Annotated in this window: 90 protein-coding genes and 1 tRNA gene (1 of these 91 cut by a window edge); 46 read left to right on the top strand and 45 right to left on the bottom strand. The window is 67.6% G+C overall.

Going from position 1 to position 94637, the window contains the following annotated elements; genetic code table 11:
- Positions 1-248: 248 nt before the first annotated feature.
- From ACWV8V_RS10000 to ACWV8V_RS09990, 3 genes are all read right to left on the bottom strand, one after another.
- Positions 249-1901, bottom strand: a complete 1653-nt coding sequence (locus ACWV8V_RS10000) for a phosphoethanolamine transferase (protein ID WP_455899582.1) — start codon at positions 1899-1901, stop codon at positions 249-251.
- The gene (locus ACWV8V_RS09995; RefSeq protein ID WP_455899581.1) at positions 1898-2668 is read right to left on the bottom strand and encodes a phosphatase PAP2 family protein; all 771 of its coding nucleotides are present in this window, start codon (positions 2666-2668) and stop codon (positions 1898-1900) included. The genes ACWV8V_RS10000 and ACWV8V_RS09995 overlap by 4 nt, the downstream gene beginning before the upstream one ends.
- 101 nt (positions 2669-2769) lie before the next feature.
- Complete coding sequence (locus tag ACWV8V_RS09990) at positions 2770-4479, bottom strand: glycosyltransferase family 39 protein (RefSeq protein ID WP_455899580.1); 1710 nt, start codon at positions 4477-4479, stop codon at positions 2770-2772.
- A gap of 130 nt (positions 4480-4609) precedes the next feature.
- Between ACWV8V_RS09990 and ACWV8V_RS09985 the strand changes: the two genes are divergently transcribed.
- The 4 genes from ACWV8V_RS09985 (at position 4610) to ACWV8V_RS09970 (ending at position 9396) form a co-directional block, all read left to right on the top strand.
- The gene (locus ACWV8V_RS09985) at positions 4610-5311 is read left to right on the top strand and encodes a response regulator transcription factor (protein WP_259259520.1); all 702 of its coding nucleotides are present in this window, start codon (positions 4610-4612) and stop codon (positions 5309-5311) included.
- Positions 5298-6629 carry a sensor histidine kinase gene (locus ACWV8V_RS09980; RefSeq protein ID WP_455899579.1) on the top strand — a complete coding sequence of 444 codons (1332 nt, stop codon included), beginning with the start codon at positions 5298-5300 and terminating at the stop codon, positions 6627-6629. Before ACWV8V_RS09985 ends, ACWV8V_RS09980 begins: the two co-directional genes overlap by 14 nt.
- 115 nt (positions 6630-6744) lie before the next feature.
- Positions 6745-7995 carry a DUF819 family protein gene (locus tag ACWV8V_RS09975; protein WP_353085366.1) on the top strand — a complete coding sequence of 417 codons (1251 nt, stop codon included), beginning with the start codon at positions 6745-6747 and terminating at the stop codon, positions 7993-7995.
- 264 nt (positions 7996-8259) lie between these two features.
- Positions 8260-9396, top strand: a complete 1137-nt coding sequence (locus ACWV8V_RS09970) for a DUF3103 family protein (RefSeq protein ID WP_455899578.1) — start codon at positions 8260-8262, stop codon at positions 9394-9396.
- A 108-nt stretch (positions 9397-9504) separates the two neighbouring features.
- On the opposite strand, the gene ACWV8V_RS09965 is transcribed toward ACWV8V_RS09970, so the two are convergent.
- Together ACWV8V_RS09965 and ACWV8V_RS09960 are read right to left on the bottom strand one after the other, a co-directional pair.
- On the bottom strand, positions 9505-9729 hold the full coding sequence (locus ACWV8V_RS09965) for a YbdD/YjiX family protein (protein ID WP_019183464.1): 225 nt from the start codon (positions 9727-9729) through the stop codon (positions 9505-9507).
- Positions 9729-11810 carry a carbon starvation CstA family protein gene (locus tag ACWV8V_RS09960; protein ID WP_455899577.1) on the bottom strand — a complete coding sequence of 694 codons (2082 nt, stop codon included), beginning with the start codon at positions 11808-11810 and terminating at the stop codon, positions 9729-9731. The genes ACWV8V_RS09965 and ACWV8V_RS09960 overlap by 1 nt, the downstream gene beginning before the upstream one ends.
- A 227-nt stretch (positions 11811-12037) precedes the next feature.
- On the opposite strand from ACWV8V_RS09960, the gene ACWV8V_RS09955 reads away from it, so the two are divergent.
- Positions 12038-12889 (top strand): pirin family protein, encoded by an 852-nt coding sequence (locus ACWV8V_RS09955; protein WP_455899576.1) that lies wholly within the window; start codon positions 12038-12040, stop codon positions 12887-12889.
- Positions 12890-13013: 124 nt separating this feature from the next.
- Here ACWV8V_RS09955 and ACWV8V_RS09950 read toward each other — a convergent pair whose 3' ends face one another.
- The 4 genes from ACWV8V_RS09950 to ACWV8V_RS09935 all read right to left on the bottom strand — a co-directional run bounded on the left by ACWV8V_RS09950 (position 13014) and on the right by ACWV8V_RS09935 (position 17619).
- Positions 13014-13475, bottom strand: coding sequence for a hypothetical protein (locus tag ACWV8V_RS09950; protein ID WP_259259525.1), 462 nt, complete (start codon positions 13473-13475; stop codon positions 13014-13016).
- A gap of 230 nt (positions 13476-13705) precedes the next feature.
- Positions 13706-14428 (bottom strand): aquaporin Z, encoded by a 723-nt coding sequence (gene aqpZ, locus ACWV8V_RS09945; RefSeq protein ID WP_455899575.1) that lies wholly within the window; start codon positions 14426-14428, stop codon positions 13706-13708.
- Positions 14429-14543: 115 nt separating this feature from the next.
- Positions 14544-15407 (bottom strand): pirin family protein, encoded by an 864-nt coding sequence (locus ACWV8V_RS09940; RefSeq protein WP_455899574.1) that lies wholly within the window; start codon positions 15405-15407, stop codon positions 14544-14546.
- 148 nt (positions 15408-15555) lie between these two features.
- Positions 15556-17619 carry a 3-hydroxyacyl-CoA dehydrogenase NAD-binding domain-containing protein gene (locus tag ACWV8V_RS09935; protein WP_455899573.1) on the bottom strand — a complete coding sequence of 688 codons (2064 nt, stop codon included), beginning with the start codon at positions 17617-17619 and terminating at the stop codon, positions 15556-15558.
- Between the two features lie 238 nt (positions 17620-17857).
- Between ACWV8V_RS09935 and rpoE the strand changes: the two genes are divergently transcribed.
- The 9 genes from rpoE (at position 17858) to recO (ending at position 26580) form a co-directional block, all read left to right on the top strand.
- Positions 17858-18478 (top strand): RNA polymerase sigma factor RpoE, encoded by a 621-nt coding sequence (rpoE, locus tag ACWV8V_RS09930; RefSeq protein WP_123730518.1) that lies wholly within the window; start codon positions 17858-17860, stop codon positions 18476-18478.
- Complete coding sequence (locus ACWV8V_RS09925) at positions 18475-19374, top strand: sigma-E factor negative regulatory protein (RefSeq protein ID WP_455899572.1); 900 nt, start codon at positions 18475-18477, stop codon at positions 19372-19374. Before rpoE ends, ACWV8V_RS09925 begins: the two co-directional genes overlap by 4 nt.
- Before the next feature lie 85 nt (positions 19375-19459).
- Positions 19460-20989 (top strand): DegQ family serine endoprotease, encoded by a 1530-nt coding sequence (locus ACWV8V_RS09920; RefSeq protein WP_455899571.1) that lies wholly within the window; start codon positions 19460-19462, stop codon positions 20987-20989.
- Positions 20990-21157: 168 nt separating this feature from the next.
- Entirely contained in the window at positions 21158-22948 is a 1791-nt protein-coding gene (lepA, locus tag ACWV8V_RS09915) for a translation elongation factor 4 (RefSeq protein ID WP_184997305.1), read from the top strand.
- Between the two features lie 100 nt (positions 22949-23048).
- The gene (lepB, locus tag ACWV8V_RS09910; RefSeq protein ID WP_259259532.1) at positions 23049-23843 is read left to right on the top strand and encodes a signal peptidase I; all 795 of its coding nucleotides are present in this window, start codon (positions 23049-23051) and stop codon (positions 23841-23843) included.
- A 33-nt stretch (positions 23844-23876) separates the two neighbouring features.
- Entirely contained in the window at positions 23877-24260 is a 384-nt protein-coding gene (locus tag ACWV8V_RS09905; RefSeq protein WP_259259533.1) for a DUF4845 domain-containing protein, read from the top strand.
- Positions 24250-24930, top strand: coding sequence for a ribonuclease III (gene rnc / locus ACWV8V_RS09900; RefSeq protein ID WP_259259534.1), 681 nt, complete (start codon positions 24250-24252; stop codon positions 24928-24930). The genes ACWV8V_RS09905 and rnc overlap by 11 nt, the downstream gene beginning before the upstream one ends.
- Positions 24927-25823, top strand: coding sequence for a GTPase Era (era, locus tag ACWV8V_RS09895; RefSeq protein ID WP_121038751.1), 897 nt, complete (start codon positions 24927-24929; stop codon positions 25821-25823). The genes rnc and era overlap by 4 nt, the downstream gene beginning before the upstream one ends.
- Before the next feature lie 31 nt (positions 25824-25854).
- The gene (gene recO, locus ACWV8V_RS09890; protein ID WP_259259535.1) at positions 25855-26580 is read left to right on the top strand and encodes a DNA repair protein RecO; all 726 of its coding nucleotides are present in this window, start codon (positions 25855-25857) and stop codon (positions 26578-26580) included.
- Positions 26581-26650: 70 nt separating this feature from the next.
- On the opposite strand, the gene ACWV8V_RS09885 is transcribed toward recO, so the two are convergent.
- On the bottom strand, positions 26651-27385 hold the full coding sequence (locus ACWV8V_RS09885) for an Hpt domain-containing response regulator (RefSeq protein ID WP_259259647.1): 735 nt from the start codon (positions 27383-27385) through the stop codon (positions 26651-26653).
- Between the two features lie 137 nt (positions 27386-27522).
- Here ACWV8V_RS09885 and rlmD point away from each other — a divergent pair, with 137 nt between their 5' ends.
- On the top strand, positions 27523-28857 hold the full coding sequence (gene rlmD / locus ACWV8V_RS09880) for a 23S rRNA (uracil(1939)-C(5))-methyltransferase RlmD (protein WP_259259536.1): 1335 nt from the start codon (positions 27523-27525) through the stop codon (positions 28855-28857).
- Positions 28858-28869: 12 nt separating this feature from the next.
- Here rlmD and ACWV8V_RS09875 read toward each other — a convergent pair whose 3' ends face one another.
- Positions 28870-29481, bottom strand: coding sequence for a hypothetical protein (locus tag ACWV8V_RS09875; RefSeq protein WP_455899570.1), 612 nt, complete (start codon positions 29479-29481; stop codon positions 28870-28872).
- A gap of 78 nt (positions 29482-29559) precedes the next feature.
- On the opposite strand from ACWV8V_RS09875, the gene ACWV8V_RS09870 reads away from it, so the two are divergent.
- The 8 genes from ACWV8V_RS09870 to ACWV8V_RS09835 all read left to right on the top strand — a co-directional run bounded on the left by ACWV8V_RS09870 (position 29560) and on the right by ACWV8V_RS09835 (position 35312).
- Entirely contained in the window at positions 29560-30063 is a 504-nt protein-coding gene (locus ACWV8V_RS09870) for a CYTH domain-containing protein (RefSeq protein WP_259259538.1), read from the top strand.
- Positions 30064-30108: 45 nt separating this feature from the next.
- Positions 30109-30801: a DsbA family oxidoreductase gene (locus ACWV8V_RS09865; protein ID WP_455899569.1), complete on the top strand. Its 693-nt coding sequence runs from the start codon at positions 30109-30111 to the stop codon at positions 30799-30801.
- Positions 30802-30868: 67 nt separating this feature from the next.
- Entirely contained in the window at positions 30869-31876 is a 1008-nt protein-coding gene (gene nagZ, locus ACWV8V_RS09860) for a beta-N-acetylhexosaminidase (RefSeq protein ID WP_455899568.1), read from the top strand.
- Positions 31876-32430 carry a hypoxanthine-guanine phosphoribosyltransferase gene (locus ACWV8V_RS09855; RefSeq protein ID WP_019183441.1) on the top strand — a complete coding sequence of 185 codons (555 nt, stop codon included), beginning with the start codon at positions 31876-31878 and terminating at the stop codon, positions 32428-32430. Before nagZ ends, ACWV8V_RS09855 begins: the two co-directional genes overlap by 1 nt.
- Positions 32430-33176: an S-methyl-5'-thioinosine phosphorylase gene (locus ACWV8V_RS09850; protein WP_346489580.1), complete on the top strand. Its 747-nt coding sequence runs from the start codon at positions 32430-32432 to the stop codon at positions 33174-33176. The genes ACWV8V_RS09855 and ACWV8V_RS09850 overlap by 1 nt, the downstream gene beginning before the upstream one ends.
- 88 nt (positions 33177-33264) lie before the next feature.
- Positions 33265-33471, top strand: coding sequence for a transcription antiterminator/RNA stability regulator CspE (cspE, locus tag ACWV8V_RS09845; RefSeq protein WP_019183439.1), 207 nt, complete (start codon positions 33265-33267; stop codon positions 33469-33471).
- Positions 33472-33535: 64 nt separating this feature from the next.
- Complete coding sequence (locus ACWV8V_RS09840) at positions 33536-34783, top strand: FAD-dependent oxidoreductase (protein ID WP_455899567.1); 1248 nt, start codon at positions 33536-33538, stop codon at positions 34781-34783.
- 256 nt (positions 34784-35039) lie between these two features.
- Positions 35040-35312 carry a hypothetical protein gene (locus tag ACWV8V_RS09835; RefSeq protein WP_123730535.1) on the top strand — a complete coding sequence of 91 codons (273 nt, stop codon included), beginning with the start codon at positions 35040-35042 and terminating at the stop codon, positions 35310-35312.
- Between the two features lie 34 nt (positions 35313-35346).
- Here ACWV8V_RS09835 and pdeM read toward each other — a convergent pair whose 3' ends face one another.
- Genes pdeM through ACWV8V_RS09815 form a run of 4 tightly spaced genes read right to left on the bottom strand, consistent with a single transcriptional unit; the run spans position 35347 to position 41051 of the window.
- Positions 35347-35991, bottom strand: a complete 645-nt coding sequence (gene pdeM / locus ACWV8V_RS09830; protein WP_259259542.1) for a ligase-associated DNA damage response endonuclease PdeM — start codon at positions 35989-35991, stop codon at positions 35347-35349.
- Complete coding sequence (locus ACWV8V_RS09825; RefSeq protein WP_455899566.1) at positions 35981-38428, bottom strand: ligase-associated DNA damage response DEXH box helicase; 2448 nt, start codon at positions 38426-38428, stop codon at positions 35981-35983. The genes pdeM and ACWV8V_RS09825 overlap by 11 nt, the downstream gene beginning before the upstream one ends.
- A gap of 14 nt (positions 38429-38442) precedes the next feature.
- On the bottom strand, positions 38443-40047 hold the full coding sequence (locus tag ACWV8V_RS09820; RefSeq protein ID WP_259259544.1) for an ATP-dependent DNA ligase: 1605 nt from the start codon (positions 40045-40047) through the stop codon (positions 38443-38445).
- A complete protein-coding gene (locus ACWV8V_RS09815) occupies positions 40044-41051 on the bottom strand; it encodes a ligase-associated DNA damage response exonuclease (protein WP_455899565.1) in 1008 nt (335 codons plus the stop codon). The genes ACWV8V_RS09820 and ACWV8V_RS09815 overlap by 4 nt, the downstream gene beginning before the upstream one ends.
- A 109-nt stretch (positions 41052-41160) precedes the next feature.
- Here ACWV8V_RS09815 and ACWV8V_RS09810 point away from each other — a divergent pair, with 109 nt between their 5' ends.
- Positions 41161-42792: an isovaleryl-CoA dehydrogenase gene (locus ACWV8V_RS09810; RefSeq protein ID WP_455899564.1), complete on the top strand. Its 1632-nt coding sequence runs from the start codon at positions 41161-41163 to the stop codon at positions 42790-42792.
- Between the two features lie 62 nt (positions 42793-42854).
- Here the strand turns inward: ACWV8V_RS09810 and ACWV8V_RS09805 are convergent, their stop codons facing one another.
- From ACWV8V_RS09805 to ACWV8V_RS09795, 3 genes are all read right to left on the bottom strand, one after another.
- Entirely contained in the window at positions 42855-43259 is a 405-nt protein-coding gene (locus tag ACWV8V_RS09805) for a hypothetical protein (RefSeq protein ID WP_346468254.1), read from the bottom strand.
- A gap of 151 nt (positions 43260-43410) precedes the next feature.
- A complete protein-coding gene (locus ACWV8V_RS09800) occupies positions 43411-43752 on the bottom strand; it encodes a hypothetical protein (RefSeq protein WP_088434503.1) in 342 nt (113 codons plus the stop codon).
- Between the two features lie 124 nt (positions 43753-43876).
- On the bottom strand, positions 43877-45052 hold the full coding sequence (locus ACWV8V_RS09795; protein ID WP_455899563.1) for a thiolase family protein: 1176 nt from the start codon (positions 45050-45052) through the stop codon (positions 43877-43879).
- Between the two features lie 176 nt (positions 45053-45228).
- Here ACWV8V_RS09795 and ACWV8V_RS09790 point away from each other — a divergent pair, with 176 nt between their 5' ends.
- Positions 45229-48096, top strand: coding sequence for a S8 family serine peptidase (locus ACWV8V_RS09790; RefSeq protein WP_455899562.1), 2868 nt, complete (start codon positions 45229-45231; stop codon positions 48094-48096).
- Positions 48097-48180: 84 nt separating this feature from the next.
- On the opposite strand, the gene ACWV8V_RS09785 is transcribed toward ACWV8V_RS09790, so the two are convergent.
- A complete protein-coding gene (locus ACWV8V_RS09785; RefSeq protein WP_123730882.1) occupies positions 48181-49278 on the bottom strand; it encodes a Glu/Leu/Phe/Val dehydrogenase dimerization domain-containing protein in 1098 nt (365 codons plus the stop codon).
- Positions 49279-49620: 342 nt separating this feature from the next.
- On the opposite strand from ACWV8V_RS09785, the gene ACWV8V_RS09780 reads away from it, so the two are divergent.
- Positions 49621-50703, top strand: a complete 1083-nt coding sequence (locus ACWV8V_RS09780) for an HDOD domain-containing protein (protein ID WP_429000514.1) — start codon at positions 49621-49623, stop codon at positions 50701-50703.
- Position 50704: 1 nt separating this feature from the next.
- On the opposite strand, the gene ACWV8V_RS09775 is transcribed toward ACWV8V_RS09780, so the two are convergent.
- The 3 genes from ACWV8V_RS09775 to ACWV8V_RS09765 all read right to left on the bottom strand — a co-directional run bounded on the left by ACWV8V_RS09775 (position 50705) and on the right by ACWV8V_RS09765 (position 53620).
- Positions 50705-52282: a phospholipase D family protein gene (locus ACWV8V_RS09775; RefSeq protein ID WP_455899561.1), complete on the bottom strand. Its 1578-nt coding sequence runs from the start codon at positions 52280-52282 to the stop codon at positions 50705-50707.
- A 48-nt stretch (positions 52283-52330) separates the two neighbouring features.
- Positions 52331-53041 carry an rRNA pseudouridine synthase gene (locus tag ACWV8V_RS09770; protein WP_259259552.1) on the bottom strand — a complete coding sequence of 237 codons (711 nt, stop codon included), beginning with the start codon at positions 53039-53041 and terminating at the stop codon, positions 52331-52333.
- A gap of 81 nt (positions 53042-53122) precedes the next feature.
- Positions 53123-53620, bottom strand: a complete 498-nt coding sequence (locus ACWV8V_RS09765) for a M48 family metallopeptidase (protein ID WP_259259553.1) — start codon at positions 53618-53620, stop codon at positions 53123-53125.
- Positions 53621-53692: 72 nt separating this feature from the next.
- Between ACWV8V_RS09765 and ACWV8V_RS09760 the strand changes: the two genes are divergently transcribed.
- Both ACWV8V_RS09760 and ACWV8V_RS09755 read left to right on the top strand, forming a co-directional pair.
- On the top strand, positions 53693-54244 hold the full coding sequence (locus ACWV8V_RS09760; RefSeq protein ID WP_346468249.1) for a DUF2058 domain-containing protein: 552 nt from the start codon (positions 53693-53695) through the stop codon (positions 54242-54244).
- Between the two features lie 109 nt (positions 54245-54353).
- Positions 54354-54620, top strand: a complete 267-nt coding sequence (locus ACWV8V_RS09755) for a DksA/TraR family C4-type zinc finger protein (protein ID WP_121038682.1) — start codon at positions 54354-54356, stop codon at positions 54618-54620.
- Between the two features lie 46 nt (positions 54621-54666).
- Here ACWV8V_RS09755 and ACWV8V_RS09750 read toward each other — a convergent pair whose 3' ends face one another.
- On the bottom strand, positions 54667-55248 hold the full coding sequence (locus ACWV8V_RS09750) for a mechanosensitive ion channel family protein (RefSeq protein ID WP_121038679.1): 582 nt from the start codon (positions 55246-55248) through the stop codon (positions 54667-54669).
- Between the two features lie 80 nt (positions 55249-55328).
- A complete protein-coding gene (locus ACWV8V_RS09745; RefSeq protein WP_259259557.1) occupies positions 55329-55520 on the bottom strand; it encodes a hypothetical protein in 192 nt (63 codons plus the stop codon).
- 311 nt (positions 55521-55831) lie between these two features.
- On the opposite strand from ACWV8V_RS09745, the gene ACWV8V_RS09740 reads away from it, so the two are divergent.
- The 3 genes from ACWV8V_RS09740 to ACWV8V_RS09730 are packed head-to-tail and all read left to right on the top strand — an operon-like array spanning position 55832 to position 57839.
- Positions 55832-56416 (top strand): RNA polymerase sigma factor, encoded by a 585-nt coding sequence (locus ACWV8V_RS09740; protein WP_259259558.1) that lies wholly within the window; start codon positions 55832-55834, stop codon positions 56414-56416.
- Complete coding sequence (locus ACWV8V_RS09735) at positions 56413-56946, top strand: anti-sigma factor (RefSeq protein WP_259259559.1); 534 nt, start codon at positions 56413-56415, stop codon at positions 56944-56946. The genes ACWV8V_RS09740 and ACWV8V_RS09735 overlap by 4 nt, the downstream gene beginning before the upstream one ends.
- 11 nt (positions 56947-56957) lie before the next feature.
- A complete protein-coding gene (locus tag ACWV8V_RS09730; RefSeq protein WP_455899560.1) occupies positions 56958-57839 on the top strand; it encodes a DUF4097 family beta strand repeat-containing protein in 882 nt (293 codons plus the stop codon).
- Positions 57840-57884: 45 nt separating this feature from the next.
- On the opposite strand, the gene ACWV8V_RS09725 is transcribed toward ACWV8V_RS09730, so the two are convergent.
- The 3 genes from ACWV8V_RS09725 to ACWV8V_RS09715 form a co-directional block, all read right to left on the bottom strand.
- Positions 57885-58064 (bottom strand): hypothetical protein, encoded by a 180-nt coding sequence (locus ACWV8V_RS09725; RefSeq protein ID WP_019183415.1) that lies wholly within the window; start codon positions 58062-58064, stop codon positions 57885-57887.
- Positions 58065-58075: 11 nt separating this feature from the next.
- Positions 58076-58375, bottom strand: a complete 300-nt coding sequence (locus tag ACWV8V_RS09720) for a YkgJ family cysteine cluster protein (RefSeq protein ID WP_080114834.1) — start codon at positions 58373-58375, stop codon at positions 58076-58078.
- A gap of 317 nt (positions 58376-58692) precedes the next feature.
- Positions 58693-60048: an Hsp70 family protein gene (locus ACWV8V_RS09715; protein ID WP_455899559.1), complete on the bottom strand. Its 1356-nt coding sequence runs from the start codon at positions 60046-60048 to the stop codon at positions 58693-58695.
- A 118-nt stretch (positions 60049-60166) separates the two neighbouring features.
- Here ACWV8V_RS09715 and ACWV8V_RS09710 point away from each other — a divergent pair, with 118 nt between their 5' ends.
- A complete protein-coding gene (locus tag ACWV8V_RS09710; protein ID WP_455899558.1) occupies positions 60167-60502 on the top strand; it encodes a zinc ribbon domain-containing protein YjdM in 336 nt (111 codons plus the stop codon).
- Positions 60503-60508: 6 nt separating this feature from the next.
- Here the strand turns inward: ACWV8V_RS09710 and ACWV8V_RS09705 are convergent, their stop codons facing one another.
- On the bottom strand, positions 60509-61645 hold the full coding sequence (locus ACWV8V_RS09705) for a tetratricopeptide repeat protein (protein WP_455899557.1): 1137 nt from the start codon (positions 61643-61645) through the stop codon (positions 60509-60511).
- 228 nt (positions 61646-61873) lie between these two features.
- Between ACWV8V_RS09705 and ACWV8V_RS09700 the strand changes: the two genes are divergently transcribed.
- The 4 genes from ACWV8V_RS09700 (at position 61874) to ACWV8V_RS09685 (ending at position 64793) form a co-directional block, all read left to right on the top strand.
- A complete protein-coding gene (locus tag ACWV8V_RS09700) occupies positions 61874-62479 on the top strand; it encodes an HD domain-containing protein (RefSeq protein ID WP_455899556.1) in 606 nt (201 codons plus the stop codon).
- Between the two features lie 47 nt (positions 62480-62526).
- Entirely contained in the window at positions 62527-62706 is a 180-nt protein-coding gene (locus ACWV8V_RS09695; protein WP_319623573.1) for an oxidoreductase-like domain-containing protein, read from the top strand.
- A 14-nt stretch (positions 62707-62720) separates the two neighbouring features.
- A complete protein-coding gene (locus ACWV8V_RS09690) occupies positions 62721-63368 on the top strand; it encodes a DUF998 domain-containing protein (RefSeq protein WP_455899555.1) in 648 nt (215 codons plus the stop codon).
- A gap of 78 nt (positions 63369-63446) precedes the next feature.
- Entirely contained in the window at positions 63447-64793 is a 1347-nt protein-coding gene (locus ACWV8V_RS09685; RefSeq protein WP_455899554.1) for a virulence factor family protein, read from the top strand.
- Positions 64794-64820: 27 nt separating this feature from the next.
- On the opposite strand, the gene mprF is transcribed toward ACWV8V_RS09685, so the two are convergent.
- Positions 64821-67385: a bifunctional lysylphosphatidylglycerol flippase/synthetase MprF gene (mprF, locus tag ACWV8V_RS09680; protein ID WP_259259565.1), complete on the bottom strand. Its 2565-nt coding sequence runs from the start codon at positions 67383-67385 to the stop codon at positions 64821-64823.
- A 193-nt stretch (positions 67386-67578) separates the two neighbouring features.
- Between mprF and ACWV8V_RS09675 the strand changes: the two genes are divergently transcribed.
- On the top strand, positions 67579-67926 hold the full coding sequence (locus ACWV8V_RS09675; protein WP_121038644.1) for a RidA family protein: 348 nt from the start codon (positions 67579-67581) through the stop codon (positions 67924-67926).
- A 97-nt stretch (positions 67927-68023) separates the two neighbouring features.
- Here ACWV8V_RS09675 and rnfB read toward each other — a convergent pair whose 3' ends face one another.
- The 8 genes from rnfB to ACWV8V_RS09635 all read right to left on the bottom strand — a co-directional run bounded on the left by rnfB (position 68024) and on the right by ACWV8V_RS09635 (position 76134).
- Complete coding sequence (rnfB, locus tag ACWV8V_RS09670) at positions 68024-68443, bottom strand: Rnf electron transport complex subunit RnfB (RefSeq protein WP_259259566.1); 420 nt, start codon at positions 68441-68443, stop codon at positions 68024-68026.
- 28 nt (positions 68444-68471) lie between these two features.
- Positions 68472-69113: an HAD family hydrolase gene (locus ACWV8V_RS09665; protein ID WP_259259567.1), complete on the bottom strand. Its 642-nt coding sequence runs from the start codon at positions 69111-69113 to the stop codon at positions 68472-68474.
- Positions 69114-69173: 60 nt separating this feature from the next.
- Positions 69174-71252, bottom strand: coding sequence for a methionine--tRNA ligase (gene metG, locus ACWV8V_RS09660; RefSeq protein ID WP_455899553.1), 2079 nt, complete (start codon positions 71250-71252; stop codon positions 69174-69176).
- Between the two features lie 98 nt (positions 71253-71350).
- Positions 71351-71794 (bottom strand): DUF2147 domain-containing protein, encoded by a 444-nt coding sequence (locus tag ACWV8V_RS09655; protein ID WP_121038630.1) that lies wholly within the window; start codon positions 71792-71794, stop codon positions 71351-71353.
- Between the two features lie 101 nt (positions 71795-71895).
- A complete protein-coding gene (gloA2, locus tag ACWV8V_RS09650) occupies positions 71896-72315 on the bottom strand; it encodes an SMU1112c/YaeR family gloxylase I-like metalloprotein (protein ID WP_455899552.1) in 420 nt (139 codons plus the stop codon).
- Positions 72312-73352, bottom strand: coding sequence for a serine hydrolase domain-containing protein (locus ACWV8V_RS09645; RefSeq protein ID WP_455899634.1), 1041 nt, complete (start codon positions 73350-73352; stop codon positions 72312-72314). Before ACWV8V_RS09645 ends, gloA2 begins: the two co-directional genes overlap by 4 nt.
- Before the next feature lie 50 nt (positions 73353-73402).
- Positions 73403-75325 carry a DUF885 domain-containing protein gene (locus tag ACWV8V_RS09640; protein WP_455899551.1) on the bottom strand — a complete coding sequence of 641 codons (1923 nt, stop codon included), beginning with the start codon at positions 75323-75325 and terminating at the stop codon, positions 73403-73405.
- A 131-nt stretch (positions 75326-75456) separates the two neighbouring features.
- The gene (locus ACWV8V_RS09635) at positions 75457-76134 is read right to left on the bottom strand and encodes a DUF502 domain-containing protein (protein WP_123730567.1); all 678 of its coding nucleotides are present in this window, start codon (positions 76132-76134) and stop codon (positions 75457-75459) included.
- Between the two features lie 74 nt (positions 76135-76208).
- Between ACWV8V_RS09635 and ACWV8V_RS09630 the strand changes: the two genes are divergently transcribed.
- The gene (locus tag ACWV8V_RS09630) at positions 76209-77504 is read left to right on the top strand and encodes a hypothetical protein (protein WP_455899550.1); all 1296 of its coding nucleotides are present in this window, start codon (positions 76209-76211) and stop codon (positions 77502-77504) included.
- Between the two features lie 23 nt (positions 77505-77527).
- On the opposite strand, the gene ACWV8V_RS09625 is transcribed toward ACWV8V_RS09630, so the two are convergent.
- From ACWV8V_RS09625 to trxA, 5 genes are all read right to left on the bottom strand, one after another.
- The gene (locus ACWV8V_RS09625; RefSeq protein WP_455899549.1) at positions 77528-78256 is read right to left on the bottom strand and encodes a hypothetical protein; all 729 of its coding nucleotides are present in this window, start codon (positions 78254-78256) and stop codon (positions 77528-77530) included.
- Positions 78257-78307: 51 nt separating this feature from the next.
- The gene (locus ACWV8V_RS09620; protein ID WP_259259576.1) at positions 78308-78772 is read right to left on the bottom strand and encodes a DUF4442 domain-containing protein; all 465 of its coding nucleotides are present in this window, start codon (positions 78770-78772) and stop codon (positions 78308-78310) included.
- Between the two features lie 67 nt (positions 78773-78839).
- A complete protein-coding gene (locus ACWV8V_RS09615) occupies positions 78840-80471 on the bottom strand; it encodes a CHASE2 domain-containing protein (RefSeq protein WP_455899633.1) in 1632 nt (543 codons plus the stop codon).
- Positions 80468-82126 carry a FecR domain-containing protein gene (locus tag ACWV8V_RS09610; protein ID WP_455899548.1) on the bottom strand — a complete coding sequence of 553 codons (1659 nt, stop codon included), beginning with the start codon at positions 82124-82126 and terminating at the stop codon, positions 80468-80470. Before ACWV8V_RS09610 ends, ACWV8V_RS09615 begins: the two co-directional genes overlap by 4 nt.
- A 203-nt stretch (positions 82127-82329) precedes the next feature.
- On the bottom strand, positions 82330-83193 hold the full coding sequence (gene trxA, locus ACWV8V_RS09605) for a thioredoxin (protein ID WP_259259578.1): 864 nt from the start codon (positions 83191-83193) through the stop codon (positions 82330-82332).
- A 126-nt stretch (positions 83194-83319) separates the two neighbouring features.
- Here trxA and ACWV8V_RS09600 point away from each other — a divergent pair, with 126 nt between their 5' ends.
- From ACWV8V_RS09600 to ACWV8V_RS09565, 8 genes are all read left to right on the top strand, one after another.
- Complete coding sequence (locus ACWV8V_RS09600; protein ID WP_259259579.1) at positions 83320-83931, top strand: DUF998 domain-containing protein; 612 nt, start codon at positions 83320-83322, stop codon at positions 83929-83931.
- 186 nt (positions 83932-84117) lie between these two features.
- On the top strand, positions 84118-86766 hold the full coding sequence (gene leuS, locus ACWV8V_RS09595) for a leucine--tRNA ligase (RefSeq protein WP_259259580.1): 2649 nt from the start codon (positions 84118-84120) through the stop codon (positions 86764-86766).
- Positions 86767-86883: 117 nt separating this feature from the next.
- Positions 86884-87519 (top strand): LPS-assembly lipoprotein LptE, encoded by a 636-nt coding sequence (locus tag ACWV8V_RS09590; protein ID WP_455899547.1) that lies wholly within the window; start codon positions 86884-86886, stop codon positions 87517-87519.
- A 31-nt stretch (positions 87520-87550) separates the two neighbouring features.
- Positions 87551-88588 (top strand): DNA polymerase III subunit delta, encoded by a 1038-nt coding sequence (gene holA / locus ACWV8V_RS09585; protein ID WP_455899546.1) that lies wholly within the window; start codon positions 87551-87553, stop codon positions 88586-88588.
- 4 nt (positions 88589-88592) lie between these two features.
- Positions 88593-89258 (top strand): nicotinate-nucleotide adenylyltransferase, encoded by a 666-nt coding sequence (nadD, locus tag ACWV8V_RS09580; RefSeq protein ID WP_455899545.1) that lies wholly within the window; start codon positions 88593-88595, stop codon positions 89256-89258.
- A 58-nt stretch (positions 89259-89316) separates the two neighbouring features.
- A complete protein-coding gene (gene rsfS, locus ACWV8V_RS09575; protein ID WP_088434466.1) occupies positions 89317-89748 on the top strand; it encodes a ribosome silencing factor in 432 nt (143 codons plus the stop codon).
- Between the two features lie 84 nt (positions 89749-89832).
- On the top strand, positions 89833-90303 hold the full coding sequence (rlmH, locus tag ACWV8V_RS09570) for a 23S rRNA (pseudouridine(1915)-N(3))-methyltransferase RlmH (RefSeq protein ID WP_259259584.1): 471 nt from the start codon (positions 89833-89835) through the stop codon (positions 90301-90303).
- Positions 90304-90360: 57 nt separating this feature from the next.
- Positions 90361-90437, top strand: a tRNA-Asn gene (locus tag ACWV8V_RS09565).
- 96 nt (positions 90438-90533) lie between these two features.
- Here ACWV8V_RS09565 and ACWV8V_RS09560 read toward each other — a convergent pair.
- From ACWV8V_RS09560 to ACWV8V_RS09550, 3 genes are all read right to left on the bottom strand, one after another.
- Positions 90534-93362: a TonB-dependent receptor gene (locus ACWV8V_RS09560; RefSeq protein WP_455899544.1), complete on the bottom strand. Its 2829-nt coding sequence runs from the start codon at positions 93360-93362 to the stop codon at positions 90534-90536.
- Between the two features lie 178 nt (positions 93363-93540).
- The gene (locus ACWV8V_RS09555) at positions 93541-94194 is read right to left on the bottom strand and encodes an energy transducer TonB (protein ID WP_455899543.1); all 654 of its coding nucleotides are present in this window, start codon (positions 94192-94194) and stop codon (positions 93541-93543) included.
- Between the two features lie 211 nt (positions 94195-94405).
- A protein-coding gene (locus tag ACWV8V_RS09550; protein WP_259259587.1) for an SIMPL domain-containing protein crosses the window boundary here: on the bottom strand, positions 94406-94637 show its 3' end. 506 nt of this gene lie beyond the right edge of the window; only the last 232 of its 738 coding nucleotides appear in the window; its start codon lies off the right edge, out of view; its stop codon occupies positions 94406-94408.

Below are 94637 nucleotides of genomic sequence, written 5' to 3'. Positions count from 1 at the left end.
TGGGTCGGTGCGCATGGGAACAACAACGGCTCGAGACCAACCCACAGCCGAAGCCATTGTCTTTGCTCGACTATCCGCCGACGGACAGTGTGGGGGGCGAGGCAGGCCATACCGTGGCGGGACCGTCGGGCGCCATGGATGGCGCATATCGAGCCCCCATGGATGGGTTTACGGCGCGTCCCGCCACGGTATGGCCTGCCTCGACCCAAACGGAAGAGCGAATAGCTGACAGCAGTGGTCGTTCCGCTTCAAACCTCGCACGACGCAAACAGATCCCGGTCACGTTCATACACCGACGTCTTGACCTGCATCAGCCCCAGCACCGACGGGAACAGATTGTCGTGATCGGTGTACTTGCCCGCGCGCTGCCGCACGCAGGCCAGGTTGAGCCCACGGTTGGCCGCGAAGGACGGCGAGAACCACATCGTCATCGGCACGTGGGTCTGCTCCTGCGGCGCGATCGCATACGGTACGCCGTGCAGATACAGGCCCTTTTCGCCGAGCGATTCACCGTGGTCGGAGAGGTAGATCATCGCCGTGTCGTAGTCGTCCATGCCCTTCAGCGTGCCGATCGTGCGCGAGAGCAGGTGATCGGTGTACAGCAGCGCATTGTCGTAACTGTTGGTGATCTGCTCGCGACTGCACTTGCCCAGATCCGGCGTGTCGCAGGTCGGCGTGAAGCGACGGAAGCGCGCCGGATAGCGCTCGAAATAGCTCGGGCCGTGGTTGCCCAGCTGGTGCAGCACCACCACGCGGTCGCCCGGCCTGGCGCGGACCTGGGTGGCCAGATCGTCGATCAGGATCTCGTCCATGCAACGCCCGTTGGCGCACAGGGTCGGGTGCTTGGCATCGTCCAGTGCCTGCATTTCCAGACCCTCGCACACGCCCTTGCAGCCGGACTGGTTGTCGCGCCACACCGTGCTGATGCCCGCGTGGTCCAGCACGTGCAGCAATGACTGGTGCGCGCGGATCTTCGTTTCGTCGTAGTCATGCCGCCCATACGGCGAGAACAGGCAGGGCAGGGAGACCTCGGTACTGGTGCCGCATGAGTGCATGTCGGGGAAGTTGATCACCCCGGCCTGGGCCAGTTCCGGCGTGGTCTGCCTGGCATAGCCGTTGAGGCCCCAGTTCTGCGCGCGTGCGGTCTCGCCCATCACGATCACCAGCAGGCGCGGGCGGCCGCCTGGCGCACGTGGGGTCGCTTTGGCATCCATGCCGATCGGCAGCTTGGGAGCGCGCTGGATCGGATTGTCGCCGCGCAGCGCCTTGGGCAGTCCGAGCAGGACGTTGCCGGGCGTGGCCAGGTAGCGCACTTCGCGCTGGTTGCGCATCAGCGATGACATTTCCTGAAAGGACAGCATCGCCCCGCCGAAGGCGATCAGTGCCGACAGCAGCAGGAAACCGAGGCGCCACAGCAGCGCGCTGCCCAGCGTGCGTCGGCGCAGCTGCACGCGCCACAGCAGCAGCATGGGAGCGAAGGCCAACAGCAGCAGCGGCAGGATCAGCGTAGGCGTGATCAGCTCGCCGCTTTCCTTGTGATCGGTCGCCAGCACGTTGCGCAGCATGTCCGCATCCAGATAGATGTGGTAACTGCTCATGTAGTGCGCGGCCAGTGCGGTGCCGATCAGCAGCACGCTGATCACGACTTTGGCATTCCAGCGCCAGACCAGCAGGCCCATCAACAGACTGTGCGCGCCGACCAGGAACAGCAGCAGCGAGAGCGCGAAGCGGACGCTGCCCGGGTGGGTCGCCATCGCGCTGTGCCAGAACAGCCCATTGCAGGCCAGCGCGAAGAACACGCTGGTGAGCAGGATCAAGGTCTCGGTGGTGCACTGCGGGCGCCAGGCGCGCAAGGCAGCCAGCGCCGGGAAGCGTGTAGTACGCGGGAGGGTGGCGCTCATGCCGCGTCTCCCTGCCCACTGACCGGCACCGTGCGGCGTTCGTGCAGCCGGATGCGTTCAACCAGCAGGTACAGGCCCAGCGCTACCGCCCAGCAGGTGGCCAGTGTCCACAGATCATGCGACAGGAAATGCGCGCCACGCAGTTGCTGCGAGAACCCGAACACGCCGCCGGTCAGCAGGCCGACCGCCAGGCCGCGCCAGCGCCAGGCGGGTCGCACCATCAAAGCGAAGAAGTACAGACTGACCCACGCAAAACCCGCGCTGGAGTGCCCCCCGGGGAAGCACACCCCGCGCGGCATGCCCGGTGGCCGTGTGGCGAACAGGCCGATGAACCCGCGGGTGCCGCCGTAGCGGGTGAGATCCCACGGGCAGTCCATGTTGGTCAGTGACTTGAGCAGCGAGACCAGACCGGTCCCCAGCGCCACCGCCAGCACCAGATACAGCAGCGGCCAGCGCCACGCGACGGCGCGCTCACTGCGCCAGGCGTGGAAGCACAGCACGATGGCCACGAGCGCCGCCACACTGCTGGCCCATTTGCCGGCCTGATGGATCAGGTGAGTGGTGAACCAGGCGTTCTGCAGCGCCCACTGCTGCCCCTCCAGGCGATACCACTGGTCGGCCAGCCACTGGTCGCCCCCGGCGCCCATCAGCGCAGCGCTGGCGAGCAGGGTCAACGCCAGCGGAACCCATAGGTGGTCGCGGAGGAAGTGCGGCGTGGCTGTCGCCACTGGCGTGGAGGAAAGGGCAACGGTGGACGCTGGGAACATGGACAAAGGGGCCGGCGGGAGATTCCGGCGCCATGGTCGTCAGCGGGGTGTCGGAGAGCGGTCGGAGCGATGTTGCCCGTCGGTTAAGCGCGGCCCATTGTTCAGTCTTCTTCGTCCTGCCCGGTGTCGCTGGCCGTCACTGCGGCATGGCAGTCCGCTCGCCACGCGCTGCCCGGGAACAGCAGCCAGCGGTTGCGGTTGGCGCTGCCGATCTCGATCACCGCCGAGGGATCCACGCACGGGCTGATCGCCTCATCAAGCACCAGCAGCCAGCGCTGTGCTGGCGCCTGCGCCAGCCACGGGCCGGCGGCCTGCCATTGCTGCTCCCACGGCGTCTTGAAACCGAAATCGGTGACGGGGCGGTCGGCCTGCAGCAGGTTCTGCTCGCGCCAGGCGACCACGCCCAGTTCGGCATCCGGCCCGATCCGAGCGCCCACGCGCTGCATCACGGCCGAGGCGGAGCTGTACGGGTCCAGGGTCGGCATCAGCACCCAGCCGTACAGATTCCACAGCAGGAACGACGTCGCCACCACCAGCACGCCGACACGGCGTTGCCGCCACCACAGTGCCAAGGCCAGCAGCACCACGCCGAAGGCGAGCAGCCAGCCGCCGAGCACCGGCAGCAGCGAGTCGGGCATCGCGCGCCGCGCCAACTGCGCGTGCGCCCAGTCGCTGCCGCCCAACAGCTGGGTACCCATGTACAGCGCAGCAGCGCCGAGGACGACGACATACCCCCACAGCAGCCAGCGGAGCCAGGCCCGGCGCAGCAGCCCGGGCAGCAGCGGTGCGGCGGCCAGGCACAGCGCAGGCAGCATCGGGAAGATGTATACCTCGCGCTTGCCTGGGCTGGCGCTGAAGAAGACCAGCACCAGCACGGCCCAACCCAGCAGCAGCCACCAGCGCCCATCCAGGCGGGTGAGGCGGCGCCACCACGCCGGGATCAGCGCCGGCAGCAGCAAACTGCCGGGCAGCCACAAGGTCGCCATTACCTGCAGGTAGTACCAGGCCGGCTTCACGTGGTGCCAGGCGTTCGCGTAGCGGGTGCCGGTCTGCTTGAACAGCAGTTCGCGTGCATAGGCGTGCAGGGCGGGATCGGTCGCGTTGAGCAGGGCGATGCCCAGCGGTGCCAGCCAGACTGCGGTGCCGAGCAGGAAGGCCGGCAGCAGCCACCACAGATCGCGCGCGGTGCCTGGCGGCAGCGCCGTGCCACGGGTGCGCCAGCGCCACAGGGCAAATGGCACCAGCACCAGCAGCGGCAGGAAGCCCACGCCCTTGGTGACCGTGCCCAGCCCGGCGGCGAAGCCGGCCAGCCACAGCACCGGCCGGTTGCGGCGCTCCAGCAGGTGGCGCAGCAGCCCCCACAGCGAGAGGGTCGTCATCGCCACCAGCACCATGTCGATCTGCGCGCGTTTGGCCATCAGGCCGAACTGCAGGCAGCTGAACAAGGCGAGCATCGCCCACCAGCCGATGCGTCGGGTCCACAGGCGTCGGCCGAGGTCCCAGGTCAGCCACAGCGTGAGCAGCGCGGCCAGCAGCGAGGGGACCAGAAAGGCGAGGGCCCAGCCGTCGAACAGCTGATGGCTGGCCGCCTGCATCCACATGAAGACCGGCGGCTTTTCCGCATACAGCTCGCTGCCACGATGGGGCAGCAGCCATTGGCCGGACTCGACCATGGCCCGTGCTGCGAGCACGAAACGCGGTTCATCGGGCGGGGAGGGCTGGCGCAGGCCGATGCCGGCGGCCAGTGCCAGCAGCAGGGCTAGGCAGACCAGCACGCGCGGCCACCGCCGCAGGAAGAAGGAGTCAGGCACGCGCAGGCTCGTCGGCAAAACAGCCACTGTCTCCCCGACAGCGTAGGAAAAGCGTCGTAACCACCCCATTGCGACCGGATTCCGACATGGTTGCCGCTACCATGCGCTCAACCGGTCACGAGAGTCTCCCATGCGGCTGCTGGTCATTGAAGACAACCGTCAGCTGGTTGCCAATCTATTCGATTATTTCGAGGCGCGGGGCCATGTGCTCGATGTCGCGCCCGACGGGGTGACCGGCCTGCACCTGGCCGTGTCGCAGCCCTATGACGCGCTGATCCTGGACTGGATGCTGCCGCGCATGGAAGGCCCGGAAGTGCTGCGACGGCTGCGCGCCGACCACGGTTCGGAAGTGCCGGTGATCATGCTGACCGCACGCGATGAACTGCCGGACAAGATCGCCGGCTTCCGTGCCGGCGCCGATGACTATCTGACCAAGCCCTTCGCACTGCCCGAGCTGGAAGTGCGCCTGGAAGCATTGATGGTGCGGGCCAAGGGACGCAACCCGCGCAAGGTGCTGGAAGTGGCAGACCTCAAGCTCGACCTGGCGACGCTGGAAGCGCATCGCGACGGCAAGGTGCTGCATCTGTACCCGGCCTGCCGCAAGCTGCTGGAAGTGCTGATGCGGGCCAGCCCTGGCGCGGTCACTCGCCAGCAGCTGGAGTTCGCGCTATGGGGCGACGAGTTGCCTGATGGCGATCTGCTGCGCTCGCATGTCTACGAGCTGCGTCGCAGCGTGGATGGCCCGTTCCAGCAGAAGTTGATCCATACCTTGCCGCGGGTTGGTTACCGCTTGGGTGTGTCGGCTGCGGACAGTGCAGATGACGCGGCATAAGCGCACGCCAACGCCAGCACCGATGCACCGGCGCATGGTCTGGTGGTTGCTGGGCTACCTGGCGCTGATCTCGCTGGCGGTGTTCAGCGTGGGCAACTACGTGCACGAACACGCCGAGCACTCGGCATGGCGCGCGCTGCTCAACTCCGAGCTGGACAGCATCGTCAACCACATCGAGCACGAGCCGCATTACCGCTGGCAGGATTCGGACACGCTGCGGTTGTTCTACCTCAACGGCAGCCCGACGGTGCCGGAAAGCCTGCGCACGTTGCATCCAGGGTTGCATGACGGTGTGGAGGTCAACGGGCGTGCCAGCGCGGTGATGGTCCGCGAAACCGCGCAGCTGGGGCGGCTGGCGCTGGTGCTGGACATCAACGATTTTCACGAGCTGGAACAGTTCGCCACGCGCTGGGTGCTGCTGGCCGGCGTGCTGATGATCATCGTCACCGTGTTGATGGCGTCCTTCGGCGTCGGTCGGCTGGTACGGCCACTGAGCTCGCTGGCCAAACGCATCGACGACCTGCACCCGGGGGTGCCCGGGCAGCGGGTGGAGGTGGACCCGCGCGCCAGCTCCGAGCTGTACGTGATCGCCAATGCGTTGAACGACTATCTGGCGCGCAACGAACAGTTCGTTGAACGCGAGCGGATCTTCATCAGCACGGCCAGCCATGAACTACGCACCCCGATCGCGGTGATCACCGGGGCCGCCGAGCTTGCGCTGGGCCAGCCGGAGATTCCCGACCGCGCCCGCCAGCAGATGCAGCGTGTGCATCGCACGGCCCAAGGCGTGGAGCAGCTGATCCAGCTGCTGCTGGTGCTGGCGCGCGACCCGGCACGGCTGGCGGCACTGGGCGAGCGTATTCCGCTCGATCTGCTGGTGCCGGACATCATTGAAGACCATCGTCACCTGATGGGCGATAAGGACCTGCACATCGAGATCGATGGTCTGGCGCGGGTGGATATCGTCGCGCCACTGGGCGTGGTCCAGGCGGCGATCGGCAATCTGCTGCGCAACGCGATCGAGAACAGCGGCCGCGGCACCATCCACATCCAGGTGTCCGATCAGGCGGTGGTGACCCTGCAGGATCCCGGGCTGGGCATGAGTCCGGAAGAAATCGCCGCCGTGCACGCGCGCATGGCACGGGGTGACCGCAATGAGCAGAGCGGGATCGGGCTGGAGCTGATCGCCCGGCTCTGTGAACACCTGGGCTGGGCGCTGAAGATCGCACCCTGCGTGCCACGCGGAACCTGTGTGATTCTCGATCTCGGTGCCTCGTTGCCGGATGCCAACGCGCGTCCGTCGCTGCCTGCGACGTAATCATCCCGCGCGCTGCGCTGCAAAGTGTGGCGTCGTGAAGACAATGTTAAGCTCCGGAGGCGCCGCTCTATGCGGCGCTTTTTTTTTATCCCTTCGATCGACAGAGGATGGCGTGATGCCGACCGAACCCAGTACTGCCCTGATCACCAATGACATTGTCGGCCTCGGCCTGATCGCCGCTACCCTTGCCGTGATCTTCTGGGCCGCCAGCGGCCCGACCCCGATCCTCAAGAAGATTTTCGCGTGGGTGCCGGCCCTGCTGCTGTGCTACTTCATCCCGGCCATCTACAACACCGCCGGCCTCATCGATGGCCACAACACCTCGCTCTACAACCCGATCGCGCGTGACGTGCTGCTGCCCGCCGCGCTGGTGCTGCTGACGCTTTCGATCGACCTGAAAGGCATCATGAAGCTGGGCCCGAAGCTGCTGGTGGTGTTCTGCGCCGGCACGCTGGGCATCATTCTCGGTGCGATCGTGTCGTTCCAGGCGATGTCCTGGATCCACCCGGCCACGGTGGCTGGCGATACCTGGAAGGGCATGGCCGCATTGGCCGGCAGCTGGATCGGCGGCGGTGCCAACATGGTGGCGATGCGTGAAGTGTTCGGCACGGATGCGACCACCTTCGGCCAGTTCGCCGTGGTCGATGTGGCCTGCGCGAGCCTGTGGATGGCGGTGCTGTTGTTCCTGGCCAACCGCGCCCAGCAGATCGACACGCGCAATGGCGCCGATACCCGCGCCATCGATGAGATGAAGGCGCGGATTTCCGCCTACGAGGCGCAGAACGCGCGGATCCCCAGCCTGACCGACCTGATGGTGATCGTCGGCGTGGCGCTGGGCGGCGTCGGCCTGGCGCATGCCATTGCGGCGCCGCTGAGCGGCTGGTTCAAAGCCAATGTGAGCTGGGCCAGTCAGTTCAGCCTGGACAGTGCGTTCGTCTGGGTGGTGCTGTTGTCCACGGCGCTCGGCCTGGGCCTGAGCTTCACCCGTGCGCGGCGGCTGGAGTCGGCCGGTGCTTCGCGCCTGGGCACGCTGTTCCTGTATTTCCTGATCGCCTGCATCGGCATGCAGATGGACCTGCTCTCGCTGCTCGATCGTCCGTGGCTGTTCGCGCTCGGCGCGATCTGGATGCTGACCCACATCCTGGTGCTGTGGATCGCCGCCAAACTGCTGCGTGCGCCGCTGTTCTTCTTCGCGATCGGCTCGCAGGGCAATATCGGTGCAGCGGCATCGGCCCCCGTGGTCGCCGCCGCGTTCCATCCGTCGCTGGCGCCGGTTGGCGTGCTGCTGGGCACTGTGGGCTATGCCACCGGTACCGGCCTGGCGTATGTGACCGGGCTGATCCTGAAATGGATGGCGGGCGCGTAAGCGCGCGCCACGTTGTCGACTCCCGGGGCGGCCTTGATGGCCGCCTCTTTTTTTGGGCGGCGATGACCCGCTGAACGGCATGCGTCTGGGACCCAGGTCACGCGCCGGTGTCAGAAATGGCTGCATGCGACACGAACTGTGAAAGGCGTACGGAATCGTGCTGGCACCGCCGCGTAAGGTCCGGCGGCATGCACTGTGCTGTGCGCCGAACGCGCATGGCATGGATCTTTTGTCGACGGCAGTCGACACCTATCAGGAAGCACGATGAAGACGAAAGACGTGTTGATGTCGGTGATCACCGCCGGCGTACTGATGTTCGCTTCTGTAGTGTCCGTAAAGGCGGCCCCGGGCGAGCAAGGGGGGGTGCACGCCGTGGCCGATGCAAGTGCACGCGATGTGGCTGTGTGGCTCGGGCAGCCGGCACGGGCCGGCGCCCTCGTCGATGCGCTGGCGGCGCACCCCGGGCGCGGGCTGCCGTTGACCGCGGTCTTGGCCGAGAGCGATCCGGGTGGGAACAGCCTGGCGTCGCGGATGCTGTCCGAACGCGATGATTTGGTCCGCCGGTACAAGGGCCTGCCGGCCGCAGAGCGCGGTTTGCTGCAGGTCCGCAGCTTCGTGCCTGCCGGGCAGACGCTGAGCGCAGTGGCGCCTGCCGATCTCTGGGTGGCAGTGTTGCCCAAGGGAGATGACCGCACCTGGACCTCCCTGGTGGCCTACGACCGGCACGGGCGTCAGCATCTGCTGGACGCGCAGGTAGCCCCGACCTTCCCGGTATTGATCGTGGACATCGATACCGGGCAGGCGGTCCAGGAAGGCATGGCCCTGATCAATGCCGGGTTGCAGGCGAGGGGACTGCAGTCGGCCGACCGGCTCACGGTGGCCGCCGATGGAGCGACCTCCCTGGATGTCACCCGGCTCGACCGTATCCGCCTGGCCGATGACGGCGAGCCATGGGCGTTGGGCGGCGCGGAAGTGTTCGCCGTGGTGTCCGGGCTGCAGACAGGCAAGGCAGAGCCGGAGATGGCCACGGTGTCACTGCCGTACCTGGACCATGACAAGACCGATTACACCCCGGGCCAAGCCTTTGTGATCTGGGGCAACTACCGGTTCGACACCGCCAACGTGCAACTGTTCGAAGACGATGGCGACACCAACTACAAAGACCTGCTGATCGCCCTCACCGAAGGCGTGAAGCTGGCGCTGGGCGCCTTCGCCCCGGAGTACGCGGTGATTGCCGATATCGGCGGTGCGATCCTCAAGGCCATGCCGAGCGGCTGGTTCACCAACGATACCGACTACCTGGACAGCTTCTATCTGCTCCAGCGCGGTCAGACCTATACCGGACGGATGGGCGCGGCGAACAATGCACAGGTAACGTTGAGCCCCCTCACGCTCCAGTAGCGCCGGGCGGCTACCCCTGATGCCTGTCGCAGGCAGTGGCAAACGCGACCCGACAAAAAACGGCGGCGCTTTCGCGCCGCCGTTTTTGAGTGCATCCGCTACCAGAGGTCAGCAGCAGCGTCCCCCGTTCTTGCCGCTGTAACGCGCCTCCTGGCGCTCGCGGAAGAACGTCTTGTAGTCCATCGGCACACGGTCGGGGTGTTTTTCCAGCACATGCCGGACGTAGTTGTCGTAGTCGGGAATGCCGCAGCACAGCCGTGCGGTCTGCACCAGGCGCCGCCAGATGCGGCGGTGGGCCTGGTACTGACCGGCGGGGACGAGTTCAGTACTCATCACAGGTCCGCCATCTGGTGCGGCTCAAGCGCCACGTACGGGGTTTCCTTGTCGGTCCGCTGCGGCGTGCGGCGGGCCATGAAGATGGTCTTGATCGCGTAGAACAGGATCGAGAACACCACGAACAGGAACAGCACGGTCAGGCCGGTGTTGACGTAGGCGTTGACCACGATCTGATGCATCTGGCCGACGGTCTTGGCCGGTGCGGTCAGCGTGCCGCTGGCGATCGCATCCTGGTACTTGTGGGCCTGGGCCAGGAAGCCCTGGGCCGGGTTCTTGTCGAAGATCTTGATCAGGCCCGCATACGTGGTGCAGATCAGCAGCCACACCGCCGGCACGCCGGTCACCCAGGCGAAGCGGTCACGCTTCATCTTGAACAGCACCACGGTGCCGAGCATCAGCGCGATACCGGCCAGCATCTGGTTGGAGATGCCGAACAGCGGCCACAGCGTCTGGATGCCACCGAAGGGATCCACCACACCCGTGTAGAGCAGGTAGCCCCACAGCGCCACGCAACCGGCGGTGGCGATGATGTTGGCGGTCCATGATTCGGTCTTCTTCAGCGCCGGGATGAAGTTGCCCAGCAGGTCCTGCAGCATGAAGCGACCAGCACGGGTACCGGCGTCGACCGCGGTGAGGATGAACAATGCTTCGAACAGGATCGCGAAGTGGTACCAGAACGCCATCATCGCGTTGCTGCCGCTCGGGATCGCCTCGTGCAGGATCTGCGCGATACCCACCGCCAGCGTCGGTGCGCCACCGGCGCGGTGCAGGATGGTCGGCTCGCCGATCGCCGCTGCGGTGGCCTCCAGCTGTTCGGGGGTGATGATGAAGCCCCACGTATTGCTGATGTAGGCCGCAGCGGAGACCGCATCCGGGCCGATCACGGCGGCCGGTGCGTTCATGGCGAAGTAGATGCCCGGATCGATGATCGAGGCGGCCACCAGCGCCATCACCGCGACGAACGATTCCATCAGCATGCCGCCGTAGCCGATGTAGCGCATGTGGCGCTCATTGGCGAGCAGCTTGGGCGTGGTGCCCGAGGCGATCAGGGCATGGAAACCGGAGACCGCGCCGCAGGCGATGGTGATGAACAGGAACGGGAACATCCCGCCTTTCCAGACCGGGCCGTCGCCACTGGCGGCGAACTGGGTCAGGGCCGGCATCTTCAGTTCCGGCATGACGATCAGGATGCCGATCGCCAGCGCCACGATGGTGCCGATCTTGAGGAAGGTGGACAGGTAATCGCGCGGGGCCAGCAGCAGCCACACCGGCAGCACCGAGGCGACGAAGCCGTAGCCGATCAGCATCCAGGTGATCTGGATGCCGGTGAAGGTGAAGGCCGGGCCCCAGACCGGATCGGCGGCGACCTTGCCACCGAACCAGATCGCGGCCAACAGCAGGATCAGGCCGACCACGGAGATCTCGCCGATCTTGCCCGGGCGGATGTAGCGCATGTACACGCCCATCAGGATCGCGATCGGCATGGTCGCGATGACCGTGAACATGCCCCACGGGCTCTCGGCCAGCGCCTTGACCACCACCATCGCCAGCACCGCCAGGATGATGATCATGATCAGGAAGGCACCGAACAAGGCAATGGTGCCAGGCACCGGCCCCATTTCCTCGCGCACCAGGTCACCCAGCGAGCGGCCGTTGCGGCGGCTGGAGAGGAACAGGATCATGAAATCCTGTACCGCACCGGCCACGACCACGCCCACCACCAGCCAGAGCAGGCCGGGCAGGTAGCCCATCTGCGCGGCCAGCACCGGGCCGACCAGCGGGCCTGCACCGGCGATGGCGGCGAAGTGGTGGCCAAACAGGACGTGCTTGTTGGTCGGGACGTAATCCAGGCCATCGTTGTTGATCACCGCGGGCGTGGCCCGGGTCGGATCGAGCTGCATCACCTTGTCGGCGATGAACAGGCTGTAGAAGCGATACGCGATGAGATAGATGGAGACCGCAGCGACGACGATCCACAGCGCATTGATGGGTTCACCGCGGCGCAGTGCGACGGTGCCTAGACAGAATGCGCCAAGCAGTGCGATGACTGCCCAACCCAGTTTCGAAAAGCCTTTCATGAGATTGCGTCTCCCTGGAGATCGTCGTAAGAGTCCGCCTTGGCACTGACGGGGTCAATGCAATGGCGGGGGCTTGCCGCTAGTACTTTGGTCGTAGGGTGGGTGTGGCGCGTGCCTGTGCACGTCGCCGGAACATCACGCTTGGAACAATCGGTTGCGGGCATGACCGTTGGCCGGGGGGACGCCTGCGCCCATCTTGTACCCAGTTTCCTCAGTCTGGAGTCACCATGAGCAGCCCAACCCCGGTGCGCGTGCTGCGCACCATCCGTGGCATGGCCACCTCCGATGGCGCCGGCGTGCGCCTGACGCGGGTGATTGGTGGCCCCTCGCTGCCCGATCTGGATCCGTTCCTGCTGCTGGATGAATTCGGCACGGACCGCGCCGAGGACTACATCGCCGGCTTCCCCAGCCATCCGCACCGTGGGTTCGAGACCGTGACCTACATGCTCGACGGACGCATGCGGCACAAGGACAACCACGGCAACGAGGGCCTGCTCACGCCGGGCAGCGTGCAATGGATGACGGCGGGCCGCGGTCTCATCCACTCGGAGATGCCCGAGCAGGAATCCGGGCAGATGCGTGGTTTCCAGCTGTGGGTGAACCTGCCGGCGCGCGACAAGATGACGGACCCGAAGTACCAGGAGTTCGCGCCGGACCACATCCCGGTGACCGTGCCGGCCGACGGCGTGCAGGTCAAGGTGATCGCCGGCCAGGTCGGTGACACCGTGGGGCCGATCGTGCAGCCGGCCACCGATCCGGTGTACCTGGACATCACTCTGGATGCGCGCGCGGGCTGGAGCTACACGCTGCCGGACGGCCACAATGCCTTCGCGTACGTGTTCGACGGGGGCCTGGAGATCGGCGAAGGAGACGATGCGCGCGCCGTGGCCAAGCAGGAAATGGCGGTGCTGGGCGGCGGTGAGCAGCTGACCCTGCGCGCAGGCGACACCGGTGCGCGCCTGATTCTGGTGGCGGGCCGCCCGCTGCGTGAGCCGGTGATGCGCCACGGGCCGTTCGTGATGAACACCAAGCAGGAGCTGATGCAGGCCTTCGTGGATTTCCAGGAAGGTCGCTTCTGAGGCACGGGGGCACCGCTCGCTGGCCGGCCAGCGCATGACACCTGACAGTGTGGGAGGCGCCGGCCAGCGGCCGGCGCTACCGTGGATGACGGGATGAGTGCGGTGCACCGTCCCGGCCTCGACCTCAGCGCCCGGCGGCGACAGCCGAGGGCGTCAGGCTCATCCCCTGCGCCAGCGTTTGCAGCGAACCCAGTTCGCTCTTGTCGCCGGCGTACAGCGCAATCTGCGCGAAACGGTTCTTGTCGAACTTCACCACCGTGATCCGGCGCGTCTCATAGCCCGGCGGTTTCTGTCCACCCAGGTCGGGCTGGTACCAGTACAGCGTTTCACCGGCGAAGCTGCCTTTTTCCTGGCGTAGCGAGCGGTTCAACGGCAGCTCGGGATTGCGGGCGCTCAAGGTCAGGCTGAGCACTTCGCGCCCATCGGCGGCGGTGGCCTTGCACAGGATGAAGTCGCGCTGGGCGAGCTCCTGCCATTGCAGGCCGCTGCTGGCGGGCAGGGACGGACATTCGCTGGTCGATTGCGCCGCAACGGCGCCGGCAGTGACCAGCAGACACACACATACGACAGCGCGCAGGACGTTCATGGTTCCCCCAAGGTCGATGATCGCGTCCGTCGCTGGCAGGCATTCCGGTGGCCGTCGACAACCCAGGCCGTGGTGGCGCATTCCCCGCGCGCGTACCGGATCACTCGCTGCCGCCAGTGTCGGACGAGTGATCGGGACCTTAACGGAATGTGACTCAGTGTACAAATAACGGTTTCAGGTGAACCTTTCTGCGCCGACGCCGGGCGGTTCGGGGACCGCCCGGCCAACCGTCAGCGGGGCGCGGCGCCCATCCATTTGTAGACGATGCCGCCGATCAGGCCGCCCAGCAGCGGTGCCAGCCAGAACAGCCACAGCTGGCTGAGCGCGCCGCTGCCGGCGAACAGCGCCACGGCGGTGGAGCGCGCCGGATTGACCGAGGTATTGGTGACCGGAATGCTGATCAGATGGATCAACGTCAGCGCCAGGCCGATCGCGATCGGGGCGAAGCCGGCTGGCGCGTTGCCGTGGGTCGCGCCCATGATCACGATCAGGAAGAACGCGGTGAGCACCACTTCACACAGGAAGGCGGCGGCGACGCTGTAGCCGCCCGGTGAGAGGGCGCCGTAGCCATTGCTCGCGAACGTGCCGGCCTGGCTGCCATCGATCTGGAAACCCGGCGCTCCGGAGGCGATCTGCAGCAGGATGAAACCGGCCAGCGCGCCACCCAGCACCTGCGCCACGATGTAGGGAAGCAGGTCACGGGCGGGGAAACGGCCGCCGGCCCACAGACCGACACTGACCGCTGGATTGAAGTGCGCGCCGGAGACGTGCCCGAACGCGTAAGCGCCGGTCAGCACGGTCAGGCCGAAGGCCAGCGCCACGCCCAGAAAGCCGATCCCCAGCGGATTGCCATCGCCACCGAAGTTGGCGGCCAGTACCGCGCTGCCACACCCGCCCAACACCAGCCAGAACGTGCCCAGGAACTCGGCGGCCAGACGTTTGCCCATGCTCATCGACGTGCTCCAACGTTATGCCCGGGGTGGGCAGGCGCACCGTAGCTGAATCGGGGTTCATCGGGGTGACGGTCGCGTCAACAGCCGACGAACGGTTGTCCGCCGGGGTGTCGGCTCAGTACGCAGGCAGCGGAATGAACTCTTTATCGTCGCCCGGAATCGTGCCGAAGCGACCGGCTTCCCAGTCGTGCTTGGCCTGTTCGATCCGTTCGGTGGAGCTGGAGACGAAGTTCCACCAGAGGTGGCGCGGGCCGTCGAGCGGTTCGCCACCCATCAGCATCGCCTTGATCGGGGTCTTGGCGCGCAGGCGGCCGCGTGCACCGGGTTCGGGAATGATCAGGTGCTGGGCGGGAACGTCCACGCCGTCGAGCTGGGCCTGGCCTTCGAGGATGTAGAGCGAGCGTTCGGCGTGGCCGGTATCCAGGTCGATTTCCGCATCGGCGTCGAGATCGATGGCCACGTTGAGGGTATCGGCGAACACCTTGACCGGGGATTCTTCGCCGTACGCGCGGCCGGCGATGACGCGCAGCCAGGCACCGTTGCGGCGCTGCTGGGGCAGGGTCGCGGCCGCGTGGTGGTAGAACGCGGGGTCGGTTTCTTCGACATCCTTTGGCAGCGCCAGCCAGGTCTGCATGCCGTGCAGCGGGTGGTCGTGTTCGCGTTCGACGGCAGGCGTGCGTTCGGAGTGGGCGATGCCTCGGCCGGCGGTCATCCAGTTGACGTCGCCGGGGCGGATGACCTGGTCCGAGCCGAGGGTATCGCGGTGGCCGATGGCGCCGGACCACAGGAAGGTGACGGTGGCCAGGCCGATATGCGGGTGCGGGCGCACGTCGATTCCGGTGCCGGGGGAAAGCACGGCCGGGCCCATCTGGTCGACGAATACGAACGGACCGACGCTGCGCGCCTGCAGGGTCGGCACGGCGCGGCGGACCTGCAGGCCACCGATGTCATGGATGCGGGGGGCGATGATGGTCGTCATGCGGGCGGTCTCGCTGGCGGGGACAGAGCGGGAGGATCGCATGCGGGGTATGGGGGTGGGAGGCCTGTATCGGTAACAGGGTGTTCTGGTTTCACGCGCGAGCGGACACAAACAACAACGCCAGCGTGCGCTGGCGTTGTTGCGATGCTCAGATCACCGGTTCGCGCAGTACCGGCGAGTCCCAGCCCGGGCGCGGGGCGAAACGGTCGCCGTAGCGCTGCTGCAGCACCTTGAGGCGCTCGACCAGGGCATCGGCGCCGGTGGCGCGGATGTACTGGATCGGGCCGCCGCGGAACGGGGCGAAGCCGGTGCCGAAGATCACGCCGGCATCGAGCAGGTCGGCGTCGGCGACGACGCCGTCGTGCAGGCAGGCCACCGCTTCGTTGAGCAGCGGCAGGATCAGCCGGTCTTCCAGATCGGCCGGGACCTCGTCGTTGGCGGGGACGTCCGGCTTCTGGGCGCGGCCGTTCTCCCACTTGTACAGGCCCTGGCCGTCCTTCTTGCCACGCTTGCCCTGTTCCACGGTCGCCAGGGCGGCCGGTACCTGCAGGCCGAGGAACGGCGCCAGTTCCTTGCCGACGCCGGCGGCCACATCCAGGCCGACGGTGTCCAGCAGTTCGATCGGGCCCATCGGCATGCCGAACTTGACGGCGGCCTTGTCCAGCACCGGTCCCGGCACGCCTTCGGCATACGCGGTGGCCGCTTCAAGCATGTACGGGAACAGCACGCGGTTGACCAGGAAGCCGGGGGTGCCGGCGACCGGCACCGGGAACTTGCCCAGCGCCTTGCAGAAGGAGGCCAGGCGGCGCTCGGTCTCCGGCGCCATGCCGTCGTGATGGATGATTTCCACCAACGGCATCTGCGCGACCGGATTGAAGTAATGCAGGCCGGCAAACTGCGCCGGGCGCTGGATGTGGTCGCGCAGTTCGTCCAGCGGGATCGAGGAGGTGTTGGTGGTCAGCAGCGCATCGGCCTTCATCCTCGGCTCCAGCGACTGGTACAGCTCGCGCTTGGCCTCCGGGTTTTCGATGATGGCTTCGATCACCAGATCGGCCTGGGCCACGCCCTCGCCAGCGAGGTCGGCTTTCAGGCGCGCGGCCACGGCCGGGCGCTTGCTGTCGTCCCTCACCCGCTTGGCGAACAGCGCCTGCGCGCGTTCCATGGCCGGGTCGATGAAGCGCTGCTCGCGATCCTGCAGGGTCACGTTGAAGCCTTTGTAAGCCGACCATGCCGCGATGTCGCCGCCCATCACGCCGGCGCCGACCACGTGCACGTGCTGGATGCCGTGGTCCTTGCCGCCCAGAGCCTTCAGGCGTTCGGTCAGGAAGAAGATGCGGATCAGGTTGCGTGCGGTCGGGGTGCCGGCCAGCTTCACCACCGCGCGGCGTTCGGCATCCAGACGGGTCTGGATCGGGCTGCCACCGGTGCGTGCCCAGGTGTTGATCAGCGCGTAGGGAGCGGGGTAATGCTCCTTGCGCGCCTTGCGGGCGACCTGCTTGGCCATCTGCGGAGCGAGCACCTTGCGCGCCAGCCAGGTGTTGGTGATCCAGGCGGTCGCGCGTTGCTTGAACGGGCGGGTGGTGCCCTTCAGCGCGAGCGACACCGCGGTATCGAGCAGCACGGCCGGTGCGACGACCTTGTCGACCAGGCCGATATTGCGCGCGGCCGAGGCCGACAGATTGCGGCCGGTCAGCATCATGTCCATCGCCGCCGGGGCGCCCACCAGCTGCGGCAGGCGCGAACTGCCGCCCCAACCCGGGAAGATGCCCAGCTGGGTTTCCGGCAGGCCGATGCGGGTGGAGGCATCGTTGGAGGCCACGCGGTAACGGCAGGCCAGGGCCAGCTCGGTGCCGCCGCCCAGGCAGTGACCATGGATCGCCGCGACGGTCGGGCAGGGCAGTTCGGCCAGCTTCTGGTAGGTGCTCTGGCCACGGCGGATCGCGTCATTGACGGTGCCGCGTCGGTCGAATTCCTGGAATTCCTTCAGGTCCGCCCCGGCGATGAAGCCGGCGGCCTTGATCGACTGGATCACCACCGCCTTGGGCGGGTCCATCGCGATCCGCTCGATCAGGTCGCCCAGCTCGAGCAGCACGTCCTGCGACATGGCATTGACGCTGCTGTCGTGGCGGTCGAGGCTGAGCACGACGACGCCATCGTCACGGATCTGCGGGTGCCAATGCGAGAAGCGGAGCCCATCGAAGCCTGAGAGCATGGGAACGTTCCATCCGGTTGTGTATGGAGAAGGGGGCTATGATCCAGAGGTTGTTTCCTCCCCGTCAAATCCCTATAGCTGGGGGAGAGAAGCCGTCGATCCATTGCCTGGATCGGAAACCTTAACGGAACGGTGGTTAAAAGCTGGTGCGGCGCGGTGTGATCGAGCGCTGAACTTTTCCCGGGATTGGCAGTCTCATTGCCCGACGTCGGTTGGGCTGACAGGAGTGCGGCCCCCCATGGCCGAGGTTGAAACACCACAGGAGCTGGACCTGGAGCTGGTCCGACGTGTGCAGCGTGGCGAAAGCGCGGCGTTCGATGTCCTGGTGCGCAAGTACCAGCATCGGATCATTGCGTTGATCGGGCGCTACATCGCGGACTGGAGTGAATGTCAGGACGTGGCCCAGGACACTTTCGTCCGCGCGTATCGCGCGATCGGCAGTTTCCGTGGCGACGCCCAGTTCTATACCTGGCTGCACAGGATCGCCGTGAACACTGCCAAGAACCATCTCGCCGCCCACAACCGCCGCCCGCCCACCGATGACATCGAGATCGGGGACGCCGAACAGTTCGACAGCGGCACGCGCCTGCGCGACACCGACACGCCCGAACGCGAGTTGATGCGCCAGGAGCTGGAGCAGACGGTGATGAAGGCGGTGTCGGCGCTGCCTGAAGAGCTGCGGTCGGCCATCACCATGCGCGAGGTGGACGGCCTGAGTTACGACGAAATCGCGCAGAAGATGGGGTGCCCGATCGGCACCGTGCGCTCGCGGATCTTCCGTGCCCGCGAGGCGATCGACACTGAACTTCGGCCGCTGCTCGATGTGGGCAGCGCCACCCGCGAGAAGAGCCGCGCATGAGCCACGATATGTCCAATGATGCTTCCCGGGGCGCGTCCCCCGATAAATTCGACGCCCATTACCGGCAGCAGCTGTCCTCGTTGATCGATGGCGAGCTGTCAGCCGATGAAGCGCGTTTCATGCTGCGCCGGCTGGAACACGATGAGTCCTTGTCCAGCTGCAACGAACGCTGGCAGATGCTGGGCGATGCGTTGCGCGGGCAGGCCTGCGCACCGGCGCCGGTCGATTTCGCCGAGCGGGTCCGCGTTTCCGTGGCCGCTGAGCCGGCACCCGCGATGCAGGCCAATGTCGAGCGCAGCCAGGACCGCAAGGAACGCCGTGGCGGCTGGCGTCGTTGGGGCGGTGGCGCGGCACTGGCCGCGTCCGTCGCGGCCGTGGCGATGTTCATGACCCGCGAGCAGCTGCCGGACCCGGCAGCGCTGGACGCGCCGACCACCATCATCGCCAGCCAGGCCGAGCTGCCGCCCGCGCCCGCGCCGGCGACCGAAGCCTCTGCCGCCGAGCAGGCGCTGGCGGTAGCGGCGGTTCCGGCTGCCGCCGTGGCGGCCGCCAGCCGCCGCCAGGACGTGGCCAATGCGCGCCGCGCCAGTGCCACCCGCACCCAGCAGGCGGCACGCAGCGCTGCCGAGCGCAGTGCCGAGCCGCAGCGTGCGGTCGCCAGCCAGGCGCCGCTGACGCCGGCCGTACCGGCGGCCGCCGCGCGGCAGTTCCCGTTCGGTGAGGTCGGCAACCTGCAGGCCAAGCCCTGGCCGCGCTCCAGTCTGGCCCCGGCCGCAGGTGGCGCGCTCAATGCGAGCTTCTCCACGCAGGCCCCGCAGGCGGCGTTCTATCCGTTCGAGCCGCGTCTGCAGGAGTCCGCCGAGTCGGCTGAACCCGTCCGCCGGCACCGCGACTGAGCATCGTCGCCCTGACGTTCCGCTCCGGCCTGTGCGCCGGAGCGTTTCCCCCCGCTTTGTTCCCTGACCCGGAGGTTCGTGTCTGATGACCGCCCGTATCCGTACCCATGCCCTGGCGCTGATCGCCATGACCCTGCCGCTGGTGGCCTGCGCTCAGTCGCCCTCGCCATCGCCTGCGACTCCAGCGGCACCGGCCGCCGCCGCACCACGGGCGCCTGCGCCGCAACTGGTCAGTGGCCTGCCGGACTTCACCAACCTGGTCGAACAGGTCGGGCCGGGCGTGGTCAATGTCGAAACCACCATCGTGCGCAGCAACCGCCAGGCCCGGACCATGGGCCCGGGCGGCGACGATGAAATGCCCGAGTTCTTCCGCCGCTTCTTCGGCCCGGACTTCCAGATGCCGGGGCAGGGCCCCGGTGGCCAGGACGACAGCCCGCGCATCCAGGGCCGTGGCATGGGGTCGGGCTTCATCATCTCGGCAGATGGCTATGTGCTGACCAACTATCACGTGGTCGCCGACGCCAGCGAAGTGAAGGTCAAGCTCGGCGACCGCCGCGAGTTCACCGCCAAGGTGATCGGCAGCGATCAGCAGTACGACGTTGCGCTGCTCAAGATCGACGGCAAGAATCTGCCGACCGTCCGTGTGGGGGATTCCAACACCCTCAAGCCGGGCCAGTGGGTCGTCGCGATCGGTTCGCCGTTCGGTCTGGATCATTCGGTCACCGCCGGCGTGGTCAGCGCGGTCGGCCGCAGCACCGGTGGCGCCGATCAACGCTACGTCCCCTTCATCCAGACCGACGTGGCGATCAATCAGGGCAATTCCGGTGGCCCGCTGCTCAATACCCGTGGTGAAGTGGTCGGCATCAACTCGCAGATCTTCTCCGCCTCCGGCGGCTACATGGGCATCAGCTTCGCGATCCCGATCGACCTGGCCATGGGCGCGGTCGAACAGATCAAGAAGACTGGCCGGGTCAGTCGCGGCCAGCTGGGGGCCATGGTCGGGGCCGTCACGGCCGATGTCGCGCAGGGCTTCAAGCTGCCCGACAGCCGGGGCGCGTTGGTGAACCAGCTGGTTCCCGGCAGCGCCGCAGCCAAGTCCGGCCTGGAGGTCGGTGACGTCATCCGGTCCGTGAACGGCACGCCGATCAACGTGTCCAGCGACCTGCCGCCGCTGATTGGTGCCCTGCCGCCGGGAACCAAGGTGCGCATCGTCGTGCTGCGTGAGGGGAAGGAACGTGAGATCACCGCCACGCTGACCGAGTTGGCCGAGGACGCCGAACGCGGCAACGCGCCCCAGACGGCCGACGCGGCCAAGCCGGAAACCGGCGCCAATGCCCTGCTGGGTCTGGAAGTGGCCGATCTGACCGCGCCGCAACGCCAGCAGCTGGGCTTGGCCTCGGGCGAGGGCGTGCGCATCACCCGGGTCACCGGTCAGTCGGCACGGGACGCCCGCCTGTCCCAGGGCATGGTGGTGCTGCAGGTGGGCCGGACGCCGGTGGGCAGTGTGGCCGCGCTGAACAAGGCGCTGGCCGGCTACAGCAAGGGCGATGTGGTCATGCTGCTGGTCCGCGCCAATGGCAACAGCGCCTTCGTGCCGGTGAAGGCTGGGCAGTAAGCCCCGCCCCGCCTGCGTTTCCGGGCCCGCTTCGGCGGGCCCGGTCGTTTCTGGCGGGCCGATCACGCCAATCGCGGGCGGCCGCACGCGGGACCGGGCCGGCCATGCGATAATCCGCAGTCATCCTGACGACGCGACGCGCCGCCGCCACCTATGTCTTCTGATTCGATGCGGTTCATCCGCAACTTCTCCATCATCGCCCACGTCGACCACGGCAAGTCCACGCTGGCCGATCGCATCATCCAGCTTTGCGGCGGCCTCCAGGCCCGTGAGATGGAGGCGCAGGTGCTCGACTCGAACCCGATCGAGCGCGAGCGTGGCATCACCATCAAGGCCCAGTCGGTCTCGTTGCCGTATGTCGCCAAAGACGGCCATACCTACCACCTGAACTTCATCGACACCCCCGGGCATGTCGACTTCTCCTATGAAGTCAGCCGCTCGCTGGCCGCCTGCGAAGGCGCGCTGCTGGTGGTCGATGCGGCCCAGGGCGTGGAAGCGCAGTCCGTCGCCAACTGCTACACCGCCGTCGAACAGGGGCTGGAAGTGGTGCCGGTGATCAACAAGATCGACCTGCCCACCGCCGACATCGACCGTGCCAAGGCCGAGATCGAGGCCGTGATCGGCATCGATGCCACCGATGCGGTGGCGGTCAGTGCCAAGACCGGACTGAACGTGGGCGACGTGCTGGAGGCGATCGTGCATCGCATTCCGCCGCCGGTGCCGCGCGATACCGACAAGCTGCAGGCGCTGATCATCGACTCGTGGTTCGATAATTACCTCGGCGTGGTCTCGCTGGTGCGCGTGATGCAGGGCCAGATCAAGGCCGGCGACAAGCTGCAGGTGATGTCCACCGGCCGCAATCACCAGGTCGACAACGTCGGCGTGTTCACCCCCAAGCGCAAGGTGCTGCCGGCACTGAACGCCGGTGAGGTGGGCTGGGTGACGGCCAGCATCAAGGACGTGCACGGTGCGCCGGTCGGTGACACCCTGACCCTGGCCGCCGATCCGGCCGCCAAGCCGCTGCCGGGCTTCCAGGAAATGCAGCCGCGCGTGTTCGCCGGCCTGTTCCCGGTCGATGCCGAGGATTACCCGGACCTGCGCGAAGCGCTGGACAAGCTGCGCCTGAACGATGCCGCGCTGCGTTTCGAGCCGGAAAGCTCCGAGGCGATGGGCTTTGGCTTCCGCTGCGGCTTCCTGGGCATGCTGCACATGGAAATCGTGCAGGAGCGCCTGGAGCGCGAGTACAACCTGGACCTGATCAGCACCGCGCCGACCGTCGTCTATGAAGTGCTCAAGACCGACGGCAGCATCATCAACATGGACAACCCGGCCAAGCTGCCGCCGGTGAACATGGTCGATGAGATCCGCGAGCCGATCATCCGCGCCAACGTGCTCACGCCCGAGGAGTACATCGGCAACATCATCAAGCTGTGCGAAGAAAAGCGCGGCAGCCAGATCGGCATCAACTACCTGGGCAGCCAGGTGCAGATCAGCTACGAGCTGCCGATGGCCGAGGTGGTGCTGGACTTCTTCGACAAGCTCAAGTCGGTCAGCCGTGGCTATGCCTCGCTGGACTATCACTTCGTGCGCTTCGATGCCGGCCCGTTCGTCCGCGTGGACGTGCTGATCAATGGCGACAAGGTCGATGCGCTGTCGCTGATCGTGCACCGCAGCCATGCCGACCGCCGCGGCCGCGAGCTGTGCGAGAAGATGAAGGAACTGATCCCGCGCCAGCAGTTCGACGTGGCCATCCAGGCCGCCGTCGGCTCGCAGATCATCTCGCGCACCACGGTCAAGGCCATGCGCAAGAACGTGCTGGCCAAGTGCTATGGTGGCGACGTTTCGCGCAAGAAGAAGCTGCTCGAAAAGCAGAAGGAAGGCAAGAAGCGCATGAAGCAGGTCGGCCGCGTGGAAATCCCGCAGGAAGCCTTCCTGGCCGTGCTGCAGATGGACAAGTAAGGCCGGATGGCTTTCCCGGCAGCGGCAGGCGGCACCGGATCGGTGTCGCCGGACGCGCAGGGGCACACCACACCGCTGCAATCGTTCCCAAGGACACTGCATGAAATTGTTTGAGCTCCTCCTGGTCGTACTGACGCTGGCCTCGGGCCTGATCCTGCTGGGCGAGAAGCTGTACTTCGCCAAGCGCCGCGCCCAGCGTGCCGGCCTGCTGGATACCGAGCCGGTGATGGTCGATTACGCACGGGCGTTCTTCCCGGTGCTGGCGATCGTGCTGGTGGTGCGCAGCTTCATCGCCGAGCCGTACAAGATCCCGTCCAGCTCGATGATGCCCAACCTGCTGATCGGCGATTTCATCCTGGTCAACAAGTTCTCCTACGGCCTGCGCCTGCCGCTGAACAACGCCAAGGTGGTGCCGTTCGGCGAGCCCAAGCGCGGCGATGTGGTGGTGTTCCATTTCCCGGGCCATTCGGACAACGATCCGGCCAAGGGCGAGAACTTCATCAAGCGCGTGATCGGCGTGCCGGGTGACCAGATCGAATTCCAGGGCAACGGCCTGATCCTCAACGGCGAGCCGGTCACGTACGACAACAAGGGCCTGTACGCCGGTCACAACGGCCAGGGCGAGGGCAGTTCGCTGCTGGTCGAGCACCTGCCGGGCCGCACCCACACCGTGCTCGAGACCGATTACGCACGCGGGCAGGGCCAGTGGACCGTGCCGGCCGGCAAGTACCTGGTCATGGGCGACAACCGCGACAATAGTGACGACGGCCGCTTCTGGGGCCTGCTGCCGGAGGAGAATCTCCGTGGCAAGGCCTTCCTGATCTGGCTGAACTGCTCGGGCTGGTTCTGCAAGGACGGTTTTGAACCGTCCCGGATCGGTACGGCCATCCATTGATTCATGGCACACGCGTATCTGGGGAGAAACGCAATGAAGAGCATGACATCGCAGCGCGGCATCACCTTGACCTCGTTCCTGGTGGTGCTGATCGTGGTCGCCTTCGGCCTGTACATCGGCATGAAGCTGTTCCCGATGTACCAGGAGTACTACGCCGTACGTTCGGCGATGAAAAGCCTGGCCAAGGAACCCGGCGTGGGCAACATGGAGCCGCGCCGCGTGCAGGACATGTTCTTCAAGCGCCTGTACATCAATTACTCCGAGAACGTGAAGCCCGCCAACGTGAAGTTTGATCGCATCGATGGCGGCTGGAACATGAAGGTCTACTACGAAGTGCGCCGTGAACTGATCGGCAATCTGGACGTAGTGGGCAAATTTGATTCAAACCAGGAATTGACCCGTAGCGGTGCCGACTAAGACCTTCCAACGCGGTGACCTGATTGGTCACGCCTTCAACGATCCGGGCCTGCTCAAGCAGGCCTTGACGCATCGCAGCGCCGGCTCGCCCAACAACGAGCGGCTGGAATTCCTCGGCGACAGCATCGTCAACATGATGGTCGCCCAGGCGCTGTACGAACGCTGGCCCAAGGCTGACGAAGGCGCGCTGACCCGCGCCCGCGCCGAGCTGGTGCGCGAAGGCGCGCTGGCAGTGATCGCGCGTGAGCTGCAGCTGGGCGATCGCCTGATCCTGGGCCCCGGCGAGATGAAGACCGGCGGCCACCGCCGCGACTCCATCCTGGCCGATGCGCTGGAAGCAGTGGTCGCAGCGATCTACCTCGATGCCGGTTTTGCCGTCTGCCAGACCGTGGTGCTGCCGTGGTTCCTGGCCTCGATGCAGGCCCTGCCGGCCACCGGCAAGCCCGAGAAAGACCCCAAGACCCGCCTGCAGGAATGGCTGCAGGCCCGACAGAAGGCGCTGCCGCTGTATGAGCTGGTGTCAGAATCGGGTGACGATCACGCCAAGACCTTCCGGGTACGCTGCGGCGTAACCGACCCCGCTGTCAGCACCGAAGGCGAAGGTGCCTCGCGACGGCTGGCCGAACAACAAGCGGCTGCGGCCGCCCTTGAGCAACTGGATTCCAAGTGAACGAAGCAACCCCCCATCGTTCCGGCAGCGTGGCCGTCATCGGTCGCCCCAACGTCGGCAAATCCACCCTGACCAACGCCCTGGTGGGCGCCAAGGTCAGCATCGTCTCCAATCGCCCGCAGACCACGCGGCACCGGCTGCTGGGTATTGCCAGCTACCCGGAAGGCCAGATCGTGCTGGTCGATACCCCCGGCCTGCACCGCGCGCAGAAGCGCGCCATGAACCGGGTGATGAACCGCGCCGCGCGCGGCTCGCTCGAGGGCGTGGACGCCGGCATGCTGGTGATCGAGGCCGGCCGCTGGGATGACGAAGACACCCTGGCCTTCAACGTGCTCAGCGACTCGGGCATCCCGGTGGTGCTGGTGGTCAACAAGATCGACCGCCTGAAGGACAAGGGCGCCCTGTTGCCGTTCCTGCAGCAGGTCACCGAAGGCCGCACGTTCGCGGCGGTGCACCCGATCTCGGCGCAGAAGCGCAACGGCCTGGAATCGCTGGTCCGCGACCTGATGAAGCTGTTGCCGGAAGCCCCGCCGATGTTCGGCGAGGATGAGATCACCGACCGCAGCCAGCGCTTCCTGGCCGGTGAACTGGTCCGCGAGCAGTTGATGCGCCAGCTGGGCGAAGAGCTGCCGTATGCGACCACGGTCGAGATCGAGCGCTTCGTCGAAGACGGCAACCTGCTGCGCATTGGCGCGGTGATCTGGGTCGAACGCGAAGGCCAGAAGGCGATCGTGATCGGCAAGGCCGGCACCCGCCTGAAGGAAATCGGCGCCAAGTCGCGCCTGCAGATGGAGCGCCTGTTCGGTGCCAAGGTCTTCCTGGAAACCTGGGTGCGCGTGCGCGAAGGCTGGTCCGACGACGAAGCCGCGCTCAAGGCGTTCGGCTACGAATAAGCCGGCCATCCCGACCCCGGGCGGTTGAGCCATGCGCATCGAGGATGAGCCGGCGTTCGTATTGCACGCCCGGGCCTGGCGGGAAACCAGCCTGCTGGTGGAGGTGCTGACCGAGCAGTACGGCCGCATCGGGGTGCTGGCGCGCGGCGTATCCAGCCCGCGCAGCCAAGCGCTGCGCGCTGCCCTGCAGCCGCTGCAGTGGATCCGCCTGACTGCCGTGCAGCGGGGCGAACTGGCCCAGCTGCGCGGTGCCGAGGCCTTGGACGCCGCGCCGCGGCTGACCGGCGAGGCGATGCTGGCCGGCTTCTATATCAACGAACTGATGATGCGGCTGGCGCCCCGCCAGGATCCGCTGCCCGAGCTGTACGACCATTACGCGCAGGTGCGTGCGCGGCTGCGCGATGGTGAACCGTTAGCGTGGACCCTGCGTCGTTTCGAGCGTGACCTGCTGGAAGCCTTGGGCTTCGGCTTCGACCTGCTGCACGGCAGCGATGAGGAGCCGGTCGACCCGGCGGCGCGCTATGAGCTGGATCCGCAGGAGGGGCCACGCCGGCTGCTCAGCGACCGCGGCGTGGATCAACGCCGGGGCACGGCCACCGGCAGCGCGCTGCTGGCGTTGGCCGCCGATGAAATGCCCGGTGCCGAGGATCTGGGCAGCCTGCGCCGGCCGATCCGCGCGGTGCTGATGCACCATCTGGGCGGGCGGGGGCTGAAATCCTGGGAAATGCTGGAGGACCTGGCCCGGCGGCGCACGTAGGCGCTGGCGGGCCGCGGCATCGTTGCGGGGTGACTTATGCGGCACCGGTGCTCCGGCTGCCGCCCCGTGCTCACTGCAGCAGGGCGTCGACCGCGACGCGGAAGCGGCTCTGCGCACCGGTCGACTCCGGCGCCTGGTGCAGCTGACGGACGGCCCGCGCCAGGCGTGCGGCGCCGACGAACCCGCAGCTGGCCTGCAGCCGATGCAACTGCCCGCGCAGGGCCCGCACATCGTCCTCGCGCAGGGCCTGGGCCACCGCATCGCGCACGCCGGGCAACTCGGCCAGGAACAGTTCGCGCAGCGCGAGCAGGTGGTGGCGCTGCCCATTCAGCGCAGCCAGGGCGGTGGTTTCATCCCAGTCCTGGCGCTCGCCCTCGGTCTCCTCGGACTCGGCAACGGGTGGGGCGGACAGGCTGCCCGCCGTATGCACCAGGGCGCGGCGGACGGCCTTGAGCAGATGCTCGCGGCTCAGCGGTTTGACCAGGGTTTCACTGAAGCCGGCATCGCGCAGGCGCGAATGGATCGAGGTATCGCCATCGGCGGTATGCGCCAGCGCCGGGGTGTCCGGCCGCGAGCGGCGCAGTTCCTGCAGCAGTTGGGTGCCATTGCCGTCGGGCAGGTTCACATCGATCAGCCACAGGTCGTGCTGGTTGCCGCGGGCGCGGTCCATGGCCGTGGCGAGGGAATCGGCGGTATCCACCTGCGCCGGCAGGGTTTCCAGCGCGGCCTTGAAGAAGCCGCGGCTGATGGTGTCGTCCTCGACGAGCAGGAATCGGGGCATGGGATCCCTCGGGGTCATCTGCATTTGGGCTGCCTCCATGTCAGCTGCCTCCATAGTAAACGCGAAGTCCCCGCCTGCAAGCGGTTTCAGCGGACGGCAAGTCAGTTGGCAGTTGGTATCTGCGACAATACGCACCCTTTTTGCCCGCAGCCTGTTGCCACGTGGCCCGAACCCGCTCCCGACTCGACCGTACCCCCTTCCAGACCGACATCCTCGACCTCAGCCATGACGGCCGTGGCGTTGCCCGCCGCGACGGCGAAGGCGGCAAGGTCACCTTCATCACCGGCGCGCTGCCGGGTGAAGTAGTGACCGCGGAGCCGACCGCGCGCAATCGTCATTTCGATGAAGCCCGGACCCTCGAGGTCGTACAGGCCTCGCCGCAGCGGGTGACCCCGCGCTGCCCGCATTTCGGCGTCTGCGCCGGCTGCGTGCTGCAGCACCTGGAGGAGTCGCAGCAGATCGTGGCCAAGCAACGGGTGCTGATCGACAACCTGACCCGGATCGGTCACGTCAGTCCCGGCACCGTGCTGCCGCCGCTGGTCGGTGACAGCTGGGGCTACCGCCGCAAAGGGCGCTTCTCGGTGCGCCGCGTCGAAAAGAAGGACAAGACCCTGGTCGGCTTCCGTGAGCAGGACCCGCGTTTCGTCGCGGACCTGAGCCAGTGCCTGACCGTCATCCCGGAAATCGGCATGAAGGTGGGCGTGCTGGCCGAGTTCATCGAAACCCTCGATGGCAAACGCGATATCCCCCAGATCGAATTCATCGCTGGCGATGACGCGATCATGCTGACCATCCGTCACATGCAGCCGCTCAGCGACGCTGACCGCGCCGCATGGACCGCCTTCGGCCAGGAACACGGCTTCGCGATCTCGCTGCAGCCCGGCGGCGTGGAGTCGGTCCACCCGCTGTGGCCGGCCGAGGTGCCGCTGTCGTTCAAGCTGGCACCGTGGGATGTCGAGCTGGCGTTCCGTCCGCTGGACTTCATCCAGGTCAACGCCAAGCTCAATGTGCAGATGATCGCCCACGCGCTGGCCCTGCTCGATGCCGGTCCGGACGAGCGCGTGCTGGATCTGTTCTGCGGGCTGGGCAACTTCACCCTGCCGCTGGCGCGCACCGTACGCAACGTGGTCGGTGTGGAAGGTGACGCCGGCCTGGTGGCGCGTGCGAAAGAGAACGCCGTGCGCAACGGGCTGGAGAATGCCGAATTCTACGCAGCGGACCTGACCCAGGACCAGCGCCAGACCCCGTGGATGCGCCAGGGCTTCGACAAGCTGCTGCTGGATCCGCCGCGCTCGGGCGCCATCGAAGTGCTGCAGCAGCTGCCGCTGAAGCAGTTCAAGCGGATCGTCTACGTGAGCTGCCATCCCGGCTCGCTGGCGCGCGACGCCGGCTACCTGGTCAACGAACAGGGCTTCACCCTGGTCTCGGCTGGCGCGATGGACATGTTCCCGCATACCGCGCACGTGGAAAGCATCGCGGTGTTCGAAAAGCGCTGACGGCGTTCGCGCTTACCGGCCGTTCCCCGGTGCGGCGTTCTGCCACTGGCCCTGTGCGTCGAACACATAGGTCTGCGGGTAGGTGCCGCGCTCGATGTCATCCCCCGCGGTGATATCGCAGCGGATGTCCGGCGACTGCGTGCTGTGCAGTTCGCAGTCGTCGACCGCAAGAATCTGCACGCGCTGCTGGAAGGCGCGCAGTTCGTCGCGGGCGGCGGCATCGGTGATGGATGCGGCACGATGACCGAGCTGTTCGATGAGCAGTTCGCGGACACGCTCGCGCGGGGGAACCGGCGCATCCACATCGGCCCGCTGCATCGCCCACCCCATACCCTGCGGAACGAAGCGCAGCATCCGGTAGCGGTTCTTGAGCCCGATCTCCATGCCGACCAGACACTCGTAGGCACCGGTGACCGTTGTGCTGGCAAAGCACGGCCCATGCTCGAACCCGCGCGGGGTGAACATCGACTGCAGCAGCAGATCCTGCGCGGAGGCCGCCGGCTTCTTCTCGGCCTCGATCATGGCCATGATCGCCGCTTCTATCTGCGCAGGTGCCGGTGGCGTCGCGGCGACCCCGGGCAGTGGCAGCAGGGTCAGCACCAGGGTGGGGAAGAGGGGTTTCATCGTGCGTCCAGGCAGGGCAGCCGACCAGTATAGAAGCCGGGCGTGGCCGCAGTGCCTTGATCGCCGCATACTGTGGGCATGGGCATTGAAATCGAACGCAAATACCTCGTTACCGGTGACGACTGGCGCACCGCCGCACACGCCGTCATCCCGATGGCGCAGGGTTATCTCAACGACACCGCCTCGCTGGACAGCGGCGCACAGAAGGCCTCGGTGCGCGTGCGCATCCAGGGTGGGCAGGCCTTCCTCAACATGAAATCGCGCGAGATCGGGCACACCCGGCAGGAGTTCGATTATCCGATTCCGGTGGAGGATGCGCGCGCGCTGCTGGCGCTGTGTGTCGGTGGGCTGATCGACAAGCGCCGACACCTGGTCGAGCACGACGGGCTGCTCTGGGAGGTGGACGAGTTCCTGGGCGAGAACGCCGGGCTGGTGGTGGCCGAAGTCGAGCTCGAGCATGCCGATCAGGCGATCACGCTGCCCGGCTGGGCCGGCGCTGAAGTCACCGACCAGGTCCGCTACTACAACCTGGCGCTGGCTGCGCATCCCTTCTCGCGCTGGTCCAGCGCTGAACGCGGCTGACCGGCAGACCTTGTAAACGCCTCGCAGCACCCACAATCTGGCCAGATGAAAATCGATATCTGGTCGGATGTGGTGTGCCCCTGGTGTTGGATCGGCAAGCACCGGTTCCAGCAGGGCCTGGCGCTGTTGGGTGAAGACGCCCCCGAGGTGGAGGTGCACTGGCACCCCTTCCTGCTGGATCCCGACGCGGGCACGACCCCCGTGCCGCTGCGCGAGGCCTACGTGGCCAAGTTCGGCAGCGCCGAGCGCACCCAGCAGATCCTGACCCAGACCCAGAGTGCCGCGCGCGCTGAAGGCCTGCCGATGGATTTCGACCAGGGCCAGGTCCGGGTCACCACGCTGCCCGCACATCGGTTGATGTGGCTGGCCGGGCGTGAAGGCGTCCAAGCGGCGGTCGGCGAAGCGCTGTTCCGCGCGCATTTCGTGGAGGGCCGCAATCTGGCCGACCCGCAGACCCTGATCGCCGCGGGCGCCACCGGCGGCCTCAGCGCCGAGCGCATCACGGCGTTGCTGGCCGGTGAGGAAGGGCTGGAGGAGATCCAGGCTCAGCTTGCCCAGGCGCAGGCACTGGGTATTCAGTCGGTGCCCACCTTTGTGATCAACGATCAGTACGCCATCCAGGGCGCCCAGCCGGCCGAGGCCTTCGCCCAGGCGTTGCGGCAGATCGCAGCGGAAGGCCCGCCCGCAGGGGCTGCCGGGCACGGTGATGGCTGCGGCCCGGACGGCTGCGAGGTCTGACGCTGCGCGCGGGTTCTGCGACAATGCGGCAGTGCGCCATGGTGGCGCCCCGTATTGGAGACACCTCATGCTCGTGATCGGCGTTGCCGGGACCGAACTCACCGCCCAGGAACGCGAGTGGCTGCAGCACGACGCCGTGGCCGGCGTCATCCTGTTCAAGCGCAATTTCGCCTCGCGCGAGCAGGTGGCCGAGCTGTCGGCGGCCATCCGCGCCGCCGCACCGCGCCCGCAGCTGATCTGCGTGGACCAGGAAGGCGGCCGCGTGCAGCGCTTCAGTGAGGGTTACAGCGCGCTGCCGCCGCTGCGGGGCTTCGACGCCCTGTATGCCACCGATCCCGAGGCTGCGCTGGCCCTGGCCGAGCAGCATGCCTGGCTGATGGCCAGCGAAGTGCGCGCCAGCGGTGTGGACCTCAGCTTCGCCCCGGTGGTCGATCTGGGTCGCGGCAACCTGGCCATCGGCGATCGCGCGTTCAGCGCGGACCCGCAGGTCGTCGCTGCATTCACCGCCGCCTATGTGCGCGGCATGCACAGCGTCGGCATGGCCGCCACGCTCAAGCATTTCCCCGGGCATGGCACCGTGCTGGAAGATACCCATTTCCACGATGCCAGCGACCCGCGTTCGCTCGATGAACTGCGCGCACTGGACCTGATCCCGTTCGCGGCCGGCATCACTGCCGGCGCCGATGCGGTGATGATGGCCCACGTGGTCTACCCGCAGGTCGCGCCGGAACCGGCCGGCTACTCGCCGCGCTGGATCCAGCAGATCCTGCGCGAGGAGATGGGCTTCCGCGGCGTGGTCTTCTCCGATGATATCGGCATGGCCGCCTCGTTCTCCGCCGGTGGCGTGAAGGCGCGCGTGGACGCGCATCTGGATGCCGGCTGCGACGTGGTGCTGGTCTGCCACCCCGAACTGGTGGAAGAATCACTGCGCGCGGTCGAAGGCCGCACCCTCAACACCGCTGCGCTGCTTGGCCTGATCGGCCGCGGCGCGCTGGGCTGGGACGGCCTGTTGGCCGATTCCCGCCATGGCACCACCCAATCCCGTTTGCTTGACACCCTTGGAAGAACCGTCTGATGCCCAACCTCACCATTTCCCAGGCCCTGGCCCAGGCCGACCTGCTGGTCGACCGTCCCACCATCGACAAGGCCATCGCTGGCATCGCCGACGCCATCGCGCGCGATTACAAGGGCGAGGTCCCGCTGTTCCTGTCGATCATGCACGGCGCGCTGCCGTTCGCCGGCCAGCTCGCGCTGGAACTGGGCGCACGCGGCCAGGACGTGCAGTTCGATTACCTGCACGCCACCCGTTACCGCGGTGAGACCACCGGCGGCGACCTGGTCTGGAAGCACAAGCCGGCCACCGCGCTGTTCGGCCGCCGCGTGCTGCTGGTCGATGACATCCTCGATGAGGGCTACACGCTGCAGGGCGTGCGTACCTGGTGCCTGGAGCAGGGCGCCACCGATGTGCGTATCGCCGCGCTGACGGTCAAGCTGCACGACCGCGCGCTGCCGGACGTCAAGGCCGACTACGCCGGCATCGATCTGCCGGACCGCTATGTGTTCGGTTTCGGCATGGACGTCAACGAGACGCTGCGCTGCGTGCCCGCCATCTACGCGATGAAGGAATGATGGAACACATTTCCCTGGCCGTCATCGGCGGCACCGGCGTCTACAAGCTGGCCCAGCTCGACGACGTGAGCAGCCACCAGGTCGAGACGCGGTACGGCACGCCGTCCGGTCCGATCCGCGTCGGCACGCTGCTCGGTCAGCGCGTAGCGTTTCTGGCGCGTCATGGCGAAGGCCATTCGCTGCCGCCGCACAAGATCAACTACCGCGCCAACCTCGCCGCGCTGCAGCAGATCGGTGCGCAGCGCGTGCTTGCGCTGAACACCGTCGGCGGCATCACCGAGCACTTCGGCCCGCGCGTGCTGGCCTGCCCGGACCAGTTGATCGATTACACCTGGGGCCGCATCTCCACCCTGTGCGAGGAACCGGGCACCGAGGTGCTGCACGTGGACTTCGGCCATCCGTACACGCCGATGCTGCGCAGCAAGGTGCTGGCCGCGGCGAAAGTCACCGGCGTGCGCCTGCAGGACGGCGGCTGCTACGGCGCCACCCAGGGCCCGCGACTGGAAACCAACGCGGAAATCGCGCGGATGCGTCGTGATGGCTGTGATCTGGTCGGCATGACCGGCATGCCCGAAGCGAGCCTGGCGCGTGAGCTTGGCCTGGACTATGCGTGCCTGGCGATTGTGGCCAATTGGGCCGCCGGCTGTGGCGATGGCGATGAAATCACGATGGCCGAAGTGCTGGCCAATGTGGACGCTGCCTCCTCCGGCCTGCCCGAATTGATCGGTGAATTGGCACGGGGGTGATTGTCATTCCGGTACAAGGTTTGCATACTCCGCCAGTGCGCTGGTTGAGCGTACACCACCCATTCATAGAAGAAGGTCTCGCATCACCATGCCGAACGGTACCGTCAAGTGGTTCAACGACGCCAAGGGATTTGGCTTTATCTCGCCGGAGGACGGCAGCGCCGACGTCTTCGCGCACTTCTCCGCGATCAACTCCAAGGGCTTCCGCAGTCTGCAGGAAGGCCAGAAGGTCACCTATGACGTGACCCAGGGCCCGAAGGGCGCCCAAGCCTCGAACATCGTGCCGGCTGAGTGATTTTTTCAGCTGCGCATTGAAAACCCCGCTTCGGCGGGGTTTTTTTTCATCAGTGAGTACGCGCATGTCTCCACGTCGCACCATCGCCATCGTCGGCTACGGCACCGCCGGGCAGGCGTTGTCGATCCTACTTTCACGTGATCATCACGACGTGCACGTGTTCGAGCGTGCCGCAACGCCCGGTCCGGTCGGCGCCGGGTTCCTGCTGCAGCCCAGCGGCCTGGACGTGCTTTGGCAGATGGGGCTGCTGCCCGATGTGCTGCGCCACGGCGCCAGCGTGCGTCGGCTGTACGGCGAGACGCCGTGCGGACGCGCGGTGATGGACATGCGTTATGCGCAGCTCGATGAGCGGTTGCATGGGGTGGGCATGCAACGGGGCGCGTTGTTCTCGCTGCTGGCCGAGGCGTGGGAGCAGCCCGGCAACCTGCAGGCCGGTACCGCCATCGTCGAGGTGGACACCGCGCAGGGGCGCGTGCGTGACGCAGACGGGCGCTGGCACGGGCCGTACGATCTGGTGATTGCTGCCGATGGTGCCGCGTCCTCGCTGCGCGCGCAGGTGCAGGGCACCTCGCTGGAGCGCGAATACCCGTGGGGCGCGCTGTGGTGCCTGCTGCCGCGCGGCGACTGGCCGCACGTGGATGAACTGCGGCAACGCTATGTGGCCGCGCGCAAGATGATCGGGCTGCTGCCGGTAGGGACCCGGCCGGGCAATGATGTGCCACAGCTGAGTTTCTTCTGGAGCCTGCCACGTGACCGCTTCGCACAGTGGGAGCGTGACGGCATGGCCCGCTGGCTCGACGAGATCGCCACGCTGTGGCCGCAGGCGCACGAGCGCCTGGCCGGCGTGACGGAACCGGGTCAGCTGGCCCGCGCCGGCTATCGCGATGCGGTGATGTCGCGCTGGCATCGCGAGCGGCTGGTGCTGGCCGGCGACGCCGCGCATGCGATGAGCCCGCAGCTGGGGCAGGGGGTGAACATGGCGCTGATGGACGCACTGGCCCTGCGTGACGCCCTGCGCACGCACGGGGTGTTGGAGGCGGCACTGCAGGCCTACGAGGGGCAACGGCGCGCGCACGTGGCGATCTACCAGTACTGGAGCCGATGGCTGACGCCGTTGTTCCAGTCCGATCATGATGGGCTGGCGCGTGCGCGCGATGTGCTGTTCCAGCCGATGGGGCGGGTGCCGGGTGGGCGCGGTCATATGTTGCGCGTGCTCAGTGGCACGCAGCGCGGTTGGCTGGGCCGCTTGCCGTTGTCGGCGGGTTTGCTGGCTGCATTGAACGACGCACACGCGCGTGATCGCATCAGCTGATAACCACGCGTAGCAGCGCATGCGCGGCGATGTGAAGGTGTGAATAACATTCATTGACGGTGGACTCACCGCCCGCATGGGACAACACTCAGGCAAACGCAGCAGGCGTGTGCGTGTTCGAAACGCGTCATGTTGCTTCCGCTGGTGCTCTGTCCGATTCCTGATCGCCAAGAGCAGCGCCACCACCCGGTGGTACTGTGGGGCTGCGTTTGCGACTCACGGTCCTTTGGACCGATCGCAACCCAAGGAGATTGAAATGCTGTTCTCGGCCGAAACTCTGGAAAGTGAAATCCGCAAACTTCGCGGACTACTGCAGATGCTGCATGAGGATCAGCCGGATGTGATGGAAGACGTGTTCGAATTCCATGTCACCAGCCTCATTACCCACGCCGCGCCGGAGCACCACCCGCGCATCCGTGCCGCCGCACACGACATGCTGACCGCGATCCAGCGGCAACCGGTGCGTCCCAATCCGAATGCACCGGATATCCGGCTGATGCCGGACCTGCTGGTCGCGTCGGCCGCCTGAGCAGGGTGGTGCATGCCGTTGCGCGCTGGCCAGGCTAGCGCGTCGGCAGTGCGATGGCCTGGTCTTCGACGCAGGCCACCAAGCGTTCTCCGGCGTCCATGACAGGCGCAATGCCTGCGGTGAATCGGGAGAACGCCGGCAGTATCGTCAGTCTCTCGCGCAACCAGAACGCCGGCCAGCGCCGCTGCATGCCCGGCAGGCGTGCGAGTGGATGCAGATGGCCACACAGCACGTGCAGCCCCGGATGCGGCTGTGGTGCATGACGGAGCAGAAAGGGGCCTTCCTGCACACGTTCGCCCAGCAAGTCGATACCCAGGTCTGCCTTGGGCAGCACGCGATCGTGATTGCCTTCAAGCGCGCCGATCCACAGGTCCGGATGCTGCTCGCGCCAGCCCTGCCACTGGCGGTACCACGCCGCGCGATGGGCTGCGCCATGCAGCACATCGCCCAGAATCCAGAGGTGGCGCACCTCGTGCTGCTGCACCAACCGGCCCAACTGCTCCAGATCATCCTGCGTGCCACCCCGGGGCAGCCCGATGCCTGCGCGCCGGAACAGATCGGCCTTGCCCAGATGCAGATCGGCGATCAACAAGCCGTGCCGCGCAGGCCAGTACATCGCACGCGCGCCCAGCAGGTGCACCGTTTCGCCGGCGAGGATGATCGGCAGCTCAGGCGCCATGACGTTTCTCCAGTTGCTGTGCCGCGCGCAGTACGCGGGTTTTCCAGTCTTCGTTGCTGAACTGACCGCGCAGCCGTTCGGCCCACAGCGGGAAGGACAGCGGCCCCAGGCTGGTCGGGTGCTGCAGGCTCAGGGTGCGTGCCTGGCAGGACGACAGCGTCGTGGCCAGACTGCCAAGATCAAGCTGATCGTGCAGCACTTCGTGTTCGGCCAGTGTCAGCAGAATGTGATCCGGATCGTGCTGGCGCAGCACGTCGTACAGAAGCCCGCTGGAGGCCTGCAGCTGACGCAGGCTGCGCGGGGTGCGTCCTGGCAACGCGGGCACCAGCATGCCGGACACGCGTGCGATGTCGCGGAACTGGCGTCGTGCGAGTTCGCCCAGGTTGAGGCTCTCGCGCAGATCCGTGAGCAGCCCCTCCGGATCGAGCAGCGCACGCAGGCGTGCCGCGTCAATCTCGACAGCGCGCGCGGGTGCCAGTACGAAGCCATAGTCATTGGCCGCATAGCCGAACGTGTTGGCCTGCAGCCGCGTCCAGCGCATCGCCATCAACGCGGCCAGCCCTTCATTGACCTGGCGCCCTGCGAAGGGATACACGAACACGAACTGGCCTTCGCGGCGGCGGACGTGTTCCACCAGCAGCCGATCCGGTGCGGGCAGTGCGGACAGGCGGGTCTGCAGCGACAACAATGGGGCCAGCCACTGCATCTCCGGGCTCTCGGGTGGGCTGGCCAGCACCGTTTCCATTTCATGCCCGAGCGCCTCCGACAGCGGCAGCCGACCACCTTGCCAGCGCGGCACCACCCCGTCGCCGCTGCGCGCCACGCGCACGTAGGCGGTCAGATTCTCCAGGCGCACCAGTTCCAGCAGACGGCCGGCGAACTGGAAGCGGTCGCCCGGGCGCAACCGGCTGAGGAACTGTTCCTCCACCGCGCCAAGCCGGCCCCCCCGCAGGAACTGCACCATGACGCTGCCATCGCTGGTGATGGTGCCGATCGACAGTCGATGCCGCAGCGCGACGCGACGGTCATGCACGCGATAGAGGCCATCGTCGTCGCGAACGACCTTGTGGAAGTCCGGGTACTGCGACAGCGCACGCCCCCCCTGCACGATGAACTCCAGCACGCCGTCCCAGTGCGCGTGGTCCAGTGCGGCGAAGGCATGCGTCCGCCGAACCTGCTCGAACAGCGCCTCGGGATCGAAACCATCGCCGAGCGCGCAGCTCACCGCATGCTGCGCCAATACATCCAGCGACAGCCGCAGCGGCCGGCGTGCTTCGATGTGCCCTTGCGCCAGCGCCCGACGTGCCGCCGCATACTCGACCAGCTCCAGCGCATGCGATGGCACACACACGATGTGTCCGGATTCGCCGGGGCGATGTCTGGCACGCCCTGCACGCTGCAGCAAACGTGCGATGCCCTTGGGGCTGCCGATCTGAAGCACCTGATCGACACTGGGGAAATCAACGCCCAGGTCCAGGCTGGAGGTGGCCACCACGCAGCGCAGCCGGCCCTCGCGCAGGCCTTCTTCGGCCGCGCGGCGCAACGCCGGGTCGAGCGAGCCGTGATGCAGCGCGAGCGTGTCCGGGTCTTCCGGCCACACCGCAGACAGCGCCTGATGCCAGAGCTCGGCGTGCGCACGGGTGTTGGTGAACAGCAGGCTGGTACGCACCGTCAGCAGTTTTTCCAGCACGCGCTGCAGCTGTGACAGGCCCAGATGGCCCGCCCACGGGAAGCGCTCGCCCTGCGCGGGCAGCAGCGTTTCCACGCTGACCGGGCGCGGCCGCGCGCCGGCCACCAGCGGGGCATCGGGCACATCGGGCAACAGCACCTCGCGCGCTTCGTCCAGATTGCCCAGCGTTGCAGACAGCCCCCAGACCTGCAGCGCGGGCAGGGCATCGCGCAGGCGGCGCAGATTCAACTGCAGCAGCACGCCGCGCTTGTTGCCCAGCAGTTCGTGCCACTCATCGACCACCACGCAGCGCAGGTGCTGCAGGCGCGCCATCGTGTCGGGATAGCTGAGCAACAGCGCCAGCGACTCCGGCGTGGTGACCAGCACATCGAGCCGGCCCTCTCGCGCCAGGCGCTTGTCGCGCGCGCTGGCATCGCCGGTCCGCAGGCCCACCTGCCAGTCCAACCCGAGGGCATCCAATGGCTCACGCAGCGCGCGTGCGGTGTCGGCGGCCAGCGCGCGCAGCGGGGTGATCCACAGCACCTGCAGGACGGGTACGGGGGTCTTCGCGCGGCCGCGAGTGGTCCGGGGCGGTGGATCGTTGAGTGCCTGCAGCAGTGGCCCACCGAACATCGCCAGCGTCTTGCCGCTGCCCGTCGGTGTATGCAACAGGCCGGACGCGCCGGCCAGGTAGTGCCGCCACATCGCTTTCTGGAAGGGCAGCGGTGCCCAGCCCCGGCTGGCGAACCACGCCGTCAGGCGGGCCATGGCCTCGCGTCGCGTCACCGCGCCAGCGCCTGCAGCTGGGCCAGCGTGTCGGCCTCGCTGGCCGGCTTGTCATGCCGCCAGCGCAGAATGCGCGGGAAGCGTACGGCGATGCCGGATTTGTGCCGTTTGCTGCGGTTCACCGCTTCGAAGCCGAGCTCGAACACCTGCTCGCCACGCACGCTGCGCACCGGCCCGAAGCGCTCGATCGTGTTCGCGCGGATCCACCGGTCCAGCGCGAGGATTTCCTTGTCGTCCAGGCCCGAGTACGCCTTGGCCACCGGCACCAGCGTCTCGCCGTCCCACACCCCGAAGGTGTAATCGGTGTAGAGCGTGCTGCGACGGCCGTGGCCGGACTGCGCGTAGATCATCACCGCATCGATGGTCAGCGGGGCGATCTTCCATTTCCACCAGTCGCCGCGTCGGCGCCCGGCCTGGTAGACAGAGTCGCTGCGTTTGAGCATCAGCCCTTCCACCCCGCGCTCGCGGGCCAGATCGCGCTGTGCTGCCGCCGCGCTCCAATCCGCCACGCGGACCGCCGGAGACAGCATCAGGCGCGGATCCGCCAGCGTGGCGAGCACCTCGGCCAGACGCGCACGCCGTTGCGAGAGCGGCAACCCGCGCAGGTCGTCACCACCCAGTTCAAGCAGATCGTAGGCAAGCACGCGCACCGGCGTATCACGCAGCGTCTTCGGGCCAGGCTTGAGGCGCTGGATGCGCGTCTGCAGCGCGGTGAAGGGCAAGGGCAGATCATCGCCGTCGGCCCAGGCCAGCAACTCGCCATCAATCACGCAGCCATCGGGCAAGGCCATCGCCGCCGCTTCAATCTCCGGGAAGCGGCCATCCAGGCGTTCTTCGCCGCGCGACCACAGCGCGACCTCGCCCTGGCGGCGCAGGACCTGCAGACGGATACCGTCCCATTTCCACTCCACCAGCCAGTCGTCGATCGGCCCGAGCGTGTCGACCTCCGCCTCCAGGGGGGAGGCCAGGAAGAACGGGTAGGGCTGCTGGCGATCTTCCGGCCGCTCTTCCGGTGACAGCAACGCCGCCAGCAGGCCGGGCGTGGGCACCCAACTGCCGAGCATGCGCTGGGCGATGCGCGCGATATCGATGCCGGACCATTCGGCCAGTGCCTGCTGCACCAGCCGCTGTGACACCCCCACGCGCAGCGCGCCGGTCAGCAGCTTGTTGAACACCAGCCGCTCGTCGAAGGCAAGCTGTTGCCACGCCTGCGTGATCGTGGCGTGGCGCACCGGCTCGGGTTGATTGGCCACCGGCAGCAGCTTCTGCTCGATCCAGTCGGCGAGCGCGATATCCGCACCGGCCTGCACCGGATCATCCATCAACAGGGTGAGGGTCTCGGCCAGATCGCCAACCTGGTCATAGCTGTCGTCCACCAGCCACGCCGGTGTGTCGGACCTCTCGGCCACCCACGCGCGCAGCTCGGCGTTGCCGGCGATCTTCTGCCGCGCACTGGTGACCTTGCCGCCGGCCAGCAGGAACAGGGCCCACGCCGCGTCGTGCGGGGGCGCCTGCTGGAAGTAGCGCACCAACGCAGCGCGCTTGTCGCCGGTGGCGGTGCTGCGGTCGAGTTCGCTGTAGAGCGCGGCGAAGCGTTTCATTCTTCGTCCCCGTAGCCGGTGGCGAACGCTTCGGCGGCGACGCCCCGCTCGCACAGGAACCGGATCAGCGCATCGGTATTGCCGTGCGTGGCGATGACGCGGCGGGCGCCGGTCTCGGCGATGGTGCGCAGCAGATCGGGCCAGTCAGCGTGATCGGAGACCACAAAGCCGCGATCGTAGTTGCGCCGGCGGCGGTTGCCACGCACCCGCATCCAGCCGGAGGCAAAGCCCAGCTGCGCGCGCTTGAAGCGGCGCATCCACGCGCTGCCGGCCGCCGAGGGCGGGGCAAGAATCAGCTTGCCGGCGAACTCGGCGCCGCGCGCCTGTTCGCTGACCGGCTCGGTCGCCAGCATCGGGATGCCGGCCTCGCGATAGACCGCCACACCGGTGGCGATCGCACCGTGCAGCAGCGCAGGCTGGTCATCCAGGGGCAGCAGTTCGGCAAGGATCCGCTGTGCTTTGCCGAGCGCGTAGCACAGCAGCACGGCCGCCTCGCCGCGCGCTTCGCACTCGCGGCGCCATGCCACGATGTCAGCGGCGACCTGCGAGGTGTCCGGCCAGCGGTAGACCGGCAGGCCGAAGGTCGCTTCGGTGATGAAGGTGTCGCAGGGCACCACCTCGAACGGGTCGCAGCTCGGATCGGGCTGGCGCTTGTAGTCGCCCGAGGCCACCCAGACCCGTCCGGCATGTGCGATCCGCACCTGGGCCGAGCCGAGCACATGCCCGGCCGAATGCAGTGAGATCTCGGTGTCGCCCAAGGTGAAGCGTTCACCGTAGGCATGCGCGGTGCAGTCCACATCGCCGAGCCGCCAGCGCAGGATCGGCAGCGTTTGCGTGGTGCAGTGGTAGTGGCCCATGCCGTTGCGTGCGTGATCACCATGGCCGTGCGTGATCACCGCGCGCGGAACCGGGCGCCAGGGGTCGATATGGAAATCACCGGCCGGGCAGTACAGCCCCTCCGGGCGCAGCACCACCAGATCGTCGTTGTCGGCATCCGCGTTCATGCCTGCACTGTGCCGACGCGCTCGTGCAGGAGGTGAGAATCCGCATGAACGGCGGCCTGTGCGGGGATGCGGCAGAATCGAGGCCTCTGTCTGCAAGGAGGTCGCCGTGATGACGTCTGCATGGCCCGCGTTCGAGACGCATGAAGTGAGCAACCAGCCGCCGCCCTTCGGGGGCCGCAATCTGTGGGCTGACGACGGGGCGCTGGCGGAGGCGGTGCAGCGCGAGGGCGGAGCCGCCTTCATCGGGCAGCTGGCGCGCTATGGCGGTCTCGCCGGCGATGAGCTTTACCGGATCGGCTTCGATGCCAATCGCGATCGCCCGCGCCTGCGCACCCACGATGGGCAGGGTCATCGCATCGACACCGTTGAGTTCCATCCGGCGTACCACCAGTTGATGACGGCAGCGAAAACGCATGGCGTGGCCGGGCTGTCGTGGCACGACGGCCGTCCTGGTGCACATGTCGCACGCGCGGCGTTGAGCTATCTGCATCACCAGGCCGAGGCCGGCACCAGTTGCCCGCTGACGATGACCCACGCGGCGGTCGCGGTGTTGCGGCAGGATCCTTCGCTGGCCGAATGGGCGGCCAAGGCGGCAGCCCCGGAGTACGACCCGCGCGATGTGCCGATCGCCGACAAAGCCGGCATCACCCTGGGCATGGGCATGACCGAGAAGCAGGGTGGTTCGGACGTGCGCAGCAACACCACGCGCGCCGAGCCCCAGGCCGATGGCAGCTATGCGTTGATCGGGCACAAGTGGTTCTTCTCCGCGCCGATGTCCGATGGCTTCCTGGTGCTGGCGCAGGCACCGGGTGGCGTGAGTTGTTTCCTGATGCCGCGACGCCTGGCCGATGGCAACCGCAACGCGTTCCGCCTGATGCGCTTGAAGGACAAGCTCGGGGATTGGTCCAACGCGTCCAGCGAAGTCGAATTATGCGGGGCCTGGGCGCAGCGTATTGGCGAGGAGGGGCGAGGGGTGTCGACCATCATCGGCATGGTCATGATGACGCGGCTGGACTGCATGCTCGGTGCGGCAGCGGAAATGCGCATGGCGCTGGCCCAGGCGCTGCATCACACGCGGTATCGCAGCAGCTTTGGCAAGCGCTTGTCCGAGCACCCGCTGATGACCAATGTGCTGGCCGATCTGGCGGTCGAGTCCGAAGCGGCCACGGTATTCGCGATGCGCGTCGCGCGCGCCGTGGATCAGGCTGCCACCGATCCTCAGCAGGCTGCGTTCGCGCGCATCGCTACCGCGGTGGGGAAGTACTGGGTGTGCAAGCGGGCCGCGGTGTTCGTCAACGAAGCCCAGGAGTGCCTTGGCGGCGCGGGCTATGTCGAGGAGTCGATGCTGCCGCGGCTGTATCGGCAGGCGCCACTGAATTCGATCTGGGAAGGCAGCGGCAACATCCAATGCCTGGACGTGCTGCGTGCGCTGTCGCGCGAACCGCAGGTGCTGCATGCACTGGAGGCGGAGCTGGACACCGTGGCCGGTGTGGATGCGATCTATGACGCCGCGTTGCGGGCGTTGCGTGCGCAGCTGGCGGAAACGCCGGAAGAAGCGCAGGCGCGTCGCATCACCGAACGCCTGGCGCTGGTGTTGCAGGCTGCCGTGCTGCTGCGCGCGCAGAGCCCGAACGCATCGGTCTTCATCCGCTCACGGCTCGGTGCCGAGCATGGGATGGCGTTCGGGACGCTGCCGGCCGATGTGGACTTCGGCACCGTCCTGAGCCGCGCACTGCCGTAACGCAAACGCCCCCTCCGGGGAGGGGGCGTTGCGACAACCACGGTTCGACCAGCGTGTCTGGCTCAGCGCTTGGCTTCGTTGGCGTTCTTCTGCGCGTCATCGGCAACGTCACGCGCCTTGTCGGCCACCTTCTGCGCGGCATCGGCGGTGGAATCGCTGGCGTGGGCGGCGGCATCCTTGGCGGCGACCTTGGCTTCGCCAGCGGCTTCGGAGGTTGCGGCCGCCGCGCGGTCGAGCGCCTGCTGGGTATCGGCGGCGGCGCGCTCGGAGGCGGCAGCCGCGTCATCGGCGGCATTGCGGGTCGCTGCGGCAGCCTTGTCGACGGCTTCGCGCGCGGCGGCGTTGGTGCTGTCGGCGGCCTGGGCGGCATCGCGACGGGCCTGTTCGGCCTCCGGGCCCTTGCACGCGGCCAGGCCGAGCAGCAGGGAGGCGGCCAGCAGGGAGGTGGTCAGCGGACGGATCTTCATGTGGCGCTCCGGTAAGGCGATGGATGGGAGGCCAGCCTATTCATGCGTCTGTGAAGAACCGGTGGGTGGCGTTGCCTGCAAAGCACGCGCCCAAAGAAAAAGCCGCTGGCGAACCAGCGGCTTCTTCAGACTTGCTTGAAGAAAGAAGTTATTACTTCTTGGCTTCTTCAGCAGCGTCCTTGGCCTTCTCGGCGGTGCCTTCGGCAGCCTTGGCAGCGTCAGCAGCCTGGTCGGCAGCAGCGTCGGTGGCAGCGCCAGCAGCCTGGGCAGCGGCATCAGCCGAAGCGTCAGCAGCGGTGGTGGCGGTGTCAGCAGCAGCCTGGGCAGCGTCAGCAGCCGGGGCGCCAGCAGCAGCGGCCTGGTCAGCAGCGGCCTGGGCGTCAGCGGCAGCTTCGTTGGCCGAAGCGGCGGCGTCAGCAGCCTGCTCCTGCTTCGAGCAGGCGGTCAGAGCCAGGCCCAGGGCCATTGCGATCAGCAGCTTGTTGATGCTCATTGTTGTGAATCCTCGTCGTTAGATTAGGCAACGCGCTATTGCGCGCCCGGCAACATGATGACAAGCCAAGATTGGCTGTCAAGCGATCGCGCATTCAGTTTTGAGAAATGCGCGTTAAATCAAATCAAATCAATTCGATAGCGATGGCAGTTGCTTCGCCGCCGCCGATGCACAGGGTAGCAATTCCGCGCTTGGCCTCACGCTTGCGCAATGCGTTCACCAGTGTGACCACCAAGCGCGCACCCGAGGCACCGATGGGATGGCCCAGTGCGCAGGCGCCACCGTTGACGTTGACCTTGTCATGCGGGATGCCCAGTTCGCGGATCGGTGCCATCGCCACGACGGCGAAGGCTTCGTTGATCTCGAACAGGTCCACCTGGTCCAGCGTCCAGCCGGTTTTTTCCAGCAGCTTCTGGATCGCACCGATCGGCGCGGTGGTGAACCACTCCGGCGCCTGCGAGTGGGTGGCGTGGCCGACGATGCGGGCCAGCGGCTGCAGCCCGCGGGCTGCAGCGTCCTCTTCGGACAGCAGCACCACGGCGGCAGCGCCGTCGGAGATGCTCGAGGAACTGGCCGCGGTGACCGTGCCGTCCTTCTTGAAGGCCGGACGCAGGGTCGGGATCTTGGTGACGTCCGAACGGCCCGGCTGCTCGTCCTGCGCGAACTCGACCTCACCCTTGCGGGTGCTCACCTTCACCGGGACGATTTCATCGTCGAAGGCGCCATTGGCCTGCGCAGCCAGCGCACGGCGCACCGATTCGATGGCGAAGGCATCCTGCTCCTCGCGGCTGACCTGGAACTTCTCGACGGTGCACTCGGCGAACTCACCCATCGCTTTGCCGTCATAGGCATTGACCAGGCCGTCGTGGGCCATGTGGTCGACCGCCTGGAAATTGCCGAAGCGGTTGCCGGTACGTGAGTTGGGGAGCATGTGCGGGGCGTTGGACATCGATTCCATGCCGCCGGCAACCACGATGCTGGCCGAGCCGGCCTTGATCAGGTCATGCCCCAGCATGATGGCCTTCATGCCCGAGCCGCACACCTTGTTGAGGGTGGTGGCGCCGGTGGAGACCGGAATCCCGGCGGCGATCGCGGCCTGGCGAGCCGGCGCCTGGCCGAGATTGGCCGGCAGCACGCAGCCCATGATCACTTCGGAAACGTCCGCAGCCGGGATCCCGGAGTGTTCCAGGGCCGCGGCGATCGCGGTGGCCCCGAGGGTCGGCGTCGGCACGCCATTGAACTGGCCCAGGAAGGAGCCGATGGCAGTGCGCTTGGCGGCGGCGATGACGATGTTGGACATGTGCAATCTCTTTGGTGCGTGAGCGAAGAGCGGAATGGGAACGCGGGCGTTGGAAGCCGACGCATTTCCCGGCAGACTGCGTGGGGGTCGGTCCAGTATAGAGGGTCGGCATTGACCGCCGGTGTCTGCCCGGGAGGCCGACAGGTGGGGAAGGTCCATTCACAAGGGGAGCGGGGATGAAACAGGTTGTGATCGGCAGGTCGGCCCTGGCCGCGGCGTTGGCCTTGGCGTTGAGCGCCTGTGGAGGCGGGGGCAGCAATGTCCGCGGGGACCTGGAGCCATCGCCTCCACCGACCACCCCGCCGTCGCCGCCCCCCACCACGCCCCCGACGCCACCGCCGACCACGGCACCGCCGGCACAGCCGGCCTTCGATGCGCACCTGAGCATCATCCAGGCCGGTCCCGCGCAGGCGGCCGGCTGGACCGGCGCCGGCGTGCGCATCGGCGTAGTCGATTCAGGCGTCAACCGCAGCCATCCGGCGCTCAACGGGCGCGTCGTGGCCAGTTACAACTACGTCGATCCGCGGGTGAACAACCTCAACGTGGATGATGTGGTCGGGCATGGCACCGTGGTGTCCCAGTTGGCTGCCGGTCGCCGGGTGGGAAGCTGGCCAGGCGGTGTGGCGACGGATGCGCAGATCGTGTCGGCACGGATCATCGCCGACAAAAGCCCGGTCGATGATGGGTCCGGCAGCGGCAACCAGGTCAGCGGTGCGCTGGGCCTGGCGCCCGTGCACCAGGATCTGATCAATGCCGGCGTCAAGATCATGAACAACTCGTGGGGCGGCCTGTACTGGACCAATCCGGCCGCCACCGCGCCGATTGCCCAGGAGTACCGTCCTTTCATCATCGGCAATGGCGGCCTGGTGGTGTTCGCGACCGGCAACGAGAGCAAGGCCAATCCCTCCAGCATGGCGGCCCTGCCCAGCCAGCCGGGCACCGGCGGCAGCCTGCCGGCAGCGGATCTGGAGCGTGGCTGGCTCAGCGTGACCGCGGTCGATACCGCCGACCCGGGCAAGCTGGCTTCCTACGCCAACGCGTGCGGCGTGGCAGCACGCTATTGCCTCGCCGCCCCGGGCACCGCGGCGTACGTCGATCCGGCCAACACCGGCGGCACGCCCACGTACTACTACGGCTCGGGCACGTCCTATGCAGCGCCGCTGGTCTCCGGTGCGGCCGCACTGGTGTGGCAGAAGTACCCGTACTTCACCAACGACCTGGTGCGCCAGACCCTGCTCGGCACGGCGACCGATCTCGGCGCAGGTGGCGTGGACAGCACCTTCGGTTATGGCCTGCTCAACATCGCCAAGGCGATCAACGGGCCGGCCCGGTTCGACTGGGGCGACACCACCGTCAATGTCGCGACGGTCGGCCTGGACTCGGTCTGGGCCAACGACATCAGCGGCGCTGGCGGACTGATCAAGCAGGGCGCTGGATCACTGACGCTGGCCGGTGTCAGCACCTACAGCGGTGACACCCGCATCGAACGCGGCACGCTCGCGCTGCGCGGTGGCGCCTCGATCCGTTCCAATGTGCTCATCGCGCCGCAGGCCGGCAGCCCCGACAATGCGGCCCTGCAGTTCATGAACGGCACCACACGGGTCGGGGGCAACGTGGACAACGGCGCCAGCGTGATCCTGCGCAGTGCCAACATCGACGCCACCATCGAGGGCAATTACGTGCAGCGCGCCGGTGCGCAGCTGGTGGTGGCGCTCGGCGCCAATGCGCTCAAGATCAACGGTACGGCGTCGCTGGCCGGCAACGTGCACGTAAACAGCATCCTCAGTGGTTACGTGGCCGCGGATGGGCGCACGCAGGCGCTGCTGCATGCCGATGGTGGCGTGAGCGGCACGTTTGCCGAGGTGACCAACGCGCTGGCGACGGGCACGCTGATCCAGACCCGCCTGATCCACGCGAGCAACGATGTCAGCCTGGTCACCGACCGGATCAACGTCACCAGCGCGGCCCAGCAAGCAGGCCTGGGCGGCATCACGCTGGCCTCGGCGGCGCGGGTGGAATCGGCGTTCGAGGTCCTTGATGGCAGCGCAGGTGCGCTGGCCGGCTTCGCGGGGGCGGCCGGTGAGCTGCAGCGCGTGGATGGGACCGGCGCATTGCAGGCGAGCCTGGACAGCCTCTCTGGCAAGGCCCATGCGCTGGCGGCCGCATCGACCTTCGACAGCATCGACATGAACCGCCGTGCGCTCTCTGCCCGCGTTGGCGAAGTGCAGGGCGCACCGCGTCTGCGCGGTACCTGGCAAAGCGCGCTGGGCGAGGCCGGGCAGGGCAGCTTTGCCGGCAACGGCGTGGCCACCCGGGGCTGGATGATGGGGCAGGACATGGCGCTGGGCAGCCACGGCATGCTGGGGTTCGCCTTCGGTGAGACGCGCAGCTTCGGCGGCCGTGACTGGGGCAGCGACCGTGGGCGCGACCGCCAGTCGCAGGCGCAGTTGTATGCAGGCTGGGGCACCGGCCGTGCCTATGCGATGGGGCAGCTGGGGGCGGGTCAGTTCACGCGCGAGATCGACCGCCAGCTGCTGCTTGGCGCGGGCCAGTACGGTGTCAATGCACGCTATGGCGGCAGCTTCAGTGCAGCCAGCGTGGAATCGGGGTATCGCTTCGGCAACGCCATCGCGTCGCTGACGCCGTATCTGGGCGCCGAGTATGCCCGCGTGGACAGCGACGGTTTCAGCGAGCAGGGCGGCATGGGCTTCGGCCTGCGCACGCTCGATGCGGTCAGTACGCGCACCCAGGCCTTGATCGGCATGCGTGCCGAGCGTCGCTGGGGTGGGTGGTCGCTGCGCGGCTATGCCGAGTGGCAGCAGCACCTGGCCAGTACGGGGCAGGTGCAGGCGGCCAGTTTCGTGGGCGTGGAGGCTTGGGCGCCACTGTCCGGCCTGCAGCCGACGCGCTCGGGCGGCCTGTTCGGGCTGTCGGTGGAATCGTGGTTGAGCCGCAACACGCGCCTGGCGTTCGGCTATGACCAGCGGTTCGGCCCGCGTGGCGATCTGCGCCAGGTGCAGCTGCGCTACTCGGCCGGGTTCTGAGGGCAGGCCCCACCGCGAGGGGCGCTACAAAAAAGAGGGCGCGATCCATGATCGCGCCCTCTTCGTTTTGATCGCCGCAGCAGATCAGTTGCCGCGCAGCGTTCCCAGCCGCGGCGTGGCGCGGCCCAGCGGCATCTTCAACTTTCCGATCGACAGGATGCGCGACTCGGCGATCTGATCGGCGGCGCGCTGTGGCGCGATGCCTTCGCTCTGCGACAGCGCGAAGATGCGGCCCAGGTTGTGGTAAATGCTGCGGATCAGGCGCATCGCACGCTCGCGGTTGTAGCCGTCGATTTCCAGCGAGACGTTCATCACGCCGCCAGCGTTGACCGCGTAATCGGGCGCGTACAGGATGCCGCGCGCATGCAGCTCGTCACCCACGTCCAGGCTGGAGAGCTGGTTGTTGGCGGTGCCGCAGACGATCTTGCACTTCAGGCGCGGCAGCGTCTCCGGGTTGATCGCACCTTCCAGCGCACACGGGGCGAAGATGTCGGCGTTGACGTCGTAGATGTCCTCCGGCTTGACGGCTTCGGCACCGTACTCGGTCACCGCACGCTCGACCCGCGCGCTGTCCAGGTCGCTGACGTACAGCTTGGCGCCGCGGTCGCGCAGCAGCTTCACCAGTTCCATGCCGATGTGGCCCAGGCCCTGCACCGCGATGCTGGCCTTGCCGACTTCCTCATGGCCCAGCTTGTGCTGCATCGAGGCCATCAGCGCCTGCAGCGCGCCATAGGCAGTGAACGGTGCCGGATCGCCGGAGCCACCGTGGACCTGGTGCACGCCGGTGACGTATTCGCTTTCCAGGTAGATGTTCTCCATGTCGTTGACGTCGGTGCCGACATCTTCGGCGGTGATGTAACGCCCGCCCAGCGAATCCACATAACGGCCGAACGCGCGGAACAGCACTTCGGTCTTGTCGCGCTTGGGGTCACCGATGATCACGGCCTTGCCACCACCCACGTTGAGGCCGGCCAGCGCGTTCTTGTAGGTCATGGTGCGGCTCAGCCGCAACGCATCTTCCAGAGCCTCGTCGGTACTGGCGTAGGGACGCATGCGCACACCGCCCAGGGCCGGGCCCAGCGTGGTGTTGTGGATCGCGATGATCGCCCTCAGGCCGGCATCGCGGTTGTGGCAGAACACCACTTGCTCGTGACCGGTAGATTCGAGGGTTTCAAATAACATGGTGGCTCCGATGGTGCGAACGGTGGCGAACAGCGGTGAACGCGCCAGCAAAAGGTGGGGTGTAAAACAAAAAAAGCGACGTCGTCGGGTCTCGGACGGGTCGCGCGGCGCCATTCTAGAGCATTCCGCTGGAGGGTGTTGTCAGGGGCCCCCGGTGACGGGCCGGGCCGGCGCCATCGCGGCCGCCATTAAAGTTGCTGACCTGCAGGCCGATGCCGTCGCAAGGGTGTGCATCACCGGCAATCGCAGGACGGATCACGTGGGCGCAGTCGCAACAAGGCAAGTGCGGTACCCCACGTGGCCAGGAGCCCTGGCGTGACGGGCGCGGTCCTCATCGCGGTCCTGGTGGCAGCCCTGCTGGGTGGGGCGCTGCTGCTCCGCCGTCGGCGGGCCGTGGCAGCGCCATCGGCCGCCCGCGCGGCACGCGGGCACTCCCCGGCGGCAGCGGCCGCGGCCCCGCCCCTGTGCCAGGGGGCCGATCCGGTGGCTGCCCTGCAGGCCGGCCTGCACGCGCTTGCCCTGGTGCCGCGCAGTGGCGATGCCGCCGATGCCGCCGTGCGGCACACGGTCGAGCTTCGCGATGCGGTCACCGCGTCGCTGCTGGCCCGGGACTGGTCGGCCAAGCACCTGCCCCGCCGTCCGCAGCTGCTGCCGCAGCTCATCCAGACCGTCAACGACAGCGACGCCTCGGCGCGCGCGATGGCCGGGATCATCGGCCAGGATCCGGTGCTGACCGGCAACCTGCTGCGCATTGCCAACAGTCCCGTCTACCGGGTGCAGGCCAAGCCGGTGGAAACTCTGCAGCGCGCCGTCACCCTGGTCGGCACCGACGGCATCCGCCAGATCATCAGCGCGGTGCTGGTGCAGCCGGTGATGCAGCTGCAGTGCGATGCGTTTCCGCAGTTCAGCGCGGTGATCTGGGAGCATGCGCTGCTGGCCTCGCGCGTTGCCGCCGACCATGCGCGCACGGTGACCCATGAGGACGGTTTCGCTGCGCAGTGGCTTGGCCTGACCCAGGGGCTCGGCGCGGCGCTGGTGATGCGCCACCTGCTCGATGCCTGCGCGCAGCAGCAGGTGGCCGCGCCGCCGCGCGTGCTGGCCGCCGACCTGCTCGATAGCTGGACCCTGCCGGTGGCGAGCCGGATCGCCGCGGCATGGGAGTTGCCCAAGGCCGTGCATGACGCCCTGATCCGGCAGAGCGGCACCGGCCTGGCCGCGAGCCTGCGGTTCGCGCGGGCAGTGGCTGCGGCCAGCCTGCTGTGTCGCCATGGCCAGATCGGGCAGGTCCAGGCACTGGCCTGGCTGGAACAACTGGACGACACCCCGCCGCATGCGCTGCAGTGGATCTGGCGGCGCGTCCATGGGCGTGCGGTGGAAACGCTGGAGGGCGATGAGCCCGGCGTCGAGGTGGAGCAGGCTGGCTGAGCTAGAGCTGTGACTCCAGCGGCAGCCAGCTGATCGCGCGCGCGCTGGCCCGCAGCCAGAACCCGGCATCGGGTTCGGTGTACAGCCAATGCGGCGGCTGCGCATCACGCTCCAGCCAGCGGACGTCGCCCTCCGGACCCAGCGTTACCCAGTAACTCTGCCGCGGGTCGGCCAGGTGCAGGTATTCCTTGCGCAGCTGGCCCGCCAGCACCGGATCGTCGAACAGCACGCCCATCTCGGTGTTCAGATAGGCCGAGCGCGGGTCCAGATTGAACGAGCCGACGAAGCCGCGCCGGTCGTCGATCATGAAGGCCTTGGTGTGCAGGCTGGCGCCACTGCTGCCGAACAGACCGCCGCCATCGACGTTGCCGCGCGATTTGAGCTCGTACAGCTGCACGCCACTGCGCAGCAACGGTGCCCGGTAGTGCATGTAACCGCTGTGCACGGCGGCCACATCATTGGCAGCCAGGGAGTTGGTGATGACCGCAACCTGGGCCCCGCGCGCGACCATCGCAGCCAAGCCTTCAGTGCCGTCCTCGCCGGGCACGAAGTAGGGCGAGATCAGCAGGGCTTTGTGTTGGGCGCTTTCCAGTTCCTGCACCAGGCGCGTGACCAGCCAGCCGGCCTGATCGTCGCGGCGGTGCTTCATCGGCGGGTCCGAGGCGATCTCCACGTGGTGTGACCAGTGCAGATCCAGCGCATCGCGGTAATACGATTTCTCTGCCTGCGAACGCGCCACGCGTTCCAGGTAGGGCTTGGCACTGTCCAGTCGCGCTTCGTGCTCGCTTTCGCGGATCAGCAGGCGCAGCTGCGGTTCGGTGTAGAACGCCAGCGCACGGATCGGCACGGCGGTATCGCTGTTCCAGTAATCGTCGAAAATCGTGTTGGCCTGCTGCACCGCGTTGCCGGCCACCAGCAGGTCCAGGTCGCGGAAGTTCACATCCGGGCGTGCGCTGAAATACTCCTCGCCGATGTTGCGGCCACCGACGATCGCCACGCGCCCGTCGGCGATCCATGACTTGTTGTGCATCCGGTGGTTGACGCTGAAAACGCGCTGCACCATCTCGACCAGGCGCCAGAGCCCGTTGCGGTTGCGGAACGGGTTGTACAGGCGGATCTCGATGTTGGGGTGCGCATCGAGCGCCATCATCAGCGCGTCCTTGTCCTGCGCGTTCATGTCATCGAGCAGGATGCGGACCCGCACGCCGCGCTCGGCGGCGCGGTACAGCTCGTTGGCCATGAGATGGCCGATGAGGTCGTCGTGCCAGATGTAGTACTGCAGGTCCAGGCTGCGCCCGGCGTGCTGGGTGATCACCGCGCGTGCGGCGTATGCGTCCAGCCCATCGGACAGGAAGGCCACACCGGTCTGGCCGGGGTGCTCGGCCTGCAGGCGGACCAGCTCGCGATCGATCGGGGTCTGGTCGGCCTGCGTGGGCAGCACCGTCGAACGCTCGCCAACGGCCTGCGGGGTGAGGTGATCGGCCAGCAGCAGGCCGCTGAGGACCAGCAGGATCAGCAGGGCGACAACGATCCCCAGCCAGCGCAGCAGCCGGCGCCAGAACGGTTTTTTCTCGGTCATGCCCCGATCGTAAGCGGCCGGGGCGTGCAGGGCGAGTGCTGGCGCGGTTTAGAAACGCTCGTCCGGCGCCAGGTAACGCCACTGGCCGGGGACCAGCTTGCCCATCGCCACGCGGCCGATGCGCAGGCGGCGGATGCTGATGACCTCCAGCCCGACCTGGGCGCACATGTCGCGCAGCTGGCCCGGATGCACCGGTTTGATCGCAAAGCGCAGGCGGGTTTCGTTCTGCCAGCTCACCTTGCACGGTGGCAACGGCCAGCTGCGGAAGCTCAGGCCGTGCGCGAGGCGCTTCATGCCGTAGGGCGCCAGCTCGCCACTGACTTCCACCAGGTATTCCTGCTCCAGCGTTGCGCCGCGATCCTTCAGGTGCGAGATCACGCGCCCGTCCTGGCTGACCACGACCAGGCCGCTTTCGTCATCGGACAGCGGCATCACCCGTTGCAGGGCGTGGAAATGCCGCTGCAGCAGGGTCACACCGGTGGCGTCGAGTTCACTGCGGCTTTCCGGGGTCACCAGCGCGCACAGTTCGTCCGAGCGCATGCCGGCCGGCTTGTGCAGCAGCATGCTCACGGTCTCGGTGCGGGTCGCCTCGGCGTTCTCGCGCAGCACGATGTCCTCGTCGGTGACCATCGTCTGCGGCTGTTCGACCACCTGGCCGTTGACGGTCACCCAGCCGCCCTCGATATAGCGCTGGGCGTCGCCGCGGGAGCAGCCGATCAGGCTGGTCAGGCGTTTGTCGAGTCGGATCGGGTCGGTCATCGGGCTGGCAACATAAAACGGGAAGCGGGCGGGGAGTGTACTGGCTGGGGCCCGGCGCTGCGCGATGAGGGCCGCTGCGGCTCAGGCCGCCGTGCGTTCCAGGTGGGTCAAGTACAGGCGCAGATCGAACTCCAGTTGGTGGTAATCCGCTTCCATGTGGGTGCACAGCTGGTAGAACGCCTTGTTGTGGTCCGATTCCTTCAGATGGGCCAGCTCGTGCACCACGATCATCTTCAGGAACGGGGCCGGTGCCTCGCGGAACACCGTGGCGATGCGGATCTCGCGGCTGGCCTTGAGCCGGCTGCCCTGCACCCGCGAGACCGTGGTGTGGGTGCCCAGCGCATGCTTGAGGACCTGCAGCCTGCTGTCGTAGATCACCTTGGACAGCGGCGCGGACTGGCGCAGGTAGCGCTCTTTCAGGCCCTGGGTGTAGTCGTACAGCTGGCGGTCGTTGCGCACCGTATGCAGTTCGGCATAGCGGCGCTCCAGCCAGGGCCCCAGCCGGTCGCCCGCGATCAGCTCGCGCACCTGCTGCTGCAGGGCGTCGGGATAGCCGGCGAGGTACTTCAGGGCGGTCATCGGGCGGTTGGGACGGGGCGGGCAGACCAGTATGATGGCCTCCGGAATCCCGCAACAACAGATGCTAGGCGTATGGCGAAGGCAAATCCCCTGCAGGAGCAGCTGCTCAAAGCTGGGCTGGTCAAGAAATCCCAGGTCTCCCAGGCCGCCCGTGAACAGGTGAAAGCCCGTCACGGCAAGGCTCCGGCCGCGCCCAGCGAAAGCCAGCGCGAGGCCGAGCGCCTGCGCGCGGAAAAGGCCGAGCGCGATCGCGCGCTGGAAGCCGAGCGCAAAGCCAAGGCCCACGCCCAGGAACTGCAGGCCCAGGTCCGCCAGATCATCGAGGCGCACAAGGTCAAGCGTGAAGGCGAAAGCGAGTACCGCTTCAATGACGGCACGCTGATCCGCACGATGCTGGTCAACAACATGCTGCGCCGCCAACTGGCCTCGGGCAGCCTGGTGATCGTGCGCCATGGTGACGGTTTCGAACTGCTGCCGCGGGCGGCGGCCGAGAAGGTCCGTGAGCGCGATGCCAGCGTGATCGTGCTCGACAACAGCCAGCCCGGCAGCGAGCCGAGCACCGGCAATGCCGAGGACGATGCGTACTACGCCCAGTTCCAGGTGCCGGACGACCTGGTCTGGTAAGCCACGTCTGAAGCGTTCACCCGGCGCCGCGTGCGTTCAGCCCCGCGTCGGCTGGGCGCGGTGACCCGGGTCTATGCTGGTTCTCTGGCACCGGCATGGGAGACACATCATGGCGACAGGTTGGGCAGGCGACGGCGCCGTCCAGGATCAGATCGACGCCACCGTCGATGAGGCCATCCAGCGCGCCCGCGCACAGCTGCGCGACGGCCCCGGATTGACCCACTGCGAGCACTGCGACGCGCCCATTCCCGAGGCGCGGCGGAAGGCCGTACCCGGCGTACGCCTGTGCGTGCGCTGCCAGGAAGAAGAGGACGCCGCCCAGCAGGAGGGTAGCGGCTACAACCGCCGCGGCAGCAAGGACAGCCAGCTGCGCTAGGTCGCGATCCTGCGCCGGGCATTGCCTGGCCGACGGCGGCGCGGACTCAGCCGTCCCCTTGAATCCCGCCCGGCGCCTGCGAAGGATCGCGCCAACGGCGGACGGTGCGTTGGAAGAACATGTTGTTGGGCATCTGCAGGACCGTGCCTTCATGCCCGCTGCCGGTTTCCTGCAACGTGGTGTAGATCAGATTGATATCGATCACGCGGCCCTTGAGTCCAGGCTTCTCACCGTTCTCCAGCAGCTCGATGTAATCGTGCAGGCGGAACGGGCGCGTGGTGAAGATCAGCAGCGTGCAGAAGATGTTCGACAACACGCTCCACGCCGCGAAGAACGCCACCGCGCCGACCGCGGCAAACCCGGTGAAGGCGGTCCACAGCACCGTGGCCGAGACGCCTACGATGTTGAGCACGATCAGCAGCACGGTGAAATACACCACGAAGGTGAACACCCGGCGCGCGCCCATGATCATTTCCGGCGGCAGCGTGTAGTGCTCACCGACGCGGCGGATCAGCCGCCGGGCAACCAGCCGCAGCAGCCAGGCCACCAGCAGGGTCACCAGAATCTGCAGGGCAGGGACCCCGTAGTGCAGCCATTCGTGGGTCCAGGCGGGCAGATGGTCTTTCATGGGGACGGAATTCCTTTGCAGCGATAGTGCCGATCCCGCCATGGTAATGCCGATGCGCGTCACCGCATCGTGGTGCCGGATTACGACAGGGGGCTGCCGTACACGTCGAACACAGCGATCATCGCCGAGGCACACAGCGGCGCGTTCTGCGCGTACTGCACACAGACATCGGGCGCTTCAGGCCTCAACGTGACCTGGATCTGCAGCGGGCTCCACGGCAGCGTGCAGCCGGTGGCCAGCGAGAGCAGCAGGGCCAGGCAACTGGAAGACATGGGAATACTCCTTGGCGGGGGCCGGTAGTGACATGGGATTGGATGCAGCGCCGGCCAGGAAGGTTTAAAGGCCGCAGAAATAATCCGCCTTGCCGCACGCGTGCCACCCGCGAGTCCCGTAGCGGCCGGTAGGCCCCTGGGCAAAATCAAGGAGGAGGTCGTCGCCTTAAGGCGGCGGCCGGGGGACATTTGCCGAGGGGCCTGCCGGTTGCTACGGGGCCCTCACGCTCGCGGCAGCCCCAAGCGGAGGCACCTGAAAAGAAAGTCAGAACGGGCTTAAACCTTTTCCATGCCCCCCGCATCCAACGGATATGCTCGACACGACCATGCCCGCCTCCAGCGCCACGACCCAGGCCGATGCCGCCGATGACCACGCCCTCGTGCGTGCCGCGGCGGCCGGCGACGTGACCGCATACGAACGCATCTACCGGCGGCATTCGCCGCGCGTGTACGCCGTGCTGTGGCGGCTGTGCGGCGGCCACGCGGCCCGCGCCGAAGACGCCCTGCAGGAGGCCTTCCTGCAGGCATGGCGCGCCCTGCCGGGCTTCCGTTTCGAAAGCAGCCTCGGCACCTGGCTGCACCGGCTGGCGGTCAACGCAGCGCTGATGGAACTGCGCGCCAACGCCACCGGCGATGCGCGCGATGCCGGCGAGGAGGGCTGGGAATCGTTGGCGATGCTGCCGGCCCAGGATCGCTGCGCCGGCACCTCCATGGACCTGGAGCGCGCGCTGGAAACACTGCCACCCCGGGCCCGCGCGGTCCTGATCCTGCATGACATCGAAGGGTGGAAACACCAGGAAATCGCCGACCAGCTGCAGATGGCCGTCGGCAGTTCCAAAGCACAATTGCATCGTGCGCGCGGCCTGCTGCGTGCACGCCTGGGAGAAACCGCATGACCCCCCATGATTCCGATCACGACGAACTGCCCGCTCACGACGAGCTGAGTGCACGCCTGCGCGCCCTGCCGACCGAGCGCGTCCCGCCGGCACGGGTGTGGCAGGGCATTGCCGCGCAGCTGCCAGGCCAGGCGCCAGCCCCCGCGGTTGCCGCCCGTACCCCGGCCGCACGGTGGCCGCACCGCCACCGCTGGCCGCTGCGCGTAGGCCTGGGAATGGCCGCCGCACTGGCCGTGCTGATGGTGGTGCCCACGCCGATCCCGCAGACCCCGGCACCGTCGCTGCTGCAGCGCCAGGCCGATGCGATGGCCGGCGAATACCAGCAGGCGATTGCGGCCTTGCCCAGTGCCGATGTCACCGATGAGTGGCGCCCGGCCCTGCATGAACTCGATGCCAGCGCGGACACCATCCGCGCGGCCATCGCTGAAAACCCCCGCTCGCGCTATCTGCTCGGGCAACTGCAGCGTACCTACGCGCTGCGGCTGGAACTCACCCAGCAGGCGGTGCTGTCCGCCGGCCTGCCCACTTGAAGGAGAACCCCATGCGCATTCCTCTGTCCCTGATCGCCGCCCTGGCTCTGTGCCTGCCGCTCGTCGCCCAGGCTGCCACCAACGTCAATGAGCGCCATCCGCTGGGCGCCGGCGGTCGCGTGGAGATCAGCAACATCGCGGGCAAAGTCACCGTGCGCGGCTGGGATCGCAGCGACGTGGCGTTGACCGGTTCGATGGCCGACGGGCTCACCCTCAAGCAGGACAAGAGCAGCAACCGCGTGCGCTGGGAAGTGGAGTACCCGCGCGGCCGCAGCAACGGCGGGGCGACCCTGGAACTGCGCGTGCCACGTTCGGTGGAAGTGCAGCTGGGCACCGTCAGCGCAGACATCGATGTGGCCGACATCGACGTGCGCCGGCTGCAGGCCAACAGCGTCAGTGGCAGCATCACGGCGGCCGGACGCAGCGGCGAAACGACGTTGAACACGGTCAGTGGTGGCATCCGCTCGCAGCTGCAGACCGCACGCCTGGATGCGCGCACGGTCAGCGGCCAGTTGCTGGCCGGCGGCGGGGCATCAGGAGAAGTGGCGGCCGAATCGGTCTCCGGCCGGGTCAACGTCAATGCCGGGCGTATCCAGCGGCTGGCGGTGGAAACCGTCTCGGGCAGCCTGGAGGTGAGCGCGACCGGCATGGCGCCGGGCGGCAAGGTGACGATGCAGACGGTCAGCGGTTCGGTCGCGCTGAAGCTGCCGGCCAATGTCTCGGCCCAGTTGAACGTCAAGACGTTCAGTGGTGGCATCCAGTCCGATGCCGGGCAGGTGGAGAAGCCGCGCTATGGTCCGGGCCGCAGCCTGGATGCGCGTCTGGGATCGGGCGATGGGGATATTTCGATCAGCGCCCATTCCGGGAGCGTGCGGGTCAGTCTGGGCCGCTGAGTGCGGCCACCGCACCGGCCAATGCCGGTGCGGTCGGCAGCAACGTCAGCCGGCTTTCTTCAGCGCCAGGGTATTGCCCAGCACTTCGATCTTGCCGCCACCTTTACGGAAGGCAGCCAGATCCGCAGCGATGCTCTGGCTGCTGACGGCGGAGTTGGACCCTTGCTTGCGGTCGACGCGAACGGTGTTGCTTGCCTTGGGGGAGGTCTTTGGCGTACGAGCCATGGATGCTCCTGCTATGGATGAAGCGTGGAAGAAAACGTCGACAGATCCTGCTGTTGTCGACGGTAGTCCTGCCGCACGAGGCGGCAATCATCGCCGCCCATGTCGAACTGGCGGCAGATCGCGGGTCGCTGCGAGTAGATCGTGCAGCGCAGGTGATACGGGTCGATCGCGGCGCACCAGCCTTCTTCGTTGCGTGCCATCACCGTGCCGCCACGCGCATCGGTGTCCAGCAGGTAGCCGGGCACGTTGTCGTCAGGCATGACGGTGACGGTGAGCCGACAGCACACCGCGTCGCAACGACGGCAATCGATGGGGTCGGGCTCGGACGATGTAAGAAGTGCAGCCAGGCGTTCGCCCAATCTGAGTGTCTCTTGGCGGCTCGGGGTGCAGCAGGCTGTGAACGAGCCGGATCACAGCGATGAGCGATCCCGGCACCGCGGACAGGTCCGGACGGTGGCAGTATCGAAACGGACGGTGGCCTGAGAGGCCAGGAAGAGGGTGCTTGTTGCGTCAAGCGCATTGCGCTTTGAAGCCGAAAGATGATAGCGCTTTCGGCGTAACGTTTTGTTAATAAGGTCGTTCACACCTCTTCAGGCCTTGTGGGACAAGGCCTGGCGTTGCCGGTGGATCAGTTGGCGGCGGCCAATGCCAGCCCGTGGACCACACCGAACGACGGATTTCCGCGGACCAGGGTCGAGCCCGGGAAGGCGTTGGCCACGGCCTGCTGCAGGTAGCCGGCGCGCGACATGCCACCGGTCAGGAACACCGCTGCCGGGTCGTGGCCGATGTCGCTGCGCACCTGCTCCAGCAGCGCGGTCAGCTCGCCCAGATACCCGCCGGCGGCGGTTTCCAGCCGCGAGGCATCGATCTGCATCTGCAGGCCGCGTTCGATGAAGTCCAGCGCGCTGTCGTGGCTGGCCACGCTGCTCAGGGCGATCTTGCAGCGCTCGACTTCACGGTACAGGCGCGCGGTATTGCCGGTGTCCTGCAGCGCGGTCAGGCGCGGGCCGAACGGCGCGTCCACATCGCGGTAGGTGTGCTGGCGGAAATCACGCTGACGGGTCATGTCCTGCACCATCGCCGCTTCCACGTAGTGGTGCGCCGGCACGCGGGTGATGCCGCGGCCGAACAGCGGCATGTAGCCGCCCAGGCTCAAGGCCAGATCGATATCGGTACCGCCACGGGCGATACCCCAGGCACGGTGGATGGTCGGGGCCTGGCCGCCGCCTACGCGCGCATGGGCAACGTCGGTGGTACCACCGCCGATATCCACCACCACCGCGTCGTGCTCGCGCGGGCTCTCGGCGTGGTAATGCATCGCGGCGGCCGCCGGCTCTTCGAGGAAATCGATGCTGTCGAAGCCGGCTGCGATCGCCGCGCCGTGCAGAATCTCCAGCGCCTGCGCGTTGCCGGCCTCGCCGATCGAGCTGCGGAACTGGACCGGGCGGCCCAGCGTGGCGGTGCGGATCGGCGTGTCCAGTTGGCGCGAGGCGGTCAGGCGGATATGCTCGAGGATGTGCGTGGCGATGCCGGCGATGGTCTGGCGCGCACGCGGGTGCAGGTTGTAGCCGAGCATCGACTTGGGGCTCTGCACCAGGTTGCCTTCGTTCTCTTCGAAGTAGGCCTCCAGCGCGTCATCACCGTAGACCGCGTTCTGCAGCAGGGTGGTCGAGCTGAGCGGGGCGCGCATCTGCTCTTCCATCCACTGCCGGCGCACCACACGCAGGGCCTCGCGGCGCAATGCATCGGGGCTGCGCTCCTGGCCGGCGGCACGGGCATCGCGCGCGGCCGCGTCGACCAGCCGGGCCAGGTCGTGCTCCAGTGCCGGGGTCAGCTCGAAGTCATTCGGGTCGCGCATCACCTCGGGGAAATACACCGTGGTGCGGAACTGTTCGGCCTGGCCGAACTGGATCGGCACGACCTTGCCGTCGATCACCACAGCGGCGGCGGAGTTGCTGGTGCCAAAGTCGATGCCGAGTTTCATGCGCGGGCCGGGCCGGTGGTCAGGGGGCGCGCACTTTGCGGCAACGGGACCGCCGACGCAAGGGCAGCCGGTAACGGGCGGTTACACTACGGGCCGTTTCGTAACCGAAGAGCTGTCGATGTCCGCCATTCCCGCCTGCCCGCAGTGCACCCTGGAAAACACCTATGCCGATGGCGCGCTGTTCATCTGCGCGGACTGCGGCCACGAGTGGGCGGCCGGTGACGGTGGCGGCGAGGTCGTGGTGGTGCGCGACAGCAACGGCAACGTGCTGGCCGCCGGCGACACCGTGACCGTGATCAAGGACCTGAAGGTCAAGGGATCCTCCATCCCGCTCAAGCAGGGCACCGTGATCCGCAACATCCGCCTGGTCGAGGATGATGCCGAGCACATCGAAGGCAACTCGGAGAAGATCAAGGGTCTGGTTCTGAAGACCTGCTTCCTCAAGAAGGCCTGAGCCGGCTCAGTGGGCGTTGGTGCCACGCTGGCGCCAGCGCTGCAGGCTGTCCAGCTTGGCCTGGTAGCGGGAGGTGACCGCATCGCCGTTTTCCCCCGCCAGGTCCCGTGCGCGCTGCATCTCCAGCGAGGCGCGATGCGGGTCGCCGGCCAGGAAGTAGGCCCGGGCCAGGGCGAAATGGAAGGGATGCGCGCTGTCGTACAGGCGCACGGCGCGGCGGTAGAACTTCACCGCGTCGGGATAGTCCCGGCGCTGCTCCGCCCGCGCACCCAGCATGTACTGCGCGAAGGGATCGCTACGCTGTACCCGCGCCAGCCGGCCCGCCAGCCGTTGCGCCTGGCGGGTATCGCCCACGCGCCGGTACAGCGCACTGGCATTGCTCAGGCTGGCGCCGTGCCGCGGCTGCAGGCGCAGGGCGGTCTCGTAGTCGCGCCGGGCCTGGTCCAGGTCCCCCATGCGCGCATCCAGCACCCCCAGATTGTTCCAGCTGCCGACAAAGTCCGGCGCCTGGGCGAGCGCGGCACGGAAGTAGGTGCGCGCACCGGCCGTATCGCCGGCGGCCATGCGGTCGGCGCCGCGGTTGTTGTAGAAATGGGCCAGCGCCCGTTGTCCGTTGATCTTCTGTGGGCCAAACCGGTCATAGAGGACGTTGTGGTCAAGATCGACGGTGCCGCTGCGCCCGTCCAGCACGATGCCGGCATTGACGTGGCCAATGCTGTAGATCACGCCGGATGACTGATACCAGGACACCACCTGCGCCACTTCCTGGACATGCGCATCGATGCCGGCAAGGTTGGCCAGGGTCACGAACAACAGCGTGAACGAGAGGCAGTTGGCGCGCCGCGTCTGCCACGTCTGGCTGATCGTGTGGGTCGCATCGGGGTCGTAGACCAGGTGCAGCCCCTGCGTGTCGAAGATCATCTCGACCAACCGCTGCAGGCGGCGCTCGCGCGAGTACCCCGGGTCGATCACCTGCTCCTGCAGCAGGGTCAGCAGCGGGGCGGGCACCTCCAGGATCTGCGCCGGCGTGGGCAGCTCAGTGGTGACTGGCGCGGTGGAAAGGGGAGGCGCGGCGGTCTCCGCCGCCCAGGCCGGTACGGCAGCCAGGGCCATCCACAGCATCAGTAGTCTGCATGCGGTCATCGCCGTCACCTCGCAGGGCGCTTGGGGTCCGTCGGGTTGAGTCTAGGCGCGTTGGCACGTGCCGGCGTGCCGTTCATCGGCTGTCCACGCCATCCACAGAGGATGTGGACCAGCGGTCGACAAACATGTGGATAACCCTCGCGACGCCCTGTGCAAGAAGGGGGCAATGGACGTGGTCAAAAAAGTGCCGGTCTTGCCAGCACACGCCCGGCGGCCAATCATGGCGGCATGCGCTTTGAACCGATCCCGCTGCCCTCCGGACAGCTCGCCGAGCTGGAAACCGCCTACGCCCTGCCGCCGCGGGCGTACCACAACTGGTCGCACGTGCAGGCCGTTCTGCAGCACTGCGTCACGGTCGACGAAGCTGGCCCGGGCTGGCGCCAGCCGCGCGAGGTGCAGCTGGCCGCGCTCTATCACGACGCCATCTACGACGCGGGCCGCGGCGACAACGAAGCCCGCTCGGCGGCCATGGCGCGCGAGGCCATCGCGCGCTGGCTGCCCGATGCCGGGATCGATGCGGCGCGCGTGGTCGAGTTGATCGAACTGACCGCGCGCCACAGCAAGCTCGCGCCCGGTGATGTCGATCCGGAGGCGGCCCTGTTCCTGGACTGCGACATGGCCATTCTGGGCGCACCGGCGACGGTGTTCGATGCGTACGACCGCGGCATCGCCGAGGAGTACGCCGGGCACGTGCCGGGCTTCCTGTTCCGACTCAACCGCCGGCGCTTCCTCAAGCAGGTGCTGGGGCAACCGCGGATCTTCCTGAGCGACTTCTTCCACCAGCGGCTGGATGCGGCCGCGCGCGACAATCTGCGCCGGCGGGTTGAGCGCTGAACCACGCCCGCTACACTGTACGCGCTGTTTTCCCTACGTGTGTGGCCATGTCCGTGTCCGTTCCAGATCCCGATCCGCGTCCGCAGCCGCCGGAAGAACCCGGCCCCAACGAGTGCTGCGGCAGCGGCTGCCCGCTGTGCGTGCTGGATCTGTACAGCGATGAGCTGCAGCGCTACCGCGCCGCGCTGGCCGCCTGGAAACAGCGTCACCCCGAGGCCACCGACTGACCGCAGGAGCTGCGATGTCGCTTCCCTTGCCACGCCCTTTCCGCTGGCCCGCGCAGCATCACGCACGCGTTGCTCTGCTCACGCTGATGGCGCTGGCGCTGTTCGTGGCCATCGCGTTGTGGACGCAATGGGCACGCGATGACCTGGACTGGGTGCAGGCCACCCTGAGCCTGTACCTGCATGGCCCCTGGGGGCTGGCACTGCGCGCGGCTTACTGTGTGCTGGCGCTGGCGATCATGCTGCTGGCCCTCTCCCTGCATGCCAACAGCCGATCACCCCGCCGCAGTGCGGCCGCGCCGCTGCTGTTCTGGGTGGCCGCGCTGGGATTGATGGGCGTGGCGATCGGCGACAGCTGGCTGCCCGAGCGCGCGCCGCTGCTGGCACCGCTGGTGCACGGGCTGTCGGCCAATACCGCGTTCCTGTGCGTGAGCGTGGCGATGCTGCTGCAGAGCTGGTACCTGCGCGCCGATCCGCGCTGGCGCACGTGGGCCGGGCCGGCCTGGTGGTGGGCCTGGCTGTGCTTCGTGCTGCTGTGGCTGCACGTGCTGTGGCGCGGCCCGCCGCGCGGCGCTGGGCAGAAGCTGGTGATCGCCGTGGTGCTGGTGTGGCTGGTCTCGGTGGCCTGGCAGCTGTGGCGGCAGGCGCGCCGGGACGCGCGCTGAGCGTCCGGCCACGCTGTGTACATGCCCTTGGCAGGGCAGGGGCGTATCGTTGGCGCACTAGTCATGGGATGCGCGACGATGCGGCAAGCCGGTTGGGGGATGATGCTGGGTGTGGTGCTGGCGGGGATGTCCGGACAGGCGCTGGCCGCGCCGCCGCAGCAGCTCAGTCACGGGCGTTTCGAGAACGTGCCGGTGTATCTGCCGGACGGTCGCCCGCAACGGGTGGTGGTGTGGTTTGACGGTACCGCCAGCCATGCCGACAGCCAGCAGCGCATCGATGCCTTGCGTGCCGAGGGCGCCCTGGTCGCCCAGGTCGATGTCGCGCATCTGCGCCAGGTCCTGGCCCGCGAGAAAAGCGGTGATTGCGCGTTCGGTGCCGGCGATGTGGAGAATTTCTCGCGCTGGTTCCAGGCCTACCTGCACGTGCCGGGCTATCACCTGCCGCTGATCGGCGGCGATGGCGAGGGCGCGGCGCTGGCGTACGCGGTGGCCGCCGAGGCCGATACGCAGGTGTTCGCCGGGCTGATCACCACTGGCTTCTGCCCGTCGGGCGTGCGCGAGCGCAAGGTCTGCGGCGCCGGCAGCAGCCACGGTCGCCTGCAGCCGGCTGACCTGAATTTCCCTTGGTTGAACGCCGCCGGCGATGTGCATTGCCCGGCCGGCGAGTCGGCTGCGTTCGTGCGCAAGGTCGGCATGGGGCGCCAGTTCGAGCGCACCGCGCGGGGCGATGCACTGCCCGGCCTGCTGGCCGCGGCAAAGGTGATCGGAGCGCAGAAGGGCGTCAGCCTGGCGCCGCCACCGGATGACCTCAAGGGCCTGCCGGTGGTCGATGTACCGTCGAGCAAGCCGGGCGACACCTTCGCCATCTTTGTCTCCGGCGATGGCGGCTGGGCCGGGTTGGACAAGGAGGTTGCCGCGTCGCTGAGCGAGGCCGGGGTGCCGGTGGTCGGGGTGGACTCGCTGCGCTACTTCTGGACCGCACGCACGCCCGACGGCTTCGCCCGCGACCTGGAGCGCATCGTCACTCACTACAGCCACCAGTGGCAGCGCCGCAACGTGGTGCTGGTCGGTTTTTCGCAGGGCGCCGATGTGCTGCCGGCGGCAATCAATCAACTGTCACCGGCCACCCGCGATGCGGTCTCGATGATCGCGCTGCTGTCGGTGGGCAAGACCGCCGACTACGAGTTCCATGTCAGCAACTGGCTCGGCGGCGGCGGCGATGGCCTGCCGATCGCACCGGAAGTGGCCAGGTTGCCCGCCGGCAAAACGTGGTGCGTCTACGGCGAAGACGATGGCGACGCGCTGTGCCCGTCGCTTCCCGCCGGTGGCAATGCACAGGTCATCAAGCTTCCCGGCGACCATCACTTCAAGGGCGATTACGATCGCCTCGCCGACACCATCGTCCAGCATCTGCCGGCGCGCTGAGCGCCGGTGGTCCGTGCCGGCACGGGCTCAGTCGTGCCGGCGCGGGTCCAGTGAGATCAGCCGGGTCGCATCCAGCAGGGCGGCCGGCAGGTGCACACCGCCCGGCGCGGCCAGATAACGTGCGCGCCAGACCGGGGCGAACTTCGACTTGAAACGGCGCAGGCCGCTGAAGCCGTAGAAGCGTTCGCCATGCCGCGCGACCAGGTTGGCGAAGCGGTTCCAGCGCCCGGCAAGGCGATGCTGGGCCAGCCCGGACAGCGGTGCCATGCCCAGCGAGAACCGGTGGAAGCCGTGCGCGCGGCCCCACAGGAACAGTTCGATGAACAGGAAATCCATCGTGCCTTTGGGCGCATCGTCGACGTGCCGCATCAGGTCCACCGAGAGCTCGTTTCCGGCCGGTGCCTGCCACAGATTGGCGAAGGCCACGATGCGCCCTTCGGCCTCCACCACCGCGACCGGGAAACGCGCCAGATAGGCGGCATCGAAGCTGCCGAGCGAGAACCCCTTTTCATCGCCGGCCTTGTCGTCCAGCCATTGCTGGGAGACCACTGCCAGCGCCGGCAGCAGGGCAGGCACTTCCTCGGGCATGGCGACCCGGAAGCTCAGCCCACCGCGCTTGCCGCGGTTCCAGGCCTGGCGCAGATCGGCGCGCTCGCGGCCTTCCAGGGTGAAGTCCTGCAGCGGCACCATCGCCTCTTCGCCAAGCTTGACCAGGGTCAGGCCCAGGTCGAGATAGGTCTGCCAGTGCGCCTCACCGACCTGGTAGAACACCGGGCGCAGGCCGAGCCGATCGGCTTCCTCACGGAAGCGCCAGATCAGCGCACGGACCACGTCGGGCGGGCCGACCGGATCGCCCATCGCGATCAACGAGCCGCCGTAGCGCTGCATCATCACGAAGCCCCGCTGCGCCTCATCACGCAGCACCGCCTTGTCCGCGGTGAGCACCAGACAGGCCTGGGTGTCTTCGGCGGCGGCCAGGATCGGCGCGAGCGCGTCCAGCGTGGACGTATCAGCGGCCGGCAGGGGGCTGCGCGTGCTGTGCAGCAACCGCGCCAGGCCGAAGATGGTCAGCGCGATCGCCACCAGCAACAACGCACGCAATGCACGCGGCGCGTTGCCCTGCAGCGCGAACTGCCACCACAGCTCGTTCTGGTATTCCACGTGGCTGTAGACGAAGAACAGCAGCCAGATCACCGCGACCAGCACCAGCCCGAGGTTGCGGATCCACGGCCACGACCAGGCCTCATCCAGCAATGCGCCCTGGCGATAGAACTCGCGCCGCGAGGCCCACAGCGCGGCGGCCACCAACAACGCCGACAGCGCAATCAACACCTGCCCGCCGCGCAGCCAGATCGGCAGCGGGGACAGCACGCAGATGCCGAGCGCGAGCATCCACGCGGCATGGCTGCGGCGCTGCAGGCCCTGACCGATCAACAGCAGCGCGACACCGGCCAGACTGCCCAGCAGGTGCGAGGTTTCCAGGATCGGCAGCGAGGCGGTGATCAGGTGCCGGCGTGGTGTCGGCAAGGTGCCATCGATCACCAGTGCGGCGCCGACGCTGAACACCGCCAGCGCGATGATCTGCGGAAGCCAGGGGCGCAGCGCGGTCCAGCCGACCCGGGTGGCACCGGCGCCGGCACGCAGCGGGCGACGCAGCGCGGGCGCGACCGCCAGCACCGTGGCCAGCAGCAGCGGCAACACGTAATAGGTCACGCGGTAGATCAGTGCGGCCGCCAGCACCGCGGCGGGCGCCACCTGCGGCAGCAGCTTGAGCAGGCTCCACTCGAACACGCCCAGGCCGGCCGGCACGCTGGAGATCAGGCCGGCCAGCACCGCGACCAGATACAGCCCGACGAAACCGGGCAGGCCGGTTGGCGTATCCATCGGCAGCAGGACATAGAACGCGGCACTGGCCAGCACCAGCTCGACCACACTCAGGGCGGTCACACCGAGCATGGTGCGGCGGTCGGGCAGCCACAAGGCATGCCCGCGGATCTGGAAACTACGGCCCTCGCGGCCGACCAGCAGCACCGTGCCGGCATAGGCCAGCAGGCCGAGAATGCCGATGACCCGCACCGCCTGCACCGGGATCGGCAGGGCCAGCGCGGCAGCGCCGGGTTCAAGCAGGAAGGCCAGCGCCAGCAGCAGCCATGCACCGAACACGAAGCCCAGTGTGCTCATCAATACGACCTGGCCGATCTCGCCCAGCGTCAGGCCCGCGCGACCATAGCCACGCAGGCGCACGGCGCCGCCGGTGAGGGCCGCAAAGCCCAGGGTCTGCCCCAGCGTATGCGCCAGGAACGCGGTGATGCCGACCCGCGCCGGATGCAGGCGCTTGCCGCTGCGGCGCAGGCCGATCGCATCGAAACCGATCAGGCAGGCATAGCTGGCCAGGCCAAGCAGCACGGTCAGCGCGATCTGGCCGGCGCCCAGATGGCGGAAGGCCTCGCGGATGGCGCGGTAGCCATGCTCATCGAATTCGTTGGCCAGCCCACGCAGGGCCAAGGCCAGGATCACCAGCGGGATGACGACGGTCGCGGCGCGGCGCCAGGGGGCGCGGGCCGGCGGGGGAGCAGGGGCGGTGTCGGTCATCGGTACAGCGTGCTCCGGGGTGGGCGATGAAGGAGTCAACGCAGGCGCGGGCGCCTGACCGGCAAATCGTGCGCCTGATGCCGACGCTTGCCAAGCGGGTGGGATGTGCGTGCTGTGGCTGCTTTGCGCACCGGGCCGGGCAGGCGCACGCCGCATCGGTGACAATGCGGTTTCATCCAGAGGAGCAATTGCCATGTTGGAACGTTTCGATGTCGGCCCGCGCATGTCCGAAATGACCGTGCACAACAAGGTCGCCTATCTGTCCGGGCAGATCCCTGAAGACACCAGCCAGGACATCACCGGCCAGACCCGTCAGGTGCTGGAAGAGATCGACAAGCTGCTGGCGCTGGTGGCCAGTGACAAGCAGCACATCCTGCGCGCGGAAATCTTCCTGGCCGACATCAATGATTTCGCCGGCATGAATGCCGCGTGGGATGAGTGGGTGGTGGCTGGCATGACCCCGGCGCGCGCCACGGTGGAAGCCAAGCTGGCGGATGCGAGCTGGAAGGTGGAGATCGTGGTGACCGCGGCATTGCCGTAAGCGCATCGCGGGACCGCTGGGCGCCATGGTGATCGACGCATCGCCGTGCGCCCAGACCCTGCCGCCGCCGCGAGGCGCATAGCGGCCGGCGCAAGGGTCAGCGCGCGCTGACCAGGTCGATGCAGTCCACCGGGCAGGGCGGGATGCACAGCTCGCAGCCCGTACACAGATCGGCGATGACGGTGTGCATGTACTTGGCGCCCCCGACGATCGCATCCACCGGGCAAGCCTGGATGCACTTGGTGCAGCCGATGCAGTCGGCTTCGATCACCACCGCGACCTGCGGTGCCTTGTGTGCACCGCGCGTGCGGTCGAACGGCACTGCCGGCACACCCAGTACGTTCGCCAGCGCGCGCGCGCCTGCATCGCCGCCGGGCGGGCAGTGATCGATGCCCGCCTCGCCGCGTGCCATCGCCTCGGCATACGGGCGGCAGCCGTCGTAGCCGCATTGCCCGCATTGGGTCTGCGGCAGGAGGCGGTCGAGGCGTTCGGTGAGGGTATCGATGGGGAGGCTCATGGCGTGGCGGTGGCTGCGCGGTGGGGCATCAGGCCCGGCTGTCCCGGGCCGGTGGTGGTGTAGCCGGCGAATCCCGACGCGGCTTCACGGGCTTGCCGCGATACCAGCGCTCGTGGGCGAGCGCGAGCATCGGGCGGTCTTCGCGGCTGTCGCCGTAGGCGTGGATGCGCAGGTAGCGCGCGAGGTCGTAACGCCGACGGATGTGCTCCACCTTGCGCGGGCCGCAGTCGCCCTCGGCGTAGCGCCCGGTGAGGCGTCCGTCGTGGCTGTCCAGCCGGTTGCAGATCAGCTGCAACCCCATCGCCTCGCACCATGGGCGCAGGTACAGGTCCAGCGAGCCGGACACGATCACCACGGTGTGCTGTTGCTTGAGGTGCCAGTGGATCTGCTCGAGCATCTCCGGCCGCATCACCTGCGGCAGCACATCGCGCGCGTAGCCGGCGGCCTGGGCGGTGATGTCCTCGAGATGGCGGCCGGTGAAGGTCAGGCGGGTGACACGGGCGCGGATGCGTTGCGCGGAGATCAGCTTCAGGCGATAGGCCAGCAGCCACGGGCCGACTTTCCACCAGGCCTGTGCAAGCTGTTCGGGGGTCGCCACGCGGCGCAGGAACCGCCCGTAGGTATCGCAGGTGGTGACCGTGTGGTCGAAATCGAACAGCGCCAGTTCCAACCCACACCTCCAGGCAGAAGAGCGTGGCAGGGCGACCCGGTGGCCGCCCTGCCGCAGCGATCAGCGGACCGGCATGCCCGGCAACGCGGCGCTGTCGGCATCCAGCAGGGCCAGTGCGCCGCCGTCGAAACCGGCCGACAGGATCATGCCTTCGCTCAGGCCGAAGCGCATCTTGCGCGGGGCCAGGTTGGCGATGAAGACCACGCTGCGGCCGACCAGCTGTTCCGGCTCGCCGTAGCTGGCGCGGATGCCGGAGAAGATCTGGCGCTTGCCCAGGTCACCGGCGTCGAGTTCGAAACGCAGCAGCTTGTCCGACCCTTCCACGAACTCGCAGACCAGCACCTTGCCGATGCGCAGATCCAGCTTGGCGAAGTCGTCGATGCCGATGTAGGCCGGTGCGGCCTCGCCATCGGCCGCAGCAACCGGTGCCGGTGCGGCAGCGGGCTTGGCCGGTTTGGCCGGGGCGGCGGGGGCCGGGGTGGCGGCCTGCAGGGTGTCCTTGGATGCGTCGGTCATGGCGTCGATTCTTTTCGGGTCGATACGGGTGAACAGGGGCTCATACACCGCGATGGTGTGCGCGGTCAGCGGGGCGACGATGTCGGTCCAGGCGTGCACGGGCGCGGCCAGGAAAGCCTCGGCCTGCGCGGCGGTGGCCGGCAGCACCGGCTTGAGCGCGGTGACCAGCACGCGGAACAGGTTCAGGCCCTGGGTGCAGACCGATTGCAGCTGCGCGTCGGCACCGTCCTGCTTGGCGATCACCCACGGCTTCTGGTCGTCGATGTAGCGATTGGCTTCGTCGGCCAGGGTCATGGTCAGGCGCAGCGCGGCAGCCGGATCGTTGCGCTCGTACGCCTCGCGGATCGGCGCCAGTGCGGCGACGAAGCGGTCGTACTGGGCGGCATCGGGCAGCGCAGCCGCCAGGCGGCCCTCGAAGCGCTTGCTGATGAAGCCGGCGCAGCGGCTGGCCAGGTTGACGAACTTGCCGACCAGATCCGCGTTGACGCGCGCGATGAAATCACCCAGGTTCAGGTCGAGATCGTCCACGCCGCCAGAGGACTTGGCCGCGAAGTAATAGCGCAGCGCTTCCGGTTCCAGCCCGGCATCCAGGAAGGTGCGGGCCATCACGAAGGTGCCCCGCGACTTGGACATCTTGGCGCCATCCACGGTCAGGTAGCCGTTGACGTGCAGGCGGGTCGGCGCGCGGTGGCCGGTGCCGTGCAGCACCGCCGGCCAGAACAGGCCGTGGAAGTTCACGATGTCCTTGCCGATGAAGTGGTGCAGCTCGGTGCTGGTGCCGGCGCGCAGGTGCGCCTCGAAATCTTCGCCAGTTTTCGCGCACAGCGCCTGGAAGCTGGAGAGATAGCCGATCGGCGCATCCAGCCACACGTAGAAGTACTTGCCCGGGTGGCCCGGGATCTGGAAGCCGAAGTACGGCGCATCGCGCGAGATGTCCCACGCGCGCAGGCCACCTTCGGCGTTGAGCCACTCACCCAGCTTGGCCTTCACGCCCGGCAGGGCGACGTCGCCGGCCAGCCACTCGCGCAGGAAGCCTTCGAAGCGGCCGACCTCGAAGAAGAAATGCTCCGAATCGCGGATTTCCGGCGTGGCGCCGGAGATCACCGATTTGGGGTCCTTCAGGTCGGTCGGGCTGTAGGTGGCGCCGCAGACTTCGCAGTTGTCGCCGTACTGGTCCGGGGTACCGCAGTTCGGGCAGATGCCCTTGATGTAGCGGTCCGGCAGGAACATGCCCTTGGCCGGGTCGTAGAACTGGGCCACGGAACGGCGCGCGATGTGCCCTTCGGCCTCGAGTTTGAGGTAGAAGGCTTCGGTCAGCGCCTTGTTGGCCGCCGAGTTGGTCGAGTCGTAATGATCGAACGCCACGCCGAACGCGGCGAAATCACGCTCGTGGCTGGCCTGGATGTTGGCGATGAAGGCCTCCGGGGTCACGCCGGCCTTCTCGGCCGCGAGCATGATCGGGGTGCCATGGGTGTCATCGGCGCAGACGAACCAGGTCTTGCCGCCGCTCATTCGACGCGCGCGCACCCAGATGTCAGCCTGGATGTAGCCGACCAGGTGGCCCAGGTGCAGCGGGCCGTTGGCGTAGGGCAGGGCGGTGGTGACGAGAGCGGTGCGGGTCATGATGAGCGCTGTTGCCAGGGGAACCGGGGATTATCGCACGCCAAAACGCAGTAACCCGGCCGAAGCCGGGTTACGAGGGCTCAAAAGCAGCGCCGGGCTTACTCGCGCACCCAGGTCTGGGCGCGGCAGATGAAGGCCACGCAGCCGGACACGTCCAGCTTGGCGCCGCCGGTCTGCAGCTTCATCTTGGACTTGTAGGTCTTGCCGTTGCCCGGATCTAGGATGGTGCCGCCGGACCAGGCGTTGGTGCCGTCGGCCTTGAGGTTCCACAGGATGGTCATGCCTTTGACCGGCTTGTTCTTGTTGGCGCCCTCGCAGCCGTCGCAGACCGGATTGGGGCCCTTGTCCGAGTGCAGGATGTCCACGACCTTGCCGGTCAGCGTGCCGTTGGTGGCCTGGGTGATCTCCACGATCGACTTCACCTTGCCGGTCTTGTCATCGATGGTCTTCCAGCGGCCGACGGCGCCGTCGGCGGCGCTGGCCGACATCGCGGCCATCATCAGCGGCAGCGCCAGCAACAGGGTCTTGAAAGTCTTGCGCATGTTCCCCTCCCAGGGATGTCCGTGAACGCCGGCGCAGGCGGCCGGTACAGGGCCGACTGTATACCCATTCGCTCCGGTACGGAACGTGCCCGGCGCACGGTTCAGCCGGCGTCGGCCGGGATCTCGTACAGCTCCAGCGGCAGGTCGTCCGGGTCGGCGAAGAAGGTGAAGCGGCGGCCGGTGTACTCGTCCACCCGGATCGGTTCGCAGGCCACGCCGGCCGCGGTCAACCGCTCGATCATCGGCTCCAGCAGATGCACGCGGAAGGCCAGGTGGCGCAGGCCCTGCGCCTCGGGGCGGCTCGGCCGTGCCGGCGCGCCCGGGAACGAGAACAGCTCCAGCTGGCTGCCATCGGGCAGGGCCAGGTCGAGCTTCCACGAGTCGCGCGCCGCGCGATGGTTCTCGGCGATCACCTGCAGGCCGAGCACGCGGGTGTAGAAGTCTCTGGAGCGGGCGTAATCGGCGCAGATCAGGGCCACGTGGTGGATGCCGATCAGTGGGGACGTGTCAGAAGCGTTCATTGCAGAGTATCCAGCCAGCGCCCGGCGATCTGCAGCGCCAGCGGATAGGGTTCGGGGGCGTTGCGGTTGCTGAGTACGATCACGGTGAGGCGCTGCGCCGGATAGCGCAGGATCACGTTGCGGAAGCCGATGCTCTCGCCGCTGTGCCACTGCGCGCCACCGTTGAGCCGCCAGCCGAAGCCGTAGAACGGCACATCCGTCTCGGCGGTGGGGGTGGCAGGGGAGAACATCTGCTTCAACGAGGTCGCCTTCAACAGGCGCTGGTCATACAGCGCCGCATCCCAGCGCGCCAGGTCATCCAACGAGGAATACACGCCACCATCGCCGAGCACCGCGCTGGTCGGGTTTTGATCGGTACGCTGCCAGCGCCCGTCGCGCTCGCTGTAGCCATAGGCGCGGCGCGCGACGTCGTCCACGCCGTCCTGATGCGCCACGCTGTCGCGCATGCCCAGCGGCAGGAAAATCCGCTGGCGCAGGAAGCTGGCGAAATCAGTGCCGGCGGCCTTGCCGACCACCAGCGCCAGCAGCGCGTAGCCGCTGTTGCTGTAACGGTAGGCCGAGCCCGGCGCGAAGTATGTCCGGTCCTGGTGTTCCAGCAGATGCAGCACGTCCTGGTCATGGACCTGCACGGTCGCGTCGGCAGCCATCAGGTCTTCGTAGTCGAGCAGGCCGCTGGTGTGGCTGAGCAGCTGGCGCAGGGTGATGGCATCGGCGGCCGCTGGCAACGAGGGCAGCCAGCGCTTCACTGGGTCATCCAGGGTCAACGCGCCATCTTCGGCCAACAGCAGGATCGCCGCGGCGGTGAACTGCTTGCTGACCGAGGCCAGGCGGAAATGGGTCTGCGCGGTCACGGCGGTGCGATCTTCCAGCACCGCCAGGCCGTACCCGCGCCGGAACACCGGCCTGCCGTCGTGCAGGACCAGCACCGCGGCGCCGGGGACCTGGCCATCGTAGCGCTGCATCAGCGCATCGATGCCCGGATCCGGTGGCGTCAGCACCGGCGCTGCGATGACGGTGCCGCTGCCGGCGATGCACATCGCGCTGATCCACACACGCAGATGCCGCACGATGTGCATGCTCGGTTCCTTCAGGGCGCGGGCGCGGGCGTGGCCGGGCTATTCTGGCTGGCGATCCAGCGGGCGATCTTGGCATCCAGGATGTCCAGCGGCATCGAGCCATCGCGCAGCACTTCCTCATGGAAGCGGCGCGCGTCGAAACGCGGCCCCAGTGCCGCCTTGGCCTTGTCGCGCAGCTCCATCATCTTCAGCTCGCCCAGGCCATTGGCCAGGGTCTGCCCGGGCAGGGCCATGAAGCGCTCCGCTTCGGCGGTGGCATCGCTGGCGCTCATGTCCGCGGTCTTGACCAGATAGTCCACGGCCTGGCGCTTGCTCCAGCCCTGCGCGTGCACGCCGGTGTCGGCGGACATGCGCGCGGCACGGGTCAGCGCGGCCTGCAGGTAGCCGATCCGCTCATACGGATCCTGATAGACGCCCAGTTGCTCGCCCAGCGACTCGGCATACAGGCCCCAGCCTTCCACGAAGGCGATATCGCCGCCCAGACGACGGAAGCGCGGCAGCTTGTCCAGCTCCTGCTGCAGGCCCAGCTGCACGTGATGGCCCGGAATGCCCTCGTGCAGGAACTGCATCGGTGCGGACCAGCGGCGGCGGCTCGGCAGATCGCCGGTGTTGATGTACAGCACGCCCGGGCGCATGCCGTCCGGCAACGGCTGCTGGTAGCTCACCGCGCCGGCGGTGGCCGCGCGTTCGGGCTCGACCGCGCGGATTTCCATCGGCGCCTTGGGCAGCGTGCCGAGCAGCGTGGGCAGGCGTGCGTTGACCTGGCTCTGCAGCTGCTTGTAGCGGTTGATCAGTGCATCGGCGTTGGCATACTGGAAATCGCGGTCGGTGCGCATGGTGCGCAGCAGCTTCTGCTGCGAGCCGCGGATCTTGTTCTCTTTCATGATCGCGGCGATCTGCGCCTGCAGGGTGGCCACGCGTTGTTCGGCCAGCGCATGGATCTGTTCGGGCGTCAGCGTGGACGCGGTGCTCTGCACGATGGTCTGCGCATACCAGGCCTTGCCGCCGGGCAGGCCCGCCAGGCCATCGGTGCTGCGTGCGGCGGGCAGGTACTCGGTGGCGATGAAGCCGCGCAGGGCGCGGTAGGACGGCATGATGCGCAACTCGATCATGCGCTTGTATTCGGCGGTGATACGGGCCTTGTCGGCGGCCGGGAAATCCTCCGGCAGATTGCGTATCGGCGCCCAGAAGATGCTCTCTTCGGCGGTCGGCTTGATCACCGCATCCAGCTGCGGCAGTACTTTTTCCATCAGATCGCGTGGCTGTACCACACCGGCGGCCATGCCCTGGCGCATGTTGGCGATGGCCTGTTCGAACAGGGCGGGAATGCCCAGCGAACGGCGTGACCAGCCATCGTAATCCTGCACCGTGTTGAAGGGCTGCGCACCGGAGCCGGAGCCGAGAATGGCCATGATGCTGCCAAGGTTGTAGTACTGGCTCACCGGCAGCATCCAGCCGGGGAACTGCTCGGCGGCCAGTGACATGCGCGCATCGCGCACGAAGATTTCATAGCTGAGCAGGTCCTGGCCGGTCAGGCCATCCGGGCCGATCTTCTCGACCTTGCCCAGCCACTCCACGGTGAAGTCATGCGACTGCTGGCGGTAGGCGGCGGAGAGGATGTTCGGGAGCTGATCGTTGTGGCGGCTGTCGCCCTGGAACGTGGCCTGCAGCGGATTGAGCCGCATCGAGGCATCCCAGTACTCATCGTAGATCCGGTCCAGCTGCGCGGCCTTGCTCTGCTGGCGCACCAGCGGCTGGCGGGCAGGGGCGGCGGCCGGGCGTGCACGCGGCTTGGCCTTGGGCTTGGCAGCGGGCCGGGACTGTGTCGCGGCGGGCCGGGTGGCCTTCTTCTTGGCAGCTTCGGCCGGGGCGGCGGCGCTGAAGGCCATCAGGACGGCGATGGCAAGCGCCAGGGCGCGGGCGGGGTGGGGCATCGGCTGTTTCCGTAAACGCACAGACACGGGAGCTTGCCCGATTCGCCTGCGTACGGCCAGCACCGGCCCCCGGTCAGCTTTGTCACGTACGGCGCTCAGTCAGCTGCGGCAGCGTGGGGCTTCCGCGATGCTCAACGATCGCCGGCGCGGGTGAACGGCACGCTTTCCGGGGCGACCGCGCCGCCGGAGATGATGAAGCTCATTGCCTGGTCCACGGTCCAGTCGGTGGGCGTGAGCAGTTCCACCGGCACGATTTCCAGATAGCCAGAGGTCGGGTTGGGTGTGGTGGGTACATACACCGCCGCCAGTTCGCGGCCGGTGCCCTGTTCCTTGATCACCCGGGTGACCAGGCCGACCGACTTCATGTCCCGGTGGGGGAAATCGATCAGCACCACGCGCTGGGTACTGCCCGGCTCGGTCTGCAGCATGTCCAGCAGCTTCTTGGCGCTGTCGTAGATGATGCTGGCCAGCGGAATGCGCTTGATCACCGCGCCGAACCAGCGCAGCAGGCGCTGGCCGATCACGCGGCGGCTGAGTACGCCCACCGAGAGGATCACCAGCAGCGTGGCGGCCAGGGCGATGATGTCCTGCATCCACTCGACCTTGATCCAGCCCAGGTAATGCGGGAACGAGGCGGCGATCTGCTCGGAGAGCGGCACCACCAGCGGGCTGGAAATGCCCGAGAGCAGCACGAACACGAATTTGACCACCACCCAGGTCAGCCAGATCGGCAGCAGGGTCAGCAGGCCGGTCAGGAACAGGCGCTGCAGGGAGGGACGCGGAACGAGTTGGGGGGCTTCGGGCGACATCCGCGCATTGTAGCGGTGGCGATGCCCGGTTTACGCTGGCGCTCCCTGCAGGACGCGGGGTCTGGGAGAACGCTGTGTTGAAGACAGGTCTGAAATGGGTGGGCATCTCGATCCTGAGCCTGACAGTGGCGGTCGTCGTGCTCTGGGCGGCTTCGCGGTTCTGGCCGTTGCCAGTTGAACAGCGCGAGGCGATGCGGCTGCTGCAGGCGCCCTTGCCCATGCGTGGCGAGAACGGCTTCACCGCGCTGTGGACCCTGCGTTACGACGGGCTGGAGGGCGCCGGCGGTGACGCCGTCATGGCGCAGGACGTCGAGCGGTGGCGCACCGGTTCACCCGGCCAGCGACCGGTCTCGTCCAGTGCGGAAGGACGCTTCCGCGCAACGCCGCTGTCTGCCCCGGCAGGCTGCGGCCGGCGGGGTATCGGGTGTCTGGCGGCGGTGCGCGCCGACCCGGACGGTGTCGAGGCTGCGCATGCCGGACACGACGCGCTTCACCAGCGCGTGGCCGCGCTTGCCGGCTACGGTCACTTCACCTCGCCGTTCAAGCCGTTCGACACGGATCCGATGGTCCCACTGCCGGTCTTTCAGCCGGTGCTCGATCCTGTCTCCGCGCACGCGCTCGCCCATGTGCGTGGCGACAGTGGCACCGCACTCGCCGGTGCATGCGCGGACATCCTCAGCGGTCGGCGGATGACGGGGCAGGGCGATACCCTGATCACCAGCATGATCGGTGCGGCGATGGTGGAGAGCAACGCGCGGCTGCTGGCCGACATCCTGGTTGAACTGCCTGCTGATACCGCGCTGCCTGCCATCTGCGGCGCCGCACTGGCGCCGATGACGGCCGACGAGCAGAGCCTGTGCACGGCGATGCGCGGTGAGTTCGGGCTGGCCGGGGCGGGAGTGCGCCTGACGACCGGGAACCCGGCGGCGCAGCACCTGCTGTTGGATGTGCCGCGCACCCAGGCACGCATGGCGCCGCGCTATGCGTGGGCATGCGCCGCCAGTGCTGAACGGGTGGCCACCCGGGATGCGCCCACCCCGATTCCCGGCCCCGCGCAGGATCGCTTTGCCTGCATCGCCAATCCGCTGGGATGCGCCTTGTCCAACATCACCGGGCCGGACATGCGGCAGTACGCAGGCCGCCCGCAGGACGCGGCCGCGATGCTGCGCCTGGTTGCGGCGCAGCGCTGGTTGCGGCAGCAGCCCACCCCCGCGTCCGTGGCCCTGCAGCGCCTGCCAGAAGCGCTACGCTCGCCCACCCGCACACCGGTGCTCAGCGACGATGGCCACTGGCTGCAGGTGGAGCGGCGCGCGGTGATGAGCGACGTCGGACCGACGCTGCGGGTGCCGATGCGCGCACCTGCGCACTAGCAAACGTGCCGGGATGCCGTGGCTCAGCGATCCTGTACCGATGCCAGCGGCTCGAACGCGCTGCCGTCGCCGACGGTCTCCAGGGTCCAGCGCTGCGGCGAGCTCAGGGTCTCCCAGCGCACGCTGTCCTCGTCCGATTCCATGCTGCCTTCGGCATGACGCACGCGTCGGGTCGAGTAATTGATGCTCAGGCTTTCGGTCTGCCCGGAGTTGCGCATCATCGAACTGCGGTCGTAGCCGATCAACGCGAAGGCACCCTCCTGCCAGCGGAAGGTGTAGCTGGCCGAGCCGGTCGACCAGCTGCCGGCGTTGGAGAAGAAGAACAGCGTGGTCTGCAGCGTGCCACGCACGATCGAAACGCCGGCGCCCTCCTCGAAGACATCGGACAGGTTCGGCGCCTCGTGGCGGGTGATCAGCGTGTGGTTCTGCGCAGCGAGCGAGTAGCCGGTCGGCGTGGCCCAGGCGATGGCGAGCATGCGTGGATTGCTGTCCAGCGGGCTGATGCCGAAGCCATCGTGTTCGACGATGTTGCGCGGGTCCTGCTGGCGCAGCACGAGAACGAGATCCTCGCGCTTGTCGCCGTTGAGATCGCCGCGAAGCTGCTGCTCGATGCGCCATCCTGACGGCACGAAACCTTCGGCCCGGGTGGCGTGGGCGGGCAATACCGGATAGTCGACCGGTGGGATCCGCAGTTCCTGCGCGGACGCGGGCAGGGCAGTGAGCAGCAGGGCAGCAAGCAGGGGCAGGCGCATGGTCGTCCGTGGGGTGAAGCCGGCGCGCGAGCATAGCAAGCGCGCGAGGGCTCATCCCGCGCGCTGGCGTGCCTCGGGCTTGAGGCGCAGGTAGACCTGCTTGCGCACGCGGGCGATGACCTCGCCTTTCGCATCGACAATGTCATTGCTGAACCAGTGCAGGTACTTTTCCCCGCTGGCAGTGGCGGCACGCAGTTGATCCAGCAGCGCCTCGTCCAGCCTGAACTCGGCGGCCACCGTGCCGCGGCCCGGCTTGAGGAATTCGATTTCCCCGGCGCGGTCCCAGACGTAGTAATCGCGGCCCAGGTTCTGCATCACGGTGAGCATCCAGAACGGATCGGTCATCGCGAACAGGCTGCCACCGAAATGGGTGCCCACGTAATTGCGGTTCCAGGGGCGCATGCGCAACTCGACGCGCACATGGCGGTAGTCGGCGCTGACCTCGGTGACATGGATGCCCGTGAACAGGAACGGCGGCCACAGGTTGAGGCCAAGGCGGAAGACGGAGGCCTTCATTCGGATCGCATCTCAGTGGAGAGGTGATCGGAGTCTACCATTCGCTTGCGTATGGAGTGGCGGCGCCTCAGCCCGGCCCGCCGTCGTCCACCGCATACCCATTCCGGCCGGCCGCCTTGGCCTGGTACAGCGCTGCATCGGCACCTTCGAAGAAATGCCGCGGCTCGGTGTTCGCAGTCGGCACCCGCGTGAACACGCCGACGGTCACGGTGATATGCGTGGTCGCGCCGCGCCCGGCGGGGATCTCCAGCGCCTGTGCGCGTGCGACCAGATCCTGCACCACCTGGAGGGCGCCTTCCGGCGTGGTGTCGGGCAGGATCAGCGCGAACTCGTCGCCGCCGAAGCGCGCGGCCATGTCACGGGGGCGGCGGGCATGCGCGTGGAGTTCCTGCGCGATCCGGCGCAGCACGTTGTCGCCGGCCTGGTGGCCGAACTCATCGTTGTGGCGCTTGAAGTGGTCCACATCGATCAGCACCAACGTCAACGGCCGTCCGGAACGGCGCCCCGCGTCATGCTCGGCCTGCAGGGTCTGTTCGAAGCGCAGCCGGTTGCCCAGCCCGGTGAGGGCATCGCTGTTGGCCTGGCGCCGCCAGGCACTGACCCGCCACAGCGCCCACGCCAGGATCACCGCCAGCATGCCGGTCAACGCAGCTGCCGGGGCGAACCACAGGTTGCCCGCGCGCAGCAGCACGAAGCTCAGCAGCAGCGTCGACGGCAGCGCCAACATCCCGCTCAACCAGGCGCGCGGCAGCGTCAGCAACAGGCAGCACAGTGCGACCAGTACCCCGGTGAGCGCGCTCTGCCACGCCGGAGGCAGCGGTGCGATGACCTTGTCGTCCAGCAACATCGAGGCGACATTGGCCTGGTACTCGCTGCCGCTCATCCAGCGTTCGCGGGTAGTCGGGGTGAGCAGGCGCGGGGCAATGCCGCTGGCGGTCATGCCGACCAGGATCAGCCGGCCGCGCAGCACGTCCGGGTCCACCTCGCCCTGCAGCACATCCACATAGGAGACCTGCGGAAAGCGCTCGGGCGGCCCGGCATAGCGCACGCGCACGTAGTGGTCGCGTCGCCACTGGTAGGGCGAATCGAGGCCCGGACGATCATCGCGCAGCCCGGGCAGCGGACCCGGGGGATTGGCCAGCGCCAGGCCGAGCGCTGGCCAGTGCGGGGAACCGATGCCGGCGGTGAGAAACAGCCCGCGGGCGACCCCGTCGCTGTCCACCTCGATGTCGGTGTGGCCGAGGCTGGCCGCGTTGGCGGCGATCAGCGGGATCGGCAGCAGCTCCTCGGCCATGCGCGGGCCACTGGCCGGTGCGGCCACCACCGGAAGCACGACATGGCCGTTGCGGCGGATCGCTGCGGCCAGCTCGGCATCCTGGCTGCTGTCCTGGCGGTCGGCTTCGGACAACACCAGGTCCAGTACCACGCGCTCGGTGCGGGCATCGGTGAGCCGATCCAGCAGGCGGGCATGGGTGCCGCGTGGCCACGGCCACTGACCCAGCTGCTGCAGGCTGTTGTCGTCGATCGCGACGATCAGCAGGCGCGCGTCGGGCGTGTATTCCCAACCGCCCACGTAGGCGTCGTACACCGCTTCATCCTGCGTCCAGAACCATTGCCAGTGGCTGGCGGCAACCGCAGATGCGCCGACCAGTGCGGCCAGCAGCACACGGTGTGGCCAGGGCAGATGCAGCGGCGTCACAACAGCAGCCACAGCAGCAGGGCGCCACCGCCGGCGCCGTAACAGGTGCGGCACGGCAGGGCGATCTGTTGTGTCGGCGAGAACGGACCGGCGTAGCCGTCTTCGTCGATGTACTGCACGCGGACGTGCAACGTGCCGCGCCAAGGGCGCTTGAGTGTCACCTCGGGTTGCTCGAGCTCGCGGTCCAGCAATGGCGTGGCGAAGTCGCCGCGCCGATCCAGCTGCACGCGATAGCGCTGACCCGCTTCACCGGCCTGCCACCGCAGCGTCAACTGGCCCTTGGCGGCCTCCGGCGGCTGCAGCGCCGGATCGATCGGCAGATCGGTGATGGTGAGCGGCAAGGGCTGGCTGTAGCGACCCCGGTGTCCATTGCCGTCGACCGAGGCGATGCGCCAGACATAGTCGCCCGGGGCCAGGTCCTGGCCGGGGCGCAGGTGCGTGGCGCGGGTGTCCTGTTCGAGCAGCGGATCCAGGAACTGCGGGTCGCGGGCGATCTGCAGGACGGTCCGCGCGGCGTCGGAAACGCGGGTCCACTCAAAACGGGGCCGCGGGCTGTTGATGGTCTGGCCATGCAGCGGGCGTACGGTCAGCGGGGCGATCGGCTGGTCACGCACCTGGAAGTCCTGCCCGGCATCCAGCCCTTCCACCTGTTCCGCACTGACCGCCCGCACCAGCACGCGCAGATCGCCGGGCGGCAGGTCGGGCAGGGTGAGCGCCGTGGTATCGGTATCGCGGGCGAACAGCAGCACCTCCGGTTGGTCGGCGCGGACCACTTCGACGCGGTAGCCAACGGCATCCGGCACCGGCTGCCAGGCCAGCGCAGCGGGCAGGGTGGCCAGCCGCTGGGGATCGGTCGTCAACACGGGGGCTGGCAGCAGCGCCTCCAGATCGGCCGGGCGCGCATCGCGCGACGGGCTGCGCGTGGCCTGGCCGTGGGTGACCAGACGCTGGCCGCGACGGTTGCCGACCTGCACGCGGCCTTCCAGTACCTCGGTGGCCGCGCCACGGCCGTCCCGGCCGGCGCTGACCCGGAAGACGGTGCCGCGTACGCTGCTGGTCGCCGTGGGCGCATCGATGATGTAGCGCGACGCCGGACCATTGGCAGGCGTGACGCGGTTGCTGGCACGGCCCTGTTCCAGGCGCAGGCGGGTATCGACCATGCCGGTGCGCCCATAGCGGCTGAGCTGGTCCAAGCGCAGCCGGGACTGTTCGCGCAGCTGCAGGCGTGAATCATCGGCGAAGACCACGGTGACGCTGGCATCGTCGCCGGTGAACAGTTCCTGGCCGATCCGCAGCAGATCGCCTTCGGCCACCTCGCGACGGGGCTGGCCGTCGGTCTGGCTGTGTACCGGGCCCCGCACGGCGAGTACGCGCGCCGGTGCAGGCTGGACCTGCAGCCAGGCCACGGGGAAACGGAGTTGGCTGCCGGGCGGCAGCCGGTAGGGATCGGCGATGCCGTTGTGCGACTGCAGCTGTTCCCAGGCGATGGACGGTTTCAGATAGCGGGCGCTGAGGTCCCAGATCGTGTCGCCGGGGCGCACCCGATAGGTCCAGTTCTGGGCCAGCAACGGCGCGGCGGACAGCAGCAGCACCACCAGCGCGAGCGCGCGGACGGCCAGGGGGAGACGAAGCAAACGGGTCACTCTCACGGTCATTACGGCCCTGCAAGGCGGGGCGCAGCCACGGGGCCAGCATGGCCCAGACCTCATCCTCCCCGATGGATCGCGGCCTCCAGTGTGCCGCGGCGGCATTATTGCCCGGCGGCTGTGCAGGGTTTCTGAACGTGATTCACGTTCGGCCAGAGCCCGGCAAGGCTCTGGCCCGCATAGATCCGATCATCCCGGTGAGAGCTGGCCGATCAGAACAGCAGTGAGGCCATCCGGCGGCGGTACTGGCCGACCAGGTCTTCATCCTCGATCACCTTGAAGGCATCGATCAGCAGTTTGCGCGGGCGGCCCTCGTCGTAGGTGCGGTCCCGGCGCAGCATGTCCAGGAACTGCTCCAGCGCGGCGGCGTCCTGTCCGGACAGCAGCAGCTGCACGCCACGCAGATGGCGTGCCTGCAGGTCATCGCCATTGGCCGCGATGCGGGCGTCCAGCACCTCGGGAGCCGGGGCGTCCTGCAGGGCGCTGGCGAATTCCAGGCGGGCGCGGGCGCGCACGGCGCGGTCATCGGTGGAGAGGTTGGCCGGCAGGGCGTCGATCAGGGCCGTGGCCTCGGCGGTGGCGCCGGTCTGCAGCAGCGCCAGGGCCAGGTCGAGCTTGAGCTCTTCCCTGTCCGGCTCGGCGGCGATGGCCGCGCGCAGCACGTCGACCTGGGCCTGCGGGTCGAGCGGCGGCGCTTCGACGGCTTCTGCTTCGTCCGGGGCCGCTTCAAGCGGGACCACGCCGTGCTGGGTCAGGAACTCACGCAGCTGACCTTCCGGCACCGCGCCCGGGAAGCCATCGACAATCTGTCCGCCCTTGACCAGGAACACGGTCGGGACCGAGCGGATCTGGAAGGCGGCGGCGATCTGCTGTTCTTTGTCGACGTCCACCTTGGCCAGCTCGAAGGCGCCATGGTATTCGCCGGCCAGCTTTTCCAGCATCGGGCCCAAGGTCTTGCAGGGGCCGCACCAGGTGGCCCAGAAATCGACCAGCACGGGGGTCTGCAGGGACTTCTGCAGCACCTCGGTCTCGAAGGTCTCGGTGGTGGCGTCAAACACGTGGGGCAGATCGCTCATGGTTTCAGATCAACGGGAAACTGGAGAGGAAGTGTATGGTGCCGGCTGCTGCCGGACGCAACCCCACCGGGCGGAATAGGCGCGGAACGGCGACAATGCAGGCCTTGTGAACAGGCCGGGTGCGAGATGTCGGGAATCCATCGTTGGGAAGGCGCGTTCGGCATTGCCGCCGCTGTCGCGTTCGTGGGCGCGGTGCTGGGCTTCGGCGCGGCACTGCCGTTGTTCGATCCGATCGGCCACCCGGTCGCGCTGCTGGGTGCGCTGGGCGTACCGCATGCGCTGGCCTTCAATCTGCTCGGCTTTGCGCTGCCCGGCCTGCTGGCCAGCCTCGTCGCGCTGCGCCTGCTGCTGCGGGTGCCGCGCACCGCGCCATGGTCGATGCGGGTCGGCGCGCAGTTGCTGATGCTGGCCGGGGTCGGCTTCACCGCGATGGGCGTGCTGCCGCTGGATACCAGCGATCTGGACAATCCCGCCAGCCAATACCACGCCAGTGCCTGGATGATCTGGGTGCTGGCCTTCGTGCCGGGCGCGGTGATGTCCGGAATCGGCGCGCTGCGGCTGCCGGCGTGGCGTGCCGTGGGCGCCCTGCATCTGGCGTGCGGGGTGGGCGTGCTGCTGGCCGCGTTCGCGCTGCAGGCCCTGCTGCCGGCCCCGCTGGCCCAGCGCGTGGCCTTCGGGGTGTGGCTGGTCTGGCTGGTGGCGGTGCTGCCGCTGGCCCCGGCGGCGCGGCGGGGCTGAGCGCGGGCGGGTCGTTGCTGCGCCCCGGTACGCCGCGTGGCGCGGGGCAGGGGCAGAGCGTGTTCTGCCAATCCCCTGTCAATTCAATGAGATGACAGCTTTGGCCGCGGCAGTGGGCAACGTCGATTGGAGCCCTTTGCCGCACTGCGGTACCCTGTGCCGCTTTGCCGCCGCACTAGCGTTTTTATGACCAGCGTCGAACCCAACGTTTACGATCCGCAGCAGGTTGAATCCGCCGCCCAGCAGTACTGGGATGCCACCCGTGCCTTCGAAGTCACCGAGACCTCGGACAAGCCGAAGTTCTACTGCCTTTCGATGCTGCCGTATCCGTCCGGTGCGCTGCACATGGGCCACGTGCGCAATTACACGATTGGTGACGTGATCAGCCGCTACAAGCGGATGACCGGTCACAACGTGCTGCAGCCGATGGGCTGGGATGCGTTCGGCCTGCCGGCCGAGAACGCGGCGATCAAGAACAAGACCGCGCCCGCCAAGTGGACCTACGCCAACATCGAGCACATGCGTGGCCAGTTCAAGGCCATGGGCTATGCGATCGACTGGTCGCGCGAGTTCGCCACCTGCACGCCCGAGTACTACGTGCACGAGCAGCGCATGTTCACCCGCCTGATGCGCAAGGGCCTGGCCTACCGCCGCAACGCGGTGGTGAACTGGGACCCGATCGATCAGACCGTGCTGGCCAACGAGCAGGTCATCGACGGCCGCGGCTGGCGTTCCGGCGCGCTGGTGGAAAAGCGCGAGATTCCGCAGTGGTTCCTGCGCATCACCGATTACGCCCAGGAACTGCTGGACGGCCTGGACGAACTGCCGGGCTGGCCGGATTCGGTCAAGACCATGCAGCGCAACTGGATCGGCCGCTCGGAAGGGCTGGAGATCCAGTTCGACGTGCGTGACGCTGACGGCAGCACGCTGGACCCGCTGCGCGTGTTCACCACCCGTCCGGACACCGTGATGGGCGTCACCTTTGTGTCGATCGCCGGCGAGCATCCGCTGGCCCAGCACGCGGCCAAGTCCAACCCGGCGCTGGCCGCGCTGCTGGCCGAGATGAAGCAGGGCGGCGTCTCCGAGGCCGAGCTGGAAACCCAGGAAAAGCGCGGCATGGATACCGGCCTGCGCGCCATCCATCCGGTCACCGGCGCCCAGGTGCCGGTGTGGGTCGCCAACTTCGTGCTGATGGGTTACGGCACCGGCGCGGTGATGGCCGTTCCCGGTCACGACCAGCGCGACAATGAATTCGCCAACAAGTACGGCCTGCCGATCCGCCAGGTCATCGCGTTGAAGTCGCTGCGCAAGGAAGAAAGCGCGTACGACGCCACGCGCTGGCAGGACTGGTACGGCGACAAGACGCGCGAGACCGAGCTGGTCAACTCCGAAGAGTTCGACGGGCTGGATTTCCAGGGCGCCTTCGAGGCACTGGCCGAGCGTTTCGAGCGCAAGGCCCAGGGCCAGCGCCGTGTGAACTATCGTCTGCGCGACTGGGGTGTGAGCCGCCAGCGCTACTGGGGCTGCCCGATCCCGGTGATCTACTGCCCCAAGTGCGGCGCCTTGCCGGTCCCGGAAGAGCAGCTGCCGGTGATCCTGCCGGAGAACGTCAACTTCGTCGGCACCGGTTCGCCGATCAAGGCCGATCCGGAATGGCGCAAGACCACCTGCCCGGACTGCGGCGGCGCGGCCGAGCGCGAGACCGACACCTTCGATACCTTCATGGAGTCGAGCTGGTACTACGCGCGCTACACCTCGCCGGGTGCCCGTGATGCGGTCGACAAGCGCGGCAACTACTGGCTGCCGGTCGATCAGTACATCGGCGGCATCGAGCACGCGATCCTGCACCTGATGTACTTCCGTTTCTTCCACAAGCTGCTGCGTGATGCGCGCATGGTGGACAGCAACGAGCCGGCGCAGAACCTGCTATGCCAGGGCATGGTGATCGCCGAAACCTACTACCGCCCGAATCCGGACGGCTCCAAGGACTGGATCAACCCGGCCGATGTCGATGTGCAGCGCGACGAGCGCGGCCGCATCGTCGGGGCGACCCTGATCGCCGACGGCCAGCCGGTGGTGATCGGTGGCACCGAGAAGATGTCCAAGTCCAAGAACAACGGCGTGGACCCGCAGGTGATGGTGAGCAAGTACGGTGCCGATACCGTGCGTCTGTTCTCGATGTTCGCCGCGCCGCCGGAGCAGTCGCTGGAGTGGAACGAAGCCGGCGTGGATGGCATGGCGCGCTTCCTGCGTCGCTTGTGGGCGCAGGTGCAGAAGCATGCCGCCGACGGTGCCGCCCCGGCGCTGGACGTGGCCGCGCTCAACGCCGAGCAGAAGGCGCTGCGCCGCAAGACCCACGAAACCATCGGCAAGGTCGGCGACGACTACGGCCGCCGCCACAGCTTCAACACCGCGATCGCTGCAGTGATGGAACTGATGAACGCGCTGGCCAAGTTCGATGACGTCAGCGATCAGGGCCGTGCGGTCCGCCAGGAAGCGCTGCGTGCCACCGTGCTGCTGCTCAACCCGATCACCCCGCATGCCAGCCATGCGTTGTGGCAGGTGCTGGGCCATGGCGAAGAACTGCTGGAAGACCAGACGTTCCCGGAGGCCGATCCGGCTGCGCTGGTGCGCGATGCAGTGACGCTGGCCGTGCAGGTCAACGGCAAGCTGCGTGGCACCATCGAGGTCGCGGCCGATGCCCCGCGGGATCAGATCGAAGCACTGGGTCTGGCCGAGCCGAACGCGGCCAAGTTCCTGGAAGGGCTGGTGGTGCGCAAGATCATCATCGTGCCCGGCAAGATCGTGAACATCGTGGCGGCCCCGCAGGGCTGATCCTGTCGTGCCTGCCGGGTGCCTGTGCACCCGGTCCGGTATCAAGTCCTGTTCACGCGGCATCCGGCACGATCACTGCTTGTTGCCGCGACCGCCCGGCTCCTACAGACTGTGTCCATGACCCGAATCCTGCTTGCTCTTGTCCTGACCGCGACCCTTGCCGGGTGCGGCTTCCATCTGCGCAACAAGCTGATGCTGCCGGCCGATACCGCCGCGGTCCAGGTGGTGTCCACCGCGCCCTACAGCGAGCTGGTCAAGCTGCTGCGTCGTGGCCTGCAGGCCTCCGGGGCGCAGCTGGCCGATCCGGACAGCACGGGCCCGTCCTCGCAGTTGCAGGTGGTGTCCGAGCGTTGGGGCGATCTGCCGATCGCGATCGATGCACAGGGCCGTGCCCAGGAATACAGCCTGCGCTACGCGGTGATCTTCATCTTCCGCCGCGAAGATGGCAGTGAGCTGGTGCCGCAGCAGGTGATCGAACTGTCGCGCGACTACGTGTCACCGCCGACCGATGCCACCGGTACCACCACCGAGCGCGAAATCCTCGCCGACGAACTGCGTCGTGAGATGTCGGCCTCGATCATGCGCCGCATCGACAGCGTGGTCCGTGCCGAGCTGGAGCACGGCCGTGCCCCGGCCAAGCCGGGTACGACGCCGGTGGAAACGCCGGTTGAGATTCCGGCGGCGACCCCGGCAAGCCCGACCTCGACGACCCCGACGCCGGCGGTCCCCGCCGTCGTCCCGCAGGGGCGCTGAGCCCGGTCCGCCCACGGATCGGCCTGCCCGGATGGAACTGCGCCCCGAACAGCTTGCCAGCCAACCGGCCAGCCAGCCGTTGTCCCCGGTCTACCTGATCGCCGGGCCTGAGACCCTGCGCGTGCTGGAAGCCGCCGATGCGGTGCGTGCGCGGGCGCGCGCCGATGGCGTCAATGAGCGCGAAGTCTTCGATGCCGATGGCCGTGACTTCGACTGGCACCAGCTCGATGCCAGCTTCAATGCGCCCAGCCTGTTCAGTGCCCGACGCCTGATGGAACTGCGCCTGCCCAGCGGCAAGCCGGGCAAGGAAGGCGCCGAGGTGATCAGCCAGTTCTGTGCCAACCCGGCACCCGACGTGATCCTGCTGATCACCTGCAACGAATGGAGCAAGGCCCACCAGACCAAGTGGGCCGATGCCGTAGGCCGCGCCGGGGTCATCTCGGTGGCCTGGGCGATCAAGCCGCATGAGCTCACCGAGTGGATCGAGCGGCGCCTGCGCGGCAAGGGCCTGCGCGCGGATCCCCAGGCCGTGCAGCGCCTGGCCGAGCGGGTGGAAGGCAATCTGCTCGCCGCCGCGCAGGAAATCGACAAGCTGGCCCTGCTGGCCGATGGCCAGACGCTGGACGTGGACACGATGGAGTCGCTGGTGGCCGATGCCGCCCGCTATGACGTGTTCCGTCTGGTTGAAGCGACCTTCTCCGGCCAGCCCGCCGCCGTCCTGCGGATGATCGCCGGCCTGCGCGCCGAGGGTGAAGCGGTGGCCGCATTGACCCCGATCGTGATCCGCGAGCTGCTGTCCACGGCCGGTCTGGCGCGGGTGCAGGCGCGCGGCGGCAACCTGGCGGCGGAGATGAAAAGCCGCGGCATCTGGGAATCGCGGCAGGCGCCGTTCAAGCGCGCGCTGCAGCGCCACCCCGAGGTCAAGCGCTGGGAGCGTTTCGTGGCCGAGGCCGGGCTGGTGGACCGCATCGCCAAGGGGCGCGCCGATGGCGATGCCTGGCTGGCGCTGGAGCGGCTGCTGATCGCCGTCTCCGAAGCCCGCGCCGTGCGCCTGCTCGCCCGGGCCTGAGCCCATGGGGCTGCGCATCTATTACGGCGGGACCTTCGATCCGGTCCATATGGGTCATCTGGCCATTGCCCGCGCCGCACGCGACCAGTTGCAGGTCGCAGTGCGCCTGCTGCCGGCCGCCGATCCCCCACACCGTGCCGCCCCCGGCGCCGATGCTGCACAGCGCCTGGCGATGCTGGCCCTGGCCATCGGTGACGAGCCCGGCCTGCTGCTGGACCGGCGCGAGCTGGACCGGGCCGAGCGCACCCCGGGCGTGCCGTCCTATACCGTCGATACCCTGCGCGAGCTGCGCGCCGAGCTGGGCCCACGCCAGCCGATCGCCTGGCTGGTCGGGGCGGACAGCCTGCTGGCCCTGCCCAGTTGGCACCAGTGGGCGTCGTTGTTCGATCTGGCGCATTTCATCGTCGCCGACCGCCCGGGCAGCCCCCTGGCCGACACCTTGGACCCGGTGCTGGCGCAGGCCCTGGACGGGCGCTGGGCCAGCCATGAGCGCGAGCTGTTCAACGCGCCGGCCGGCCGCCTGCTGCGCCTGCAGGCCCCATTGCGCGAGGAATCAGCCACCGCGGTACGCGCGCAGATCGCCGCCGCCGGGCCCTGGCAGCAACTGCTGCCTGAGGCTGTCGCGGGCTACATCCTCGATCACCGCCTGTACGGCGCGACACCGTCGTGAATACGCGCGGGCGCGCCGCCCCGTATAATCGATCCCACATTTATCGAGTTGACCCGCTTTGAGCAACCAAGCCCAGCCCCAGACCATCAAGGTCCAACTGCCGAATCCGGCGCCCTCCGTTCTGCAGCTGCTCGAGTGCGTGCGCGGGGCCACCGAAGAACTGAAGGCCAAGGATCTCGTTGAGATCGACGTGATCGGCCGCTCCAGCGTCGCCGATTACATGGTGATCGCGTCGGGCACCTCCAGCCGTCACGTCAAGTCGATCGCCGACGAAGTGGTGAAGTTCGCCAAGAAGCTGGGCGTGATGCCGCTGGGTGTGGAAGGCGAGCGCGAAGCCGAGTGGGTTCTGGTCGATCTGGGCGACGTGGTGGTCCATGTGATGCTGCCGCGCGTGCGCGAGTTCTACGCGCTCGAGCGCCTGTGGACCGTGGGCGACCAGCCGCCGATCGAACTGCTCGACGATGCGGACGACGACTACGACGCGCGGTAATTCCCGCACGTACGGTCACGACAACGGCGCCGATGGCGCCGTTGTCTTTTGCGGCGCCACGCAGGGTGTCGGCGGAGGACAGAGATGAAAGCCAAGTTGATCGCCACCGGCGAACGCGCCCCGTCCTGGGTCGCGCAGGGGTTTGCCGAATACCAGAAGCGGCTCTCGCACTGGTTGCCGTTCGAGCTGGTCGAGATCGAGCCCGGCCTGCGTGGCAAAGGGCGCGATGCGCGCCGTGCGACCGATGACGAAGGCAAGCGGGTGATCGCCGCGCTGCCGAAGAATGCCTACGTGGTCGCGCTCGATGTGCCGGGGCGCCAGCTCAGTTCCGAGCAGCTGGCGCAGCGCCTGGAGCATTGGCGTGGGCAGGGCCGGGACCTGGCCTTCCTGATCGGCGGGCCGGAAGGTCATTCGGCGGAAGTGTCGGCGATGGCGGACGAGAAATGGTCGATCGGGCCGTTGACGCTGCCGCACATGCTGGTGCGCCTGGTGGTGGCCGAGCAGCTGTACCGCGCCGCGGCGATGCTGGCCAACCATCCGTATCACCGCGCGTGAAATAGTTGTTGCCAGACAGGTTACATCTCGCGAAAAACGGGCTACAATGCGCACCCCGCCCGAATAGCTCAGCCGGTTAGAGCACTTGACTGTTAATCAGGGGGTCGTTGGTTCGAGTCCAACTTCGGGCGCCAAGATTCGAGAAAAAGCCTCGCAGCGATGCGGGGCTTTTTTTTGCAACAAAAAGCCCGGGCATTGCCCGGGCTCCTTGTTCCCCAAGTGCGGCTACCTCATTCGAAGGTGTACTTGGCACCGACGGTGAAGTAGCGGCCGATCGCGCCGCTGAAGTGCAGCGGGTTGTAGTTCACGCCACCATAGGTGGTCGGATCCAGCGGAGCGATGCGGTCGAACAGGTTCTGCACCGAGGCGTTCAACTCGAAGGCTTCGGTGATGTTCCAGCGACCGGACAGGTCGAAGGTGGTGAACGAGGAGATCTTCTCGACGTCTGTACCGTCGGCGTAGGAGAACTGGTACGAGCCGTCCGGACCGCGGAAGTCGGTGTTGTCCATCTTGGAGATGTAGTTGGCCACGCCGCTGACGCTCCACGGGCCCTGCTTCCAGGTGGTGCCGAAGTTGATGCGGTCCTTCGGCGTGCCGATGCAGTTGGTGACGTCGCAGTTGCCGTGCGTGCCGGCGTAATCGACGGTCACATCCGAATCGGTGCGCTCGAACTTGAGCACGTGGCTCCACTGCAGGTCCATTTCCAGCTGGCCCGGGCCGATGTCGAAGGTCTGGCGGATGTCGGTATCGATACCGCGCACGCGGGTCGATGCGGCATTGATGTAATCCGTGTTGACCGCCAGGATCGTACCGGTGCCTGCGACGCCATTGATCAGATCGGTGTCACGCAGCACGTTGCCCGCGGCGATCGCATCGGCAGTGGCGCCCTGTGCGATTTCGTTGGTGCGCTTGATCTGCCACGCATCGATCGTCATCGAGGTGCTGGAGGTCGGCTGCAGCACCAGACCCACCGAGTAGCTCTTGGACTCTTCCGGCTTCAGGTCCGGATTCGGCCGAGTGATGATGGCCACCGGGCGTGCACTGCAGTTGGTGCCCACATCCGCAATCGGGCTGGCTGCGCAGCGCACCGGATCGCGGGCGTTGGAGAATGCGGCCAGGCCGCCGTCGCCGTTCTCGGCCGGGTTCGGCGCGCGGAAGCCTTCGGCATAGCTGCCGCGGACCGCGATCCAGTCGGCCGGCGTCCACTTGATGCCAACCTTCGGGGTCGCCTTGCCTTCGCCGCTTTCATACTTGTCGTAGCGCACCGCACCGGACAGTTCCAACTGCTCCAGCACTGGCGCGGACAGTTCGACGTAGCCGGCATACACATTCTGGGTGCCGTCGTAGGCCGAGTAGCCCAGGCCGATGATGTCGCCCTGATCGGTGTAGGTCTGCGGGGTCAGGCTGTTGCTGGTCTTGCGCCATTCGGTACCCAGCGCCAGGCCCAGCGGACCGCCCTTCAGGTCAGCCAGGCTGCGCGAGACGGTGAAGTCGAACATGTCCAGGCTGGACTTGGCGCGGGCGCTGATGTCCGGCGAGATGTAGTCGTACAGGGCCTGCGAGTTCTGACCGGCGTTGTCGCCGATGCGCCACACGCCGCCCGGGCAGGCCGGGTTGCCGAGCGCGCATTGCACCGCGCTGTAACGCAGGAAGCCGGTGCGCTTGTTGGTCAGGTCCGTACCCGAATGCAGGTAGGCGGTGTCGTAGCTCCACTCACCCCAGTTACCCTTGACGCCCACCAGGAAGCGATTGAACTCATTGGTGTTGTTGGTGACACGCGGGCCCACATCCCATGCCGAATAGCGCAGGCGCGACGCCTGGCCCTGGATTGGATTGTCCGGATGGGTCGGGCTGAGCACGACGGCCCCGGGACCGCTGCTGGCGTTGCGCGGGCCGTCCGGGAAGCCCCAGCTGCCCGACACGCCCGAGGGGGTGTTGCTGAAGGTCGTTTCCTTCTTGGAATAGCCGATCTCGGTGTAGATCTCGCCGCCTTCGCCGAAGGCAAAGCTGGCACGACCGAACACGTTGACGTACTTCTCCTCCGGGGTCAGGTCACGGTACAGCTGCGCCGGATCCCACAGGCACCCGTTCTGCGCGATCGACGCATCGGTCTGGTCCGGAATCGTCGTAAGGCCCTGGCAACCCGGCAGCGGGACGAGGAAGGCGGGGGTGGTGGCGGTCACTGCACGGTCGTCGAACACCGAGCCGTTGGGGCTGTTACCGCCGCTGGTGCGGCCGTTGAGGAAGGCGCCGCCCAGGAACTGCGCATTGTTGCCGTAGCCATAGCGGCGGATGTCGCCGGTGCCGATCCACTTGCGGTCCTTGCGGTCGCTGATCTTGATCGCGTCGGTCTTGCCCACGTCCAGGCTGAAGAACGCATTCCAGCCGTCGGTGGCCAGATCGCCGGTGCCGGCGGTCAGGGTGGCCTTCTTGGCATCGCCGTCGCTGTCGCCGGACAGGCCGTAGGAGGCGCGCAGGATGGCGCCATTGAAGTCGCTGCGCAGGATGATGTTGACCACGCCGGCGATCGCGTCCGAACCGTAGATCGCAGACGCGCCGTCCTTGAGGACTTCAATGCGCTCGACCGCATCCAGCGGAATGGTGCTCAGATCGGTGAACACTTTCTGGCCGTCATCGGCCAGGCCATAGGTCGCCATGCGGCGGCCGTTCAACAGCACCAGCGTGGAGCCGGCGCCCAGGCCGCGCAGCGAGATGCCTGCGCCACCGCCGGCAAAGCCGTTGCCGAAGGTCTTGGGAATGGAGCCCGACCCGTCCGCGGTCAGGGTCTGCAGGTACTCGGCGACGGTGGTCTTGCCGGTACGGTCGATTTCCTGGCGGGTGACCACCTGGACGGGGGAGGGGGTTTCGGTGTTGGTGCGGGGGATGTTCGACCCGGTGACGGTGATCCGGTCAAGGTTGGTCGCCTGCTCCTGCGCGAACGCGGAGGACGACGCCATGGCACCCACCAGCAGCAGGGCGCCGCCGGTAAGGATCGTGGAAATGGAGGTGGCCAGGCTGGTGCGGCGGCTGTCGTCGCGGCGTTGGATCGGGTGTTTCACAGCATCTCTCCTGACTGGGAAAACCTAGATGTCAATAAGTCGACACCAGGACGGTGGCAACGGCGCCAATCTAGGTTTGCTGCAGGTGACGCAAGAGTGAAAAATTGCTTAATTGGGGAAAGAAGCTGTGCGTCACATTTTGTGAATGGGGAGCCCCGTCGTGGGGCTCCCCGATTCCTCAGCGCGGCAACGTAAAATCGATGGGCACCAGGCCATCGGCCGCAATGGTCTGCCCATCAACGATGGCCGGCACGAAGCGCCAGCGGCGCAGGACCTGCTGGCGGGCCGCCTGGTCAAGCACCCGCGAGCCGCTGCTCTTCTCGATGCTCACCGACACCGGGTTGCCCTCCGTATCGACCCGGATGCGCAGCAGCACGGTTCCCTGCTGGCCGAGGCGGATCGCTGCGACCGGATACGGCGGTGGAGGTGCGCTGCGGTACTGGAGCTGGGCACCGGCGGCCGGTGCGGGTGCTGCGGGGGCCGACGCCAGTGACGGTGCGGCGGTCTCGCTGGCCGGTAGTGGTGCCACCGCCGGTGCATCATCGAAGGTGGCGGTCGGGGGCGGCAGCGGCGACGGCACGCGTTGCGTGTTCACCGGCACGGTCCGGGGCGGCACCGGGTCCGGATGGCGAGGGGTCAGATCCATCGGTGGCGGTGGCGGAAGCACCCACCTCACCTGCATGCGTTCGCGCGGTGCCTTGATCAGCGGCTGGGTGGCAGGAATCAACAACAGCATCAGGGCCAGCGCGTGGACAGCGATGGCGGTGCTCCACCCGAGCACGCGGGAGGCGTCGATATGCAGCGGGACAACCGGGGACGGCGTACGGACCATGCTCCACTCTCCTTGCCAGATGTGCGGGAACATCAACGTGCCTGCGCGGCGCATGGGGTCAGACGGGGCCGCGCAATGACAGCAATACCCGAGCGCGGCGTGGGCCGGAAGTCAGGAGCCGGGTGGGGAGTTGGCTGGCAGTCAGCATCGGGCCGCGCACAGCATGACGGCGCCTTTCGGCGCCGTCATGGAGGACTGACCGGGGCGCGGATCAGCGGCCCAGATCGAACACCACGTCCAGGTTGACCGACACGGTCGATTCGCCGGGCGATACCGGGGTGGATTCGTCGGCGGACATCGGCGCGGCGGCCGCGCGCATCATCATCATCGGGCGGACGTTGCCGCCACTGCCCTCGGAGATGCTCACGATCCGGCGCACGCGCAGACCCAGCGCCTTGGCGTACGTCTCGGCACGCGCCTGGGCCTTCTTCAGCGCGGCCAGG

The organism is Stenotrophomonas sp. Ker107b, assembly GCF_053847245.1.
This window is presented reverse-complemented; position numbering and strand designations above follow the sequence as displayed.

What these genes read in the sequence shown, in the direction of transcription:
- ACWV8V_RS10000 (WP_455899582.1), bottom strand. Translation starts at nt 1,901, where the DNA reads ATGAGCGCCACCCTCCCGCGTACTACACGCTTCCCGGCGCTGGCTGCC.
- ACWV8V_RS09700 (WP_455899556.1), top strand. Translation starts at nt 61,874, where the DNA reads ATGCGCTTTGAACCGATCCCGCTGCCCTCCGGACAGCTCGCCGAGCTG.
- ACWV8V_RS09810 (WP_455899564.1), top strand. Translation starts at nt 41,161, where the DNA reads ATGACGTCTGCATGGCCCGCGTTCGAGACGCATGAAGTGAGCAACCAG.
- ACWV8V_RS09850 (WP_346489580.1), top strand. Translation starts at nt 32,430, where the DNA reads ATGGAACACATTTCCCTGGCCGTCATCGGCGGCACCGGCGTCTACAAG.
- ACWV8V_RS09730 (WP_455899560.1), top strand. Translation starts at nt 56,958, where the DNA reads ATGCGCATTCCTCTGTCCCTGATCGCCGCCCTGGCTCTGTGCCTGCCG.
- aqpZ (WP_455899575.1), bottom strand. Translation starts at nt 14,428, where the DNA reads ATGAGCATGGGCAAACGTCTGGCCGCCGAGTTCCTGGGCACGTTCTGG.
- ACWV8V_RS09685 (WP_455899554.1), top strand. Translation starts at nt 63,447, where the DNA reads ATGCGGCAAGCCGGTTGGGGGATGATGCTGGGTGTGGTGCTGGCGGGG.
- rpoE (WP_123730518.1), top strand. Translation starts at nt 17,858, where the DNA reads ATGGCCGAGGTTGAAACACCACAGGAGCTGGACCTGGAGCTGGTCCGA.
- ACWV8V_RS09815 (WP_455899565.1), bottom strand. Translation starts at nt 41,051, where the DNA reads ATGAACGCGGATGCCGACAACGACGATCTGGTGGTGCTGCGCCCGGAG.
- ACWV8V_RS09840 (WP_455899567.1), top strand. Translation starts at nt 33,536, where the DNA reads ATGTCTCCACGTCGCACCATCGCCATCGTCGGCTACGGCACCGCCGGG.
- ACWV8V_RS09865 (WP_455899569.1), top strand. Translation starts at nt 30,109, where the DNA reads ATGAAAATCGATATCTGGTCGGATGTGGTGTGCCCCTGGTGTTGGATC.
- ACWV8V_RS09785 (WP_123730882.1), bottom strand. Translation starts at nt 49,278, where the DNA reads ATGTTATTTGAAACCCTCGAATCTACCGGTCACGAGCAAGTGGTGTTC.
- lepB (WP_259259532.1), top strand. Translation starts at nt 23,049, where the DNA reads ATGAAATTGTTTGAGCTCCTCCTGGTCGTACTGACGCTGGCCTCGGGC.
- ACWV8V_RS09635 (WP_123730567.1), bottom strand. Translation starts at nt 76,134, where the DNA reads ATGTCGCCCGAAGCCCCCCAACTCGTTCCGCGTCCCTCCCTGCAGCGC.
- ACWV8V_RS09725 (WP_019183415.1), bottom strand. Translation starts at nt 58,064, where the DNA reads ATGGCTCGTACGCCAAAGACCTCCCCCAAGGCAAGCAACACCGTTCGC.
- ACWV8V_RS09835 (WP_123730535.1), top strand. Translation starts at nt 35,040, where the DNA reads ATGCTGTTCTCGGCCGAAACTCTGGAAAGTGAAATCCGCAAACTTCGC.
- rnfB (WP_259259566.1), bottom strand. Translation starts at nt 68,443, where the DNA reads ATGAGCCTCCCCATCGATACCCTCACCGAACGCCTCGACCGCCTCCTG.
- rlmH (WP_259259584.1), top strand. Translation starts at nt 89,833, where the DNA reads ATGAAAGCCAAGTTGATCGCCACCGGCGAACGCGCCCCGTCCTGGGTC.
- ACWV8V_RS09820 (WP_259259544.1), bottom strand. Translation starts at nt 40,047, where the DNA reads ATGAAACGCTTCGCCGCGCTCTACAGCGAACTCGACCGCAGCACCGCC.
- ACWV8V_RS09925 (WP_455899572.1), top strand. Translation starts at nt 18,475, where the DNA reads ATGAGCCACGATATGTCCAATGATGCTTCCCGGGGCGCGTCCCCCGAT.
- ACWV8V_RS09735 (WP_259259559.1), top strand. Translation starts at nt 56,413, where the DNA reads ATGACCCCCCATGATTCCGATCACGACGAACTGCCCGCTCACGACGAG.
- ACWV8V_RS09590 (WP_455899547.1), top strand. Translation starts at nt 86,884, where the DNA reads ATGACCCGAATCCTGCTTGCTCTTGTCCTGACCGCGACCCTTGCCGGG.
- nagZ (WP_455899568.1), top strand. Translation starts at nt 30,869, where the DNA reads ATGCTCGTGATCGGCGTTGCCGGGACCGAACTCACCGCCCAGGAACGC.
- ACWV8V_RS09745 (WP_259259557.1), bottom strand. Translation starts at nt 55,520, where the DNA reads ATGTCTTCCAGTTGCCTGGCCCTGCTGCTCTCGCTGGCCACCGGCTGC.
- mprF (WP_259259565.1), bottom strand. Translation starts at nt 67,385, where the DNA reads ATGACCGACACCGCCCCTGCTCCCCCGCCGGCCCGCGCCCCCTGGCGC.
- ACWV8V_RS09620 (WP_259259576.1), bottom strand. Translation starts at nt 78,772, where the DNA reads ATGAAGGCCTCCGTCTTCCGCCTTGGCCTCAACCTGTGGCCGCCGTTC.
- leuS (WP_259259580.1), top strand. Translation starts at nt 84,118, where the DNA reads ATGACCAGCGTCGAACCCAACGTTTACGATCCGCAGCAGGTTGAATCC.
- recO (WP_259259535.1), top strand. Translation starts at nt 25,855, where the DNA reads ATGCGCATCGAGGATGAGCCGGCGTTCGTATTGCACGCCCGGGCCTGG.
- ACWV8V_RS09955 (WP_455899576.1), top strand. Translation starts at nt 12,038, where the DNA reads ATGAGCAGCCCAACCCCGGTGCGCGTGCTGCGCACCATCCGTGGCATG.
- metG (WP_455899553.1), bottom strand. Translation starts at nt 71,252, where the DNA reads ATGACCCGCACCGCTCTCGTCACCACCGCCCTGCCCTACGCCAACGGC.
- ACWV8V_RS09800 (WP_088434503.1), bottom strand. Translation starts at nt 43,752, where the DNA reads ATGAGCATCAACAAGCTGCTGATCGCAATGGCCCTGGGCCTGGCTCTG.
- ACWV8V_RS09695 (WP_319623573.1), top strand. Translation starts at nt 62,527, where the DNA reads ATGTCCGTGTCCGTTCCAGATCCCGATCCGCGTCCGCAGCCGCCGGAA.
- nadD (WP_455899545.1), top strand. Translation starts at nt 88,593, where the DNA reads ATGGGGCTGCGCATCTATTACGGCGGGACCTTCGATCCGGTCCATATG.
- ACWV8V_RS09625 (WP_455899549.1), bottom strand. Translation starts at nt 78,256, where the DNA reads ATGCGCCTGCCCCTGCTTGCTGCCCTGCTGCTCACTGCCCTGCCCGCG.
- ACWV8V_RS09885 (WP_259259647.1), bottom strand. Translation starts at nt 27,385, where the DNA reads ATGCAGATGACCCCGAGGGATCCCATGCCCCGATTCCTGCTCGTCGAG.
- ACWV8V_RS09960 (WP_455899577.1), bottom strand. Translation starts at nt 11,810, where the DNA reads ATGAAAGGCTTTTCGAAACTGGGTTGGGCAGTCATCGCACTGCTTGGC.
- ACWV8V_RS09870 (WP_259259538.1), top strand. Translation starts at nt 29,560, where the DNA reads ATGGGCATTGAAATCGAACGCAAATACCTCGTTACCGGTGACGACTGG.
- ACWV8V_RS09905 (WP_259259533.1), top strand. Translation starts at nt 23,877, where the DNA reads ATGAAGAGCATGACATCGCAGCGCGGCATCACCTTGACCTCGTTCCTG.
- ACWV8V_RS09610 (WP_455899548.1), bottom strand. Translation starts at nt 82,126, where the DNA reads ATGACCGTGAGAGTGACCCGTTTGCTTCGTCTCCCCCTGGCCGTCCGC.
- ACWV8V_RS09825 (WP_455899566.1), bottom strand. Translation starts at nt 38,428, where the DNA reads ATGGCCCGCCTGACGGCGTGGTTCGCCAGCCGGGGCTGGGCACCGCTG.
- ACWV8V_RS09675 (WP_121038644.1), top strand. Translation starts at nt 67,579, where the DNA reads ATGTTGGAACGTTTCGATGTCGGCCCGCGCATGTCCGAAATGACCGTG.
- ACWV8V_RS09975 (WP_353085366.1), top strand. Translation starts at nt 6,745, where the DNA reads ATGCCGACCGAACCCAGTACTGCCCTGATCACCAATGACATTGTCGGC.
- cspE (WP_019183439.1), top strand. Translation starts at nt 33,265, where the DNA reads ATGCCGAACGGTACCGTCAAGTGGTTCAACGACGCCAAGGGATTTGGC.
- ACWV8V_RS09655 (WP_121038630.1), bottom strand. Translation starts at nt 71,794, where the DNA reads ATGCGCAAGACTTTCAAGACCCTGTTGCTGGCGCTGCCGCTGATGATG.
- ACWV8V_RS09760 (WP_346468249.1), top strand. Translation starts at nt 53,693, where the DNA reads ATGGCGAAGGCAAATCCCCTGCAGGAGCAGCTGCTCAAAGCTGGGCTG.
- ACWV8V_RS09765 (WP_259259553.1), bottom strand. Translation starts at nt 53,620, where the DNA reads ATGACCGCCCTGAAGTACCTCGCCGGCTATCCCGACGCCCTGCAGCAG.
- ACWV8V_RS09795 (WP_455899563.1), bottom strand. Translation starts at nt 45,052, where the DNA reads ATGTCCAACATCGTCATCGCCGCCGCCAAGCGCACTGCCATCGGCTCC.
- ACWV8V_RS09690 (WP_455899555.1), top strand. Translation starts at nt 62,721, where the DNA reads ATGTCGCTTCCCTTGCCACGCCCTTTCCGCTGGCCCGCGCAGCATCAC.
- lepA (WP_184997305.1), top strand. Translation starts at nt 21,158, where the DNA reads ATGCGGTTCATCCGCAACTTCTCCATCATCGCCCACGTCGACCACGGC.
- ACWV8V_RS09920 (WP_455899571.1), top strand. Translation starts at nt 19,460, where the DNA reads ATGACCGCCCGTATCCGTACCCATGCCCTGGCGCTGATCGCCATGACC.
- ACWV8V_RS09855 (WP_019183441.1), top strand. Translation starts at nt 31,876, where the DNA reads ATGCCCAACCTCACCATTTCCCAGGCCCTGGCCCAGGCCGACCTGCTG.
- ACWV8V_RS09640 (WP_455899551.1), bottom strand. Translation starts at nt 75,325, where the DNA reads ATGCCCCACCCCGCCCGCGCCCTGGCGCTTGCCATCGCCGTCCTGATG.
- ACWV8V_RS09600 (WP_259259579.1), top strand. Translation starts at nt 83,320, where the DNA reads ATGTCGGGAATCCATCGTTGGGAAGGCGCGTTCGGCATTGCCGCCGCT.
- ACWV8V_RS09790 (WP_455899562.1), top strand. Translation starts at nt 45,229, where the DNA reads ATGAAACAGGTTGTGATCGGCAGGTCGGCCCTGGCCGCGGCGTTGGCC.
- ACWV8V_RS09965 (WP_019183464.1), bottom strand. Translation starts at nt 9,729, where the DNA reads ATGAGTACTGAACTCGTCCCCGCCGGTCAGTACCAGGCCCACCGCCGC.
- ACWV8V_RS09935 (WP_455899573.1), bottom strand. Translation starts at nt 17,619, where the DNA reads ATGCTCTCAGGCTTCGATGGGCTCCGCTTCTCGCATTGGCACCCGCAG.
- ACWV8V_RS09995 (WP_455899581.1), bottom strand. Translation starts at nt 2,668, where the DNA reads ATGTTCCCAGCGTCCACCGTTGCCCTTTCCTCCACGCCAGTGGCGACA.
- ACWV8V_RS09875 (WP_455899570.1), bottom strand. Translation starts at nt 29,481, where the DNA reads ATGAAACCCCTCTTCCCCACCCTGGTGCTGACCCTGCTGCCACTGCCC.
- ACWV8V_RS09555 (WP_455899543.1), bottom strand. Translation starts at nt 94,194, where the DNA reads ATGGTCCGTACGCCGTCCCCGGTTGTCCCGCTGCATATCGACGCCTCC.
- ACWV8V_RS09750 (WP_121038679.1), bottom strand. Translation starts at nt 55,248, where the DNA reads ATGAAAGACCATCTGCCCGCCTGGACCCACGAATGGCTGCACTACGGG.
- pdeM (WP_259259542.1), bottom strand. Translation starts at nt 35,991, where the DNA reads ATGGCGCCTGAGCTGCCGATCATCCTCGCCGGCGAAACGGTGCACCTG.
- ACWV8V_RS09970 (WP_455899578.1), top strand. Translation starts at nt 8,260, where the DNA reads ATGAAGACGAAAGACGTGTTGATGTCGGTGATCACCGCCGGCGTACTG.
- ACWV8V_RS09985 (WP_259259520.1), top strand. Translation starts at nt 4,610, where the DNA reads ATGCGGCTGCTGGTCATTGAAGACAACCGTCAGCTGGTTGCCAATCTA.
- ACWV8V_RS09770 (WP_259259552.1), bottom strand. Translation starts at nt 53,041, where the DNA reads ATGACCGACCCGATCCGACTCGACAAACGCCTGACCAGCCTGATCGGC.
- ACWV8V_RS09950 (WP_259259525.1), bottom strand. Translation starts at nt 13,475, where the DNA reads ATGAACGTCCTGCGCGCTGTCGTATGTGTGTGTCTGCTGGTCACTGCC.
- trxA (WP_259259578.1), bottom strand. Translation starts at nt 83,193, where the DNA reads ATGAGCGATCTGCCCCACGTGTTTGACGCCACCACCGAGACCTTCGAG.
- ACWV8V_RS09775 (WP_455899561.1), bottom strand. Translation starts at nt 52,282, where the DNA reads ATGACCGAGAAAAAACCGTTCTGGCGCCGGCTGCTGCGCTGGCTGGGG.
- ACWV8V_RS09755 (WP_121038682.1), top strand. Translation starts at nt 54,354, where the DNA reads ATGGCGACAGGTTGGGCAGGCGACGGCGCCGTCCAGGATCAGATCGAC.
- ACWV8V_RS09805 (WP_346468254.1), bottom strand. Translation starts at nt 43,259, where the DNA reads ATGAAGATCCGTCCGCTGACCACCTCCCTGCTGGCCGCCTCCCTGCTG.
- ACWV8V_RS09705 (WP_455899557.1), bottom strand. Translation starts at nt 61,645, where the DNA reads ATGACCGCATGCAGACTACTGATGCTGTGGATGGCCCTGGCTGCCGTA.
- ACWV8V_RS09740 (WP_259259558.1), top strand. Translation starts at nt 55,832, where the DNA reads ATGCTCGACACGACCATGCCCGCCTCCAGCGCCACGACCCAGGCCGAT.
- ACWV8V_RS09645 (WP_455899634.1), bottom strand. Translation starts at nt 73,352, where the DNA reads ATGTGCATCGCCGGCAGCGGCACCGTCATCGCAGCGCCGGTGCTGACG.
- ACWV8V_RS09710 (WP_455899558.1), top strand. Translation starts at nt 60,167, where the DNA reads ATGTCCGCCATTCCCGCCTGCCCGCAGTGCACCCTGGAAAACACCTAT.
- ACWV8V_RS09940 (WP_455899574.1), bottom strand. Translation starts at nt 15,407, where the DNA reads ATGACGACCATCATCGCCCCCCGCATCCATGACATCGGTGGCCTGCAG.
- holA (WP_455899546.1), top strand. Translation starts at nt 87,551, where the DNA reads ATGGAACTGCGCCCCGAACAGCTTGCCAGCCAACCGGCCAGCCAGCCG.
- ACWV8V_RS09980 (WP_455899579.1), top strand. Translation starts at nt 5,298, where the DNA reads ATGACGCGGCATAAGCGCACGCCAACGCCAGCACCGATGCACCGGCGC.
- ACWV8V_RS09715 (WP_455899559.1), bottom strand. Translation starts at nt 60,048, where the DNA reads ATGAAACTCGGCATCGACTTTGGCACCAGCAACTCCGCCGCCGCTGTG.
- gloA2 (WP_455899552.1), bottom strand. Translation starts at nt 72,315, where the DNA reads ATGAACGCTTCTGACACGTCCCCACTGATCGGCATCCACCACGTGGCC.